A 112,768-nucleotide genomic window follows, 5' to 3' on the forward strand; every position below is an offset into this window, starting at 1 on the left:
ATGAGTTCATTATACAAGGTGAAATAATGAATTATATCAAAGAACATATATTAGAATTAGAGAATAATTTACTAAAATCAGAAGTAAGAAAATCAGCACAAAAGATAAATGATATATTAACAGATGATTTTATCGAATTTTGTGGCTCAGGAAGAGAATATTATTATGAAAAAGGAGATATATATCAAGATCAAGCTGATGATACTACATTACAGTGGGAAATCTTAGATTTTAATATAAAAGAATTATCAAAGGATTGTATATTAGCCATGTATAAAGTAATAAAGCATAATGAAACTGATGAAAATAAAAAATATTCTCTTCGTAGTTCCATATGGAAATATTGCGATGGAAAATGGAAAATGTTTTTTCATCAAGGAACTTTATCATGTAAATTTGAAATTGAAAATAAATTATTACACAATTAAAATAGTGAGAGAGGTGAAATAATGAATTATTTAAATCGTGCTATAGAATTACATAAAGAAGCTGAAGATATAATTTATAAAGAAGGTATTGACTCTATTCTAAAGAAATATGGACAAGTTAATTATACTGGTAGTTATAGATTTAATTTAATGGCCTGGGAAGATATTGATATGAACATGGTAATGAATGGAGAAGAATTTTCTTTAGATAATTTCTTTAAAATGGGGAGTGAACTTGCAAAGATAAAGAACATTAAACTAATGAAATTTCAAGACTTTGTTAATTACCCTAAGAAAGGACTTCCAAAGGGATTTTATTGGGGAATCCAATATGAAAGTAAGATCACCGATAAAACTTGGAAAATGGATTTGTGGATTGTAGATAAAGAAAGTTTTGAATTTAATAAAAACTATATCTCTAAAGTAATTAAAAATTTAAATGAAGAAAACAGGAGCTTAATCTTAAATGTAAAAAACTCCATTATAAATGAAGAAGGAAGAACTCCATTTACCAGTGGATATTACATTTATGAGGCAATATTATTCAAAGGATTAAAAGATAAAGAATGTATATTTAATTATTTAAAAGAGAAGGGCATTAAAATATAGATTAAAGCTTTAATAAATATATAATATGACAAGGAGTGAGATAGTTGTTTAAATTAGTTAAACCCTCATTATCTATGGAGAAAGAATATATAAACTATGTTACTGAATGGGAAGCTACTGAAGAGAAGATTGTTCCAAATGCAGCTAAACGAGATAGCATGAGTTTCAAAGAGTTAGTAAATAAGTGGGAAGAATATGAATCAGAAAGGATGTATGAGAAAGGACTGGTTCCTTCTTCTATGTATTTTCTGATAGATAATCATAATAAAATTTATGGTGCTATAGATATTAGGCATAGGCTAAATGATTACTTATTACGATATGGAGGACATATTGGATATGGAATAAGACCTTCTCAGAGGAGAAAAGGTTATGCTTCTCAAATGTTAACTCTAGCACTACCCATAGCTAAAGAATTAGGCATAAATAAGGTATTAATTACTTGTGACAAAAATAATGTAGGTTCAGCTAAAACCATTATGAATAATGGTGGAATTCTAGAAAATGAAGTTATTAATGGAAATGAAGTAACTCAAAGATATTGGATAGAATTTAAGTAAAAAGTTCATACACAAATAAAAACCATCTTCGAAAAGATGGCTTTTATTTTATAATTCTACGCTCTTTAATTCAGCAGTAACTATAACTCCCTCATCATCAATTTCTATGAAGCCTATATATTTTCCTTTAGCCCATGGAGAAGGCTTAGGGATACTGCCAGGATTCATAAATATAGTATTTCTATATTCTTCTTTAAGAGGTATATGGGTATGACCAAAGAGTACCACATCTGCACCAATGCTCTCTGCTTTTATAGCTATACTATTCATGGTACTTTTAACATTATATAAATCTCCATGGGTAAAGAAAATTTTTAGTCCATTAATAGTAATAGTATCTTCTTTAGGATATGTATTAGAAAAATCACAGTTTCCAGCCACTACATATATTTCACCTTTGAAAGTTTTTTCTAAGAGTTTTACGTCTTCTATGCAATCTCCTAGATGAATAACTATATCAGATTTTAAATTATTTATATATTTTGAAGCTACTTTTAAAGCTCTTTCATTATGATGAGTATCACCAATAAAAGCAATTTTCATGTTATCCCTCCAATAAGTATATATTTCCGTAAAATATTATACCATTATTCTTTGGTATAGAGGCTAAATGAGTCTATTTTATTCTAATATTCCAATGACACATCCTCTGAGATCCCCATGAACAGTACAACTATTTAACTATTTATATTTTTTCATAGTTTAATAGTTTCCTACATAAAAATAGAAATAGTTCCATATATAAATATTTACATATAGAACTATTTCTTAATATTAAAGATACTATTTTTTATTGAGACAATATAAAAATCTAATCATATTTATGCCTGCTAGTCCTACTAATATATATATTGCTCTAACTAGCATATCTGAAAAACTAAAGATGAAATGAACAAGATCAAAATTGAAGAGTCCAAATATTCCCCAATTAATTGCGCCTATAATAACAAGTACAAATGATATTTTGTCTAATAAATTAATTTTGCACATAAAAACTTCCCCCCATTTTAATTATATTATGATATGTTTAAATCCATTAATATATTTTATGTTTAATATATATGATATATTTGGATAAAATAGAACAATGAGAATAACCTATTATTATAAATAACACGAATTTTAATTGGACTTATATTTATATAATATGTTATAATAGTGAATGATATTAGATAAAAAAACATTTTTGTACGGAGGTTACTATGAGAGATACATATAATTCACCATTAAATTCTAGATATGCATCTAAGGAAATGAGCTATATTTTTTCTGAGGAAATGAAATTTAAAACTTGGAGAAAACTTTGGGTTGCATTAGCTGAGGGAGAACAAGAATTAGGATTAAATATTACTGATGAACAAATAAAAGAGCTTAGAGACAATATTGAAAACATTGACTATGAATTAGCTGCTGCTAGAGAAAAAGAAGTTAGACATGATGTAATGAGTCATGTATATGCTTATGGGGTTGTAGCTCCATCTGCTAAAGGAATAATACATCTAGGAGCTACTAGCTGTTATGTAGGTGACAATACGGACCTACTTATTATGAGAGATGCTCTTATATTAATTAGAAAAAAAGTAATAAATGTGTTAGATCAACTAAGCAAGTTTGCTTTAAAATATAAAGACGTTCCAACTCTTGGATTTACACATCTTCAACCGGCTCAGCTTACAACTGTAGGAAAGAGAGCTACTCTTTGGATGCAAGAGTTATTAATGGATTTAGAAAACCTTGATTTTGCAATTGATAAAATGAAATTTAGAGGAGTTAAGGGAACAACAGGAACTCAAGCTAGCTTTATGTCTTTATTTAACAATGATGAAGAAAAAGTTAAAGAACTTGATAAAATTGTATGTAAAAAAATGGGCTTTGAAAAAGCATATCCTGTTACTGGCCAAACTTACTCTAGAAAATTAGATTCTATAATATTAAATACATTATCTGAAGTAGCACAAAGTGCATACAAATTTAGTAATGATATGAGACTTCTTCAAAACATGAAGGAAATGGAAGAACCTTTTGAAAAGCATCAGATAGGATCTTCAGCTATGGCATATAAGAGAAATCCTATGAGAAGTGAAAGAATTAGTGCACTTTCAAGATATATAATTGTAAACTCTCTTAACCCGGCAATTACTGCTGCAACTCAATGGTTTGAAAGAACACTAGATGATTCTGCTAATAAACGTATATCCGTTGCAGAAGCTTTCTTAGCTCTTGATGGAGTGCTTAACCTGTATATAAACATAACTTCTAATATGGTGGTATATGAAAAGGTAATAGCTGCCCATGTTAATAGCGAGTTACCATTTATGGCTACAGAAAATATTATGATGGAAGCTGTTAAGCGTGGAGGGGATAGACAAGAACTTCATGAAAAAATAAGAGTTCATTCTTTAGCTGCTGCAAGACAAGTAAAAGAGTTTGGAGAAAAGAATGATTTAATAGAAAGAATATTAGCTGATGAATCCTTTGGATTATCAAAAGAAGAGATTCTATCTATAATAGATCCAAGTAAGTTTACTGGAAGATCTAGTGGGCAGGTAGTTGATTTTATAGAGGAATATATAAACCCTATATTAGAAGCTCATAAAAATGAATTAGGTGAAGAAGTAGAAATAAACGTATAATATAAAATAAGCTGAAAGGCCAATGCATTTCAGCTTATTTTTATGATGCCAAAGAGGATAAATCCCACAGTGTTAATAGCTAAATTAGCGGACATATGAACTATCCATGAGACATAAATATTATTAAACCTTTCATTAAGGTAATTAAAAAGAAGTCCAGCTATAAATAGTGAAACTATAAGCAAAATGAACAGTGGGGGAGTAAACCAATTATTCATAATAGCCACATGATAAATTGCAAAGGCTAAAGCACTAAAAATATAAGCAGCTTTTCTTGAACTTACCTGTTTTAAAGATAAGAAGGAAAAACCACGGAAGAAAAACTCTTCCAATAGGGAATTAACTGATGTAATATATAGTGCTACAAATAAAAAGTTTTCTTTAGTTACTCCTAAATTATTCTCTAAATTAGTAGTGACCATAGAAAAATCAAAAAATGGACCTAGAATAGAATAAGCTCCTAGTATAAATACATATACAACTATACCAAATATAAGTGCAAAAAATATGCTTTTTTTACTTCCTTTAAAAAGTGCTTTAAAGGAAATAGCTCTCTGTTTTATACATACAATTAAGGGCAATAGTAAAAAGATACATATTTTTATTAAAGACTTTGTAAAATAATTAGGTACAATTAAAATTTCCACTAAGGCCATAATAATACAACCTAATATTACTACTAAAATAATAGATAGAGTGGCTTGTTTATTTTCCATAGATCATCCTCCTTGAAAATTTTATGTATATAGCTTTAAATAATGACTCAAGGCTTTAAAATAATTATAGCATATTATTTTTCTAAAATAGCAAGTATATCCTTAATTGACTATAGTAATTCATTATGATAATATTTAGTTAACTTAATATTCGGGAGCTTGTGTACAGGCTGAGAGGGAGTGTAAACTTCGACCGTACCTGATTTGGATAATGCCAACGTAGGAAGTAGATTTATATAATTATAGGTATACCACTTAGTTGGTATGCCTTTTATTTTTGTTCATATAGGGGAGGGTAAGTAATTTAAAAATATTGATTTTGAGGGGATGATATGTAATGTTAAAAACAAAAAAACTAACTTTAGCTGGAATTTTCATTGCCATGGGAGTAATTTTATCTACAGCTATTGTTATACCAGTAGGAATTGCAAAATGTGCTCCAGTTCAGCATTTGATAAATGTTTTATCAGCTGTTATTTTAGGTCCTTTTTATGGAGTAGCTATAGCTTTCCTTACTTCCATAATTAGAGTGCTTATTGGTACAGGTACCTTCCTAGCTTTTCCTGGAAGTATGTGTGGAGCTCTTTTGGCTGGAATCCTATATAAATATAATAAAAAAATAACTATTGCATCCATAGGAGAAATCTTCGGTACAGGGGTAATAGGAGCTTTAATAGCCTATCCGGTAGCAAAGTTTATCCTATCAAAGGAAGCGGCTCTATGGGGCTTTGTGGTGCCATTTAGCATAAGCTCTATTGGTGGCACACTAATTGCTGTACTATTTTTAATAGCTCTTAAAAAAACAGGAGTATTAGATAAAGTTTCTAATAAAGGTAATTAGAGCTTAACATCTTAGTATTTTAAAATAGATCTTAGGGAGAGGATATAAAATGATTAAAGATATTTTAGATTCAGCAAGAAAAACCAACCCTCTTGTGCACAATATAACTAATTATGTAGCAGCTAATGATTGTGCTAATATAACCTTAGCTTGTGGTGGTTCTCCTATTATGTCAGATGATCCAGAGGAAGTAGAGGAGATAACCACCTTATGTAATGCTTTAGTAATGAATTTAGGTACTTTAAATCCAAGAAAGTTAGAAGCCATGATTAAGGCAGGGAGGAGAGCTAATAAATTAAAGCATCCTGTAATATTGGATCCTGTGGGTATTGGTGCATCATCCTTTAGACAACAGGCTGTAAAGGAACTTTTAAACACTGTAGATTTTCAAGTTATAAAAGGTAATATATCTGAAATAAAAACTATAGGAAAGAAAAAAACTATATGTAAGGGTGTAGATGCCAGTGAAATTGAGTCTATAACGGAAGATAATATAGCAGGTGCAATTACTCTAGCTACGGAGCTTTCTAAGGATCTAGGGGCAATTATAGCCATTACAGGGTCTATAGATATAGTTGCAGATAAAGATTTTGTATATATTATTAGAAATGGACATCCATCTATGAGAAATGTCACCGGAACAGGATGTATGCTTTCATCAATTATAGGAGTTTTAGTTGGTGCTAATCGTCATAAAATCTTTGATGCAACGGTAACTGCTTTCTGTATTATGGGAGTATGTGGTGAACTTGCTTATAATAAAATAGTAGAAAAGTTTCAGGGAAGTGGATCTTTAAAAATACATTTGATTGATTCTGTGAGTAATATAGATTATAAAATTTTAGAAGAAAAAATTAAAATAGAAAAGTTTTTAAAAAATTAAAGGATTTTTACCTCTCTTCATAGAATAATTAATGTCGTGAAATGTAAGTTTCGCGACATTATGCTATAAAAATTAAAGGGGAATGGATTTTATGGATTCGAAATTAAATTATATGCAAGATAATTCTCTACCCAAAATACTAAAGGATTATTTAAGTTACCTTTCTTCTGTTAAAGGTGTTTCTAGCAATACTTTAGTTGCCTATGCTTATGATCTAACTTTATTCTTTAAATTTCTTAAAGTACATAATAATGAAGTACCTTTATCACAGGATGTAATTTTTGAAAATATTCCTATTGATAACATCTCTTCTGATTATCTTAAAAATTTAGAATTGGTTGATTTTTACACCTATCTATCCTTTTTAGAGAATATGAGAGAAAATGGAACCTATGCAAAAGCAAGAAAAGTTGCCTCTCTAAAGTCCTTTTTTCACTATTTATGTTCTAAAGCTAAAATTATACCTACAGATCCTACTTTAGATTTAGAAAGTCCTAAAATAGGAAAGCGCTCCCCCATTTACTTAACTTTAGATGAAAGTAGAGATTTATTAGCTGTAGCTAATAATAGAGATAAAAATTCACCTAGGGATTTATGTATAATTACCCTATTTTTAAACTGTGGTGTTAGACTATCAGAACTTTGCAGCATCAATATTGCCAATATTAAAGGTGATACCCTTACTGTCATTGGTAAAGGAAATAAAGAAAGGACTATTTATCTTAATAGAGCATCAATTAAGGCTATAAATAAGTATCTTGTTGTAAGAAATGATATTGCAGATAAAGTTCATAGTGAGGATAGAGAGGCTCTATTCATAAGTGGAAAGTATAGAAGAATTAATAAACGTACTGTAGAAAGAATAATAAAAAAATATGTAGGTGCAGCAGGTCTTGATACTGATAAATACACACCTCATAAATTAAGGCATACCTCTGCAACATTACTTCATAAACATGGTGGTGTAGATGTTAAAACTCTCCAAGAGATATTAGGTCATGAAAATGTAAGTACTACTCAAATATATGTTCATGTTGATGATGAAACCCTAAGAGAGGCTATTAACACTCACCCCTTAGGGGATGAATAATAAAGAAGGATAGCAGCTATCAAATCTATGGCTACTATCCTTCTTTTTATTACTTTTTATATTTTATATCTCTCAATTCAGATATACGCCTGCTCGTATTCAAAAATTCTTTTTCATAATTTAACTTAGCATCCTTTTCTAATGAAGGATCATCTAGTAAACCACTTAGCTGAGAAAGTCGACACTGAAGTATTAATATTTCATCTTTATTAACCTTTAATTTACTATTACTAGTCTTATTACAAGTGAAAAACTCAATTATCTCAGTATGATTTCCAGTAAAATTAATAATTTTGTTATTTTCTATTTTTAGAATTCTATTACATACTGTAGAAATTAAATGTCTATCATGGGAAACTACCAAAGCTGTTCCAGAATAACTTTTTAAAAGCAAACTTACACTTTCTTTAGATAAGATATCCATATAATTAGTTGGCTCATCAAGAATTATTAAATCAGGATTTTCAATAATTATTTTAGTAAATATTACTCTGCATTTTTCGCCCATACTTAAGTTTTTAATTAATGTATTTACTCTATCCCCTTTTATAAATACACTTCCTAAATATAACCGAATTATATTTTCAGTTTCATTGGTGGTTAATAAATAGTCTAATATAGTTATTTCTTCATTTACTACTTCTAGATATTGAGATAAACTGCTAATTTTCATATTTGTGTTTAAATAAACATCACCAATGTAATTCTTATCTTCACCTAGAAGAATATTTAGTAATGTAGTCTTCCCACTACCATTATTGCCAATGATGCCGACTTTATCTCCACCGTTTATAGTAAAATTCCCATCTTTAAATAATAATTTCTTATCGAAGGATTTACTAAGATTTTCAACTCTTATGGCTGTTTTAAAACTATTATTATTATTAAGTATAAGTTTAATTGAAGAATTATCCTTTATTCTTTCAACTCCATTTTCTTTTAATTTTTCTAACTTTTTTTCTTTTGATCTCATTATAGAAACATGCTTTTTACTTAATGCCCTTAAGTGGTCATTAGTACCCGCCATTTTGTGTGCTTTGTTAAACCATTGTTTTCTTTGACTGATATTTTCTTTCAAAGCTCTTATTTCCTGTTGTTGTTTGTTATATAAATTTTTATTGGTTATCTTTTCCATTAATAGCTGTTTTTCATAGGAAGAATAGTTACCTTCATAGGTTTTTATTCCGTTATTACTTAAAACGAAGGTCTTATTTGTAACTTCATCCAAGAAAAACCTATCATGACTTATTATAATCATAGGTTTGTTTATAGAATTTATAAGCCTTTCTAACCATTGAACACCACTTAAATCTAAATGATTTGTAGGCTCATCTAGTATAAACAAATCATAGTTGCTATGAAATATATTAAGAATTTCTTTTTTAGTAGCTTCACCACCACTTAAAAAAGTATTACCATTATATAATTTTTCATCTATAATTCCGATAAGAATATTTGAAGGAATATAATTAACACTTCCTTCATCGTAGGAAATCTCCTTAGTTATTATTTGTTTTAAGGTACTTTTACCTACGCCATTTTCTCCTATCAGACCTATCTTAAAATTATCTCCTATTTCAAAACTTATATTTTTTAAAATTGTACGATTTTGAAAGGATTTAGAAATATTTTTTATAATTATTTTACCCATTTATAACACTCCTTTTAATAAAGTCTATCAAAAGGCAATGGTGGTACTTCAATTTTAAGAAACAAAAAAGGTTTTAATCACAATAAGCAATTAAAACCAAACTTACAACTCTATTATTAATTCATATAATATAAACTGGTTAAGGGTTAATAGAAACTATTAAAATAAATTAATTATAGCAAACTATAGTTACATACCTTCGCCTATCAAAACATTATTATACTTATTATATGATTAGAATTAAAAGAATAGATTACCACTGCCTAATTAATTGCACAACAAAAAACATAAAACTATATTTAAACTGTAATAAGTATTTATTTTGTTATGCTTACAAAATTAATTAAGAATAGTAATGCTCATTCTTTTGTACCTCCGTAGTAAAATATTATAAAACTATTATATCATATTTAATAGTTTTGTGTAGCTATCTTTTATTATTTACTACATATAAACCTGGATATTCTTCATGTAGCAGTCCATCTGTACCCGTTTCCTCCATAAGTTCATCCATGCCTTCTACATCAGATATATAATCCCAATTAGATTCATCATCTAGAGCATCTATATATGGTATTTCATCTTCTTCTAATGTTACTACATCTTCTTGAAAGCTATCATCTTCTTCAATTGTATCAAAATCACTAAAGTCTTCCAAATCGATTTTAATTTCTTCTTCTTTATTCTTTTCAAATACCTCATCTATTTTTACAGCCTTAACATCATATCCTTCAATCTCTAGACATTTACCACAGTTATCACAGATCTTATCTCTATTGTATTCACATACATTGCACTCTCCACAATCATTACATACTTTCTTTTCATCAAAAATACAGTATTTCATTATCATCACTTCCTGTTTTATCTTTATTAAATCATTAGACTATTTTAACAAAACTATTGAAAAACATCAACTAAAAATAAATCTAAATTTTTTAAAATTTATATAGACATTTTTAAATATATAAATTATTATATATTTATATGTTTTTTACATATAGATTATTTTAAGGAGGTTCTAAGTATGGCAAGTTCATATTCCTTTGATGTGGTTTCTGAAATTAATATGCAAGAAGTTGACAATGCTATTAATCAAGCTCTAAAGGAAATTAAACAAAGATATGACTTTAAAGGCACTAAGACAGAAATAACTTTACTAAAAGATGAAGTTAAGATCATATCTGACGATGAGTTTAAGTTAGATACTGTAATCGATATACTTAAGGGGAAATTTATTAAAAGAGGTGTCTCTTCCAAAGCTCTTGAGGTTGGTAAAATTGATTCAGGTTCTCTAGGTACAGCTAAAGTTAATTGTAAATTAATAAAAGGTATCTCTACTGAGAAAGCTAAAGCTATGGTGGCAGATATTAAGGCTAGTAAAATAAAAGTTCAGCCTCAAATTATGGATGATCAGTTAAGAATATCTGGAAAGAATAAGGATGATTTACAAGAAACAATGCAGCTATTAAAATCTAAAGACTATGGTATAGATGTACAATTTACCAACTATAGGTAAGGTTTGCATTTGTAAAATATGACAAATGCAAAAAATCTCTGTTAAAATTTAAAAGAATAAGTTATAATAGATATATATTAACTATTAATGTATAATTTAATGGGAATTGGATAATTTAATAATGTATACAAATTACAATAATTATATATAATAGTTATATATAATCCCACTTATACTTATGAAAAAATAAATAACAAACATTTAGGAGGAAAATATTATGAAATCAACAGGTATAGTAAGAAAAGTAGACGAATTAGGAAGAATAGTAATTCCAATAGAGTTAAGAAGAACTTTAGACATCGAGATAAAAGATGCTTTAGAAATTTATGTAGATAGAGATCAAATCATATTAAAAAAATATGAGCCAGCATGTTTATTCTGTGGTAATGCTAGAGACGTTAAAAACTACAAAGGTAAAAATATTTGTGAAGAATGTCTTGATAGTATTGCTAAAATGCAAGAATAATAAATTCTTACATAATTAATTTAAAATACAAAAACAGCATTTTGATTTTAATTCAAGATGCTGTTTTTTATTGAATTTTATCATTGAATTGTAATTAATTGACTATATTCGAAAGAAAGTGTATAATAATACAGAAGTATAATAAACTTTAACGTTTTTTATAATATAATTTAGGAGTGATTTTTTGAAAATTTATGAAGATCCACAAATAGAAAAGATAGAGAAACTATTAAGAAGAGTATGCTTTTATATAAAGAAAAAAGGAAGAACTATATTGGAAGATTATGATATTACTCCTGCACAATTTGAAGCTTTACAAATTATAGTAAATCATAAAGAAGTAACCATTAGTGAACTTAGCAATAAACTATATCAAGCCCCTAGCACCATCACTGATTTAGTTGATAGAATGGAAAGTAAGGATCTTGTCAAGAGAGTTAGAGATTCAAAAGATAGACGAATAGTTAGAATAGAAGGTTTAGAAAAGGGACATAACATATTAGAAGCAGTAATTATGGAAAGATGTAAATTTCTCGATTATTCATTAGAAAACGTTTCTAAAGAAGACAAGGATAGTTTTACTGAATATTTAGATATACTAGAACATGCTTATACAGAAGGTAAATAACAAAAATGCTGGAGCCTACCTAATTTAAAAATTAGAAATACTTCAGCATTTTTTATACTATTTTTTATATTATTTATTGTTGTTTATATCATCTCTTATTTTCAGTAGTAATTGTTCTTTATCGTCCATCAATTTAGAAATTTTATCATCATAATGAGATTTCATAGACCAAATTTCTTTTCTGTACTCTTCCTCTTTTTGCAACACTTCTTTTTGCATAGAAATCCTTATTTCATTATCTTTTAATCTTAATTCTCTGCTAAACTCCTCTGAGATCTGCTTAATCTTATTTTCATAAGAACTCTTCATATCCTGAATTTCATCTTCTAATGCAATACTATGATTTAATTCCTCATTTAATTTATTAGTAAGGCTTTCCTTTTCTCTCTCTAGGTTTTTTAAGTTCTCTTCCATGTTTCGGTTTATCGCTCTTAAACTTTCTGCTTCATTTTTATAGGCATTTAACTCATTTACCTTATCCTTTAACATGAGGTTTAACTCTCTATATCCCTTGATATCTTCTCTCTCTTTTTCTAAAAGTTCTTTATATTCCTTTAACGAATCCTTTAGTTCTTTATTATGAGACTTTAAATCTTCTAGTTCTTTTTTTAAACCTTCTATATTCACCTTTAATTTTTCACTTCTATTAGTCTCTTCCTCTAAAGTTCCTTTAAAACTATTAATAACTTCAGAGTTCTTAACCTTGCTCTTTTCTATCATATTTATGTATATATCTAAAATTCTTTTTGTTATGCTCTGTAACTCTTCTACATCGCTTTTGATAAAGTCTGTACCCGTTGAAGCTTTGTTTAATTCGTAGTTCCTTATTATAAGATCCATGAATTCTTTATTATTTATCCCCTCTACCTCAGCTAAACTTTGAAATTTCTCTTTTAGTTCCTCGCTTATCCTTACGCTTAAAATTGAATCCATTAATTACACATCCTTAAAATTTATAAAATTACACCTTGATTTAAGTATACATTATTTTACCTTTGTAAACAAGTATTTTATACATGTTTACAATACGTGTACATCATGTAAATATATTTTTATTGCAAATTATTATAACTATCATTCAATATAACTAACATTATATTGAATGATAGTTATATTGAAATAATTAAGTAGTAATAAAAGAGGAAGTAGATGAAAAATGTGTATACGTAGGAAAATTAAACACTTCAAAAAGAGGTAGCAGTGTATTTATCCGATGAGAACAACGAGCAGCTACGTTTTCTCCTAAAAGACAACGACTTCTTAGTATTAAAAATACTGATACTAAGAAGTCTGTTAGTAAGCTTCAGTTCGAAAATCTCTCTGAAGCAAAGAACTCAGTTTATAAAAAAATAAACCTAGCCATAACACAGCTAGGTTTATTTAAAATTATTTTGTATATTTTACAGGTTCATTATAAGTAACTCCAAAGGTATCTACTGAAATGGATTTAATTTTTATATCCTTCTTAGGTCTATCATCATTGCCAGTTTCTACTTGTTCTATAGAGTCTACTACATCCATACCTTCTATAACCTTACCAAAGGCTGCATAGTCTCCATCTAAATGAGTGGCGTCTTTGCTCATAATAAAAAATTGAGATCCAGCAGAATTCTTATCATTTGATCTAGCCATAGATATAACACCCTTAGTATGTAAAAGAGTGTTTTCAAACTGGTTATTTGTAAATTCACCATATATGGAGTAGTCAGTTCCACCCATTCCAGTTCCTTCTGGATCTCCACCTTGAATCATAAAGCCTGAAATTACTCTATGAAATATTAGACCATCATAAAATTTACTATTAGCAAGACTTATAAAGTTTCTAACGGTATTAGGTGCTATTTCGGGATAAAGCTCCAGCTTTATAGTTTTTCCGTCTTCCATTTCTATGGTAGCCACTGGATTTTTATCCCCTTCCTTCTTCTCCGTTTCCTTTGAAAGATATATTTCTTTATTATCATTACTTCCAGTATTAGTTTCCTCTTTACTAGTCTTATTAGAGGTACTGCATCCTATTAATGCAAGGGAAAGTATTGCTGTAATAATCAAAGTTCCTAATGTACTTTTTTTCATTTAAAACGTCTCCTTTCATAGGTTTATATGTTTTACTAGATAAGTTTACCATTGTATCTTTTAAAATAAAACCTATAATTAGTTAATTTTTGATTAAAATTATCAAATTAAACACAAAAGCTCTAAGACTGTCATTCTTAGAGCTTTTTATCTTTCTCAGCTAATTTTTTTAGATATTCTTTAAATTGACTTCTCCAAGATTCGTATAGATTCCTATCTATTCTTTGTAGATAATAAAAAAATTCACCTATACTATCTCTCTTTAGTATACCTCTCATCAGATGCCGTGGAAAAGGCATCTCCCTATCAAAGTTATCCTTTGGATCTATAACTTTGATAGAAAAGTCCTCTTGTACATAAAGATCCTTGCAACGTATATCTAACTTTTTATAACCAAGTTCTTTAAAATCATTTATTAAATCTACTAGGCTTCTTACTAGTTTCTGATTTAGAGGGTTATGATTTAGATACTTATCAAGTCTTATCCCATCTACAAACTCTCTTACAATAAAAAAATCTCCATAGTCAAAAACCTTAGGAAAGGATGGATGATGCATAGATGATTTAAGAATTATATACTCTGTTTCGCAAACTTTTTTATCATTAAATATTTTTATAATTCTATTATTATCAATTCTATATACCACTCCATTATTGCCCTTTCCTAGGAATTTAGAACTCCTTATAATGTTCTCCACTTCATCACTTAAGTAAATTGCATTTGTAAAATGTCTAGACATAATTCCTCCCTAGATAGAACTCTATTAGATTATATGCATAAGATATACTTTATATTATCCTTATACCTATCTTTTATCTCTTTTGTCTTTTTTAGTAGTATTCTTCCTAGGTTTTGATGATTTCTCAGATGGTTTTGACCTTTTATCTGAAGGTGCATTACTCTTCTTATAGTTTTTAACCACAACAGCTACATCTTCAATATTTCCGTGAGATATAGTCTTCTCAGTAAGATTAAAATTCAGTTTTTTACTATAAGCTTTCAATTGCGCTATCTCCTTAGGTGAAATAATAGATATAACAGTACCGCTTTTATCTCCACGAGCTGTTCTACCACTTCTATGCACATAAGTATTTATATCTTCTGGTAAGTCTACATTGAATATATGAGTAACGTCCTCTATATCCAATCCCCTTGCAGATAAGTCTGAAGATACCAAAAGGTTTATACGCTCTGATTTAAAGTCTAACATGGTTTTTTGTCTTTGATTTTTAACAAAACTACCATGTATTCCATCCACCTTTAGTCCATGGTATTTTAGCTTAGTAGTTAATATTTCTATTTCATCACTTTTATTAATAAAGGCAATAGCTTTTCTAGGATTTATACTTGCCATTAATTTTCTAAGAATAAGTATCTTATCCCGCCTATCACAAACTATATATAAATTGTTTATGTTAGGATTTATAGTTGAATCATCATTACACTTTATGATTTTAGGGGATTTCATTAAGCTTTCCCCTATACTTAAAGCTTCCTCTGTTAAAGTGGCAGAAGTCATTACTAATTGTCTATCTCTAAGTGTAGTTTTTATAACATCCTTAACTATATTTAAATTATTTTTGTCTAAAAGTTTATCACACTCATCAATTACTATAGTTTTAACTGTATGAGCACTTATTTTTTTCATTTTTATTAGCTCTAGTATTCTTCCTGAAGAACCTATTACAAATTGAGGTTTTTCCTTTAGTTTTTCAACCTGTCTTTTTATATTTACATCCCCCATGATAACTGTAGACTTTATATTCAAAGAAGATTTATCTCCCAAAGTACTTAAAACTTCATTTACTTGAAGGGCTAATTCATGGGTAGGAACTAAGACTATAAATTGATTTTCTCTTTTTTCATAATCAATTCTCTCAATTAGTGGTAGCAAATAAGCCAAGGTTTTACCACTGCCTGTTTCACTTTGCATTATCACATCCATATTTTCTGATATTTTAGGAATTGATAATTCTTGTATTAGAGTTGGCTTGATTATTTTTAATTCCTCCAATACCTTTATTATTTCCGCATTTATATTTAATTCTAAAAAATTTTCCATTTTTTCATCTCCAGTTTTTATTTAAATTTACTACAATAATTTTCCTTTATGAGAACAAAGGTTTGATATTATTTATTTCTTATGGTATAATTATCTAGATTGAGAGGTGTTTTCATGATTGAAATTAAAAGTGGTAAACAATCAGAAATTTATGAGTTTATTAAAAATCAAGTTAATACTAAAGGATATCCCCCTTCAGTAAGAGAAATTTGTGAAGCTGTAAATTTAAGTTCAACATCTACGGTTCATGGTCATCTTACTAGACTTGAGAAAAAAGGCTTAATAAGACGTGACCCAACTAAACCAAGGGCAATAGAATTACTGCAAGAACCTCATAATAAAAAAGAAATGATTAATATTCCTATTATAGGTAAAGTTACAGCTGGAATTCCTATCCTTGCCCAAGAAAGTATAGAAGATTATCTAACTATCCCCCTTGACTTTGTAAACAGTACAAATGAATTATTTATACTTAAAGTTCAAGGTGACAGTATGATAGAAGCTGGAATCCATGATAAAGACTTAGCTATAATAGAAAAAACTTCTATTGCATCTAACGGGGATATTGTAGTTGCTCTAATAGAAAATGAAGCCACTATAAAAACTTTTTTTAAAGAAGATGGGCATATTAGACTACAACCAGAAAACTCCACCATGGAGCCAATAATTGTTGACGATTGCAAAATCTTAGGTAAACTATCAGGAATCTATAGAAAATATTAAGAAGCTATAATAGCTTCTTAATATTTTTTATATAATAAAATAAATTTATTATATATCTATTAATTTAACTCCTAATTAAGATAATATTCTAGATATAGCCATTAAAACTCCAACTTTTCCATGATCAAAGGTCAATCCACCTTGAAGATATGTTATATATGGCTCTCTTATTGGAGCATCAGCAGAAAGTTCAATGGAAGAACCTTGTATAAATGCACCCGCAGCCATAATTACTTCATCTTCATAACCAGGCATAGCCCAAGGTTCACATTCTACAAAGGAATCTATTGGAGAACCAGCTTGAATACCCTTACAAAACTGAATTAATTTATCTTTATCATTAAATTTAACAGCTTGTATGATATCACTTCTCTTAGTATCATATTTGGGGAGTACCTCAAAGCCTAAAAGTTCCATTACCCTTGAACAGAATATAGCTGTCTTTACAGCTTCCATAGCCACGTGAGGAGCTAAAAATAATCCTTGATATAAACTTCTCATTACACCAAAGGTAGAACCACACTCTCCGCCTATACCTGGAATGGTCAATCTATATGCTGCTTGAGTTACATAGGCTTCTTTACCTGCTATGTAACCACCTGTTGGAGCAATTCCTCCACCAATATTTTTTATTAAAGAACCAGCTATAAGATCAGCTCCTACATCTGTTGGCTCTATAGTATCTATAAATTCGCCATAACAGTTATCAACAAAGCAAATTACTTCTGGTTTGATCTCTTTAATTGACTTTATTATTTCACCGATTTCCTCTACTAACAGTGCATTTCTCCACCCATATCCTGTAGATCTTTGAATATGTACAAGTTTTATGCTATGGTCTTCTTTTAAAGTCTTTTGAACCTCTTCAATATTAACTTTACCTGCACTTGTCAACTCTAATTGCTTATAGTTTACCCCATATTCCTTTAAAGAGCCTATATTTACATCCTTAGTTATTCCTATAATGTTATGTAAGGTATCATAAGGTGAACCACATATACTCAGCATTGTATCTCCTGGTCGTAGGTTGCCAAATAAAGCACATCCAATAGCATGAGTTCCATTTACAAAGTGTGGCCTAACTAGGGCTGCTTCTGTATTAAATACTCTAGCGAAAACCTTATCTAAAGTATCTCTACCAACATCACCATAACCATATCCACTAGAATTAGTAAAATGCATATCACTAACTCTTTCAGCTTGCAAGGCACTAAGAACTTTTAATTGATTATATTCTCGAATATCATCCATCATAGAAAATTGCTCTTGAATATCCTTTAAAGCTTCTTCTGATACTTTAAAAACTTCTTCATCTATTTTAAAGTTATTTATTAAAAACTCTTTAGTTTTTTCTATCATAAAAAATCGCTCCTTAAACATAAAATAACATTCTAATACTAACATAGCTATAAATCTTATACAATATTTAAAATTAACTTAGTCTTTATATTTTTTCTCTTTATAATCATTAATAATAAATTTTGCTACATCCTCATCATTAGAAAAATCATCCTTGTCTATCCACTTAACCCTTGGATCTTTTCTAAACCAAGTAAGCTGACGTTTTGCATAATTTCTACTAAATTGCTTTATATTTTCTATAGCCTTCTCTTTAGAAACTTCACCATGAAGATGTTGTAATAGCTCTTTATAACCTATCCCCTTCATAGATTGCATATCTGTGGTATATCCTTCTTTTTCTAACCTTATTACTTCTTTTAGAAGACCAGCGTCTAACATTAAGTCAACACGATGATTAATTCTTTCATAAAGCTTATCTCTATTCATATTTAATACATAATAATAAACTTTGTAAGGTATATCAAAAATCTCATCATTTTTAGCTGCTTCAGATATAGGAATTCCTGTTACCTTATAAACCTCTAAAGCTCTAATTACCCTTTTAAGATCATTGGGATATAACTTGTTATAACTCACTTCATCAATGGCTTTTAACAGCTCATGAACATATTCTACTCCATTTTCTAAGGCTAACTGTTCTAGTTCTTTGCGATAAGCTTCATCTTTATTAGTTTCAGCAAAACTATAATTATAAATAAGAGAATTAATATAAAGCCCAGTGCCACCTACCAGCATGGGAAGCTTATTTTCACTGCTTATTTCTTCAATTGTTTCCTTTGCCAAAGAACTAAATTCTGCCACACTGAAGTTTTCACTAGGATCTAAAAAATCAATGAGATGATGCTTCACACCATTCATCTCTTCTTTGGATATCTTAGCAGATCCAATATCCATCTTCTTATATATCTGCATAGAATCAGCAGATATTATTTCCCCATTAAGTTCTTTGGCAATATGAATTGAAATCTTTGTTTTGCCAATACCAGTAGGTCCTGCTAATATAAATAAATCTTTCATTGCTTTAATCCCTTCATACTAAATTCTTTTAAAACTTTTTTCTATTTCCTTTAATGAATATTTAATTATAGTAGGTCTACCATGTGGACATGTAAATGGTTCATCTATATACCTTAACTCTTCGAGGAGGGATAGAATCTCTACATCGGACAATTTATCATTAGCCTTTACAGCTGCCTTACAAGCAAGAGAAGCTATTTTATCATATTTTATATCTATGGTTAAACCACTGCCCATGGATTTTATATTTTCTATCATATCATGAAACAAATTGTTTATATGAGGTTTCCCCAAAAACACTGGAACCTCTCTAACTAACACATCATTTTCGCCAAAACTTTCAACCACAAATCCTGCATTTAAGAAAATTTGTTCATTATCTTTATAAATTGCATATTCATCAAAGGTTAATGGAATGATTGTAGGTACAGCTAAAATCTGACTTACCACATTGAAATTACCTATATTTTTTCTATACTTTTCAAATAATATCTTCTCATGAGCAGCATGCTGATCAATTAAATACAATTCATCTAAATATTCACCAATTATATAACTATTAAAACACTGTCCAATAAGTTTAATTGGTGGAATTTTAGGAATCCTTGATATTTCCTTATTAAAATATATATTATCTCCTTTAGGTTCAACTTGATTTTTAATAGGAATTTCTCTTATATAAGAAGGTTTGTCATTATAATTTGCTTCTTTATTAAATCCAAAATCCTTATTATAACCTAAATTATTATCCTCACTAGTATAGTGATTATCATTTAAATATCCAATTTGACTAGGTTCTGAAGAAGTATAACTTTTATGTAGTTTATCCTCTTGAACTATAGCTAAATCCTCTATTTCTTCTGGTATAATAAAACTCTTCTTTAAGCTTTCTTTTAATGCACTATGAACTCCATCAAATATAGTTTTAAATAAAACTCTTTCCTCTAAAAACTTAACTTCATTTTTAGTTGGATGTACATTGGGATCTATAAATTCTGGAAATATATCAATGTGTATAACGAAAAAGGGAAATTTATTTACCATAATAAAGGATTTAAATGCATTCTCTACCGCAGCAGTTATTAAAGAACTTTTTATAAGTCTCTTATTTACAAAAATGCTTTGTCTATTTCTACTACCTCTACTAATACTCTCTTTTCCAATATATCCATATACAGATAAAATATCGCTATGGTTTTCTATTGGTATTACATTTTCATATACTTCTTTTCCATATAAAATTCTAAGGGTTTTATCTAGTTCATCTTCACTAAAGGTTCTAAGGGTTTGTTTTCCATCATTAATTAAGGATATAGAAGTCTTATAATTTCCTAGAGCTAGCTTTAATACCAAGTCACTTATTATAGATTTTTCTCTTTGAGGTGATTTTAGAAACTTTTGTCTCCCTGGAGTATTGAAGAATAAATCTTTAACTTCAATTTCCGTTCCTAAATTACAACCTACATCTTTCTCATAGATTACTTTTCCACCTTCAATATAGATCTCTCTACCATAATCAAAAGTTTCCATCCTTGATTTTAGTCTTACCTTTGAAACAGCAGCTATACTAGCAAGAGCTTCTCCACGAAATCCAAAGGATTGAATATCGTAAATATCCTCCACGGAACTTATCTTACTTGTACCATGAGGCAAAAAAGCTATTTTTATATCTTCAGGATGAATACCACGTCCATCATCTGTGATTCTTATAAGCTTATTGCCACTATCTTCTATTTCAATAGTTATGTTTTTACTGTCAGCATCAAGGCTGTTTTCCACTAATTCCTTAACAACAGAACTAGCTCTTTCAACAACCTCTCCTGCTGCAATTTTATTGGCAGTGTTTTCAGATAATAAATTGATTCTTCTCATAATACACCCACCTTAAATAATTATTTTATCTATATATTCTTAGCTTTTTTTATAATATCGTATAATTTATTAAATCCATCCATAGGTGTAAGATTAAGTACATCTATAGATTTAATTTCGTCAATTAAGTTTTGCATAGCTACATCTTCAAAAGCTATTTGCTGAGTTAAACAAATTTCTTTTTCTATTTTTTCTAATTTCTCTGTAGATGGAATTACAGTTTTCGCTTCTTCTTTGATTATATCTTTTGAAGTGCCATCTTCTAAAGTTTCTAAAATTTCTCTTGCTCTAGAAATTACTGCTGAAGGTAATCCAGCAAGTTTAGCAACCTCTATACCATAAGATTCATCTGCTCCACCCTTTATAATTTTACGTAAGAATATAATATTATTATCTACTTTTTTTGCTGAAATAGAGTAGTTTTTCACTCCTGGAATTTCTCCTTCTAGCTTAGTTAATTCATGATAATGTGTGGCAAATAGGGTTTTGCATTTAATATTTGAATTTTTACATATATACTCTATAACTGCCCATGCAATACTAAGTCCATCGTAGGTACTAGTACCTCTACCAACTTCATCAAGAAGAACCAAACTCTTATTGGTAGCATTATTAAGAATATTTGATACTTCCCACATTTCTACCATGAAGGTACTCTTACCACCAGCTAAGTCATCAGAAGCTCCTATTCTAGTAAATATTTTATCACAAATAGAAACATTTGCTTCTTTGGCAGGAACAAAACTTCCCATTTGAGCTAATAATGTAATTAAAGCTACCTGTCTCATATATGTAGACTTACCAGCCATATTAGGACCAGTAATTAACATAAGTCTATTGTCTTCAAGATCTAAGGTAGTATCATTAGATATAAAGCTATTTGCCTTTGTAATAACTTCTACAACTGGGTGTCTGCCCTCTTGAATTTCTATGATTCCCTCAGTATTAATTACAGGTTTCACATAGTTATGTTCTCTAGCAACCATAGCCAAAGCCCATATACAGTCAATTTCAGATATAAGCTTAGCTGTATTTTTCATTCTCTCTATATTTTCTTCTAATTTCTCTCTAATCTCTGTAAATATAGAGTATTCAAGAGCAATTAATTTCTCTTCTGCTCCTAAGATTTTATCTTCCATCTCCTTAAGCTCAGGAGTTATATATCTTTCAGCATTAGACAAAGTTTGTTTTCTAATATATCTTCCTTCTGGCACTGAGGAAAGATTAGATTTTGTAACTTCTATATAATATCCAAAAACCTTATTATAAGAAATCTTAAGGGATTTTATACCTGTAGCTATTCTCTCTTCATTTTCTAAATTTGCAAGCCAAAGCTTTCCGTTAGTTTTACTTTCTCTTAATTCATCTACTAATGAATTATAACCAGTTTTAATAATATTACCTTCCTTAACAGACAAAGAAGGTTCATCCATAATAGAACTTTCGAGAAAAGTCCAAATATCTCTTAGCTCATCTAAGTTAGAATAAACATCCTTCATTAAATGACTTGTAAGATTAGAAATAAGTTCTTTAATCCTTGGAACTTTAGCAATGGAATGCTTTAATGATATAAGTTCCTTTGCATTTATTGCAGTAGAGCTTATTTTACCAACCAATCTCTCAATATCATAAATGCTATTTAAAGCTTCCTTTAAATCTTCCATTAAGATTATATCCTTGGTAAACTCTTCAATGGCATCTTGTCTATTTAAAATATCTTCCTTAATAATTAGAGGCTCTTCTAACCATTTTCTAATTCTTCTTCCACCCATAGATGTATTTGTTTTATCTATAACCCATAAAAGAGTTCCTGTTTTTCCTTTATCTCTGATATTCTCCACCAGTTCAAGGTTTCTTCTTGAGTTAACATCTATGGTCATATATGTGCAGATATCATATATCTCTATATGGTTTATATGAGTCAAGGAAACCTTTTGAGTTTCTTTTATATATCTAATTAATCCATTACAAGTTTTAGTTACTATCTCTGATAATTTCTCTATTTCTATGTTCAAGAACTGTTCTTTAAGATCTTCTTCTTCCATATTAAAATTATCATCTTGGAAGTGGGATATATAAAAGGATGTTCTACTTATAATTTCATCCATAATCTCTTGATTAAAGTTTTCTGTAATAATTATCTCTCTAGGATTAAATTTACACAGCTCATCTATAAGTACATTAATATTATATTTAAATTCAGTAGTATAGAAATCCCCTGTAGACACATCACAAAAGGCCAATGCAATGTAATTTTCTTTCACATATAAACTAGCTGTATAGCTATTTTTACTCTCATCTAAATAGGAAGCTTCTGTGTAAGTTCCTGGGGTATAAATTTTTACTACATCCCGCTTTACAATTCCCTTAGCCACTGCTGGATCTTCTACCTGCTCACAAATAGCTACCTTAAACCCTTTTGATATTAAGGCTCCAATATAATTCTTAGCTGCATGAAAAGGAATCCCACACATAGGAGCTCTTTCTTCAAGACCGCAATCTCTTCCCGTTAGTGTTAACTCTAACTCCTTTGATGCAACCTTAGCATCATCAAAGAACATTTCATAGAAATCGCCTAGTCTGAAAAATAAGATACATTCTTTATATTTATCTTTAATTTGAAAATATTGTTGCATCATTGGAGTTAATGCCATATATATCTCTCCTTCATAATTATTTTAAAAAAGCGACAAAGTCGCTTTTATACTTCTTCTCCTATTAATGAAAAAGAATTTGCTTTAGTGATTCTAACATTAACTAACTTACCTATATTTTCTTTATTACCAGTAAAATTAACTAGTTTACTTGTTCTTGTCCTTCCGGTTAATTTTGTATCATCACTTTTACTTTCACCTTCTACAAGAACTTCAACAATTTTTCCATCATAAAGCTTATTTTTCTTAGCAGAAATTTCATTAACGACTTCAACTAATCTATTGAATCTATCTTTTTTAACTTTTTCATCTACTTGGTCAAACATTAAGTCTGCAGGAGTACCACCCCTTCTAGAATATAAGAAGGTAAAGGCAGAATCATACTCAACTTCTTTAACTAGACTTAAAGTATCTTCAAAATCCTCTTCAGTTTCTCCTGGGAATCCTACAATTATATCTGTAGTTAATGCTACATTAGGAATTCTTTCTTTAATTTTTCTAATTGATTCTAAATACTGCTCTCTAGTATAGTGTCTATTCATCTTTTTTAATATTCTTGATGATCCAGATTGTACTGGAAGATGAATAGATTCACATAACTTATCTCCAGCTGCAATTACATCAATTACTTCATCACTTAAGTCCTTTGGATGAGAAGTCATAAATTTCACTCTTTCAATACCATCTACTTCATTTATTCTTCTTAAAAGTTCTGCAAAGTTAATATTTTCGTCTAATCCCTTACCATAGGAGTTAACATTTTGTCCAAGAAGGGTGATTTCTTTATATCCCTCTTTAACCATACTCTCTATCTCTTTTATTATTTCAGCAGAGTTTCTACTTCTTTCACGTCCTCTTACATGGGGAACTATACAATAAGTACAGAAGTTGTTACAACCATACATTATTGTAACAAAGCCTTTTATAGTACTTGCTCTATCAATAGGAGCTCCTTCTATTATATCTGCTTCTTTATCCCAAATTTCTACTATAGGTCTTTCGCCACCTAAAGCTCTTCCAAGATATTCTGTAAACTTATAAGCATTATGAGTTCCTATAATTATATCTACAAAAGGAAACTTACCTATTATTTTGTCTGCCATTCCCTCTTGTTGCATCATGCAACCTGTAACTGCAATAACCTTATTAGGGTTCTCTTTTTTTAGTTTTTTTAAAGCCCCTAGGTTTCCATCTACCTTTTGCTCAGCATTTTCCCTAACACAACATGTATTAAAGATTATTATATCCGCTTCTTTTTTAGAGTCAGTTCTTACATATCCTAATGGTTTTAATCCACCAGATAATTTTTCGGAGTCCTCTTCATTCATTTGACAACCCCATGTACAAATATAGAAGGTTTTAAGTTCACTTAATTTATTTATATTTTTTACATTATTATTCATTGTTAATGTTCCTCCAATATCCAATATATTTATTAAATTTCTATAGTATTATAGCATATACAATACACGAAAAGAAAGGCTAAGGATTCCCCTTGGCCTTTTTCTCTTCCTTTAAAATAAGTTCTGATAATAAATTGTAAAACTCTTTTTCATTATCCGTCATCTCTTAATCCCCCAATACAGATATGTAGATCTTACACTTATTTTATGTCAAAGTTTTGTTCTATCTACTCAGATTATATATTGTACATAGAATTATATTCAATAGAAAAATGCATTAAAAAAGTAAGCGAATTAGCCATTAAATGGTTATCCTCACTTACTTTTTCATTGTGGTATTATGTTGTTTCAAAATTCATTAAAATAAATCAATTTGATACTTATATAATTACCATAAATCCGGTCTATCCCCTACCATTTTTTGCATACCCCATAGGTCGGGTCTATCGCTTGATTGAGTTTCATATATCCCCCATAAACCAGGTCTATCACTTGATTTAACATTTGTTGTTACTGTGCCTATAAATCCTAAAAGCATTACGCAAGCAAATAATAAAGAAATCGTTCTTTTTTTCATACCTTCATCTCCTTCAAAATATTAGATAGTAAGCGTGTTGCATTTTTTTCACTTACTTTTTTATAAATATTTTTATATTTATTAATATTTTAACATATTTCTATATATATGGTTAGAAAAACTTTAACAACTCTATACCTTTTTCAAACAGTTCATCACTTTTTATCTTGTTATCATTTTTAAATTTATGGCTAGTTACAAAAAATAAATTTATAGTATCTTTCTCTGTAATTATTTTAGTTTTTATGCTAATTTCTATCTTTCTTAATAGATTGAAAACTACTTCATACTTCTTTTTATTATTAAAATAATCATATAGCTTAACAATTAATTTGTAATATAGGTTTTTATTCTTTATTTTTTCTAGATAATTTAGTGCTGTATTATAATATTTTTGTATGAGCTCATAGCAGTCCATTTCAATAAAGTTGTCTACAGCATAATATAGTGTTCTAGCATAATACTGGGGTTCAATATCATTTTTTATATTAAGAGAAATATTTATATACTTTACACTATTTTCTTTATCACCCATCACTTGATAAAGGCTCCCTAGACTATTGTATATTTTGCTTGTTGTTATATTGCATGAATGCTTAAGTGAGATATCTAGAATTTCTAAATATAGTTTTTCTGCTTGTTTAAATTGCTTTGTATCTTCATAGCAATTTGCCTTTAATAGATTAATGTCCAACTCTTCTTTTATACTTAATTTAAAATCACTAATTAATTTATTTAAATATTCTAAACTAGTATCATACATATCTAACTCCGAATAGAGGACTGATAAATTAAAATATATATTTTTAAGTAAATCCGGGCTTGATATATTGCTTTCATTGTATAGATTTAAAGCAATATTAATATTTCGAACTGTTTCTAATTGTGATCCTCCACTCTCATATAACATCTTACTTGAAGTAATCATTAATTTTACAGCATCTTTATATAAATTATATTTCATTGCTAAGTCAATTGCAGTTTGTATTTTATGCACTGACTCACAAGGTTGGTCTAATTTAAATAAAATTGAACTCATTAGTTCGTAAATTTCAACTTCTTTTTTAAAGTCAACTCTCCATTTTTTTAAGAAGTTTTCTATTTCTACTAATTTATCTTTTACAATTGTATTGTTATGTTCTTCTAATTTCAGCATCCTTAGTTCTTTCAAATAACTTTCTGCTATCCTATTAGCTTGTATTTCTTCATCTTCCAGTAACAATTCTGGAGTAATATATAAATTTTTAATACTATTATTAACATTGTTCTTCATAAACATTTTTATGTTATTGCAAATAATTTCAGCAGTAGATAATACTAAATTGGTTTTACCATTTTCAATTTGTGATATAAGATTTCTAGTAATTTGATTACCAGCAATATCTTGCTGACTTGCACCTATAACCTTTCTAATTTTTTTAACCTTTTCACCTGGTGGTAAAATCTCATTTGTAAACATTACTATCCTCCTTTTGATAAAAGAGAATACTTTACAACAATAACATTATATGTTATTATCCTATTAGGATACGTAAGTATTCTGCTTGGCCAGGTTAGAGTTTTCAGTTTCGACGCTGCTCTATCCTGGTTTTTTATTATTTTATTTTCTATATTATAACATATTTTATAATATATTGTGCGTCAATATTGCTTCATAACAAACTCTTGTTGTTTTTAAAATGTCAAACTAGTATCGTTATAATAGCGTTTTACAATATAATTATACGTTTTATATCATTTGAAGACAAGATAATTTCCCCTTGGTAAAATATGCCTAGGAGGAATTGTTATGATAGGTGATAGAATAAAAGAGTTGAGAACAGAATTAAAAATGACACAGGAAGAACTCGCTAATAAATTGAATATGTCTAGACAAGCTATCTCCCACTGGGAAAATGGGGTAAATGAACCTGGTATAGGAGATTTAATTAAACTAACTACCATATTGAATGTATCTGCAGATTATCTCTTGGGTATAACTGATATAAAAGAGAATTTTAAAAATGATAAAGAATTAGAATTATATATAAATGACTGCATGAAAGTTTATAGAAAACATTTTAGAAAGGCTAAGGTTTAATTTCCTTAGTCTTTTATGTTACATAAACAAACATTATAAAAGCTATAGCTAGTGCTTGTATAAAATAATCCTCTGCACCTCTAGTCTTAATTAATTTATATCCATAGTAATTCTTTCGCCATGGATATAAATATGGTGTTCCCATCTTGGTAAAACTATCTGCTACTAGATGCAATGCAAAATTAATAAACCATACTAGAGCTATCCACTTATTTAAGATTAGTATAGAAATACTACTTATAATTAATACTAATAGTGAGTGTGTATACGTTCTATGTCTTATTCCTAAAAGATAATCCCAATCCGGAACAACAGATCCTAACACTCCTATTGCTGATATTGGATTATTTAATATTATTGGTAATGTAGCAGCTACACCTATAGCTATGTGTGTTCGTTTCATCATACTCTTACGACCTCCCGTTCTCTCCAAAAGTATATAAAAAAACCTATCCAACGATATGGATAGGTAAAGTGAATTTAGTTGGGTATATTACTAGGGTTTCATCTTTAGTTTATTTCATGATACTTACTATATTTTCTTTAGTACTTCCTTAATTTCTTCTATTCTTATGTTTTTAATATTTTTATTTTTCTTCTCGCCTAGCCCGACACGACGTTTATGTTTGCTTATAACTAGCATTGTCACAGGAGCATTTGTTTTGCTCAATTCCTCATAAATACTGAGTAATTTTTCTTCTTTTGTCCTATTAAAAATATCTACTTCTACGGTTATAATTTGCCCATTTTTTAATATAAATATACAGTCAATAAATTTTTTATTTATTTCATACTCTCTTTTCATATAGGTGACTCGGTCTTTAAGTTCAACTAAGATATCCGTTAAAACCAGTGTATGAAAAGAGGGTATTTTCTTTATATAATAAACCTTCTTACCTAGTGTAGGATGTATGGTTTCTTTAATATATTTATTATTTGCAAGTATTTTTAATCTTTTAGCTGCCATTGAATAACTAGGAAAAAATAACTCTTGTAATTGTCCTATGGTTGCTCCTGTATTCTCAGTAATAAAATTAATAATTTGAATATCTCTATCCGTTAATTCCATTTAGAATCTCCAAAATATTACTTAGGTCACATTCGATAACTTCCTTTGGTTTCTCTATCTTCTTTTCTACTATTCTATCCTTAATGTTTTCCATAACCATGTTATGATCCATGGTAAAGCTATATCCTTTTTCCTCTTCTAGAGTCCTACATATAATTTCTCTATTACCTAATTTAGTTGCATTTTCATTTCCTAAAATAACTTTAGCTGCTGGGCCATCTGCTATTTTTAAACTTATCCTGGTACATAGTTGAGCTTTTATATCCGTTGGTATACTGTCTGAAGTTGGCTTTTGTAATGCAGTAATTAAGAATACACCACTACTTCTACCTACATTAACTATCATCTTTAAATGTTTTAGACATTTAGTTTTTAGTGCTTTCTCTTCCTTACTATCTCCTCGACTTATGTTAAGAAAGCTAAACTCCTCTACTACAACATAAGTATATTTAAGTTTATCTTCATTATCTTTGTTATAATCCTCAATATTATAGTAACCTTTAGTATTATCTATTAGCTTTTCTCTTCTTCTACATTCTTTATCTATGCCATCTAACGCTTGTAGAACTTCTTCTAATGTCTTGGAGTATGTTTTTACTTGTGCACAATTTTGAAATACCCCTAAGTCATTTTTGCGAATCTGGAGTAAGTGTAAATCTATATATCCACAATACTTTATTAAGTTGGTTAGTATAAGCAATAGTATCCTTGATTTTCCTGTTCCAGTATCTCCACCAATAAGCATGTGAGGGAACTTGTTCATATCTACTATAATTGGCTTAATAAGACCATCTGCAATTAATATTTTATTAGGAGGTAATTGCATTGACACATAGTCTTTAAACTTGTAGTGAGCTACACAATTCATAATCACCATGTTATTAACTTGGCTCAATTGGATACTTTGAAATTGTAACCCTTCTTTGAATATATCTATATCTCTATTAAGATTTTCAAATGTATATCCATAGGGCAACTCAGTAATTATGTCGTATCCATAAGGAGTTCGGTCTATTCTCCATATCTTAAGAGTTTTTTCAAGGTTGTTAGTAAATTGACTTTTAGAGTAGGTAATCTGTTTCCATTTCTTCCTTAGCTTAATTTTGTCTAGGTTTCTATATAGTGCCACACCCGCACCAGCCACAACAAATTCAGTAATCATTCATTATTCCTCCTCTCCACTTTTACTGCTGATATACTATAAGTAATTATTCCAGTTAATATAATTAATCCTTCCTTTAAAGTTCCCGTAAAAATTGCTAGGTTTTTTATGCCATTGAGAATCAATAAATCTAATCCAAACATTGAATATTCTCCTTATCTAAATGCTTAATATAATACTCTAAAGCTTTCTTAACAAAATCTGATTTCTCCTCTTGGCTATTAACTGTTACGAATAATTTCATATCTTTGGTGGTACTTTTAAATGAAACTGTAATCTTATTTACCATAACTTCCTCCACTTTCTTACTTCTTAATATATCTATATGCACATGTTTAGGAAAGTTTCCTAAAATATCATAAATTTTTATAAAAAATAAGAGTAGATTTATTCTCTACTCTTAAGCATCTTTTCATATACTAATTGTTTTAAATAGTTACTTTTACCTATTACTTTACTGTTTTCTAATAAGAATTTATATATATCCATATCCAATTCATTCTCTATATTGAAGGTAACTTCTGCTTTTTCATATTTGTATTTTCCTACTTTCTTTGCCATAACACCACCTCAATATATTGTATTCTACACATGTAATAAATTTCCTTTAAATAAAATAAGACCAGGAACTCCCTGGCCTTTTATAATTATTCTTCTACAATTAATTCATAATCCCTATCAGCTCTACTAAATGTTACATATATTTTTTCAAGCTTTGAATTTTCTTCAACTTCAAAGGTATGTTCTACTACACATTTTTCTCCAAACGCTGCTGGTATAGGTTCTTTCCATTCACCTGCCCAAGCTTGTGTCATTGGTTGTAAAATATTTTGTTCAGAGTCCTTAACTTTCAGAGCTTGTGGAGCATCTATAGTTACTACTCCTGTTACATCTTCTCCATTCAGATTACTTGTTCCATTAAAATCAATATTTTCATATTGGTATTTAACTTGTACTACTTTTTCTCTGTAGTCTGTAGATGGTAATAACTTAGCTCCTAATATAGTGAATTTGTATTTACCCTTCTCACTGGATATTTCTATAACTTCTCCAGCTTTGTAATACTCTTTTTCAACAACTTCATCTTCCTTTTTATCTGTACTGGAAGGTGATTCGATTTTAACCTCTGGACTTTTATTTGTGCTTTCAACTTTCTTCTCTTCTTTTGTTCCGCATCCAACTAACCCTAATATCATTACTCCACATAATAATATACTTAAAAACTTTTTCATGATTAACCCCCATAAATTTCTATTATATTTACATTGTATAATATATTCACAACTTGTCAATATTTTCAAACGAGGTGATTTACATGGAAATATTGAAATCTATAACTAGAATAATTTTAACTTTAGGATCTATACTTGGGATATTATCTTTCTTTATGGTGTTGGTGTTAATGTTTATAATAAAATAAGTTAGTAGGTATTTTTTAACGCCTACTAACTTTACCGCAATATGGTATTAATTTATATTGCCACCTATTAGAACTATATTCTGTATCCAAATAATGCGTGTACCTTATATCAATAATATTGTATTTACTTTTAAATTCATTACTATCCTTATAATTAACATTGTATTTAAAATCTTTATGAAGTTTGGGGCACTTAACAAAAATATTATTAAGATTAAACGGTGTACAAATATCTATCTTTAGCTTTTGGTCAATTTTTTTATCTGTTCTTAATAAGCTATACATTCTATTTCTATCTAAAAAGTTAAATATTTCTTTTCCACTTATTATATATACGTCATTTTCATTATTTTTCACATAAATATCTAAGTCTAGCTTATGAATAACATAAAATATCGGTTTAATATTCTCGCTTAAATCAACCTTAAAATCTAATTTTAAAATTGCTAAAAGTTCATCTAAAGATATAATAATTTTATTCTTGCTATTTTGATAGTCAAACATATCAACCATCAATATATCTAATAGTTTATTATTTTCATAATCTAACCTAATTTCTTCATCCAGGCAATCTTTTCCTGTTTTAAATATGAACTCAAACTTGCCACTTCCCTCTTTAAGGTTCTTAGGAGCATTAATTTTATTGTAACCTTTTTTTATAGCTTCATATTTTTTTATATAATAATTTTCTACTAATGTAGTAATTTTATAATTGCAAGTACATAATACATCAAACATGAAACTATCACTGCCATATTTTTTAGCATCTTCTTCCATTTCGTCTGTTGCAAATTTTGAATCTTGTTGTTCAAATCTTCCACCCAAACATTCGCATGATCCAATATAAAACTTATTATTAGCAGTACATACTATAATATAAACACCACTCTTTTCCATAGATAACTGAGAAATCCCACTAACTGTTTTCATGACTTTATACCCCTTAAATTATATAGGTATTATTATTTGTATTATATTTCTTTTTATCCATAATTTTTCTTAGTATATTTATCCATAAAAAATAAGGGTAGCAAGTTTTACCTCACTACCCTTTAAATCTATCTTCCTAACTTCTTGCAGTATGCAATTGCCTTATCTAAAGTTTCTTCCCTATCCTTGCCCTTGATAAGTACATTAGTATAACCACTCTTATTCTTAGCCTCTCCTACTGCAATAACTGTTTTATATTGTCCATAATGTGCATATGGTCTTAAACAGTTTATTGTTGGACAGTTTAATCTATCAGCCATTACCTCAGCTATAGCCTGGTCTGTTGCATTTGAATATTGTATAATGTAATCCATTTTATTTTCCTCTTTGCTATCTGTACTAGGTTTTTGTTTTGCTGGTTTATTTATATTAGCTTTAGGGTTAATTAATCCAGGATAATCAACATAGCAATAGTTCATATCTACATTTCCACTAATACCATTTACTCTTCCATCACTAGCATATTGCCACATATCATGTTTACCCTTATAGGTACAAGTTGCATTATATTGTGCTACCCACTTAACCCATTTACTAAATCTACTATCTGTTAGCTTATTAGTGAACCATGATGTATTAGCATAAATTCCAGCCCAATAACCAGCCTTTTCTATAGCATTACAAAATACCTCCGCCATATCTGCAATTAATTTATTCGAACACTTTCCTGTTGTATTTGCATCTTCCAAATCATAATAAACTGGATAATCTAATTTATAACCTTTTAATAATCTTAATACATGATCTGCCTCAGACTTAGCTTGTGTTATCGAGGTTGCATAAGAATAAATATAAACTCCAAATGGTATTCCAAGTCTTGTACATTCTTTAGCATTTCTATGGAATTGCTTGTCATCCTGGCTTGTTATGTTATCACCATATCCTACACTCAAGATTGCATAATCTATCTGACTTTTAACCTTATCCCAATCAATAGTCCCTTGGTGATGTGATACGTCTATACCTCTTAATTTCATAATCCATTCCTCCTTAAATATAAAAGAGTGAGATTGCTCCCACTCTGTAAACTACTTATTAATTTGTTTTACAAGTTGATTGGTATAAACACTAACTCCAACTACTAAAATTCCTTGAATTATAGCATTTATATTAATGCCCATAAGTGCCATAGCTAAACCCATACCTATAGGTAATAGTATTAATGGTATATATTTATCTTTTATTTTTTCAATTCCTTTTAAAATCATACCTATAATATAAAGTACTGGTATTAAAATTAAAGCATTTTCTGTAATGTAATTAATAAACTCCATAATTATCTCTCCTTCTTATTTAAAATTAATTAAAAAAGCAATTACTGCACTTATTAAAGCTCCAGCAACTGCTCTCCATAACCATCTATTAGCATCTTCTAAATCTGAAATTCTATTGTTTGCAACCTTTAACTTTTCCTCAAAGTTTTTAAGTTTAAGTTCATTGGTATCATTCATATTTTTAAGCAAGCCTTTTATCTCTATTAAACTCTCTCTCACCTCTTGTATTGCATCAGCTTCACTCATCTTACACCTTCCTTTTTACATAATAAGAGAGACTAGATTTCTCTAATCTCTTAACCAACAACTTGATAATATTGTTCTTCATACCCAATACGATATCCTATTACTCTAAAATCAACTTTTCCGGTATATCCTTGTACATAAAAGCTAGTTCTATCCTTTGAAACTATAGTGACTCTAGGATTGCTACAAAATACTGCATAAGTAGAAATTGTCTTTAAGAATGTACTATCTAGTAATACTTCAGTTCCTTGCTCTTGCACATCAACATTAAATAACACATCTTCTAATAATATTTTAGGAGAATCTATTGGACTCATTCCTAAATTAGCACCATCTACAACTATAGTTCCTCCAGCTTTTGTTCCGGATGGGTTAAATGTATGTTTAGCAATACCGTCTACTAGAAAAACCACTGTTCCATTTGGAGAAATTCTTATTCCTGTATCTCCAGTTTTGGAAATGTACATTCTTAATGTGCCAGAACTGGCATCTATTCTGCATTGGTCTGCAAGATAAATTGTAGTTGGTTTGCAATCCAAATAATTAGGATAAAACCTATATCTAGCACTACCACCCTGATATAAATCTGTAGAAATTGTAGAAATTAACATATAGTTTTCATTATCCCACTTAAGTCTTACTGCAGTACCTATGCCTTGTTCCATATTTGCAGTTGCATCCAAACTACAATTGCCAAATAATCTTATAATAGGGTTATTCGTCGCAGATTTTAAACGCTCTAAAGATATTGTATTTGTTTTAATGTTTCCACCATCAATAATTGTTTGACCAGCTGTACTTAGGTTCATCATGGTAACATATCCAGTAAGATTTATTTTACTAGCACTTATTTTTATAGCTTCAGCAGTTTGATTAATGCAAGAAATAATAGCATTAGAAGAAACCTTTCCTGTTAAATCATTTTTATAATACGTAGAACTTCTAACTGTACTTACGATAGCATTATCAGTAATTTTCTGCTCTGCACTATTAATTCTCATATTTAAATCTGCTGTATCTGTAATATCATAAATAGTCGCTGAAGCTATTCTCCACATAAAAGGTATATCGCCCTTATCTATATAGAAGTAGTTTGTTGTTGAGAAAGTTCCTTCACTACCACAAGTAACTTTATGAATATATTCTTGCCATTTTCCAGTACCCTCATTACTTGTTAGCCATTTAGCACTTCCACCAGTTCCATAGGCGTTAGATGCAAACATTAATTTACTTCCTACTGGAATTTTAGCCGTCATTTTTAATATGAATATAGCATTTGGTCTAGCCGTATTTCCAAAATAAAACCCGCCTAATCCAGGACTTGTATTTGTACCAATCACCTTTATCTCAATACAATGAGTGGAAGTTGTAGGACAATCCGTTGGTTTTAATATCCTATTTAACACAACGTCTATTCCACCAGAATTATTATATTTTGTCATTCCATTGGTTCCGGTCGTGAATGACGCATCTGGATATAACATAACACCATCACCCATTGCTTTAGCCAAATCATAAACAGTGTTACTTACTGTGGATATTATGGAGCTGTCTGTAATCTTTTGTTCAGCATTTGTCATTCTAGTTGTAAGACTTTTTAAATCTCCGTTTATTGTGTTAGTAGTAGTTTCAACATTACTAACTCTACTTGTTATACCGTTTAAAGTAGTTTCTATTGACGCTGCTTTGTTTGACACAATAGTTACTCTATCACCTACGGCGGTGATTGAATCATCTATATCCTCTGGTGCTGGAGTCCAATCAGTAGGTTTGTTGCCTTGTTCTAATTTAGCCCAATTAACTGTTACAGTTCCTAATCTACTACCACCACTTGGGTGTAAATAAAACCCAACCCTTGCCTGACCTGACCAAGCTGACACAAATGATATTTTTTCGGTTGTGTCCGTTAAGGAATATATATTTATAACCTTAGATGGATATTGCCAGTTAGGTTCATATATATAAGCACTAAGTTTCTTCCCATCATCTAATGCTTGTTGGTCACATCTGCCATTAACAGAAAATGTATATTCAACTCCTTCTACTAAATCCATAGTTAATGTCCTTGTTTCAAAGCTATAAAGATTAGATGTTCTATTTATTTTACTATTCCTAATTAAATTCCTTCCACCAACTTCAATCTTATCTATCTCACCATTAACGATATTAGTAACTTGTGTGCCATCCACTTTTAACGATATCTGATTTGATAATTGGGTTATACTGCTACTTTGAGTAGCAACCGTTGAATTTAGACCATTGATAGAAGCAGTATGGGCTGTAACTGTTGCTGTTGTACCGTCTAAATCTCTTCTAACTTCATTAGTCTTTGTTTCTACACCAGTAATTTTACCAGTTAAAGCATCTATAGTACTTGTATGGCTACTAATCACATTACTTATAGAATTTACAGTTGCCACAGTAGAATTATAAGAATCTTTAAGTTGTATGGTCTGTCCATCCTTAACTATTGTAGTGTTAGATATTAATGCACTTATCTTACCTTGTTGGATATTTAAAGCAGTAGTATTACTTTCTGTAATGGTTTTTACACCTTGAATAGATGCATCTATATCCTCTGGAGCTGGAGTCCAATCTGTAGGTTTGTTGCCTTTTTCAAGTTTGAAGTCTGAAAAATAGTAAGGATTGGTAGATACCAATCCGGTTATATGCAGTATCTCATATATCGAAGTACTTTTTGATGTGAATGTATGGGAAATTTTCGTTGGAGTTGTGGATATATTATACGCTTTACCACCATAAGATGTACCATCCCATTCCACACAATTAATAGTCGTACCCGTACCTGTAGTATACACATTAAAGCTCCAAGTGTATGTGATATTTGGTTGAATTACTATACTATTTATTCTTAATTGAGTGCTTCCTAAAAATTTCAAACACTTTTTATTATTTATCACCTCAAATGATGAATTAGTCCTATCAGTACTATATATACTATTTAAATCGTAAGTATCCCCACCTAATTTTTTAACATAATTTCTACCACCAACCTCAATCCCATCAACAGTAGTGCTAAGTGTATTAAATGCTATATCTAATGTTTGATTATTTTTATCTAACAGTACCTTAGAAGATTTTAAAGTATGGGTATTAGTATCCTTGTTGAATTCTTCTGTGAAACTATTATAATCTATCTGCTTACCACCTACTGCATTTTCAGATATCATATTGCCTTTAATTAAGTCATCCGCAATAGCATTTTCTTTAATACCTGTGTGGTCTATTAATGTAGTAGTTCCATCTTCTCCACGTAAAATAAAATTAAAATTTCCTAGAGCATCTTGTCCCATCTGTATTCTAACTCTATTATTTTTATCCTTAAATTGTTGTGTAGCTCCTACTATTTCAATGCCACCATTATCGGATTTTATCCTAAATTTATTAGTAGAAATATCTCCAGCATTAATCTTACTTACATCTAAATTCTCAATCATGGCATTTTTAATAAAACCATTTACTACTGTTACTTTATCCGAACTTAGTATTAGAGATTGTATATTGTTAGATGTAAGATTTCCATTAACAAGGGTCTGTATATCTCCTACACTAGACTCTAATATCTCTATTCTTCCTACACTGGCTGTAAGGTCTGTTATGTTAGCTTTATTAGCTTGGAGATTAACTATACTTGCATTAATTGCAGTAAGTTCTTCTACATTAGCTTTTGTAGCTTCTAGATCGCCTACTCTTATTAAAACTGCATTAAGAGAGCCTACATCTGCTTTTTCTGCATACAAATTATCTATCCTAGCATTTACTACAGTTAAATCAGTAATTTTTCCTACACTTGCTTCAAAATCGCTAATTTGTTTTGTAGTTATACTGTTAACTGTTGAACCATCTACTGTCCCATTATCTGTTGTAATATTACTTACTGTGTCTACAGTATCATTATATTCTTTTTGTATATCTGTAAAACTTAGGATAGAATTAGCTATTTCACAAGAGTTTCGGTGTGGTTCTTCCGGATATTCTGTAATTTTAACTATCCTCTGCTTTTCTTTAATGCCTTTATCTTTAGATATTAATGTTATGGTATCTCCTAGTCCATAACTTAAGATACTATACTTACTAGATGTATTAGCCAGGTCTATTATGTCAGCTCCATAAGCTTTATATGGCTTGGATATTTCCTCTAATTTTTTAGTTGCATCTTCTGTAAGAGAATTAATATCTGTGTACCTTTCGTCTTTCCATATAAAAGTTTTCTTTTTAGAAGAATACTGATAATTTTCTACTGTAACTTTGAGGTCATCTTTTCCTATGGCTATAATCCTTGTAAAAAAGTCATAGGAGTTAGATTGAACATCTAAATTACGTAAATTAAGAGAATCCATAAAATAGACTCCCTTGTCATTTCCAAGCTTTTGGGCTATATTTATCCTTTTATTAAGTGTATCAAACTCAATTTCCACTAAGTAAGTTTTCTTTGCCTGTTGGATAATATCCCAGGTACTACAATTAGTTTTTCTTATAGTCCTTTTCTTATTTACTCCATTAACTTGTACTGTCCATCCAGTTCCAGCTACTGCAAGAGTTAAACATTCGCTAATAGTTTTCTCTGTAGTATCAAAATGCTCCCATGCTTGACCTTCTAAGTTCTCTACATTAAGAGTTGCCTTTATAGAGTTCCATTCCCCATTTGTAGATATTTCTTTTACTACAAACTCATCCTTTTTAGTTCTTATATAACATTCCTCTTTAATGTCCTTGGATAGCCTGGAAGGATATAAAAAAGAAAGTGTCTTATCTCCACTGGACAATACACTTTCTATATTCATGTCTTTATATAACCTTAAGCCTTTTATTTTTATCTTGTTTAAATCATATAATTGTAACAATATTTAAGCACCTCCCATCTAATAGAGGTACTTTTATTCCTCTATCATATAATCTATTAACATTAGCTCTGCTGGACTCATATCACACTTAGAGTTTATAAGTTCATCTATATGGAACTTGTGGATATCAATCTCATTCTCTATTGCTAGAAGTTCCTTAATATCTCCGTTCCAATCTTCAACATGTTCTGGTGCAATCCTTATATTATTATCTTCTATTAATGGTTTTCCTTCTTCATCTTTCACCGAATACTTTTCTATAAGCTTTTGTCTTTCTTTATTGTAGACTTTAATCTCTGTTTCAATCTTAGAGATATTCTTTGCTATAGCATAACTCACCTTGATAGGTAAATTCTTCTGTGATATTGTACCTAGTACATTTGCATCATTTACTATTCTTTCGTTACTAAGCTTCACTTGTAGCACCTCCTACTAATTCATCTTCTATAGCATAAAGCTCCTTATCAAAGTTATCCATATCGGCTCTTACTTCAGCTTTATTTGCATTATACAATTCCTGGTTTTGTATGCTCCTTGTTACACTCCCAACATTTCCTCCATCTGTGGAAATTGTAGCATTCATGTATGCTACTTGTTTATTTTCTATAATGCTATATCCTGTTAATGTAATACTTTTATTTGTTTTTAACATTTAAATCATCCTTTCATTTTTAGATATTAAAAAAGAGCCTACATATGTAAGCTCTTTTGTTAGAATATAAATTTAACACTTGCTATTTCAGATGCTTTAACTTTTAGTTCACCATTCATATCCTTAAATGTATAATTCCCATTATTATCTTTAAGGTTAATTATTGATGGTACTAGCATTTCAATTCCTGATAATTTAAAATTAGCTGGCGTTGTAATTATTCTTCCATCTTTTAATTCATATTCTAGTTGATTCATTTTTTCACCCCCATTTATGTAATATATTTCTACATAATATGAGTAATTCCTTTATTTTTTTCTAATCTTTAATTCTCCATCCATTACTTCTATTCCACCTTCATTTATAATTATTTCTTTCATTAAAATCATCCTTTCTTAAATAAATCTTGGTTTATATTTAATATTTATATCTACATTATTTCTACTAACTGTAATAGTATTTGCTCCTGATTTAAGTCTTGGGAACTCCCACATATCAGTATCATTAAACTTATTAACTCCATCTACTGTTACAATTCCTTCTTCACCATCTATGATTACTTTTTTACCACCAGTAAGGTTTTTAATAGTCATAGGTTCATCAGATAAACCCGTTAAAACTATATCTATAATGCTTACACTTGGAGTAATTTCTACTGTAGCTGGTGTTTCTGTGTTGCCTGGTACATTTATAGTCTTAGTTGTTATTCGGTTCATGGCTTCTACTATCTGTGTAGAGTACTCATATCCTACAAGTTCTATGTTTAGATATAACCATTCATCAAAATCGGTGTCCTCTAAATTATGATCCACAATGTAAACATGATAAAAGTGAGATAAATTCTTAAACTTTATATCTACTTCATTTATTAATTTAGACATAAAATTAGAGATATTATTATTAATAACATCCCTGTTTTCACCTTCGAATAGTAATTTTATAGATACTTTTTTAAACTGTTTTTTACTATCTATTTGATTAAAGCTATTTTTAATTCTAATCTTTTCAATTTCAATTGTTGTAGGTTGTATGAGCTTATTACTTACACTTGCTCCAAAAACACTAATATCTATATTATTTATAAGCATTATCTCGCCCTCCTTCCAGCCATAGCGAAACTATTACTAACCTTACCAACAATAGAACTATCATCTAGCTTTACACTACCTGTTAAAGATATGTTTTGTATGGCTTGTGCAACTGCCTGTGCAACTGTTTGTGCCATAACACTATAATCAATTCCTCCAGTATTCATAGAACTATTATTATAAGTGCTATAGTTGTTAGTAGTGCTATTTATTAATTCTCTACTAGCTAAACTATCAGCACTATAATAACTTCCGCTAGTCAAGATATCTCTTGTTTGTGCTGCAGTATAAACTTTTTCCCCTCCACTAAAATTAAAGAGCTGAGGTCCATCATCACCAGTTAAATAAAATGTACCATTCTTTTCAATTAACTCTTGTCCTTCTTCTGCTACAAAGGCAACACCAGGCTGTGCATAATTAGTTCCATCAGCATAAAATCTATCTATACCATCACTTGCACTAGACCTCCATCTTTGCTCTTTTACAGTCAATGTAACATTTTTGTTTAAAGGAATATTATCTATAGCTGTTTTTATTTCCTTTAAATTTTTAATAGTTCCATCTGCATTAGTTTTTATTTTAACCGGAGTACCATTTATATCAATAAAACCTTGTCTTGTACCATCTGTGGCAGTAGTCATTCTATCTAAAGAGCCTATAACTTTATTGTTACTATCTAAGATGTTTCCATTAGAATCCACAGTTGCTTTTGTATAACCATTCATGATACTTGTCATAATACTTCTATTCTTAATTGCATTTCTAACTTCTTCATCCATCTGATTGCATATATCTTTACTGTAGCCTACTACACTATCTCTCCCTATACCACGTTCAGAAACATTCAATTTATTAAGTGCAATTATTTCTCCTGTGGCTTCATCTGTTTTAACTACTATGTTATCCCATGTTTTTGTTTCGGTGTTCAAAAGTCTATATGTTCCGTCCTCTGTAATTCTATTGATTTCATCATATTTAGCAATTTCTTTCTGAAATCTTTCATTTTTTCTTCTGTCCCAAAAACTCATTTCTTCACCAGTATATTTATTTATTTTATCCATGTACTGAGGATACTTTTCTTCACAAGCTCCTATTATGCCATTCCATTTCTCATTTTCATTCTGTATAAGCAGATCTCGTTGCTCTATCTGATTTTGAAGTTCAGCTTCTGCTTGTTCTTTTTCTAATCCACTCATACCTTCTATCTTTGCCTTAAGTGCCTGAATTCCTGAATCATACTTTTCTTTAATTATAGCTATCTGCTCATCCCTAGCAGTCTTTTCTTGTATGATAGATTCCGATAATGCCCTTGCACTATGCGCATTGGACTTTTCAAAGAAAAGGTTTTGAGCTGCTAATTTCTCCTCACTTGATATATTCATGCTGTCTAATACTGCTTTATTTGCTTTTATAATTTCACCTTTAATTACAGCCTGTTCTGCTCTACTTATTTCTCTATTTTCTTTAGATGCTCTTTCGTTTATTTCTTTAATTTTAGCCGCTGACTCTTCAACTATTTTTTTCTTTTCATCATTAGAATTATTTAATATATCTAATACCTTTTGCTCTTGTTCGGTAACAATTCCATCGGCACCGAATAGTCCTTCTATAGAGCTATTGATTTCAGATTTATTATTATTTATAACTTCTATTATGCTATTACACCATTCATCTGTTTTAGTCTTAACTATAGTAATATCCTCTTTTGTTATTACGCCATCAAAGTTCACACTATCTATTGCTAACTGTAGATTCCTAGATTTCTCTGCTATACTGTCTAATGCCTTTTGCGTTTCTGGACTTACATCACTATTCCACTCAGCGTATACATAGCCCATCTTTTCCATTTCTTCTTTGGAGTGTAATGTTGCACCTGTCAAGCTACCTAATATTATCTCCATTGCTGACATTTCATCTGTAGATTTAAGAACACTAGAATTCATTAAATCGTTATACTCGTGAGCGGCGTAAAATGCTCCTCCTAGTGCTGCCACTGTAGCTGCCAGTGGTAAAGCTATACCTCCTAATGCACTTAATCCAGTGCTTAAAATAGATACCCCTCCTGTTGCTCCTGTTGTGGCTGTACCTACACCTGTAATTGCAGCTCCTAGCTTTCCTACTCCTCCAACACTAGCCATACTACTTACAGTTTCCATTGTTTTTGCCTTAGCTGCGAACTCACCAAACTTTCCAATAGCTTTTCCACTTCCAATAACTAAAGAACCTATGCCTTGTGTAAGACCTCCTACACCTTTTAAAGCTCCTCCTGTGGCAAATGTAAATAATCCTATTTTAGCTATAGATGCAACTACTTCTGGATTCATTTTACCTATTGCATTAGCTACATCTTCTATACCATTAGAAAGGCCATCTATAAGTGGTGTCAATTTCTCACCAGATTCTAAAAAACTATTCTTCAATCTATTTATAGATGTAGTTAATTTATCTTTTTCAGTACTAGATACTTTCTTCATAGCTGTATCTGTAGCACCTAATACATTATTCATCTGTCCAGATTTATTAATAAAATCTTTGTAGTTTGCTCCACATAAAGCAGTTACTGCAGTTAATGCTTCAGTACTAGAGAACAAAGCTCCCATCTTGTCAGCACTTCCACCAGTTTCTTTTTGTAGTATCTCTAGTACTCCAGCCATTCCTTCACTCTTTATCATGGCCTGTGAGTTCTCATATCCATATTTCTTAATAACTTCTGCCATTGCTTTTGTTGGCTTAATCAAATTACTAAATATAGCCTTTAATTGAGTTGATACTTCACTTGTATTTCCTGTTACTCCTGTCAATGTAGCCATACTACCAAATAAGTCTTCCATACTTATATTAAGAGCACTGGATAACGGGAATAAAGGTTGCATACTTTTAGCCATTTCAGGAAAGGTAGTAACTCCTAATTTAGCAGTTACAAAAGCTAAATCACTTACTTTTTGTGCAGATTTTTCAGATATATCCCCATATCCTTTCATAGCTGCACTTATCAGAGAAACAGAGTCGGAAGTTTCAGCTCCTCCAGCTTTAGAGGACTTAGCCATAACTTCAAATATTCCCTCAGTTTGCTTTCCAGCATCACCTAATGAAGAAATTGCTTGATACATTCCATCTGTCATTATTTCAACGTTTATACCAGTATCATCTGATAATTCTTTTATTTTATTTTTATATGAATCCAGGTTAGTTGTATCATCTAGCAATGTATTTATATTAGCTATGCCTTGTTCAAAATCCATATTCATTTTTCCTATAGCTACACTTCCAGCAAGTATAGGTGCAGAAAGTTTCATTAACCCTCCACCTATATTAGACATCCCTTGTCCTACGTTCTTAATCTTTTGTCCAGCATCTTGAACCGATTGAGATACTTCTTCCATCCTAGCTTTAAATTGCTCAACTTTGAAATTATCTAAAGATTCACTAGTACTATCAATCTCTTTTGTTAAATTACCCATTTCTTTTTCTGTAAGATTAATATTTTTATTTGCTTTATCTAGTTGATCCTTATACTTTTCTAGTTGCTTTTCAGCTTTTTCTATAGCTACAGCATTATCACCCTCAGCATTTTTAAGTTTTTCAAGCTCTTCTTCTTTCTTAGCAACACTTTCTTTTGCTTTATCGAGTTGATTTTTATAAGCCTGTAATTTAGTTTTATTTACTTCGTATTTATTGCCTAGATAATCTAATTTAGTTCTTAATCCATCTTGTGAACTCTCAAAATCCTTAGAACTTTTCTTTGCTAATCCATATTCTTTGTCTAAATACTTTAATTCACTATTAACCTTTTTAATAACTGTACTAGCACTGTCTTTTGCTCCTATGGTAACGAGTAGTTGCTCTCCCATATTTCCTCCTTTCTAGTCTAAAACCTTTAATCTAGTTACTTCTCCAGTAACTTCATTAACTCCATTTTTAGACTTATTATTTTTATTTCTAGGTTTATTAACATCTTTATGAATATCTATTTGCTTAAAAACTCTTCTTGGAGTTGCTCCCCAAAATTCATCCTCATTCTTACCTAAAATCGTAGTATAAGCATAAAACATCCAATCTAGATCTACGTCTTCATCTGTTTCTCTTTTTTTTTTTGAGTTTTTATTTTCTGGTAATGATTCAGCTATCAACTCTATAACATCCATTGTATGATTCAATAAAAAATATATTAAATCACCTTGTACAACCTCATTACCTAAAGGTATATCTGGGGTTTCTTTTCTTCGCAATGTACTAGCTATAAAGTATATTACAGCTTCATCATCATATTGGAATAGCTTAGTAGCACCTCTATTAAAACTAGTTCCTGTTATCTCTTTATATGTTGCTATAGACCTCATATCAAAGGTCATTATAAATTCTTCACCTTCGATATTGATTTCTTTTATCTTCTTAACTAATTCCATTTTCATCACTTCCTTCTAAAAGAAAAAGGACTAGAATTAACTAGCCCTTTAAACTAAATTGTTTCTTCATAGAATTGAACACCTGTAAAGAAAGCATCTAATTTAGTTTTATCTACAGTAGTATCTGCAGAATCCATTTTAAAGTCTATATCTCCATCACCTTTTCCACTTGGGTTCGTAAGTGGTAACCCTCTACCAACTAATGTTGTAGGAGTGAATTCTATATTTTCTCCTTCTGTCTTTCCTGAGCTCTCATCTTTTGATAACTTTACATTGTAAAAAACGTTATTAATATAAGAACCATCATCAAAGGTTTCTTGAAATAACAATGCTACTGGTTTTGCTTGGTCGTTTATATTTGTACTAGCTCCGCCTTTGCTATATTTTTTCCCCATCAATTTAGCTTCCATAGCTAATAACAAATCTGAGAAAGTCAAAGAAGTATTTACTCCAGTAGGTTTTTTCTTATATATATTTTGTCTGTTATCTGCATAGTTTGAACCTTCTGCATAGCTATAATTATAAGAGAATTCCTCCAAGTCTTTTATTGGTTCTGGAGTTCCAAAGGTTATTACTCCTTCAGTGTTTATTTGCTCTGCTACCATGCAATTTCTACACCCTGTTCTTTTTCTAGTCATTTATACATTCCTCCTTATTTTTGCATAATAAAAAGCCTTAGTTTCCTAAGACTTTATCTTCCACTTCTTTTGAATACTTTTTTCTAATATTCTTTGGTATATCTTCATCCTCTAAAAAATCTTTTATAATTTCAGCCATGTTTTTAAACTTATCGAAACCTGTTATATCTACTTTTATAGTGGCCATCTATTATTCAGCTCCCTTAAATCCATTAAACTGTATTGGAGTATTATACATGCCATTTTCTTCTTTCATTGTCTTTTGTGCTACTCCACCTCTAATTCCATAAGTATTCATTGCACTTATTACTTTTGATTTTGTTTCCTCTATTTTAGCTTTAGAGTAAATATTAAGTAATATTGTATACTCAATACCTTTCAACTTATTATCAGCATAGTAAGAAGGTTTTGAGATGTAATTATAAACAACACATTCACCCTCATAACTTTCTTTAGTTATATAAAAGCTTTTTATTCCTATGCTATCTAATGCTTGTTTAATTAACTTATTCATACTCACCCTCCTACTCCATAGCCTTTTTTATTTCTTTCCTAAGGTTACTTTTCATCTTTTGCAGTGTAGGCCCTTCAATTCTATTAACTGCTTCATTAAACCATAATTGGTGAGGTTTTATATAGTATTGACCTTTGAAATTCCAACCATAGTTGAAATAACCCCAATTTTGGTACCACAAGCCTTTCCAAAGTTCAAATGGTGCATTATCATTCTTTAAGCCAATATCTACAAAGTATGATCTTTCACCTTCTCTTGCTTCACACTTAGCAATATACTTTGCCTCCGTATCAGAAAACGAACTTGCACTTACCCTTATTTCAAATTCCACAGTATCAGCTACTTCTTCAACTGCCTTTTTAGTATTTATATTAGACAACTTATTAAGCTTATTCATCAATGAATTTATTCCCTTAATCTCTAAACTCATTATTTCACCAACTTAACCTTAATTTCTGTTATAATTCCAGCCTCTTCAATGTCATTTGCATATTCAATGTCATAAGTAATACCTTTATATATAACTCTATCTAAATTAGTTACTGGATTACCTCTTCTAGTTCTAATATAAAATGTTTTCTCTATCTTCGATCCAACTTCTTGTGCTTCAAAATATTCATTCCCTCTTACATTTAGTACCTTTGCACGAGTCTTGAAGAGAGTATTCCAATTATCTTCTATAGGAATATTATCTTCATCAACTCCTGGTGTGAGTCTTTGAATTTCAATTGGATGCTTAAACTCATGAGGTTTTATATCAAACTTGTTGAGTTTCACTATTTAAGACCCCCTTATATGCCACTTCTAGCTGAATATAATAGCTTATTAATGCTTTATTTTCAGTATCTCTTTCACTATAAAGGTCTGTAATGAGTATTCTTTGAACCATTAGATATAGATTTTTTAGACGTTCATCTGTAGTAGACTCTATATATTCTTTTTTAATGCCAGTAGCACTTTGAATAATCGCAGTGCTACCATCTATTAAACTTTGTATTAAACTATCTTCTTCATCATGATCTATTCTTAACCATTCTTTAATTTGCAAAAGGGTAATCATATGACCACCCCTTCTACGCTAAAATCTTAGCTTTTAATTCTTCTTCTGTATTCTCTACAGTATAAGTTATTCCTAAGCCATCACATATAGCCTGTAAATTAGCTAAAGTTTTACTTGTTAAATCACTTTCTACATAGCTTATTCCTTTATTTTTTGCTATTAAAGCTATTAACTTGTCTTTAACATCATTAGTAGCATAAGCAATACTTAATCCATCACATATGCCCTTTAATTCTGTTACTGTCTTGCTACTTAATCCGCTAATTGTATAGACTACGGATGGCTCACTAGGGTGTAACTACCGCTAATCTGAATGCACTTCTCATTTTTATTTTATGATCTATCCAAGCAGTTAAAACAAAACTTTCAATTCCTGTTTTAACATTTTTATCTCTATCGTAAATCATGTTTAAGTCATAGTTGAAGTGAGAATATTTGAAATCACCAACTACTGGTATTACTGCTAAATCACAGAATTCAACTGGTGCTCCTATAATTTGTTCTGGTTGAGCTGCATACAATGAAGCATTTCCGTTTGCTAAAGTAGTAATCATGTTAAAGTAATCTGATTTTTTCATTGTTACTCTTGCATTTTCAGCATAATCATCTTCTAGATCAGCTAAAGCAGCTAATATAGCAGCATACATTGTTGCTCCTGCAGCTTTCTTTATAACATAGTCAGATGAACCATTGTTATTAGGATTAACTGTATCCTTGTAATAGAATGACATTTCAGTTGGAGTTGCAGATGCAAAGGCAACCTTTTTTTCTTTCTTAGCAAGACCACTTTCAAGTCCAGCATTAACAACTTGAACTAAATTAGTACTTGTACCATTTAGAACTGTTTCTGTTATGTCGCAGAATACCTTGAATTTATTTCTTGTGAACACTATAGTGTCAGCAGATGCTTTTAATTCTTTTGCAGTTTCAGTATCACTAGTTAAGAAATCATCATCATCAAGAGAAAATGCTATCTTTGGTACTTCTAGATTTGTGATATTTGTAAAAGTAGATATTTTTCTTAATGGGTTTTTAGCCATTGGCTCATATAATAAATCATTAGTCATAGTTTTAGGTAGGACTTTATCTCCATTTCCTAAAGATGAACCATCACCTAAAACATTTAAAATTGTTTGATCAACTGGTTTTCCAGCCATAACATTTTTAATTAACTGTGCCTTAGCATTTATAACTTTATCTTTTTCTGTATCAGCCACTGGATTTACTTTGCTTTGAGCTGCTAGTTTAGCTGCTGCTTCATCATCTAAAGCCTTTAGTTGGTCATTTATCCCTTTTTCCCTTTCCTCTAAATCCTTAACTACTGTAGCCTGTTTTTCTCTATCTTCTATTTTAGAAGTAGTATCTCCATACATAGCAGTTAATTTATCTGTTGCTTCTCCCAATGAGTGTCTAACCCCATCTAACATTTGTTGTAATTGATATCTGTTCTTTTTCACTTAACATTCCTTCTTTCTTTATTTTTTATAAATTCCAATCTTGTTTTTTAGCATTTATTCTTGCTATCATAGCTTTTGTTGCTTCATCCATTACTGGTTTTTCTTCTGTTTTATAGTTATTTTCTTGGTTTTTGGCATTAAAAAAAGCCTTCGGAACATTTTTATAATGTCCTAAGACTTCATTATCGTATTTGGCTGTTGCCTTAATTTCATCAGATATTGAATCTACTAATCCATACTTTAAAGCTTCCTCTGCTGTTAACCAAGTGTCACCTGAATTTAACCAGCTATCTAAAGTTGATTCATCCAACTTGCCATTAGCTTTATCTAGATAGATGTTTTTTATTTTATTATCCATCTTTTTTAACAATTCTATTTTTTTCTCTAACTCATCTGCATTAGCATAAATGCCTATTGATGCTTTATGAATCATATAAAAAGCATTTCTTGCCATTATAACTTCATCTGCTGCTAAAGGAATTACAGATGATATTGAAGCAGCTAATCCATCTATATGAGCTACTATCTTGCATTCTTGCGACTTTCTTTTTAACTGTTCATATATAGCCATACCAGTCGTTACCATTCCTCCTGGACTATCTATATATATATTTAATACATCTATATCGCCTAATTCACTTAATTCTTTGTGAATGCTATCTGCTGAATCTGTTACTCCTTCAAAGTGATAAGAGTTAATTTCATGATATATATATAAGTCAGCTTTTTTTGTGCCCAATTTTGCTTCTATTTTCCAAAATTTCTTATCTTCTTTCATATGTTCACCTCCCTTCAATAAATTTAGGTATAAAAATAAACTTTATTTCTAAGACTTTACATGTTTTTATTGCCTTTTAAGACTAAATCTATTTTATCTATAGGAACTAAGTCCCTGGATACGTAGTATACATCTCCTCCTGGTATCGGAGGCATATCTTCTAGAGCTCTTATCTCATCAGAACAAAACCAACTAGACCTAATTCCTTTAAAATAGAAATCTCCTCTAGTTTTCATATCTGCCCTTGCAAATCCATTAAGAGATAGTTTAGCTTTTATTCCTTCATCTCTATCTGGTTCACTTAAACACTTTCTAGTAAACTCCTGCTCATACATCCTTGCAGTAGGTAATATTGTATCCTTTAAATACAATAAATCCTCTACATTTGTAGCTTTTCCGGTTAGTTTTCCAGGCATATTATATACTCTTTCAACTCTTTCAACGGTTATTTGTTCAACTGCTGCTACGTTAGGGTCAATAAAAGAAGTATTTTTTAATTCTTGAAATTCCTTCCCACTATCAACATACAAGATACCATTCTTTTGGAATCTGCTAAGCATTTCATTGTATGTTTTTAATTCCTCTTCACCTAATTTACTTTGTAGCTTAACAACTATGTTAGCTTTTAAACCATTTTGCATCTGATTTAAGCTAAATTCTTTAATTTCTCGGTCATAATCTATTGTGTTTCTTAATACGTCTAATGGACTTATAGGAGTGTATCCATCTGTAGTTAAATAATCAACTGCTATTATATGCGAGTTGTGAACATATCTAGGCTCTCCACCATTTCTTATCTGATAGTAAAGTTCATTACTATCGCTTTCAATAATAGGCTCAACATAGTCACCGTTTAGCACCCATAATGCGCTTATTTCTCCACCATAACCATATTCTTTTATTGCATAAGCAGCTCCTTCTGTAAGTCTGTTTACTTCCATTGTTTTAACAAAATTAAAAGTAGACATTCTTGGATTCGGACCATATTCGAATAACCTAGCAAGTTCATGTTCTCTAGGTTTTAATTTTACATAGTCCTGGTTAACACTCAAAGGTGCACTCGCTATTGCATTACTCAACATACTAACTGCACTAAATATAGTTTCATTAGTTGCTAAGTCCTTGTTAAAAAAAGAAAATCTACTAAAATCCCTCTTTATGGCAGTTTTAAAAGGAGTTTTAAAGAAATTTCGTATTAAATTAAATATTCCCACGTCTTCACCTCCTTTCAAATCTAAATATCTGGAGAATAGAATATATCTGTACTACCAGTCACAAGTATTTTAGTTGCTCTATAGTGTGCATTTATTGTAGCTGCAGCTGGGTCAATCTTTTCAAAAGACTTAGCTTTATCTAGCATTGTATAAGATTGTTTCCTGTTTATATTGGCACATACTGCATTACCCATGGCCCAATTGTATAAACCATCATTGGTATGTTTCATTACATTGTCATAGACTTGCTTTCTAAAGTCCTCTGTAGGTTCATTTAATGTGAATGGCCCTTGTCTTACCTCCACAGTTGTGTAACCTTCAAATTCTAAGTCTAAAACAAATTGATGTGCATGTGCTGGGTCATAACAAATCTCTAATATATTTATTCTATGCTCTTTTTCAATCTCATGAATATAATCAGAGATGTAATTATAATCTATTGTTGCACCTGGAATAACAGTTAAGTATTTTTGTTCTTTCCATAAAGCAAAATTATATTTATTTTCCCTAACCCTCTTGTTATACTCCTCTTCCGGAAGGAATGAATGTTGGTATGTGTAATAAATTCCATCAAGATAAAATTCAAAAACAATAGATGTTAAGTCAAGCTTAGTTGATAAGTCCATACCTAATATACAATCCATGCCCCTAAACTTATCTAATGCGAATATTTCTTCATTAGCATTCCATTTAGTCATATTCATATAGCCATTTTCTTTCATATCTACCCACCGATTAAAGTTTTTAGTGAGTAATGTCCTCATTTTCTCCGGTGCATCTATTGCAGTTTTTAATTGTTGTCTTAAATAGTTAATACCATTTTCATATGATGCTACTATCGGATTAGCTTTTATCCATACACTTTCATCATTAATATCATCCTCTGGATCCAGTTCACATATTAAAACAAAGTATTCATCATTATCTACATTCATATCTGGGTCAAGTATTTTACTTACATATTGATATTCCTTACAACATGGTCTGCTTAAATCAAATCCAGCAGTAGTTATAATAACTATTAAAGGTTGAGTTCTAGCAACCATACCACCTAAAAGAGAATCATATATTTCAGATGTAATATGTTGATGGTATTCATCTACGATTGCTAAACTTGGGTTATTTGCACTATCACTATTCTTAGCTTCTTTTGAAAGAGGTTCTATAAATGAACCACTTTTCTTATGAGTAATCTTTCCATAACTTGTAGAATATTTACCTTTAAGCAACTTAGGAGTATTTGTATCTATTTGAAAAAGGATTTCTCTATAAACTACATTTGAACCTTTTCTATCCCAACCAGTTATATATACCTCTGCCTGTTCTTCACTTAAGAAACATTCGTATGTTGCTATACATGCAAGTAATTGTGACTTAGCATTTTTCCTCGCTAGTTGGATGTAAGCTTTTCTAAACCTTCTATAACCGCTACTTTTGTATTTCCAACAAAATATATTCCCACAAATAAAGAGCTGGATTGCTACTAGCTCTATAGGTCTTTTAGCTAATATTCCAACTCTGTGTTTAAACATTTTACACCACATATAGAATCTGTAAAGTTCATCTATATCGAAATAAAATGGATAGTCCTCGTTATTAGATTTTTCTAAGTCATTTAAAAATCTTTTACATGCTTGTTTGTGCTTTTTACATGCATTAATTCTGCCTGTGAGTATATCATTGCAATACTGTAGTAACTCTTCCTTTAGACTCTCAGGGGTAATGGCCTTTAAAATTTCTTTTCTTGTTTTATCAGAAATCACAGATTACCACCAAAGAGTTTTTCCTCTTCACTGTCCTCTTCTTTGCTTTCTATAGGTTTCTTAGGTATACTCCTTAACGCTGAAGCAACTGTCATAAGATTTTCCTTTTCAATATCCAACATCATTTTTCTTTTGTTTTGAATTTGCTTGTCCAGTGCTATTATTTGACCTTGGAGTGAAGCTCTTAATTTTAGATAATCCAAAGTTGGAATTGTAGGCTCTTTTGTATCTTGTGTTTTATATTCATTTTCCAGTTCCTCGATTGATTTATAAAACGTTTCTCTCTTTTCTAAGAAATCAAGACACTCTGCATTTAACATTGCGTACCTATTAACTGGACCTGCAAATAAATCGTCGTTTTTCTCTATTTTTCTTAATAAATTCCTAATTCTTAAGAATTCTTCATGTGATTTAGGATTGTCCTTCGTTTCTTGAAATTCTGTTAAAGGAACTTTTGTTAGAAGTGCCTCCTCTTGGCTTTTTCTGTACTCTAGCTCCTCTTTAGTCATATGTGAATTTCCTTCTTCAATAAGTTGTATATAAGTCTTACTAGGTCTTGCCATTCTGAGACACCCCCTTTTTTCATTCATTTAAGGAACTTTGTGCGAGGAACTCTGGTAACAACGGTACTGTAGTGATTTCCTCTTTTTCTAGTAGGTAGGGGGGATATACTTCTCCCTCTTACTCTTCCATTCTATTAATGCTTTAATATACCATTCCTCATACTTATTATTCTTTGTCACTCTCTGTATATATTCCTTATGTATTCTTAAGTAATCATCCTCTAACCAATCTAGTTGCTTATCAGTTAGTTGTAATAGTATTAATACTTGTTCCTTATTCATATACAACCATCCTTAATATATTTATTTATATCATCCTTAATCTTATTACCAACTATATAATCATTAAAGTAACCTACTGAGTAAATCATATAACCTATACTTTCATCATTACTCTTGATAGCTATTACAAAGTTATATCCCTTACTAACCTCATTCCATATTTTAATAGAGTTATTTAAATCACCACCATCACAACATAAGTAAGATATATATTTATCTTTTGTCCATACTTCATACTGAAATGTATTAGTATTAATAATACATTCTACTGGTGATTTCTCTATTTCATCTATAGGTATTGTGTAGCATTTATTATTGCTGAAAATATCTAATAAGTTATGTTTCCTCACTAAAGGATTCTTGTACCAATTACCACATAAAAGTATTACACATTCCTTATCCTTATTAGTTATATCGTTCATTGCTGAATACATATTTGTTTCTCTTATAAATGCAATATAGTTATCTGTTTTTAATTCATCTTCTACATACCCTCGGTATATATCTCCTACTAGGTCATCATTAGCTATTAAGTATATATTACACTTATGTGATTCTATATAATCTTTCAATCTATATATTGATTTCTTCATATCCTCACTCCTATTAATATTAATCATCATTTAAACTAATCTTATGTCCATGCCTAATCATATGGTGTTCATGACATAGACTAATTAAGTTATCTTCTTCAAACCTTTTGTCCCAAGCTTTTAGGATAGGTTCAATGTGATGCACTTGGTTAGCTATGGTTATTCTACCTTCCTTCAAGCAATCTTGACACAAGTAATTATCTCTAGCCTTTATGTATGCCCTTAACTGTTGCCATTGCTTACTTGAATAGAACTTTTCAACCTTGGAGTTCCTAGGTCTTTTATAGTTATTCTCAATCTTCCACTTCTTCTTTGCTGCATTAACTTTATCCAGATACTCTCTCTCATGTTCTTCACAATAGCCATGTTCACTACGAGTTAGCTTTATACATCCTCTATGCTTACACTCTCTCATTCTACGTTGTGCCATGCTTATTCTCCTTTTATGTAAAATAAAAAAGAACCCTATTTCTAGAGTTCCTTAGTTATTATTTTTACTGTTGTTTAAGTTTCTGATGATCACAATTTACTGCTAATTGATGATACCTTTCATATAATCCAGCTATTTTATCTTCTGTAATCTCTTTTCCTAAATGGCATCCTTTTTCAACATATAAATTAACTAACTCTATTGCAACATCTCTTCTATTTCTTTGAATTGGTGTTGGGTCTACATCTATTCTATCTGACATACTCTCACCTCCTTATATTTACATTTCTACAAAAGAAGTGAAAATCCTTTATCTTAAAACCTCTTACTCTTAAACCTTCCATGCCTTTTCTGATAGGTTCTAGTTTCATTCCTCCGACATTCTTCAATGTCAGTATCGTTAAATGGATTGTAAGTATATTTGATTAATATACACTCGCCATTATAACCCCTCTCACAACCTGGATCATAAGCTGAACAACAACAATCCTGTTCTCTAGTGGCACCAGGGTTTATGAATATTTTAAACTTGTATTTATTAACCATACATACTCACCTCACTTAGTTTAAATAAAATAAAAAAGCACCTAGCCTAACGACTAAATGCTTATTGATTAGCTTTGCCTGTAGGTAAGGACTTACTCACTTGCTCATTGCTAATAGCAATCTTTTTAACTCACTTTATGGCTACCTACCGAAACATAAAGGTCATAATCAATAGGGGTAAATGGGGAAAATAAAAAAGCTGGATATAATATACCCAACCTTCTATACTACTAAAATAACACATAGAAAATCAAATGTAAACGCCACGAACACGCCACTTTAACGCCATTTGTACGCCACCTTTATGTTAAATGATTGGTAATGTTGATAGTAAACCAACTATCCCAGCCGCAATTAAATTTCCTCCAGCACCAATTGCCATCTGCTTTAATAAATCTACCGACTTTTTTATTAGTGAAGGTTCTTCTTTCCCCTTCGATAAATTAATTACATCCTCAACAATCTTCTTAATTGCATCTGAATTTTCTCCAAAAGACTCATTGAATTGTTGTGAACCGAAATGTGTTTTAATTTGATTCATAACATCAAGAACTGCTTCGTAATCAAATGTTTGAGAGTTATTAATTTCTTGGCTTGAGTTAATTACGCCCTGTTGGATTGCAATTGAACTATTATTAATATCTTTAAAAACAATACCTGGGTTATCTACGATACTTTCTATTACTTTCTTGTGTCTGCATAAATCCTCATTTTCCTTTTCTTCCATTTTCTTTTGAACTTGTTGAAATATTCTATTACGTTCATCATCAATTTCTTTCATATCATCTTTTAATTTACTCGTTATGTCAATATTATTTAATAATTCTCTATCAAATCCAAAATTTCCCATCCGATTTCCTCCCAATTTCATATTTACATATTATAGATATTGTACTTTTTATTATATTATTTGTAAACAAATATTAATCAATTTATCTTATATTCTTACTTCCCTAACTTCTTAATCAAATCCCATAAACTAAAGCTAGTCTTATTATAAACCTTGTTGTACATAGCCTTTTTAGAGTTATTTACCCATCCCATGCCTTTCTTTCCGTATAAAGGATTAATTGTACTCTTAACTTTTCTCTTAAGCTTGGCGGTCGTTCTAGCCTTAATTGATTTCTTTAAGCTTGGTGTTCTTAATCCTAACTTCATAATCTTACCTCTCTAAATTGATAATTTTATACTTTTTATTTTCTTCAATAACGCCATCAAACCACTTTTTAGTATTTTCTTCTAGTAATAATTTAATCTCAAAATCCCCTAGCGATTCATCAAGTTTAATTTCAATTTCAGAAATATTTAATACGTTTTTCTTAGAACTAAAGTAATATGGTTCATTCTTATTTGTTAAAGTTACCATGGTGTTGAGATTAGCATATAATTCTATTGCCCCATGGTGGAAATCTATTGCATCTTTAAGTTGTTCTATATAATTCATAATTATTTACCCTTTCTTTTAACTATTTTTATAATTACATTCTCGCCTTTTCTCTCAGTATCTACTTTGATATCTAAATTTAAATCATTTATAGCTTTAGATGGGTTCTTTATGTATCTTTGATAAAACATTTTATCTTCTATTTTAGCACCTTGTCCTAATATATTTCTTAATCCATCCATACTCATAGTTACACAACCTTTATTACCTCTAAGTATGGTTAAGGCATATAAATAGAATTTCAGATCATAAGTCTTTTTTAATGGGCATATATTTTTAATTGATATAGTTGTAAATCCACCTAAACACTTTCCTTCTTCATCTTTAGAAACTTTATCATCAATTACAGTTAATAACTTTGCTGCTGACTCCGTGAACAATACTTCTATCCTTCTTTTGTCATTATTGAATATAATCTTTTCATAAAGAGATATTACTGTATAATTACCATCACTCCATATACCTATAGTACAAGCATCTTTTAATAAATTCTTTTCTATATCTTTAAAATTGTTTTTATCAACTCTGTTTATATTATTTAAAATTTTCACTTCATCATAGCTTATATTAACTTCCAATTCTGACACAATGCCTATTTCTTCTATATCAACATCTATACTTGATGAGTCAATACCAAACTTCTTATTATTAATCGCCTTATTCCTCTGTATTTCCTTCTTGATTGCCACCGCTCTTGATTGCAATTTTCCAAAAGCATAATAGAATAGTTTTTCTTCTTTAGTCGTTAGGTTTTTGAATTGTTTAAGTACATCATTATCCATAATTAAATGGTCTAAGAAACTACCTTTCATTACTATCACTCCTTAATAATATTATATCATAGTATCAAGATTTTATATTTAATGTTACTGTAAAAAATAAAAAGAATTGATTGTAGGAAAATAGTTCGTCCGTACTCTCTGTCAAATGAGAGTATGCTATATGTTATATATACTCCTGTTAATAACTTTTGTTAATAACTTATATGACAAATCCGCAATATATTGATATAACTTAATTTACAAGGTGTAAAGGTAACAGATTTTAGCAAGTTGGTAACAGATTTTAGCAGTAAAGTAACAAGTTTTAGCAACGTGGTAACAGATTTTAGCAACCCATAAGAAAAGACTAGGTTTTACCCTAGCCTAAATTCTTCTCTATCCTCTGAACTGTTCTCTCACCTATTCCTAAAATATCAGCAGTTTCAGCTTGTGTGCATTTCTTAACCTTTCTGAGAAACTTAACCTTTTGATAATTATTAGTCAGTAATGGTAAATATTCATCAACATTCACTTCTGACTTTCTACTAGCTAGTGCATTTTCACTTAGTTCTAGTAGATTGACTAACCTTTCCCTTTCCGCCGAATAATCCTCTATATGAAATTCTTTGTTACCACCTTTTATTGTATCGTAGTCATTGTAACTTGTACCTTTTCCATATCCTTTGGGCATAAAAGCCCTTTTATATAGCCTGTCTAAATCATCTATCTGCTTTTTGGTCTGTCTTATAATAGACTCTAATTCTTTTATTTTGTCTATGTTATTCATTGGCTACCTCCTTTGTACTGCATGGATCAACTTCGGCAAGCAATTCTCCATCTAAAGACCAATACTGTGTTAAATATCTAATCGGTGTTTCTTTTCCATCTCCTCTTTTAGTAAGTGTAGTTTTTATAACTTGAATTATTTCAGCATTACCCATTAGTTACCCCTCCAATAAATGTTTATCTTCATAGATGTTTCCTATAACTTCACCATCAATAAATTGCAACCATGTATCTCCATATGGTGTATGTCCTATTAATTTACCTTTAAAAGAACCTTTGTCATATTCAATAATATATTTTCTACTTAAAAATTCACTAGTCAATGGATTTAAATAACCACCTTCGATTATATCTCCCTCATAAATCTCTTTGTTATTCTTATCATTTAAGCCTGTGTATTGTCCTACTGTTTCTGCAATAACCTCTATATTGCATAATGCATTTGGAGTCTGTTCACTTATTGTTATTTTGATTCTGCCATCAGAATATTTGCATTGCCATAAATCTCCATATATCCACTCACCATTATCAATTCGTTTACCCCTAAACTTAATCTCTCTCATTTTCTACCTCCTTATAAGTGTTACTTTTTATTATCATCTCTGTATTTTGTAATTAATGTATCTCTATCAATATTTAATAGCTTCAAAGCAAACTCCAATAAGTCATCGTTATGAATCTCATTTCCAGTGCAAAACGGACAATATTTTGAATCTATTCCAGCGTCATCAATTATATCTCCAATTTCATATCCATATTCTGATTCCTGTTTAGATTCAATATCGTATTCCTCTTTTTGTTTTTCACTTCCATCAAACTTAACATTGTATTCATAAGCATAACTAGAATTAATATCATTATTCACTAAACAAGAAGTACATAAACTATGACCACACTTACTGCAATGTCCTACATATTCTTCATATCTTGATTCTTCACAACAATCACATGAATAAAAATCTACACTCATTTTAATCCTTCTTTCTTCTTTTTAAATTTAATCTTAACTTTATTCCTACAACTCATATTTTTCTTTAAGCTTTATACATTCTTGTATTATTATGCTTAAATTTTCACTTTGGTTAGTAGTTTGATTTATAAAATCCTCTAGCATCTTATAGGCACTATCACATTTGCTTTTATATTCCTCCCTATGGCGTTTTACATCTTCATCAAAGGCGTTAGGTCTACCAAAGTATTTACTGTCCATAGCCCCACATTTAGGGACTTTATCTACCCTGTGTCTATTCACTAGCAACACCCTCTTTAATGTATTTACCTTGCTTTAATTCTTCTTTTACATAAGACTCTATTGTGTTGTAGATCCAAAATGGTGCTATGCTTTTTTCTTTATCTATTAAAGGGCATCTGTATCTAGCTTCAAAACGTTTTAAGCTATTATATAATGCTTTTGGATGATAATTACTTGTATAGTTCTTTCCCCAAATAGTTCTCTCAATATTTCCATCTTCAATTAGTAGATATTTATTAACACAGTTTAGCTTTATCCTTGTTAGTTCAAATTCAAATCTTTGTCTTTCTTTAGTTCCTGTATTTTTAAGATTGTTACAAAGTTCGTCAACACTAGCTTTTCTTTCAATTACAATAACATCATTGAAATATAAATCTTTATTTATACCTAAAATTTTATGAGTTTCCTCATTGTAGGCTATCATCCCCGAATAATCTCCCTCACTAAGGCTATATTTTTTAAACGCTATCTTCTCCTTAGTGAAGTAATCTGTAATGTGGCTATTTTCCTTCTCAGCCGTATCTGTAAGTATTACAAGATGTTTTAATACCTTTGCTAGCTCTGTATCAGTTAATGGTTTATACATCATGCCCCTATCTCCTTTCTAGTTCTTCATATAAAAGTTTTAATTTCTGATTATGATTTCTTAATCCACGTTCCATTTCCCAAGTGCATTGGTCTATCATTTCATATATTCTCCTAGTTGACATTGTTGAAATGTATTCTCTTAATTCATCTTCATACATCATTTAATCACCGCTCAACGTTCTTCCACACATAGGGCAATAGTTTATTCTTTTATCTACTTTTTCATCACCCCAAGCTTCAAGATAGTATCCATCACATTCCCTTTTTAAGCTTAAAACTGTCCAACACCCTTCATCCATGGTTATTTCTTGTCCTTCTTCTAAAATACAAATGCATTTTCCCATCTTCTCACCTCATTAAATCCTGTTAGACCTTAATCCAGTCTGCAAGTTCAACTCTATTTCATCTTTTATTCCGAGTTTTCTCAACTTGTCTATATAATCATTTATTTCTCTTTCATAAAAACTTCTTGCAATAGTAGGCTTGAAATTCTCATTACTGATTTCTATATCTAAATATTTGCCACATTCACATTGTATTCTGCTATATACAACAACAATATCAAAGCGATTAGTATATTCTGTTCTGTATAACTTGTAATAATGACCTAATGACTTATCATAACCACATCTGTGAACTGGCATTTCTTCTTTTTTCTTGAACCATTTAAATAGCATCTTCTCACCTTCAATTTTACTCAATTTTATTGTATTCAATTTGTTAGGATGTAGGGATTACCTACACCCTCAGTTGTTGTGAATTATGCAACTAGTTAATTTTGAATTGTGTACTACTTAATCCATTGTTCTGCCATAGCTTTTGCTATCCCTGGGAAAGTTTTACTTCTTATTGTGCTTCTTTCTTGTGGTGTTCTCGCATTTTTTAAAGCATCAAAGAACCATTTTGCTTGTCTTTTTGTTTTTCCAGTTTTTTTATCTACCCACTCTATAAACTCTCCTTTTTCTACTATATTTGTAGGCTCTAACTCAGGTAACCCTTTTAACCATAAACATGTTGATTTGCTGAATTTATCCCCGAACATCCAAGGATGAATTATTTGGTTTGGTTTTCTCCAAATACTACTCATTATTCCTATAGGGTTTTCGATTGCTATTCGCTCACAATCAGCATTTGCAAACATCATAAAGAAATCTATACCTTGTTGTTGCCTACCATCTTTCCTCTTTTGTTCAAAATGTCTTGCTCCACTAACACATAAGTGTGTGCATGGAGGGAATGCTATAATCATGTCCCACCTTTCTTTCAATAGTGGAATTACATCTTGTTGCAAATGCCACTCAGGATGACCGCCACTACATGGTATAATGTCACAACTATATGCTTCATGTCCTAATTTTCTAAGTTCAATCGTTACAGCCTGGCTTTCTTCACAAGCTACTAATATTTTCATTAATAATTTCCTCCTCGTCAGGAGGTGAGTACCCACATTTTAACTAGTATTACTCCATTTTTATAATTTCAATTTATTTCACACTATCTACAAATTGTGGTCTTTTCCAAATTAGCAATAACCACAAATTATTCCTTGCCACTTGCATACACTCTTATGGAAAATATGCAATATCCTTCTTCTAAACCATATTGACCGCCTAAAAATACATATGTTATTCTTGCATTTATATAGTTTCCTGTATAATCACCATCTTTAAACTCTCTTAACTTAACTGTATCTCCAACCTTGAAATCTCTATCATTTTTTCTTATTTCAAATCTTTTCTTACCATTTAAAACATCATAGAAATATTCTGGTAATATCTTAAGTTCATGTGTTATTTTCTCTATCTTAAACTTAGCTTCACATTCTTCAAAAACTTCACCGCATCTATATTCGCATCCCACAACATCACAAGAATAACAACATATATTGCCTTTATTTTGATTTTTATTTCTGCAAATACCTTCCTTGCATATATACATATCATTCATTTTTATTCACTCCCTTAACCCTCGGTCTATCCTTAATTTTCTCTAAATGCTTATCATACTGACTCATAACATAATCAGCATCTAGCCCCATCTTCTGTAATGCTCCTAATCCACTCTGCAATACATCAAAGTATTCCTCTATAGCATTAGTTGCATCATGTTTTAATACTGCTTTTTCAAACTCGTCAACTTCCTCGTAGACCTTGTCTACTTGTTGCATCAGTGTAACGCCTTCTAGGTTAATATTTTTAAATCCTATCATCTATTTCACCCCTAAAATCTGTTTAAATATACTTTCTAAAATTGGTATTGGTATCGAGTTGCCTGCTTGTTTGTAAAGTGCTCCATTTAACTTTTCCTCTTTGCCTGGATGCACTTTTAAAGTTGCTTCAAAATCTTCATCACTATAGCCTTGCAATCTCCAACACTCTCGCTCGGTTAGATATCTGTATTTACCATTTCCTAAGTCAATAACTCCACTGTTAGGACACCTCATTTGCTTAGTAGTTATAGTTGTGCAGTAATCTTTTATAACTTGTACCCTTCCACCAAATGAGCCATCATTGATATTAAGTACTTCTGTATCTATTGCCATTGGATAAGATGCCGCCTTTAAACTTTCTTCCATATCATATATTTTTACATTACTAATCATTCTCTTGCTCCATTTCTGTATAATACTGCTACAAACAATATGTCGAAAACTATAATTCCCATTATTATTTTTAATAGCATTTGTAACACTCCTTATAGATTTACTTTCTACCCCTCAAAACCCTAAACATATATCCACACCTTAAGTTTAAGCATCTATATATTTCCGTTGTAATATACTCACCTTTTTCTTCTAAAACCAACTTCACTTCGCGACCGCATTTATCACACTTATTATTTGCCATTTTCATTTCTCCTTTTTATGCATTATTTAAATTTATAATCCACAATTACAAGGTCTTTCCCTTTCTCCTATATGATCCAATGCATTATCTTCATCAAAGAACATCTCTATTTGTCCTTCTCCAACTATTATTTCTATAGGCTTAGAACTTATATATAAGGGTTTCTTACTATCCGAAACTCTTTTTTCATTTACTCTATGCTCTAATAGTTTAGCTTTTTCATATAAACAAGGGTCATTCCTATAGAGTTCTATAAAATCTCTTTTTTTAGCATATGGACATATATAACAGCCCGATTTTCTAGGAACTTCAAACCCATGTCGTTTAATTATTTCAATGTTCCCTTCTCTAGTAATTCCATCTTCTACAAATAGATATCTATATATCTTATTAGCTAAATACTTGGGTGGATTTTTAGGAGGATTTGCTCTATGTGATTCGTCATAAGCTATACCTAGGTGCATATAACACTTTTCATTCTCTCCACCCTCTAGTCTAGAATTCATATATAAATTTGTTGGTACAATTTTAAATTTTTCAGTACACCATCTCAACATTCTGCTAGGTACTATACTTTTTTCTAAGCAGTATTCAAATAAATCTTTAGGTCTTTCCATAGATTTTTCTTTGACCTTGCCCTCTATAATCGTTACTGGTTTCCATCCTCTTTTTACTACTTCGTTATTAAAGTATTCCATATATCTATACGTGTCTGGATGATCTGCTCCATGGTTACTAAATACCGCTTCAAAATCTATTCCTTTTTCTATCATATAAAGGTACAGAGCTACACTATTTACTCCGCCGCCAAAGCTTAAGAAATGTTTCATAAAATACACCTTCTTTCGATTTAATTAATTAGCTTTTCTAGATAATTAGTTGCTTCTTGCAAACTTCCGCTAAATATAACTTCCTCTTGTGAGTTTCTTACTTCCCAAACGTGATTAAATTGATTGCAACATAAGTGATATTTCATTTCATTACCTCCTAAGGGGAAGTTAATCCCCTGTTATATTTCCGTTATTTGTTAGAAAGGCATATCCGTGTTGTTATCTTCACTAAAATAATCCTGTGGTACATCACCACTTTGAGTATTGTTAGTAGTGTTATTATTTTTCTTTCCAAACTCTAAGAAACTAACTTCATCAGCTACAACCTCAGTAATGAACACCTTGCCATTCTTTCCATCATAATTTCTAGTTTCAATTCTTCCAGCTACACTAAGCTGACTACCTTTCTTCATATAATTTGCAGTACTTTCAGCCTGTTTACCCCATACTACTATTGGAATGAAGTCTGCATCTGGTTGACCTTCCTTTTTAAATCTTCTATTTACTGCCATTGTAAAGTTACATACTGCTGTTCCTGTTCCTGGTGTAAATTTCAATGTTGGGTCTTTAGTTAATCTTCCAATTAATACAACTTTATTAATGATAATCATCTCCTAAATATATTTTTTTCTATTCCTAATTGACTCTCAAATAATAATTCATAGTTACAACTATTGTGTTTTCTAGGGTTATTCCATCTAAATTGCTTTTATTTCATATGGAAACATACATAATCTAACTGGTAAAACTAAGATTTCAATCTCTTTAGAAGTTAGCAATATTGGTTTTACTGGGTCTTCTCCATAAATTTCATAATCGTTTATATTGTTTACTTTTATATTATTTGCATCTACGAATATATAACCCTTGCTATAACTCAATACTTTAAGACTCATTGTATCGCTTGTTCGATATACTAAATTAGTATCTTTTATTTTCTCCATATTGGTTTTATCAAATAATTCATTAAACTTTACTTCCTCCATCTTAGTTATCTTCCTATAATTTATTTTAAAATTTTCATTCAATTCTTGAAATGTCTGTTCTTTAATAACTTCAATATATTGTTTGTTGGTTCGTTTTATCTTGAACACCACAAACCCATCAGTTACTATTACTTCATCTTTTAAGGCTTGTAAATACACTTTTTCATTCAGCGATTTCTTTAGCCATCTTTCAAATAATTTAATATCTTTCATTTCTTGTTCCCCCTAAACTACAAACTTTTTCTCACCATCATCATTTAGCCTATATACTCTAACTCCCTTTTCTTTTGCCATCTCTATAAGTTGAATTATACTTAGTTCATCCGTATCATATCGAACAACAAAATCAATAAACTTGAACTCTGATATTTCTTTGTCTAGCATTTCAAAAATGTTAATATTGAACCTATTTGAATTTGTATGTCTAGCTTGTTTTTTATAAACTTCATATTCTTTCGGATACTTAGCTTTTAATTCAGCCTTATGTTGCCAAATTAGTTTCCCTAATCCGCCATCAGTTAGATTATATTTATCTCCAACCTTCTTTACTCCTCCAAGCCTTACTGCTTCATTTATCACGAATAAAGCACGTTCAACACCCTTATATTTTTCTTTTACTTCTTCCCATGTTAATTCTTCAATAGGTTTTTTCCTACTATTTCTACTAGAACGAGTTGCTGATGCCCTAAACTCTTTATATTTTCGAGGATAAAATTCTTCTAACTTCTTAGCATGAAATTGTATTACTGTTGATACATTGTAATGTTTAACCCCGTATTTCTCAGCTACTTTCCCATAAGTGCCACATTTCAAATATTCATCCATGAGAAATTTTGCAAATTCAAGACCTTGATATTTCTCTTTCAAATCTTGCCAATCCATTTTATCTCTATCCTCCTAAAATTTATCTTGCAAATGTAGATATAACCTTTTGGCAGTTTCTTGCCTAATAGTTTTATTAACATCTTCCAACTTACAATTAACTTCTTTTATTTCATACCCACACATAGCAATATTTTGCGATAATGTTCCTAAGGCTTTCTCATTGAATTGTGCTACTTCTTCTAAATTTGCATTTATCCCCTGTGTTTGTCCTCCCATATGCACCTCATTCGCTCTAATTTGCCCCTCTAAGCGATTTAATTTGTTGTTTAGAGTATTTATACTCATTATAAGTAAAGTTGCTTGTAAGCCTAATAAGACTAAAATTAATACTAAGTCCATTTTATTACCTCCTAATCTTCTAAATACCATTTACCTTCTTTAATGATTCTTTTAACTTCATAAGTCGCAAATCTCCATGATAATACTAAGAATAAACTTCCAAACAATAAATATTTTCCTTCACAAATATCTTTATTGATAGATTTTATCAATGCTTCACTAGTGCAACATTCATCTTCTGTTAATGCATCCATTAATTCATGTTCAACTCTGCACTTTCTACCACTATTTAAAACTTCATTGAAAGTAACTGGCTTTTGCACAAGTTCCCACTCTGAATCTATGTCTATATTTTCATCTAAAGTACGCTTATAATATCTAGTTTCTTTCATTTCCAAAAACCCATAATTACAAAGCCCTATTGTGCTGCTACCATTTGTAAATTCCAAATCCTTATTTTCAGCCATCATCTTGACAACTTCCCACAATTTATATTTTTTCATCTTCCTACCTCCTAATTTCTCTAACTTGGATATATCCACAATCAATGTCGCACTTGTTGAAGCAAGTCTTATAATGCTTACATTGAACTAAAAAATAACTTCCTTCATCTGATAAAACTGTACCTTTAATCCTCTGTTCTCTATTTGTATCTTCTTTAGTTGTAAAGATGTATTTTTTATCAATCTTGACTTCACTTGATTTCATGGCTTTTACCTCCTTGTTGGGTTGAATTGTGAATTACTCTTCTATTAACTTGTACTCCTTTGTGGTTTCATCTAAATAAAAACCTGTAGTTAACCATTTTTCATTGACATACATGGAGCAATCATCCTCTAGCCCAATTCCCTTGATGTATTTACCATGTTTTTTACATAAGTCAGTTAAATCCTTTAAAAAAGCTTCCATAAAAACCTCCTAATTAACAATATCTAAAAACTACTCCCTACTTCCCTATCGGAAACAACATTTCAGTAACCACATTGTAAAATATATAATCGAACTCAGTTTCTCTCTCGAATAAGAAGTCTTGTGGGTTATATCCCTTATCTGTTAAGAACTCCTTATGCTTTCTTTTTAGCTTTTTAGGATGCTTCAATTTATTTCCCCCTCTATCATTTTGTAATAAATGTAATTTATTTTGTTTATAAACCTACCTAAGATTTTCTTAAATCCCTTTTGATGATCCGATACACTCCTAACAATATCTACCGCATTTAACATCATTTCTTTATCCATTATTCACACTCCTTAAAACCTTCGAGTATGGCTTTATCGTTCATTTCTATACCATTTTTTCTTAATACTATTATCATTTTATTTATTACATCAAGGATTTTCATGTACTTAGGCATGTACTTGTCTATATCTTCCTTGCTACAAGTTTCAAAATACTGTTCTGCGTCATAAACTCTTTTTAATAATTGATTATACTTTTTCTTTAATTCAACAATATCCATTAAAAAGGTTCATCCCCTTTCGCAATCAGTACCTCTTGCAAACCCTCTATCACTATTTCACGTTTCCAGTTAAGGTTATAAGCTAAAATATTCCTCTGTTCGTCAATCTCCAATAATAAGCCTGTATCATCATCAAAATACGTTTCAACCTTTGGAAGTTCTCCGTAGTACCTATTTTTAAGTACTTGCAAGTATCCGTTTATACCTTCTTCTATTTTTTCACTCTCATATTCCCTTATTACTGCGATTATATTGTCAGCCTTATTGTAGATGTCACTCGAACCGCTTATTTGTTCAAAATCCATGTCAGAGCCCTTGCTGTAGGTTTTATTAGGGTGCAATACTAGGATTATATGAGTATTGTAATTCTTAGCTAAATCACATAACCTCTGAACAAAATCAGCTTGTTGCTCGTACTTTTCTGCCGCTTTCACACTTAGAATAGACATTAGGTTATCAATTACAATTAAATCGTACTGATTAAACTTGATTTCAACTTCTATCATGGCTAGTAGTTCATCTATAGTCTTTAGTTTGCTTTCACCTTTATTGAATAGATAGAATTTGTTTTTATGCCATTCTTGTAATTTTCTTAAGACTTCCTTTTTAGGCTCTTTTCTCTTACGCTTATTAATCTTTATCCAGTTATAGCAATTTTCATCCTTACCTATAACGAGTTGATAAATCTCATTTATAAGCATTTCTGCATCATTTTCACCATTCATGAGATATACCTTATTACCTTTATCAATGGCGTTGGCTATAACTTGTTTTACAAAGGTTGTCTTACCTCCGTTACTTCTACCGGTAATAAGAGTTACACACTTAGGTGCTAGGTCATTCAATGCAAAATCTATACTCTTTATACCTGTAGGTACATAATTACCCTTGCATTGCATCAATCCCTTGTATGGCTCTTTATCTAAATCCCTTCTACCTTCAATTTTAAATCTTGCACTATCTATTAATTCAGCTATTTTACTACTACCACCCTTGTAATATTCCTCATTTACATCATTCATTGTGTATAGCCTTTTATCTATCAGTTTTACTTTATCCCCTAACAATTCAACCATTTTCCTGTCCATTTCTTCTCCAGCTTTATCATTATCCGAAACCACTATGATGCTTTCAAAATTCTCTAGGAAGTCTTTAGCTTGTTCTATTAATGCAGCTAAACTATTTGCCCCAGCACCTACGCTTACCACATTAGTAAATCCACATTGATAAATAATCATACAGTCAAATTCACCTTCACATATAATTAACTCCTTATTTTCTAGGTCAATATTTTGTGCATTGAACAAGTATGGTTTACTACCTGTTATATTTAGCATTTTAGGCTTCCCTGGGTCTTTTAATGGCTTTCTAGTCTTATACCCTACCACAGTATCAAACTTGTAATATGGAAAGGCTATGGCGTTTTTATAGCTACCTAGGTTGAATTGCTTTATAGTTTCTTCTTTAATACCCCTAGAATTTATATAATTTATACACTCTTCTGTAATGGCAGTTACCTTTTTAGACTCACTGTAAAATGTATCTCTGCTTTTCTGCATTGAAGTATCTTTATAGCTATCTACCCCCAAAAGTTCTCTTACTACTTCATCATGTGTATAATTAAGATGGTCCTTGTAGTAGCCATAAATATCTATTTTCATTCCACATGCAAAACAATAAAATTGAAATCTTTTAGGGTCCCAACTCATGCTAGGGTCTTTATCCCCATGCTTATGTGCAAAAGTATTAGGACAGTGATACTTTTTGCCTTTCTTAACCATACCTAATCCACTTGAAATTATTTCTTCTGCTTCTTGTCCATATTTCTGCTTAATTTCTTGTATCTGTTCCATATCTCACCTCTATAAATCCCTATACACAAAATTCAACTTTGGTTTTTTCTTTGGTTTTTCTTCTTCTGCTGGATCTAAATAATCTTTATACCTTCCATTCCAAAAGGTACTCTCATTTAAAATGAATTGCTTATCTGTTTTTTTATCCTTACATTCTTTTGCATATCTTTCTACACATCTTTTGATTTGTTCTTCACCATACTCTTTTAATAATTTAGGCAATTTCTTCTCCCTAACAGCCTTGATTTTTTTACCTGGGTAAAGGCTAATAATTTCTTTTTCAAAATCACTATATATATTCTTTATATTCTTATCATTCTTGTTAGTGGTTACCTGTTGGTTAGGTGTTGGTGACCTGTTGGTTAGGTCATGGTTAGTAGGTTGGTTAGGTGGCAATTCTTTAGCTTGGTAATCCCTCCAGTTTACTATACTTACAAGTATTCCTGTCTTGGTTGATACGTAGGTTAAAAATTCGTACTTTGTGAACTTTTCGAGCGCAGTTCGTACGTTTTGCCGAGATATGCCTTCCCCAGCTTTAGTCATAATTGATTTAGCACTCGTAACAAATTCACCAGGATTAGCCTTGAATTGTTTTCCTTGCCATTGCCATTCCCTTCCCTCATGGTTAGCCATCATAAGTAGGGTTATAAGAATGACTTTTTGTTCTGGACTCGAACTTGTCCAGATAGCTTTTTTCATTAAACATCTATGAAGTTTTATCCATCCTTCCATAAAATCACTTCCTATTCCTCACCTTCCGACCAATTCGTATCATTTAGCACGTCCAAAACCTCTTGACAATGGCTATGGAAACCACAATTTTCACAATCATTATTACAGCCATCCTTGTGCCATTCCCTCATAATATTAAATATCTGTTGCCTTTTCTTGTTGTAAGCTTTAGTATTACCTACACTAGTATTACAAGAGTTACACTTATTACTGCGATATTTGAATTCTCTAAGGCTTTTTTCTTTGTGGCATACATTACATACCTTAGTAGTCTTAATCAACGATTTCAACCTCCTCGAACCTGTAAATCTCAGCGGAGAAGTCCCTAGAATGTACATAACTATTTAACATGTAGTATTTACCATCTTGTAATTGTGGACTATACAATCCTTTATCACCTATGATTTTCTTCCATCTACGACCTGTTTTTACTTTTACCATTCTAAAACCCCCTTAAATCTCTGTTGGTTTTATAGTAATCTCTAAAAAGTCACTCTTGCTTTCTATATCAAGCACTTCATATTCTTCAAGATTTTTTAATTCAGAATATGCTGGATAAAAAACTTCACCTGTATGAGGATATCCAATTCTTATTGCTTGGCTTGTAGTTACAACTTTTAAAATATCTATTAATTTCATTTTGTTTTCAATCTGCTTTTTATGATCTACTATTTCAAATAGGTACTTAGGAAAGAAATACTCTTCGCCAGAATCACACTTTATTTCATAAAGATAGTACTTTTCTTCAAGAACTTCGTATGTCATCCCAAGTGTCAAACAATCTCCGAAATCTCCAATATCTGCACACCTAACCTTAAATCCATTTGCCATCCTACTCACCTTCTTCTACTATTTCTGCATCTTGGATAGGTAAATCACTAAATGGAATGTTATCTTCTTCAGTTTTAGATTTCTTTAAAGCTTCATTCTTTTCTCTTACTTCCTTAAGTCGCATGTCCCTAATTTCATCTAAAGACTTGCCATAGTAAGGGCTTGTAATGTCTGTAGCGAAATCAACATCAGAAGAAGTGTTCCAAGCGTTCATTTGTTCTAAATTATCAAAGTTTAATTGGATATGCTTACATAATCTTCTTAATACTGTTTTCTTACACATTTCTCCAAAGCTATCCGTCCAAGCCTTGCCTTTTGCCTGTTTACTAAACTTATCTCTAACTGTTTCAATCTCTTTTCTAGTCATAACTTCAACATTACTTGTACCATCTTTATAAATTACTACCGCATATGCTCCTAATATCTTTCCATCAGATAAGCCTTGCCTATGAATAACCTTCTTATTTTCTCCGTTAGTTTCAACATAAAATTCTTCATTTTCTTTTACAATCTGCGCATATATATTTTTAACTGGTCTTACTGCATAGTTATAAACTAATTTTTCCTCACCTTTGTAATCTGTCATGAACTCGGGATTTCCTCCGTAGGTGATTACATAACATTCTCTATTTGCAAAATCTAAGTTAAGATATGCACCTTTTACTATGCATCTCGCAAGTTCAAACTCTTTTCCAACCATTTTATTAAGGTCGACACCTTGAAGCACCGTAAGGGCGTTTTGTTTAAATCTAAGGGTATTAAATCCTTTTGGAAATGCTTTGCTTTCCTTTTCTAGTATCTCGGTTAACTGCCCGTTTGTTTTTGTTAAAACTAAGTTTTTGATATTATCTGCCATTTACAAGTCCTCCTTCAAAAATATTAATACCCTTCATATTAGTACCCTCCATATATCCTTTTAATTTATCTTCATGCTTTTTTATAACCGCCCTATGCTTTGCTATGTTATAGCCTGTTTGAGGGTTGAAAAAATCGCATGGGTTACATTTTGCAACACCTTTATACTTCTTCCCTTCATCCTCGATAATAACTATCGTTAAGCCTTTATTTTTCTTATATATAACTGTTTCTGTTTGTTCTTTGCCTGGTAAAATATCAATTGCTATTAATTCATTTTTGGAGTTGTAAATCTTATAGACTTTTGTTTCTGTGCCAAATACTCTTTTAGTGAAGTTTGTTTCCTTATCTGTAACTTTCAAAGATTCCTTATCTCCGATTCTAGTGAAAAACTTATTTTCTCTAATTGATATTGTTTTATCCATATCCTACGCCCTCCAACATTCTTTATATTGCTTGTATTCTTCCTCAGTGAGTTCTTTAGGAACTATATTTACACACTTCCCATAACATCTTCCGTATTTAGTATCACATTCAACCATGTCATTTACTAAAATCAATTGATTATCTATTTTCCTAATAAACTCATATTGCTTTCTATCTTTACCATGTTCTACTCTGTATATATTTACTTTCTTTTTAGGTTCTTGAAGTTTGAATTTACAATCATATGGAATTATTATGCCTTGTCTACCTTTATTGGCGTAAGTTATAAGAATTTCTCCACTTTTACGTGTTTTAACAGTTTGTATATTGTAAGTTTTATTAGTACATTCATAAATTTGTCCATCACTCATTTTAACAACCTCTTGGAAGGTAAATTCTGTTTGTGGTTCATAGTGTTTTAATTCATGGTCAAACCAATACAAACTACCACCACTTAACTTATATCGGCTTCTTCCATTATTTAGATTACATGATGTAATTATTTCATATTCACTACCATCACCCCACCTACATCCACTGGATAGCACGACCTTATCTCCTACTTTAAACTTCATCTTCTCACTCTCCCATTTGATTATTTTAATATCTCTATCTTCAAAGAACGATTTTCTGCACCATGTCAATTTATTGTTATTATTAAAGTTATAAATGTAACAAGTGTCTTCTTTATACCATTCAAACATAGTGTTAAGCCTTGATGCACCTCCACTCCATCCCATATTCCTTCCAAAACACTCTTTCACAAACTCTTTAGCCTTTTCCTCAGCATCACAATTTACGGCAACTTTTCCGTTTCTAAATTCATCCCAATTAAACATCCTTATTACCTCCTATTTTTTCTAACTCCCATTCTCCAAAAACATTTCTATCAAATGCCGAATGTGGAGTTGTTATATCTATCATCAATAGCCTAGTTTGTCCTATTCGAGTGATAATGCCCTCTATATCAGTCCCTTTGACTCTTACCTCGTCTTTAACTTCAAACATCATCTATCCCCCTAATTGTTTCGCCTGTCCTTGTGTCGTATATCTCTCCGTTGTCAATATCGGTGTTCTGTGATAATATTAAGTCAAGTATATTTTTGTTTTGGTGCAAGGCTATTCCCGTAGCTAAGCACCTATTTACTTCTAAAACCTGGACGTCTTTTCTTATGCATTGCATCTCTTCTCCCATAGTTGCTTTGCCTTTCGTAGATATACACATCTGCTTCATTCTTCTCAACCTTCTTTTTAGTTGGTTTTATAAGTCCTAAGTCTTTACACATCATACTTACAAATTGGCTTTTGCTTAATTTAATTTCCATTGTTAAACTCCTTCAATAAAGCTTATCTGCTATTAGATAAAGTAATCCGAATACCATTAATCCTCCTAATATGCTTTTTAATAACTCTTTTAGATTTTGCTTGTACTTCTCCATATGAACACCTCTATTTGTTCTCACCACATACGAATAGTTTACTTTTATCTATATCAGCTACTAGGCTTGTAACCTCTTCATTCTCTATACTGGAAATATCAAATCCTAGTTCTTTTAGATAATCAGCTATTTTCTTTGCACTAGACATACTCTTTGCAACTGTATAAACCTTGTGATAATTAGCTTTAACTTCGGCTATTTCTTTATCTCTAGTATTTTTAATCTTTTGAACCTTACCTTGAAAGTCGCAATCCCTAATTATTCTTTCTTTTATATTAGATAAATAATTTATTCCATCATTTATTCTGTAATTGCCATGGAAAGCTACTTCCTTATCTTCTCTCATGTCTGCCATGACATTACTTAAGTTAGCTGAAAACCTGTTGAATGTATCTTGAAGTAGATTTATACTATCTTCATATTTAGCTAAAACTTCAACTTCCTTTGCTGATATTTTCTTGTCAAATTTCTCATTAACGCTCTTAACTGCCTTTGCTTCAACTCTCTCAATAAACTCTAATAAATCCTTTTTAACCATCTTATTTACCTCTACTTTCTTCATCTTCACAATTTTTAAATACTTCTCTAGCTTTATTAAGAAGATTTAAGCACTCTGGGCACAAATCTAAACCAAGTTCGCTTACTAAGTTCTCAGTTTCGCCACAACAGTAGCATCCTTTTACATACTTTCTTAAGATAACTTCATCATCATTTACAAATATTTCTATTGGTGTACCTTCTTCAAATCCTAGTGTTTTTCTTAACTCTTTTGGTATTACTACCCTTCCTAATTGGTCTACATTTCTTACTACGCCTGTTGCTTTCATTTACATTACCTCCTCTAATAAATTCAATATAAAATCTCTACCTTTTCCGGTCCATTTACGATCATAAATTATATGTCCATTGTCTAAAACATCTTGCTTTATGCTTACATACCCACATTCTGAATATTTAGAATATAATAGCCATGTCCTGTTTTGTTTGTACTGTATTTTCTTATCCGCTAAAAGGTTATTTAACTTAGTGGCACTACTTAAGCCAAGCTCTTTAGCTATTTCACTTGTTGTATATAGCTTAGTTTGATGTATAAGCTTGTCCCTTTGCTTTTCTGCTTCGAGTCTTGCTGCCTTTTCTTCCTTAAGTTTTGTTGCTGCTGCTATTAATAAGTCGGGGTTATCTAATAATTCATCCGTTGCATACATACCATGTTTTCTTATGCTTGGTAATACATCACTTGTTACCCACTTTTTAAATTTCTTAGCATTTGGTAATTTACTACTTAAGATTAAACTGTAGAGTCCACTTTCATTAATTACTACTGGAGATTGTTCTCTTCCTATGGAGTCACGAATCGTTACCCCATCTCCAATAAATTTATCTTCTTGTTCAACATGATCTAATAATGCTTTTCTTGAATTTGTATATCCTAATATTTCTGCAATATCTTTGCCTACAAACCAAGGTTCATTATCTCTTGTTAAAACTCTTACTTGTCCAAATTCTTCATTCTTGAAAATCTCAATGTTATTCAATCTCATTCCTCCTTTATTTTGTTTTATCCCCCAATAAATGTTAGAATATTGTTGAAAGGGGGTGTAATTATGGCTGGTTTAAATTTTAATTCTACCTTTGGTAATAAAGAAATTTCCGCTAACTGTCCTTTATGCAAAAACCCTATTAAAATTAAACTTAATCAAGTGGGTACTACAATACATTGTCCTTTCTGTAGAAAGAGTATTGATTTAGAAGCAGGAAATAACTTTAATTCCAATAAAAAGTCAATTGATAAATCCTTTAAAGATTTAAACAAAACTCTTAAGAATTTTGGTAAGTAGTAATTTTAGGCTCTTGACTTAACAGTTTATTTAGTTCGGATATCTTCTCAATTACTTCTTTTGTGAAAGTTTCATCTAAATTAATATAAATTGTTGACTGCTCTTGAACTGGTACTTCTTGGGCAGTTTCTTTTTTATCTTCCATATTCATTCCTCCTAAAAATTCTTTACCCTCACACTGGAGCTGCTTGAATAATTTAGTAATATTTCTTTAGTTCTACACATAGAATATACTGAGTAGTGTTTGTCCATTTTTTAAAGATAGTTTTTTATAAAAGGCATTACTGCCTTAAATTGAAATATTGTTAGTTGCTATTTTCATCCTCCGGTTTATTAGTAAAAATACTTATATCTATTTTTACTTTGTCCATTTCTGCATATAGTTGTTTTTCAGTATAAATACCTTCATCATTTAAAATCTTCCAAAGTTGTTCTACTCTTGTCATCATTATCACCTCTGATTTGGTGAATTTTTCTTTTCATTTTCTCGAACTAACTTGTCCAATAATTCGTTTAACTTAACTTCTCTTTCTGACATTTGAATCTCCCTTCTTGGTAAGCACATCTTATTTCTTCAATATCTTTACCATAAAGTTTACTTAACTTTTCTTCTTTAAGTTTGTCTATCCCATACAAACCTCTCTCTATATTATTAAGTTGTTTTCTGCTTATACCTAGATGTTCAGCTACTTTGTAAGCTTTTAGTCCACTCTCTAATCTGTATTCCTTTAATCCCACTGTTGTCCCCTCCTTTGACCTTATTGTAACGTAACTTTACCAATTAGTGAAGTTTGAAATATTCTGATTTTTAACCGTTTAGTTAAAATAGATTTACTTTTCTCGAGAATACTTTAGTTTGCTAAACTTTTCTAATTAGTAAATTTGTCGTATATTTCTACTTTACAAAAACGTGAAGTTTGTTATAATTATTTATAGAAAGAGAGGATGAATACTATGTTTGAACAAAGATTAAAGGAATACCGAGAAGGTAAAGGACTTTTAAAATACCAGTTCGCTGAAATCCTTGGTGTTAGTGAAAGTTTTTATAATATGATAGAAAACGGAAAGAAGAATCCAAGCAAGAACTTTATGATTAAATTAGTAGCTGAAAGCAAGAAACCAGAAGAATATTGGTTTTATGGAATTGGCGAAGATGAATATATTGATACTAGAGAAGATTTTAAATGCATAAAAAAAGCTACTGAGCAAATTGTTGATTTAGGATTAATCAAAGATGTTGATAAATTATTTAATGGTAATTATGAAGAAGGTACATTAGAAGAACTTTTAATAACTGCATTGAAAGCTGATATAGAGTATATTATTGAAAAAAAGAAAAGTAACAAAGTTAAATAACTCTGTTACTTTCATTTCAAACTATAAAGTTAAAGGAGAAATAACTAATGAAAGTTGCAATATATATAAGAGTTTCTACCCACCATCAAATTGATAAAGACTCTTTACCATTACAAAGACAAGATTTAATAAATTATTGTGAATATGTGTTAAACACAAAAGAGCATGAGGTATTTGAAGATGCTGGATATAGTGCTAAAAATACTGATAGACCACGATATCAAGATATGATGAACAGGATACGTAAAGGCGAGTTTTCACATATGTTAGTATGGAAAATAGATAGAATATCTAGGAATCTAATAGACTTTTGTGATATGTATGAAGAGATAAAAAAGTATAATTGTACTTTTATTTCTAAAAACGAGCAGTTTGACACATCTTCTGCAATGGGCGAAGCTATGTTAAAAATAATATTAGTATTTGCAGAACTTGAAAGAAAACTTACTGCCGAAAGAGTTACTGCAATAATGCTAGATAGAGCATCTAAGGGTTTATGGAACGGAGCTCCAGTACCATTAGGTTATAAATGGGATAATAAAATCAAATTTCCTGTGATTGATGAAGAGGAATCTAAAGTTGTTAAGTTAATTTTTGATAAATATCAAGAATTGCAATCTACATCTGCAGTTAGAAATATTTTAAATTCCCTAAGAGTTAAGACTAAAAGAGATGGTTCTTGGACAACAAAAACTTTAAGTGACGTTATAAGAAATCCTTTCTACAAAGGTACATATAGATATAATTATAGAAATTCAATTGACCAAAAGAAGAAAAAAGAAAATGAGTGGATTATGGTAGAAGATAACCATCCAGCTATAATCTCTAAGGAGCTATGGCAAAAATGCAATTGTATTATGGATGAAAATGCATTAAGAAATAACGCTAGATTTAGATCTAATGTAAAAACACATTTATTTTCCGGGTTATTAGAATGCGGGGAATGCCATAACTCTCTATATGCAAAACAAGATAAACCACATTTGGATGGATATATCCCTTCTCTATACTGTTGTAGTGGAAGATATAATCATCTTGATTGCGAACAACGTACTACCTCTGAAAAGCTCATAGGAGAGTTTGTTTTTAATTATATAGCTACACTACTTAAAATTGAAAAGAAACGTTCTAAGGTCGAATTTGAAGTGTTTAATGATATTTTACTAAATACAAGGCAGTTAAAAGGTGTAGTAGCTATAGATGGTGTCGAAAATTTATATAACCTAACAAATTCAAATAAAAATATTTTTACAAAAGTATCTAAAAACGAAAATAATGACTTAGAAATTGAAAGATTTAAAAAAGAAAAGTCGAAATATGAGAGAGCGCTTGATAGACTGGAAGATTTATATCTATTTGATGATGAAGGTATTAGTGAAAAAGATTATATAATAAAGAAAAATAAAATAGTTGAAAAATTAAATGAAGTTAATAATGAGTTAAAAAAACATGTGAGTTCAGATTCTAATAATGATAATTTTATTTTAGTAGCAAGTAATTTTATTTTAGGTAAAGCTCTTGTTTTATCGGAAGAAGATATAAACATTAAGACCCTAATCAACAAGGTTGGAAGAGATTTGTTAAAGGAATTTTTAAATGCTATTATAGATAAAATAATAGTTAAAGATAAAAAGGTAATGTGTATTAGATTTAAAAATGGTATAGAAAATAGATTTATATATACATCTTAAGTATTGATATTGCTATGTTTATAATTCTTCTGTACTTATACCATTTGACAACCCCATGTTTCTATAAAGTATTTTAAATTTTTATTTAGACCATATATATCAATCTTATTATTTTCATTCATTTACTATTTCCTCCATTTTTCCTTTTGAATTTCTATAGTATTATAGCATATAAAAGATATAAAAAGAAAGTCTAGTAAGCAATGATTAATCCTTTAAGCCATGTAATTTAACCATAATAAAAGCACCTACTCTTTATTTAAGTAAGTGCTGCTTATTAATTCTTTTAGTTTAAATTGCTACCATAATGTGTACTTTATTTTTATTCTCACATTATTTTACCATTTTCCATCATAGCTAATTGGCTTAGATTTTTTATCTGAAGTTTTAGCCCTTCCTTGGAGTTCTGGTACTGGATGAACTTCATTTTTAGGAAAGTGATTATGTTTATTACTTTCTGTACCATGTGAATCTTTTGGATCTGGTCTTCTCATTCCTGCTTTTGCCATAATATTTCCCTCCTACTTATTTGTCACCATTAGTTTAAACAATATGAAAAGTTTTATACTCAAATATGTTTTCTATAGATGGAAATAAGTATATTAAAATAAAAGTACAATGCTAAATAAAATTAACATTGCACTTTTATTTTAATATAAGATTTTACTTATTCATTAGCCGCAGCTACTACAACTTGAGCATCCGCCACCTTCAGCTTGCTTTTCAGGCTCTATAGAAAATCCACCTCTACCATTCTCTTCACCTGAAAGAATAGTAAGAGCTCCAAATTGCTCAGTAACAGACTTATCTACTAAGAATGTAAGTCCGTCTACTACTTCTGTGTTATCAGTATCTTTTTTTTCATCTAAAACTAGATTAAATGATGGGCCGCCTCATCCCATACCTGCAAAATGAATTCTTACTGTATCTGCTGTAACTTCATTCTCTTTTAAAAATTGTAAGAATTCAATGGTAGCTTTATCACTTATTTTAACTGTTGACATAATCTTTACCTCTTTTCCTTTTCAGTTTTATAGATACATTACTATTGTGTCAATGAATCTACATATTTATTACACTAATAAATATTACTATGAATGTCAATTGTATTTATCATTGGATTTATTAATAGATTTTATTTGAAATAAATATACATACTAAAAAAAGTGCAATATTAAACAAGTTTAACACTGCACTTTCAGTAATATAATTATTATTTATTAAATTTAACCGCAACTTGTGCAACCAGCACAACCGCCACCTTCTGGTTTTTTTTCTGGTTCTATTGAGAACCCACCTCTACCATTTTCGTCTGCAGAAAGAATTGTTAATTCACCAAATTGCTCAGTAACTCCCTTATCTACTAAAAATGTAAGTCCTTCTACTACTTCTATGTTATCAGTATCTTTTTTCTCATCTAAAACTAGATTAAATACAGCACCACCACAACCCATACCTGCAAAATGAATTCTTACTGTATCTGAGGTAACTTCATTATCCTTTAAAAATTGTAAGAATTCAGTAGTAGCTTTATCACTTATATTAACTATTGACATATTTTTCTTCCTCTTTTCTATATATACTAACTATTATCTCGATATAATTAAATCTTTATGACATTAAATATAAATAATTTCAATGTCATTTATAATTATATAATATCATAGCCGTTATGTGTGTCAATAGACTTATTTATCACTCTTTTCTATAGAACTTTATTACCTATAAGAGAATGTAATAGCCAAATTTTTCTATACTATATTACTCTCTACTTGAAAGGATTCTATTGGTAAAATTTCATTTCCAAACATCCTATAATCATGGTATTTATAAGAGCCTCTCATAATGTCTTCAGTAATAGTTTTTCCTCTATTTACATAATCTAAAAAGTCATAGCATGTCAATATATCTATACGTTCCTCTTCGCATATATTAGATAAAGCTTTAATAAATTCTTGAAATATTGTATTGCATGTATTATTTAATATCTTAGCACCATCTATTATAAAGCACCCTCCCCAAAATCCTGAATTTGAGGCTTTGGCTTTAAGATCTCTAAAAAACTTTGAAATCATCGTAGAGTTTATATTTTCATTATAGGATGACATTAATATACTACTCATCTTAATATTTTCTATCATTAATCTTTCATTTGAATCTAAATTATTAGTAAGTAATTTAGATATATCTTCATCTACATAAAGATAAACATAGTTATTATTTTCTATTTGCTGTTTTATGTATTTATATAGATTAATCACCAAATGATCCTCTCCATAATAATAAAAACAGATATTTTTACCGCAACAATTACTCATAATCTCTCTCCCCTTAATTAATACCATATTGATTCTATTATTATTATTCTATTACAATATTTAATTACCTTTTTTTTCCATAAAATAATTATCTGATTATTTTTACATTTTATTACAACCATTTTAAAGTTCTTATCCTGGTTGAAAAGTTATCCAACTTATATAACTTTTCATGTAGAAATATGGTATACTATGTGATAGAAATAATAGTTAGGTACTACTAATTATATAATAATGAATATATTGATTAAGATAGATATATATTGTAAAATATTTTTATGTGTATAAACACTAAGGAGGATTATCGATGTGCGGATTTGTAACGTTTTTTAGCAATTCTAAAATACTAGAAGAAAAGAAAGAAACTCTTCGTGATATGAGAGAAGTTATTAAACATAGAGGCCCAACTCAAGATGGAGAGTATATGGACGAAAATGTTTATTTAGGTTTTAAAAGACTAAGTATTCTTGATTTGGCAAACGGAATTCAACCCTACTCTTATAAGGATGAATTAGAAATAGTTTTTAATGGAGAAATATATAATTATATATCTTTAAGAGATGAATTAATAAAAGAAGGCTATAGTTTTACTACTAACTCAGAGGTAGAAGTAATAGCTACATTATATACTCATTTAGGAGATAAGTTTGTTGAGAAACTTAGAGGAATGTTCTCATTTATTATTTGGGATAGAAAGAAAAAAGTATTCTTAGGTGGAAGAGATCCATTTGGAATAAAGCCATTTTATTATACAGAAAATGAAACTGGACTTTATGTAGCTTCTGAGCTTAAGAGTTTTCATGCTAATCCAGATAGCGACTGTGTTGATATTGATAATGGAGCACTTCATGACTATCTTACATTCCAATTTGTACCTGAACCTAAAACCCTACTAAAGGATATAAAGGTTTTAAAACCAGGTCATATTATAAAGAAAGAATTAGGTAAATCTCATGAAATAAGTTGCTATTATTCGATCAAGTTTAACCCTACTCCAGGACCTAAAGATGAAAAGATGGAAGAAATTCGTAAGGCCATAGAAGATTCCGTTGAACTGCATATGCAATCTGAGGTTCCTGTTGCATCTTTCTTATCAGGTGGGATTGATTCTACTGTAGTAACTGCTTTAGCAAAAAAACACATGCCGGACTTAAAGACCTTTACCATAGGTTTTGACCGAAATGGATATAGTGAAATTGATTTAGCTAGAGAATCAGCTGATAAACTAGGGCTAGAAAACATAAGTAAAATAGTTTCTTATGAAGAATTTGCCAATGAATTACCTAAAATAATTTGGCATATGGATGAACCAGTAGCAGACCCTGCAGCTATACCACTTTATTTTATAGCAAAAGAAGCAGCTAAGCATGTTACAGTTATTTTATCTGGAGAAGGCGCTGACGAGGTATTTGGTGGATATACTATTTACCATGAACCTAATTCGTTAAAAATGTTTGATTATGTACCTGGCTTCTTAAAGAAAGCCTTAAAATCTGGTGCATCCCTTATACCAGAAGGAACAAGAGGAAAAAGCTTTATTGATAGAGGCTGTACTCCTATGAGAGAGCGTTATGTGGGTAATGCAAAAATCTTCTTAGATGATGAAAAAGAAGGAATACTTAATAAGTATGAGTCAAAATATACAATTAAGCGATCTATGAATGATATCTATGATAGAGCTGCTCAGTATGACCCTATTACTCAAATGCAGTTTGTAGATTTTAATACATGGCTTACTGGAGATATCCTTGTTAAAGCTGATAGAATGACTATGGCTCATTCTTTAGAGCTTAGGGTACCTTTCCTAGATAAAGAAGTGTTTAAAGTTGCTTCAAAGCTCACTGCAGATGAAAAAATCAATGGTCATGTAACAAAATACTTATTAAGAGAGTCTTTTAAATCAGAATTACCATTCTTAACTGCTCTAGATAGAAAAAAACTGGGATACCCAGTTCCAATAAGATTATGGCTTAAGGATGAACTTTATCAATGGGCTATGGACATAATAAAAAATAGTAACGCTGATGAATTTGTAAATAAAGCTGCTGCTATTAAATTAGTAGAAGATCATAGAAATGGTCCATTTGACTTAAGTAGAAAGATTTGGACAATACTTATATTCTTAATTTGGCATAAAGTATATATAGAAAGAGAAACTCCTTTTCTAGATTAAGATTAAAGACGTAGAACTCTAATAAGAATTCTACGTCTTTTTATTTGTATTATAAAACTATTTAACTACACTTATGTTGTTCTCTTTTAACCAATCAATTAAATGATTAATTAAAAATTCATCTCTAAAGGTATAAAATTCATCTAATTTGTCTTTATTAATTAAAACTCTATTAAAAGTTAATAGAGGATTTGACCAATCAACCTTACTATAAATTTCATTTTTGTCATTAAGACTTAAAGTATCTAAGTAGCTTTTCATGGAATTCACTAATATACTTTCATCTATTAGTGGAATATAAAGATAATTATCACTATAGTTCATAGTAACATCTTCTGCTTCCGTAGCTAATTCCTTTTCCCAACTTTCAAGTTTATCAAATTTGGATTCATCCTTTAATGCTTCTATAATACTTTGAGGAATGTAAGAAAATTCACCATCATTTAAGTTTAAATAACATTCCCCTTCACCTCTTGTTTCTGATAAGCTAAGCTCTAACATTAAGTCTAAATCAATGTTTAAATTATTCATAAAATTTTCACCTACCTTTTAAATTATATATTTATATAAACTTTCTCATTTCACTGTATTAAGAGTATATGCTAATATAGAATTTTTTACAATATTTATTTAATAAATTCAACATTTAATATAGATATTGTAATTATTTATGTATAAAATAAAGCATTAGGTTGTGTCCTAATGCTTTGTTTTATTACTATTTATTATTTTTTAGCATTTCACCAATAGCTGCTATACTTCCAAGGGAAGATAGTGTTTCATTTGGTAATATAAGCTTGTTAGCAGGATTATTAGCCATTTCTTTAAGAGCTTCAACTTGTTTTAAAGCTATAACAGTTTCATTAGTTCCTGATTGAATTATAGCTTCATTTACTCTTCTTATCGCTTCAGCGTCTGCTTCTGAAATTTTTTCAATAGCTTTTGCTTTACCTTCTGCCTCAAGTAATTGTGATTCCTTTAATCCTTCTGCTCTTCTTATATTAGCTTCTTTTTCAGCTTCAGCAGCAAGTATTTTACTTCTCTTTTCTCCTTCGGCTTTTTCAATTTCTGATTGTCTTGCTCCTTCTGCTTGAAGAATCATGGCCCTCTTATCTCTTTCAGCTCTCATTTGTTTTTCCATAGCTTGTTGAATTTCTGATGGAGGTACAATATTTTTAATTTCTACAGACAATAGCTTAATTCCATAAGCATCAGTAATATTATCAACGATTTGTAATAATTTTGAGTTAATAAGGTCTCTTCCTGCTAATACTTCATCTAGAGTCATATCACCTAAAATATTTCTCATATTAGTTATAGTGGAATACATTATACCTTGAACATAGTTTTCTATGTTGTAAACTGCATCCTTTGCACTTAGAACTTGATAAAATATAACATTATCTACAGAAATATTAACATTATCTTTAGTTATTACGTTTTGTGGTGGTATATCTAGTATTTGTTGTTTAACAGATACCTTCTTCCTAATAAAGTCCACAAAAGGTATTGTTAAATGCCATCCAGGTTCTAAGACCTTATAAAATTGACCAAACCTTTCCATAACATAGTTATAACCAGTGTTAACTACTTTAACTGCTGAAATTATGATGATTAGAACTACAAATAGTATGACTAAAACACCAATTACTAATTCCATTTAAATCACTCCTTTTTTAATTATCAATTTATTGTTTTCAATTTTTAACACCTTAAAAGTATCCCCAATATTTATATCTTCACCTATATTTCTAGCTGTCCAATAAACTTCGTTAACTTTTATTCTACATTCCCTATTACTATCTAATTTAACTTCAGATACAAACTCTCTATCTTCATACTTACCAACCAAGGGTTTTTCAGTTGGTAGATTTATATTAATATATTTTTTAGATACCTTTAATCCAAATATAATCGCAATAGTTCCCAGTATCAAAGCGATCCATATTTGTGTAGTAAAGTCTACAAAATATCCTGCAATAAAAGCAGGAATAAATCCTAACCCTAACCATGAAAAGGTAAAACTACTTGTAGTTATATCTACAACTATTACAAAAATAAGTAATCCAAACCAAATCCAGTTTAAATCCATTAAATATCACCTCTCAATTTAAATAATATTAACAAACATATATAAATTATTATATACATGTGTATTAAGTATAATTATATCACATTATAGTAAAATATTATATTTTTTTATATTATTTAATTAGGTATTTTTTTCTCCTACATAGCGTATACATTATAAGTGTACATATAAACAACAGTAAGTTTGGAGGTATTGCCATGAACCGTGATTCTAATATGCTCAGTTATTTATTTATAGGTATGTTACTAATTATAATATCCGGAATAGTTAAAATGCTATAATATTAAAACGCTATAATAAAAATCATCCCTATTATGTAGAGATGATTTTTGTTTTAGTTATGAAACAATAATTTGCAATATAAGCTTAAATTTCTCTAGTTTCTTTCTTTAAAAATTCTTTTTCTTCTGTATTTAGATAAGGTGATAACAATTTATATACTTCTTTATGATAATTATTTAAGAACAATTTTTCCTTTTCTGTAAGCATATCTATTTTTATACCATCTAAATCTATAGGACAATAGGTAGCTACATCAAACTTCATAAATTGTCCCCCATATTCTGTTTCATTGTCTTTAGTAACAAATAGTAAATTCTCTATTCTAATACCATGCTTACCTTCTTTATATACACCAGGTTCATTTGTAACATTCATTCCTTCTTCAAATACTACTGTATTAGGAACTTGTGAGAAGTTTTGTGGTCCTTCATGAACATTAAGGAAGAATCCAACTCCATGACCAGTTCCACATTTATAGTCAATTCCTGTTTCCCAAAGTGGTGTTCTTGCAATAACATCTAAATTAGATCCAGTAGCCCCATATAAGAACTTAGCCATAGTTAAAGCTAAATTACTCTTAACTACAAGAGTAAAGTCTCTTCTTTCTTCTTCAGTCAATTCACCTAGAACTATCGTTCTTGTTATATCTGTAGTTCCATCATAATATTGTCCACCTGAATCCACTAAGAATAACCCTTCTGATTTTAAAGTATAATTACTTTCTGGCGTAGCAGAATAGTGCATCATAGCAGCATGTTCTTTATATGCAGCTATAGTTGAAAAACTTGGTTCAACAAAATACTCTTGTTCACTTCTTAATTTAATTAGTGTATCTGCGGCTGACATCTCAGATATTTCTTCTTTATCTACATTTTCTTTTAAGTACTTTATGAACTTAACCATAGCAACTCCATCTTTTATAGTACAGTTTCTAAAGTTACTTCTTTCAACTTCACTCTTTATTGCTTTTAAATCTGTAGTTATATTTCTTTTTTCGATTTTAGAAATAGATTCATTTAATGAGGTAAGAATTTTCACATTAGTTTTATTTGGATCAAATAATATAGATGTATCTTTAAGTTCTTTTAAGTTATTGAATATCTCATTATACTTTAATATATCAACAGAAGAAGCCTTTAGATTGGTTATAACTTCATCAGTTAATTTATTATTATCTATGAAAAACTTAACACAATCCATGCTAATTAATAAATAAGATATTGTTACAGGACTGCTTTCTACATCATTTCCCCTAATATTTAATGTCCAAGCGATATCATCTAAGGAACTTAATACGTAATATTCAGCCCCTATTTCCTTCATCTTTTCACGAATAATAGCAAGTTTTTCTGATGCTGATTTACCTGCAAATTTAACATCATGAAGAAACACCTTTGTATTAGGCATAGCTGGCCTATCACTCCAAATTGGAGATATTAAATCATTTTCTGGATTTATTTTTATTTTTCTGCTTTTAAATGTTTCTGTCATAGTTTTATATATTCCAATAGGCATTACAGAACCATCAAAACCAACTATATCTCCTGGATTAAGCTCTCTTTTTAGAAATTCTGTGAAGGTAGGAACCTTAGGTTGTCCCATTTTAAAAAGCTCTATTCCTGTACCAGATAGTTGCTTTTCAGCTTGAATATAATAACGACCATCTGCCCATAGTATTGCTCTATTAAGAGTTACCACTACAGTTCCTGCTGAACCTGTAAAGCCAGAAATCCATGCTCTAGCTTTGAAGTATTCAGCTACATATTCACTTTGATGAGAATCAAAACTAGGAATAATGTAAGCTGATAATTGATTTTCCTTCATAGCCCTTCTTAGGCTTTCAATTTTTTCTTTAACATTCATCCATATTCACCCCTATTTTCTACTAATAAACATCCAAACCTATTATACTGCTAAAATTTTATACAATCAATGATATAATTTATAAATATGAATTTTGTTTTAAAATTATTCATTATACCAAATATCTAAATTCTCATTTCTAATTATTGTGGTATAAAAAAACTCATTGCTTTATTACAATGAGTTTTTATGTTAAATCTATTTATTCTTTAATCCATTTACTTGCTTCTAATGCATAGTAAGTGATAATTAATTTAGCACCAGCTCTTTTTATTGAAATTAACATTTCAAGAGCAGCTCTTTTTTCATCAATTAATCCATTTTCTCCTGCATTTTTTATCATAGCATATTCTCCACTGACATTGTAGGCAGCTATAGGCATATTAAAAGTCATACTTGCCTCTTTTATTATGTCTAAATATAATATAGCTGGTTTAACCATTACTATATCAGCACCTTCTTCAATATCAGCTGCGATTTCTCTCATAGCTTCCTTACCATTAGCAGGATCCATTTGATAGCTGCTTCTATCTCCAAATTGAGGAGCTGAATTTGCAGCTGCTCTAAAAGGACCATACATAGCAGAACTATATTTTGCACTATAACTCATTATAGATATATGCTTAAATCCGTTTTCATCTAAGATATCTCTTATGGCTTTAACTCTACCATCCATCATATCTGAAGGTGCAATCATGTCAGCTCCAGCTTTAGCATGCGAAAGTGCAATCTTAGCTAAGTACTTTAAGGTTTCATCATTATCTACTCTCTCATTTTTAATAACTCCACAATGACCATGAGAAGTATATTGACACATGCATACATCGGTAATAACAAATAATTCCTTAGAGATTTCTTTGACTTTTCTTATTGCTCTTTGAACTATACCCTCTTCACAGAAAGCTGAAGAAGCAATTGCATCCTTCTCATCCGGAAGTCCAAATAAGATTATACCTTTTACTCCTGTAGCAATAACTTCATCTATAACTTCTGGTAATCTATCTAAAGACCAGTGGTAATTCCCTACCAGAGATGGAATCTCTTCTTTAATATTTTCTCCTTCAACCACAAAAATTGGGTATATAAAATCATTACTATTTAAAATAGTTTCACGTACCATATCTCTTATTGCACTAGTTTCTCTTAATCTTCTATATCTTTTGAACATAATAAACATGGCCTATTAATGCAAGACCATGATACACCTACCTTTCAGTCTTTAAAAAAATTTATTTTATTAAGGTATCTATAATACCTTGAGTTCCAATTTTATCACATTGTGTATAGGATAATTGATGAATATTTAAAGCCTTTGAAGTAATAGGCCCTATTGATATAATTGATTTTTCTTTTACCTTATCTATTCCAACTAAAGTAATCATATTTTCTACGGTGCTAGGACTAGTAAATACAACTGTATCACAATTATCAAAAGAAACTATATTAGGATTTTCACCAATAACTGTGTCATATACTGGTATATCATCTACCTCAGCTCCAATATTTCGAAGTTCACTTACAATATAGTCTCTCCCCTTTTTTGAGCGTGGAATTAATATTTTATCTCCTGATGAAACCTTTAGTTCTATAGCTTTAAATAAACCTTCACCTGTAAATTCCTCTGCTGTTAAAGTTGGAATTATTCCCTTAGCTTTTAAAGCTTTAGTAGTAGCATCTCCTATAGAAACAAACTCACCTTTAATTTTTCTTATATCTATACTGTTATGGTATAATGCATTAAATAGCATTTCAACTCCATTAATACTAGTTAATAATATATACTTATAGTCTTCTAATTTATTTTCAATAGCTTTAATACTTTCAGGATTAGGTTCTATTGCAATAGAATTTATTTCTGTAACTGAAGCTCCTAATTTAGATAATTCATCGCCAATTTCCCTGCTTTGAGCTTTACTCCTAGTTATGCAAATATTTCTTCCGAATAGAGGTAACTTCTCAAACCAATTCAACTTATCATTGAATTTGACTACTTCTCCCACTACAATGATAGATGGATTTGATATGCCCTTTTCCTTTGCTATTTCAGTTATATCTTTTAAAGTTCCTACTGCTTTCTTTTGATTAGAGGTAGTTCCACTCATTACAAGAGCTACCGGAGTTTCTTCTCCTAATCCAGCAGTAATAAGACCGTTGCAAATGCCTCCTAATTGTTCATAACCCATCATAAAAATTAAAGTACCCTTTAATTTAGCTATAGTTTCAAAATCTAAGTTTAAACCAGCTGCACTTTTAGCAGTAAAGACATGAAAACTTTGGGCAATTTTCCTATGAGTTACAGGTATGCCACCATAATTGAGTGCTGCAATAGGTGAAGTTATACCTGGCACTACTTCAAAATCAATATCTTCATCTATTAGAGCTAAAGCTTCTTCACCACCACGACCAAATATGTATGGATCTCCACCTTTAATTCTTCCAACAATATGTCCTTCTTTTGCTAATTTAACTAAGGTATCATTAATCTCTTCCTGAGTTTTATAGTGACATCCTGGCTCTTTTCCACAATAATAAAGTTTTGCATCTCTATTTACATATTTTAATATTTCAGAACCAGATAATCTGTCATAAAGTATAGCTGTACATTCTCTTAAAACCTTTATAGCTCTTAATGTTATTAAGTCTGGTGATCCTGGGCCACCTCCAATTAAATAAACCTTTCCCATAAATCCTCCTATTAAATATCTACTTATTTAAGATAACTTGTGATAATTTTTTTCCTAAGTTTAAATATTCTTCCTTATTTCCTATTATAGTGTCTTTTACTAAATTACCATTGACTTCATATATACCCATAATAGTCATTACATCATCTTCTATAGAAGCATATGCACCAATAGTAGAATGACAATCACCTTTTAACTCTCTCATAAAACTTCTTTCAGCTTCTACACAAATTCTAACTTCCTCATTATCTAGAGCCCTTAATTCATCTGCATACTCACAACTCTCATGAATTTCTATACCTAAAGCTCCTTGTGCAATAGCAGGAATTATTTCATTTGTTTCAAAATAATTAGTAATAATTCCTTCTAATCCCAATCTCTTTAATCCAGCAGCTGCTAATACTATTCCGTCTAAGTTTTCATTTTCAATCTTGTCAATTCTTGTTTGAACATTACCTCTTACAGGAACTATTTCAATGTCTGGTCTTAAAAGGAGAATTTGCTCACTTCTTCTTTTACTACTAGTACCAACTCTAGCCCCCTTAGGTAAATTAAAAAATGAAACACCATTCATAGAAACAAAGGCATCCCTTACATCTTCCCTTATTGGCGTAGCAGCAATAGAGAAACCATCTGGTAGCTCATAGGGTACATCCTTCATACTATGGACTCCTCCATGTGCTTTTCCATCAATCATTAATTTTTCTAACTCTTTTATAAAGACTCCCTTTCCACCTATTTTATCTAACGTTACATCAAGTCTTTTATCTCCTAAAGTATCTGTAAGAACCTTTTCACATTTTATATTATGTAGCTCTTCAACCAAATCCATTACATAATCAGTTTGAACTTGAGCAAGCTTACTTTTTCGTGTAGCTAATTTTAAATTCAATTCTACTCCTCCATTCATTGTATAATTTAAATCTATACCCATTCATTTATTAAATCTGAATAAAATAATTGCAAAATCCCAATATGGTATCCATGGTTAAAGAAGAAAAGAAAATCTTCAGAACATATAAAATTTAGAATTTCACTTTTATTACTTAAAGTTGTTACATTATTTCTAATATGAGTTATAAATTCTATATAATTGTCAAAGCTCTGAAGATACTCCTTTGCCTTATTGCATAAAAATACCGATGCTTTAGGATTTTTCCCTTTAATTCGAAGCCCCAAAGCAATATTTTCACTTCTTCCTGTAGCACAAAGAACAGCTTTAGAATTCTCCGGAAAGGTAGTATCAATAAAAATTTTATTTTTACTGTTGCATATATTCCTAATATTTTCGTTGAAACTAGAATCATTTGTGCAAATTATAATTAAATGATAATCCTCCAATAACTCATTAGTAAAAGTTATATCCAGAAGTTTCAAATTATCATAAGCACCATCTAACAATTTAAATTCATCTGTAAATTGTTCCGAGATGCAATGAACCACAAACCTACTATTTAAAAGAGTTTTAGCTTTTATTAAAGCACTTTTTCCTCCTCCTAATATTAAAACTTTAGTATTCATACCATTCAATGAAATAAATACGGAATCATTAAAACTATCCATGAGAACCCTATCCTTTATTTTAATATTTATTTAGCTACTAATTTCACTTAAAACTTTTATAATAGTTTCATTCATATCTCTAGTTTTTATAGCTATCCTTACAAAACTATCATTAAGACCAGTATAGTTATTACAATTTCTAATTAAAATACCCTTTTCCATAAGCTGTTTTAAAAGTTCTGAGCTTGTAATTCCTTTTATCTTACAAAGAAAATAATTAGCCTTGCTTTCATACACCTTTTGTATAATCTTTATATGATTCAAAGATTTTTTCATAAATGTTCTTTCGGATATCAACCAGTTTTTACTTTCATCTATAAACTTTTCATCAAATAATGCATACTTAGCAGCAACTTCTGCAAAACAATTCACTGTCCAAGGATTTTGATTACTAATAATGAAATCTAGTAATTTATTATTTCTACTTATAGCATAGCCCAAACGAACTCCTGCCATGGAGAAAAATTTTGTTATAGCTCTAACAATTACAATACAACTATAATTATGTATATAGTTAATTATACTCTTATTATTATCTAATACAAACTCTATAAATGCTTCATCAATAATCACTAATTTATTATGAGCTTCACAATAATCTAATATGTTTTTAAATTTACAATGATCAATAATACAACCATTTGGATTATTGGGATTAGCCATTATTAACCCCTCAGTATTTTGTATCTGTGTGAAAATATCTTCATAATCATATTCCATAAACTCATTTAAAAAAGAATAATTGATATTCAATTTATGTTTTTTACTAAAATCTTCGTATTCTACAAAGGAAGGAACAACTATAGTTATAGAATTCAAGTAGCTTATAACTAAATCTAAAATTTCAGCTGCTCCATTTCCTACTATAATATTTTCGATACCTATGCTATTAAACTGCTCTTTACCATAGGCATTTCCATTAAAGTACTCATTACTTTTAAATAAATAATTTAATAGGTTATTTTTTAATTCTCTATATTTTATATCTGGATACAGAGGTACCTTTTCTAAAGCTTCTCCTATATTTTCCTTGAAATCCTTAGATATGGATATAGGATTTACATTTGAGCTAAAGTCTAAAAGTTTTCTTCCAATTAAAGTACCTTCAGTATATATATCTCCTCCATGTTTCAAAATATATATACCACCTTTCATCTTAATATGTGCAAGTATATATAAACACTCACCTTTAACTAAAGTATAATTACAGATGCTAAACTTAATATTATTAGTAAAATTTCACTACTATACATTAGTATTATAGATTTCTTAATGTGCCTATAACTTAAAGCTTCTGTATCATCTCCAATAGTTGGTTTTTCTACTATTTCTCCAAAGTAGGTATTAGCACCACCTAATTGAATAGATAAGGCTCCAGCAGTAGCTCCCTCAGGATATGCACAATTAGGACTTTTATGATTCTTTCTGTCTCTAATCATAATCTTAAAGGATTCAATTATCCTTCCCTTAACTACCCATGCTGTAAGACACATTAATACTCCAGTTAGTCTAGCAGGAATAAAATTAAATATATCATCAACATTTGCTGGGAAAAAACCTACATTCTTATATTTTTCATTTAAGTATCCTACCATAGAATCCATAGTGTTAATTCCTTTATACATCATAGCAAGGGGTGCCCCTCCTATGATGGCATAAATTATAGGTGCAATTATACCATCAGAAGTATTTTCTGCTATAGTTTCTACATCACCTCTAATTATTTCATCCTTACTTAAAGAAGTTGTATCTCGACCTACAATATACGAAAGCTTAACTCTAGCTTCTTTTATATCATCATGAACAAGAGCATTATAGACCTGAATTCCGGCTACATGAAGACTCTTAGCAGCAAGCGTTGTCCATATCATTAAAGTATTAACTACTATAAAAACAATATTATTTATTATAGATAGCTTAAGTAATAAATATGGAATAGTGTATGTAATTATACAAACCATAAACACCATAAATAAAGAAGCCCACTTCAATTTAATATTATTAGGGAAATATTTTCTTAGCCACTTTTCTATAGCTCCAATTAGTTTTCCTATATATATAATCGGATGTGGTAGCCAATTAGGATCACCTAAAATAAAGTCTAAAATAACTGCTAAAGATACACAAAGTATATTTAAGGATATATGAAAATTAATCATGATAACTTCTCCCACTATCTATTTAAGCCCATTATTTTATATATTTTATTCATATCTATAGAAGCTCTTACAAGGTCAGCTAGTTTATCTAACTCCTTTTCTCTTAAGTGCTCATAAGGCATAGAAACCTTCTCTTCAATTCCCTTGTCTCTTCTTAATCCATTAATAATGTGTTGTCTAAACTCAACCCCATCAAAAATACCATGAATATACGTTCCCATAACATTTCCTTTATTATTTACTACTCCATCTAAATGATTGGCTTCTTCATTATTGCTCTTATTTATGTTAATAAGGCTTTTACCTTCATCCAAAAGCGTAGTTTTTCCCATGTGTATTTCATATCCATAAATACTTAAAGGTGTATCATTGTTTATTAAATCCTTTGCTATGATACCATTAACTCTAGTAGTAATCTTTTTCTCTTCAAAAACTGTTTTTATAGGTAAAATATCTAATCCTTCCATAGACTCTAGTGTAGTTTCAACTCCATAAGGATCCTCTAATACCTTCCCTAGCATTTGATATCCTCCACAAATACCTATAATTTTTCCATTAACTTCATATTCTCTAATTTTGTTATATAAACCTGATTTTTTTAAATATTCTAAATCCCCTAGGGTATTTTTAGTTCCAGGAATTATAACTAAATCAGGAGTTTTAAATTCAGCTACAGTTTCCACATATCTTACAGAAACATCTGGTTCTATAGATAACGCATCAAAATCAGTAAAGTTTGATATATGCGGTAACCTTATAATAGCTATATCAATTTTATCTGTGATATTTTTATTAAGGTCAACAGCTCCATCTTCATCCTCTAAGTCTAATTTAAAATATGGAACAACCCCTAAGCAATCCCTATGAGTTAACTCCTCTAAACTATCTACTCCAGGTTTAAGTAAGGATATATCTCCTCTAAACTTATTTATAATAGTTCCCTTAACTCTGTCCTTCTCACTATCACTAAGGAGCATAATAGTACCTAGTAAAGAAGCAAATACGCCTCCCTTATCGATATCACCTACAAGTAAAACAGGTGCATCTATTAGTTCAGCCATCCCCATGTTAACAATATCGTTGTCTCTTAAGTTTATTTCTGCTGGACTTCCCGCCCCTTCCATAACAATAATATCAAATTGATTTTCTAATTTTTCAAAAGCAGACTTTAAATCATCTTTAAATTTAACTTTTAAATTGTGATATTCTTTTGCATTGGAGTAACCATAAACTTCTCCATTAAAAATTATTTGACAATTTTTATCTGTAGTAGGTTTTAGTAGAATAGGATTCATATATACCTCCGGTTCAAGTCCCGCAGCATAAGCTTGCAAAACTTGAGCACGCCCCATCTCTTTTCCATCCAAAGTTATATATGAATTAAGAGACATATTTTGTGACTTATATGGACATACCGAATATCCATCTTGTTTAAATATTCTACATAATGCAGTAACTAGTATACTTTTTCCTACAGAAGAAGCTGTACCTTGAATCATTATTTTAGCCATTTACAATACCTTCTTTCTATTAAGTAGAGAACCCAAATCTTTGATTTGGGGTGAATCACTTACTCAGCGAACGCAGTGAGTCGAGTTTCAATTTAAATAAAATAAAAAAGCAAGGAAGAAAAGCTCCCTTGCCAAATAATTAAAATTACCATCTTAGTAAAATAAAAAATATAAGTTTAAATCTAAGTAAGATAAACTTACCAAAATCTTTAATTTTACTTATACATATTAACTTAGTCACTAAAATAGCTCATTTCCCTCCGAAAGCTCATATTTAGGCAGGTCTCCTGGCTTATGAATCACTCTAACCTCACCTTCCCCTATTAAGAGTGGTATTTGAGGGTCGTCATCATTTACAGTAGCGGGGGCTGCTATGGATTTTAACCATATTCCCTTTTCACTTTTAAAAAGCACCTAAAATACTATTTAATTTTCACCCATAATTATAAGAGGTTTAAACACATAAGTCAATATAATGTAAATTTTACTTTGCATTCATTTTTATACTCTACAAAAAATGTAAAGACCTAGCAGTGAAAATGCTAGGTCCTTAGTTATTACAAATATTTTACTTATATAATGGAATTTTATTGCAAAGAGCTTTAACTCTTTCCTTAGCAAGTGATAAATCACCATCCCTATTATCAATTGCCAAACTCATTATATCAGCAATTTCAATCATTTCTTCTTTTCCAAATCCTCTAGTAGTAGTAGCAGGAGTACCTATTCTAATACCACTGGTTACAAATGGGCTTTGGGATTCAAAAGGTATTGTATTTTTATTTACTGTGATTCCAACTTCGTCTAATAGATGCTCCGCTGCTTTTCCTGTAATATCTTTATTTCTTAAATCCACAAGAATTAAATGATTATCGGTACCATCAGACACTAATTTAAATCCTCTTTCTTTTAATGCACTTGCAAGAGCTTTAGCATTTTCTAAAACTTTTTGCTGATACTCTTTGAAAGATGGGTCTAGAGCTTCTTTAAAGCAAATAGCTTTAGCTGCAATAGTATGCATTAATGGACCACCCTGTATTCCAGGGAATATAGTTTTATCTACTAGTTTTGCATACTTTTCTTTACAAAGTATTGCCCCACCCCTTGGTCCTCTTAAAGTTTTATGAGTTGTTGTTGTAATAAAGTCTGCATATGGTGCTGGGTTAGGATGTACACCTGCCGCAATAAGTCCAGCTATATGAGCCATATCTACCATCATATATGCACCTATCTCATCACAAATTGATCTTATTTTATCAAATTCTATTATTCTTGGGTAAGCACTAGCTCCTGCAACTATCATTTTAGGCTTTTCCTCTAAAGCTACAGTTCTTAATGCATCATAATCTATAAATCCATCTTCACCTACTCCATAAGATATAAATTTATATAACTTTCCTGAAAAGTTAACTGGACTTCCATGGGTTAAGTGTCCACCATCAGATAGATTCATTCCTAATACTTTATCTGATGGTTCTAATACACTCATATAAACTGCCATATTAGCTTGAGAACCTGAATGTGGTTGAACATTGGCATGGTCTGCACCGAATAGTTTACACATTCTATCCCTAGCGATATTTTCAGCAACGTCTACACATTCGCAACCACCATAATATCTTTTTCCTGGATATCCTTCTGCATATTTATTTGTAAGCGTGGACCCCATAGCCTCTCTTACAGCCTCACTTGTAAAGTTTTCTGAAGCGATAAGTTCAATTTTACTTTCCTGCCTAGCAGTCTCAAGACAAATTGCTTCATAAATTTCCGAATCAATGTTTTTAACATGTTCTAAGTTCATACATACTCCTCCTGCAATTAAAATTAGTTGTTTTTGGTGGAACCATGTGAATAGCTTTTTAACAAGTTTGTTCTTTTACGTTAGTAAAGCTTTAGTACTTAGTTTTGCAGCACAGATAGCAACAATATAACCACCAGAACCTTTACATATCATTATAACATTTATTTTCATGTTAACCTACTCAATTTTTTAATTATTCTTGAAATTTTTTAATTATATATTATTATATGACTTTATGTGTACAAAAACACCCTTAAATAGTTTCTATATATTTAACTTTTTAAAATACTATTTAACTTAATTTAATAATTCCTTTAGCTATATTATTGAATAAATCATCTACGTTGTTATATAATCTATTTAATAAATAACTATAAGGAGGAATGACATGGAAATTCATGTATTTCTAAAACACAAGAAAGAAGCTGAAATTTTTAAGGGAGATAGAATTGATATCCTTGATTTTGAAATGGGTGGAGTTAAATATAAACAAGTGAGATACTTTAGAAATGGATTTAGTAAAAGTGAATTAATTGAATCTAATATAATTGATAAAATAATTAAAAAGTAGAGGAAGTTTTTTTAATGCCCTCTACTTTTATATATATAATATTATTTAGCTCAATACTATTTCTTGAATTATAGTTCCCTCTAATGTTTTTATATAGAATATATCTCCATCTACAACTCCATAGCTATGAGGATTATTTTCCTTTGGATAAGAAATAGAACCCGGATTAATTATAGAAATACCATCCTTTTTATTAATACCTAATATATGTGTGTGACCATGTAGCATTATATCTTTTGTAGATATATTAGGCATATTATTCTCATTATATATGTGTCCATGAGTTAAAAAAAATCTTTTGTTATTATATAAAACTACAGAATAATCTCCCATGCATGGAAAATCCAATAACATTTGATCAACTTCCGAATCACAGTTTCCACGTACTGCAATTATTTTATATCTATATTCATTTAGTATCTTTGCTACCTCTTTAGGATCATATTCTTCCGGCAATGGATTTCTTGGCCCATGATAAAGTATATCTCCAAGAATTAATAAATAATCACCATGTTCTCTATTAAATACTTCTATAGCTTTTTTTGTATATTTTGAAGAACCATGAATATCAGAAACAACTACTAATCTCATTTTATATCCTCCCATAATAAATTTTATACTTATTATTTACATTACTTTTGTAACATTGTCAAATGTATAACAATATGTAATTGACGGTGTTTTACCAAAGTTCTATAATTTATTATATAACATATATACTGATTAAGGAGGGGTTTTATTTTGATTGTTAAAGTTTGTGTTGGAAGTGCTTGTTATGTAAGGGGTTCTCACAATGTTATAAACCGAATTAAAAGCTTAATAGAATTAAATAATTTAATAGATAAAATAGAATTAAAAGCTTCATTTTGTCTTGGTCATTGTACTGATTCGGTATGTGTTACTGTCGATGATAACATTTATACTGTAAATGAAGATGAAGTAGATAAATTCTTTGAAGAATATATAATTAAGAAGGTGAATCTATGCAAGTAATGAATTTTTCCTCCGCTAACTGTAAAAATTGCTACAAATGTGTACGTACTTGTACAGTTAAAGCTATAGAAGTCTTAAATGATCAAGCTAAAATCCAAGAAGATAGATGTATTTTTTGTGGTCATTGTTTAGTTGTATGTCCTCAAAACGCCCGTCATGTGCTTTCAGATATTGATGATGTCAAAGCAGCATTAAATAGCAATAAAACAGTTGTTGCTCAATTAGCACCTGCTTTTAGAGGAGTATTCTCTCATCCTTCTAAATTGATAACTGCTCTAAGAAAATTAGGTTTTTCTCATATTGAAGAGGTCTCCATAGGTGCAGAACTAGTAACTCAAGAATATGAATGTAGGATTGATAATAGTTCAAATAGTGAATTTATCACAAGTTGCTGTCCTTCCATAGTAATGTTAATAGAAAAATATTATCCTGAATTAATTCCATTAGTTTTACCAGTATCTTCTCCTATGGTCGCCCATGGAAAAAGCATAAAAAATAGATATGATGAACCTTATACTGTTTTTATAGGTCCATGTGTATCTAAAAAATATGAAGCTTTATCTGAATCTAATTTAGGATTTGTTGATTCTGTGTTAACCTTTGACGAAATCATCGACTATATAAAAGAAAATGGTATTGAATATTCTGAACTAGAAGATGGAGAAGTAGATTTTAGCGGTACTACAAGAGGTGATCGCTATCCTGTAGTTGGTGGAATATTAAATGCCATAAGACCTACTATTGATAAAAAAGATTTAAATGTAATCAGGGTTCACGGTCTGGAAAATTGTAAGGTTATTTTAGAGGAACTTAAAAATAACACTTTAAAGAATGTGTGTATAGAATTAAGTGCCTGTAATGAAAGTTGTCTTGGCGGTCCAGGTACATTATCCGATAATGAATCTGTATACACTAGAATCCAAAGAATTCAAAATTACTTAAAAACCAAAAATAATAATTCAAAAGTTATTAATATAAATAAAGATAATCTTAATCTTACAAGAAACTTTGAAAATAAAAAAATCCATATGCTAACACCTAAAGACGATGAAATTAAAGTTCTTCTTAAACAAATGGGAAAATACACTAAAGAAGATGAATTAAACTGTAGCGCTTGTGGATACAACACTTGTGTTGAAAAGGCTATTGCTGTTTACAATGGAATGTCTGAGGTTGAAATGTGTGTACCTTATATGAGATCATTAGCAGAAAATATGAATAGTGAAATATTTAAAAATTCACCTAATGCTTTAATTATAATTGATGATAACTTATTGATTAAAGACATTAATCCCTCTGGAAGAAGAATGTTTTTAAACTGTGAAAAAGAAAGTATAATAGGAGTTCCTATAACAGAAATTATACACGACTTAGACTTTAAAAAAGTAGCCGACACAAAAAATAATATTTTAGGTAAAAAAGTTTTCTACAGTAAGTTAGATTTTCATGGGTATAAAAGTGTAATTTATATTAAAAATCACTCATCTTTATTGATAACATTTACAGACATAACTGAGGAAGAAAATAGGAAATTAGAATTGACTGAATTGAAGCGTAAATCTATTGATGTTACCCAAACAATTATAAACAAGCAAATGATGGTTGCTCAAGAAATTGCTAGCTTACTTGGTGAAACTACTGCAGAAACTAAAGTTGCTATCCTAGAGTTAAAAAAAGTATTAGAAGAGGAAGACTAATATGCGAAAATATTACTTAGATGTAGCTAATATGAGTATGAATAAACACGGTGAAGAACTTTGTGGTGACAACGTTGAAATTGCTAATACAGAAGATGGAATTATTGTAGTGATGTCAGATGGTCTTGGCAGTGGTGTTAAAGCTAATATACTAGGAACTTTAACATCTAAGATTGCAGTTACTATGTTAAAAGAAGGAGCTACTATAGATGAGACTATAGATACTATAATTAATACATTGCCTGAATGTCAAGTTAGAAAGTTAGCCTACTCCACTTTTACAATTGTGAAAATTAAAAACAGTGGCGAGGTATATATGGTAGAGTATGATAATCCACCTGTTTTTCTTTTTAGAAATAATCGAAGTTGTGACATCAAGAAGAATCGACGTATAGTGAATGGTAAAGTTATTTTTGAAAGTAGATTTTATATGAATGAATCTGATGCTCTAGTTATTATAAGTGACGGAGTTGTACATGCTGGTGTAGGAGGACTCTTAAATTTAGGTTGGGAATGGCCTCATATAAATAGATATCTAACTAATGTACTCCATAAAGAGGTGATTGCTCAAAACATATGTAGACAATTATTAGAAGTTTGTAAAGACTTATATGATAATAAACCTGGGGATGATACAACAGTAGTAACTATTAAGATAAGAAAGGAACAAAACATATCTCTCTTTACAGGGCCGCCTAAAAATAAGGATGATGATGATATTCTTATAAATCTTGTGAAAAATGCTACAGGTAAAAAAATTGTATGTGGTGGCACTACTGCAAATATAATATCTAATGCATTACACACCCCGATAGAGATAGACTTAAAGCATTATACTTCAGAAGTCCCGCCTATGGGATTTATGAAAGGGATAGACTTGGTTACAGAAGGTATACTAACTTTAAATAAAGTAAAGGAATTATTAAAAAATTATCTAAATTCCATTAAAAACAATGCTATACCCTGCGCTACAAATGGCTCTGATGGAGCCTCTAGAATTACTAATATGTTAATTAATGAAGGTACATCCATAGATATATATATAGGGCAAGCAGTTAATCCAGCTCATCAAAATCCATCTTTTCCAGATGAATTTAATTTAAAAATTAAGATTGTTAAAGACATAGCCAGATTACTAACTGCATTAGGTAAAAAAGTTAATGTAAATTATCTTTAATTTCAAAAAGATATTAGATTTTTTCTAATATCTTTTTAAATTCTTTTTATTATAATTGTAATATGACACATATAATAATACTATTCCAATGACTATGCAAAGAATTCCAATAGTACCAGCACATAATGCAAAAAACTCTTCAGGTAGTATGTTTATAATAGGATCTGTGTTGGGATCAAAAATCCATTTATCATTATTAAAAAAAATTTTATGGAATATTGTAAAGAAAAAATTAAAGTTAATACTTACAACTATTGAGATTGTAACCGGAGTTATAATTGATATAATTGAAATATATTTTATATAAATATAGCTCTTATAACTGCTAGTATACAGTACAGACAATATGGCTAACGTAATTATTAAACTTAATATAGTAATCTTAGCTAGTTTAAATAATTCCTTTACTTCTTTAAAATGAAAAGCACCAGCCTCTGATGATTCTAAAGATGGTAGTTCAAATTTGTCGTTGTTATTATATAACAAATAATCTATTACATAAGAATAATTTTTTTTCATCTCCTCAATAGATAAGCTTGTTCTCTCTTCCATATTAAATTTATTAATACTGTAAGTATAAATAGGTTTAATGCTTGTTACTATTAAAGTAGAAATAAGAATAATTAAAACAAAACCTGTAATAGAAATAAGTACATTTAGAATAAACTTTTTCATAGTGTTACCTCACCTTTTATTTGTTAGAAATTAGTAATCTATACAATACAATTTTATTATCCTATTTTATCATTGTCAAAAAAATTTTCATATAGTATAATTTTCATGTTACAATATATGAGTTATAATGTGCCCACTTGTAGTGGGTTTTAAATTTGATTAAATAAAATTTAGTAATTTCATAGATTTGGGGGTAAAGATGATTCATTTAATTGGAATAAAGAAAGAACTTGACTTAATTTTAAGAGCTAAACTAGCAATATCCCAAGATAATATAGATGGAATATTACTAAAAATGAAAGAAACTCTATGCGAAGAAGTTGTTATAATTAATACCTGTAATAGAACAGAAATATACTTAAAATCTTCCCTATCTCAAAATATCATAATACAAGAAGTATTCAATACACTTAATTGGGATGAAGAGTTTATTAAATATATATTTTACTCTAATGATAGCAAGGCTATAACTCACTTACTGGAAGTTAGTTGTGGGTTTCATTCAAAAATTTTAGGTGAAGATCAAATCTTAGGTCAAGTAAAGGATGCCTACTTAAAAAGTAAAGAGTTAAAAGTTATAAAAGCTTCTTTTGATAAGCTATTTACAATGGCTATTAGTTGTGGTAAAGAGTTTAAAACTGAAAGTAAACTATATAAGACACCTGTGTCCTATTCATCTATTGCTGCTAAAAAAGCTATAGACCAAGATTGTAAAAATATATTAATATTAGGTTTTGGTAAAATGGCTCAATTAACTTTAAATTATCTTATAGGAAAACAAGATATCTTAGATAAAATATATATTGTAGTAAGAAATACAGATAAGGTTATTAATCATAGTACTATAATAAAAAATATAAAATTAATGGAAAATAAAAAGATTGAAATTATACCCATTGATAATATGGTAGATACTTATAAATATATAGATGCTTTAATATGCTGTACTTCTTCCCCTACTCCAATTGTACTAAAGAAAGATCTCCCTTCACAACCAATTTTAATTTTTGATCTTTCCTTACCAATTAATGTTGAAGATTCTTGTAGTGAATTAAAAAATATATGTTTATTTAATTTAGATAATCTTCAAAATGTAGATAAAGAAAATAAGATTCAGCGAAGAAATATTATGAATTCAAATAAATATATAATAAAGAAATACTATGATGAATATAATAATTTTTTAAAGTTAATGTCCTTAAGTGGTATAATTAAAGATGTAAAAGAAGAAGGTAAATTACTTGTGGAAAATAATCTTAAAACTTTTAAAAATAAAAAGTACACTAAAGATAATGACAAGCTTGTAGCTACCCTTTTAAAAAGTAGTGCTAACACATATATAAATCGTGCCATTGAAGTGTTAAAAGAAGAAACTTTAAAAGGAAATAATAAGGACGCCTATGAGTTAATTGAACGTATTTTTCTAAATAAAATTAATTAGGAGGAAGAGCTTAATGAACAATAAAACTATATTTGAAGAAAGCAAAAAGTATATTCCCGGAGGAGTTAATAGTCCAGTAAGAGCACTTAAGGATATGGGTATCACCCCTCCTATTATAAAATCTGGTATGGGTTCTAAAATATATGACGAAGAAAATAAAGAATACATAGATTTTGTTGGAGCTTGGGGACCTATGATTTTAGGGCATTGTAACTCCACAGTTGTTGATGCTATAAAAAATACTTCAGAAACAGCTATAGCCTTTGGTGCACCAACAAAATTAGAATTAGATTTAGCAAAACTTTTATGTGAAACTGCCTCAATTGATATGATTAGAATGGTTAACTCTGGTACTGAAGCTACTATGAGTGCAATTAAATTAGCCAGAGGCTATACTAAGAGAAATAAAATTGTTAAATTTGCTGGTTGTTATCACGGCCATTATGATGGATTTTTAGTAAGTGCAGGTTCTGGTGTTATGACTTGTGGCATACCTGGCAGCGCTGGTATACCTAAAGAACACATAGAGCATACAATTGTTGCTAATTATAACGATATAGATAATTTAAAAGAAATATTTACTGCTTATAGTAATGATATAGCTTGTGTTATTATTGAACCTATTGCTGGAAACATGGGAGTTGTTAAACCTTCTATGGAGTTTATGGAGAACTTAGATAAACTTTGTAAAGATAATGGTACTTTATTAATATTTGATGAAGTAATGTGTGGTTTCAGAATTGCATATAAAGGTGCAAGAGAGCTATTCCAAAATGTTAAACCAGATCTTATCACTTATGGTAAGATTATTGGAGGCGGCTTACCTTGTGGTGCTTATGGCGGAAGACGTGAAATTATGGAACTCCTTGCTCCATTAGGACCTGTATATCAGGCAGGAACCATGTCAGGTAATCCTCTTGTTATGGCTGCTGGAATAGCAACTGTTAAAGAATTATACGAAAAACAAGATATATATACCCATCTAGAAACCATAGGAACAAAATTAGAAAATGGTATTAAAGAAATTTCAAAAGAAAAAAATATAAATGTAGTAATTAATAGAGTTGGTGGGATGATGACTGTATTTTTTACAGATTTAAATGAAATTAATAATTACGAAGATGCTAAAAGTTGTAATACAAACATATTTAGAAAATATTTTATGCATATGTTAGACAAAGGAATTAATTTACCACCATCACAATTTGAAGCAATGTTCCTATCAATTTCTCATAGCGAAGATGATATAAATAAATTTCTTACAGCCTATAAATCAATTAATATATAAATGTATAATTATAACATTTATAATAACTTGGGGTACAAAGTTTTTTTGTACTCTTTTTTTATTTTAATAAAATGAATATAATAATTTATCAAATTTCACAAACTAACTACAATAGCTGTTTATATCAATTATTTTTCATAAAAATGCATAATATTAAATATGACTTTTTAATTTATAAATTTTCTGAATAGTATTGCAATTATAATTATACTGATATATAATTTATTTAATTACTTAAATTGGAATTTAATATAGGAGTGTGTTGTTAATGAAAGAAAAAAAACAAAAATCTAGTAAGATAGCTTCCCCCCCTAGAAAGCCAAAAGTTTGGCAAGCTCTTATACCTATTTTAGTTCTCATTATTTCTCTATCTATTGCAATTATATTCTATGAATCAAGTCCACATATTCCTTTAATAATTGCAGCTGCAGCTGCAACTATTACAGCTTTGTGTATTGGATTTAAATGGGAAGATCTCGAAAAAGGATTTATCGACACTATCCAAATGTCAATGCAAGCAATTATAATACTTATGATAATTGGAGTTTTAATTGGTGCTTGGATATTAAGTGGTACTGTACCAACAATGATTTATTACGGACTTAAAATTTTATCTCCTGGTATATTCTTAGTAGCTACATGTATAATATGTGCTATAGTTTCATTAGCTACTGGAAGTTCATGGACAACTGCTGGTACTGTAGGTATAGCACTTATGGGTGTTGGTATAGGATTAGGTATTCCTACTCCAATGATAGCTGGTGCTATTATATCTGGTGCATATTTTGGAGATAAAATGTCACCGCTTTCTGATACAACTAACTTAGCTCCTGCCATGGCTGGTTCTAATTTATTTGATCACATTAAGCATATGTTTTATACTACAACACCAAGTTTAATAATTTCTCTTATATTATTCGCTATCCTTGGAATGAAATATGCAGGTCAAGAATTAGATGTTTCAAAACTGAATATAATATTTGATGGTTTAAAAGCTTCTGGGGCAATTAACCCTATTCTATTACTACCTCCAATAATAGTAATAATACTTGTAATTAAAAAAATGCCTGCAATTCCTGGACTACTAATAGGTGTTGCTACAGGTGTACTTTTAGCAGTTTTAGTACAAGGCGCTAACTATGGCGATATAGTTAATGTTTTAAATGATGGATATGTAAGTGAAACTGGAATTGAAGTGGTAGATGAACTATTAACCCGTGGTGGACTACAAGGTATGATGTATACAGTTTCTTTGATTATGTGTGCGATGACCTTTGGTGGTGTAATGGAGAAAGCGGGATTCTTAAATGTAATTGCTGAAAAATTGCTTAAGTTAGCAGTTAACACAGGTTCTCTTGTACTAATCACTATAATCTCTTGCATAGTTATTAATATATTAGCTGGAGACCAATATTTATCTATAGTTATTTCAGGTAGAATGTATAAAGATGAATATGCTAAACGCGGCTTAGCACCTAAGAATTTATCTAGAGCTCTAGAAGATTCTGGAACACTAACATCACCATTTATTCCATGGAACACCTGTGGAGCATTTATGTCTACTACTCTTGGTGTTTCTTGTTTCTTATATGCACCATTCTGCTTCTTGAACTATATAAATCCTATAATATCAATAGTTTATGGATACACAGGATTCTCAATGGAAAAACTAGAAGACCTAGAAAAACTAGACAAACCAGTTATCAAATCCTAGTATGCTTTGAAAAGGTCATATATTAAATGGCCTTTTTATCCTTTTATAATATTTTCTAATATGAATAATGTCAATACCACTTAGGCAATAATATAATGAATATTATTGCAAGGAGTTGATTTTCTTGGATAAAAAATATATAGTTAATAGTTTAAATGAATTATTACAAGGCATATATATTGATATAAACATTTTTGAAGATTATATAAAGCACTCTAAAAACGAAGATGTTATTTCTCAAATATCTAAAGTTCGAAATGACTACCAAAAACATTCATATAGAATATGTAATATAATAACTGATTTAGGTGGTAATCCTATAGAAATTGATAATTGTGTTAATATGAATTCATATATTAATATTGATGCTACAGTTATTGAGAAAGAGCTTTTAAAAAAAACTTGTGAAGCTGCAAATAATTTACTAAATTTAGGTTGTAAATTAATATCAGATCCTAATTTTATTAATCGCGAAAGTTATACTACTATAAATTTAATGAATAAAGATTATCAAAAACATATTAATCATATTGAAAGATATTGAAAGATATGAATTATATAGTGGTCGTTTTCAATAAAAATTGTAAAATAATTTCAATACATTATAATTCCTAAAAACATTAAAATGCCCTATTAGTATTAATTCAATAAAATACTAATAGGGCATTTTAATATATATTATCTTTTTTTATTAATCTTTTTACCAATGATGTATCCTATTAAAAGTCCAGTTCCTAATGCAAGAGCAGACTTTACTTTTTCAAATTTAATTTCAGCGTCTGAAATAGGTTTCACATTGTTAATTATAACTGTATCCTGTTCTATAATATCTTCATTTGGATATATAAAAGCTCCTACTAAGCACAAATGGTTAAATCTTTCTTCTGAAAAGTTATTTGATAAATCTTGAAGAGTTTTCAAAAAATATTCTTTAGTCCACTTATTATCCTCTTCTAGTTTTGCTCCATCATGAATTTCAAATAATCCCTTAATGTTTTCTTTAGCATAATTTAATGCATTTATAATTTTTTCTGAATTTTCCGGCTCAACTCTTATGTATTCAATTAATGCTTTTCTAACTTCCTCAATACTATTGGATTTAACTGCTTCTTCTATTAAATTTAAACTTATTTCCATAACTAATCTCCTTCTCATATTGGTTATTATTGAAATCTTCCGACATTTTTAAATTATATCATCTAAAATAGTTTACTATACTATAATTCTATTGTTAGTATATACTAATTATATAGTTTTTTACATAAAAGTTCAACGTATAAATAGTAATTATTAGTATATATAATATAATCAATATAATAATTATCAAATTTAACTCATTTAGTATAATATAATATTAAGTAGAATTACAATTAAGTTAATTTTGCTTACCAAAGGGGTGTTACAACGCTTGAATAGTTATGGATTAGTATTAGGTGGTGGTGGTTCTAGGGGTGCTTATGAAGTTGGAGTGTGGAAAGCTTTAATAGAATTAAATATAGATATATCTTCCGTAGTTGGAACTTCTATTGGAGCTATTAATAGTGCTTTCATATGTAGCAATAATTATAATGATTTAGAAGCGTTATGGCTATCAATAGATTTTTCAACTTGCTTCAATATTGATGATAATTTTTCTATAGATAAAAATCTATCATTTAAAACCCTTCCTAAATTCATGAAAAATATTATATCTAATAGAGGCTTAGATCATACACCTTTAAAAAGATTACTACAAAGCTATTTAAATGAAGATATAATAAGGAATTCACCTATAGATTTTGGTATTGTTACTCTTACTATGTATCCCCTAAAACCTATAGAAATATTTAAGACTGATATTCCTTACGGAAAAATTATTGACTATATAATGGCAAGTTGCTCCCTGCCTGGCCTAAAGCATATGGTTATTGATGGTGTCACTTTTGTTGATGGAGGTATGTATAATAATATTCCAACCAGCATGCTTTTAAATAGCCCTTGTTCTGCTATAATCCAAGTGGATATAGATGGACCTGGATTCAGTCAAAAAATTAATAATATAAATGATATACCTATAATAGAAATAAAATGTAGTGAAAATCTTGGTCCAATCATTAGCTTTGATAGTGAAAGAATTAAAAGAAATATAAGTATAGGATATTTAGATACATTAAAAACTTTTAAGCAATTAACAGGACAAAACTATTATTTTTTTAAAGATGAGTTCCCTAAGGGATTATTAGTAAATATTAATGCCATTGAGTTTAAACTTATAACTGATTCCTTAAATTTTAATAATTCCCTATACAATCATTTAAAACTATTAAGAACTATAAAAAAAATTGAAAACTTTTCAGGCATAATAACAAAAAGCCGTGTTAATATTATCATGGCTATGGAAATCACTGCAGAAATTTTAGAAATTGAAAGAAATATTGTATATAGATATGATGAACTTTTAAATAAAATTTTACAAAAAGTAAATGTATATAAAAAAAATATGAATTGTAAGGAACTTTCACTAAAAGATTATTTAATTTTAAAAAATTGCAATCTTCTAGATACATCTCAATCCACAATAGCCTTTAGAAACACTTTAGCAATTACATTTCCTAAAGAGTTTGTTGCTCATATGTTTTTGTGTTTAATTAATTATAGAATCAATTTATAGTATTACATGTTCTTAAATTATTAAAAACTTTACTCTCTTTTAGTCTAAAAACTATGTTATAATTAAAGTATAGCTTTTTAGTATACTTATTGAATATTGATTTATTGGAGGATGATAAAATATGAACATTGCCTTTTTTCTAACTCCTAAAAGCGAAGTAATTTTTGAAAAGGTTAGTTCTACTATGCGAAGAGCAATGGAGAGAATGGAATATCATAGATATACTTCTATACCTTTAGTGGATGATAAAGGAAAATATGTAGGTACTTTAACAGAAGGTGATCTTCTTTGGAAATTAAAAAATTCTTCCGAATTAAGCTTAAAGGATACAGAAAATGTTTTAATAAAGGATATACCAAGACATTTTAAAGATAAACCCGTATCAATTAATTCTGATATTGAAAGTTTAATACTTGTTGCTAAATCACAAAATTTCGTTCCAGTAGTTGATGACTCAAATATATTCATTGGAATTATAAAAAGAGGAGATATAATATCATATTGTTATAAGAAATTATTTGAGGTAGATAATAGTGATGAGTTTAGCGAATTTAAAACTATGTCAAAAATAAGTTAATAACTATCACTTAAGTTTAAAAACCCTTTAATGCTAAAAACATTAAAGGGTTTTAATATATTTTAATTCTGCATTTTAGTATTTTTAAGTTAAACTTTTATTTATTCTTCCATCTTCATAGCTCTCATAGCATTTAATACAGCTATTATTGTAACTCCCACATCTGCAAATACCGCCATCCACATATTGGTAATACCTAGAGCTGTTAATACTAAGACTATAGCTTTTATCAATAAGGAAAATGCAATATTTTGAACTACAATTTTTTGTGTCTTCCTAGCTATTTTTATAGATGTAGATATTTTTTCAGGATCGTCAGTCATAATAACAACATCAGAAGCTTCTATAGCTGCATCTGAGCCTATCCCCCCCATTGCTATACCTATATCTGCTCTAGCTAATACAGGCGCATCATTTATTCCATCTCCAACAAATATTAATCTTCCCTTCTTAGAAAGGCCATTATATATTTTTTCTACTTCACTTACTTTTTCATATGGCATTAATTCGGCTCTAACCTCATCAATAGAAATAACCTTTGCAACATATTCAGCAATTGTTTTATTATCTCCAGTAAGCATAACAGTTTTCTTAATCCCTAGTTCTTTTAACTTTGCAATAGCCATAGGTGAAGTATTTTTTATTCTATCAGAAATCACTAAACTTCCTACAAAATTATTATTTACTGCAACATATATAATAGTACCCACTTCATTTGATTTTACATACCTAATTTCAAGTTCTTCCATCAGTTTATAATTTCCTGCATATATATATCTATCACCAAAGTATATTTTTACACCTTTACCTGGAATCTCTTCATAACTCTTTATTCTACTTTTATCAATAATAGCCTTCGTACTAATTTTTTTATAGGATTCTACAATAGATTTTGCAATAGGATGATTAGAATACATTTCAGCATATGCCGCATATTCCATTAACATGTCCTCAGTAATGAATCCATAAGGAGTAATTTTTGTAACTTCAAAGCTTCCTTCTGTTAATGTACCTGTTTTATCAAAAATTACCACTTCTGCTTTGCTCAATGCTTCAAGATAATTCCCTCCTTTGACAAGCACCCCACTTCTAGATGCTCCTCCAATCCCACCAAAGAAGCTTAAAGGTATTGATATCACAAGGGCACAAGGACAAGATACAACTAAAAATGATAGTCCTCTATATAACCAGGTATATAAATCTTCACCCATAGCTAACGGTGGTAAAAAAGCTAGTAGAATAGCTAATATAACAACAATAGGAGTATAGTATCTAGCAAACTTTGTTATAAACTTTTCTGTTGGTGCTTTTTTATTTGAAGCATTTTCTACTAATTCAAGAATCTTTGACACTGTAGATTCACTAAATTCCTTAGTTATTTTAACTTCAATAAGAGAAGTTTTATTTATTGATCCAGCTAAAACTTCTGCTCTTTCCTTGACCACTCTTGGAACAGATTCTCCTGTTAAAGCAGAAGTATCTATTTGAGAATCTCCCCTTACTACAACTCCATCTAAAGGAATTTTTTCACCTGGCTTAACAACTATTATATCACCAATGCCTACCTCTTCTGGAGAGACAGAAGATATATCCCCATTACTTAATTTTAAATTTGCATGGTCTGGACGAATATCCATTAACTCTGATATAGAATTTTTAGATTTATTAACTGCCAATTCTTGAAAAAACTCTCCTATTTGATAAAATAGCATTACTCCAATAGCTTCTGGATATTCACCAATTAAAAATGCACCAATTGTAGCTATACTCATTAAGAAGTTCTCATCAAAAACTTGACCTTTTATTATGTTTTTGCCGGCAATAAGCAGAATATCTCCACCAATTACTAGATAAGAAGTTATAAATAAAAATAAACTTATCATATCCTTAGTTAATACTCCAGCAACTGCCAAAGAAATTCCTATAACAAATTTTATTATTTGTTTCTTTTTAAATCCTTCTCCATGATCATGGTTATGATTATGAACATGATCATCACTATGAGAATCCTTGTAGGTAACCTTTTCTTCCTTAACTTTATTATCATTTGAATTAGAATTAATACTTTTTATATTTCCCTGAACCTTAACATTTTTTTTACTTGTATTATTTTTTTCAATTTCTTTAACTCTAACTCCATGTTCAATTCTAGTAGATATGCTTTCCACATCATCAAATATTATTTCTCTATTAGTGTTCTCATCAACCTCTAAAATTGCTTTTGATGTCACAGAGTTGACTACAGCACTTTGTACGTAAGATAATTGATTTAGTTCACGTTCGATTTTCAAAGCACAATTTGCGCAATGCAATCCTTGAATTTCATAAAGCCTTTTTGTTTGTCCCATTATTTTACTCCCCCTATAACTAGTTTATTCATTAACGTGGCTAAGCCCTTTATAGAAAATATCTTTAACATGATCATCATCTAAAGAATAATATACAACTTTTCCATCTTTTCTTGATTTTACAATCCTAGCTAGCTTTAGTACTCTTAATTGATGAGATATTGCAGATTGTGTCATATTAGTTAAAGCTGCTATGTCGCAAACACAAGCTTCTGTATTTAACAAAATATTTAATATTTTAACCCTAGTAGGATCTGCCATGGACTTAAATAAATTTGACAGTTCTTCTACTGTAGTATCATTTAAAGTTTTATCTTTTAATTTTTCAGTAATTTCATCATGTATGCAAACTTGCATACAAACCTCTTCTTTATACATATATTACATACCCCTTTCATGTGAACACCTGTTCATACGTTTATACTATGCTCATTTCTTTTTTTTGTCAATACTTTTCAAACAATATATTTAATTAAATATTTCATATAATTTATAATATAAGCATTAATTATAAATTTACACCTAAAAATAAAATGACTGTCTATAAAGGCAGTCATTTTATTTTTTCATTGATTTTAAATTTATTCATTAAAATAAGTATCTATCATCTTTTCTGCAATTCTCTTATTTAAGGAAGCTGAATTTAAAAGTGTTAATATAATCAATAATATTTTTTTATAATCATCATAATTTTTAGTAGTTTCTTTTTCACATAAATTAGTTGTATCATTGACAATTGAAGTTAAGAATTCTTTTTCTTTATCAATTTGATTTTTCTTTAATGAAAGATATTCATTATATATGTTACTTAAATCAAAATTTGATTTTTCTTCTGATAATATTTTTACCATAGGGGTAAATATTTTTTTTATATCAGCTATAGACAAAGTTTGCTTTAAATCATAAATTAAAATCATTAAAAGAATATGATCTTTAGAATATTTTTTATTTTTATTTTGAAAAAGCAATTTGTCTTTAGAATAGTTATTTATCATAGTTTTGGTTAAAATCTTGTCCGTAGGGTTTCTTTTTATATGCTCTAAGTTATTTTCAAATAATTGAATTACCTGATCCATATATAAATCAATATCTGGTATTTTATTAATATTAATCCTATCATCTAAGTTCATATTAATTAAAAGCTCTTCTAAATTTTCTATATTAAAGTTCACATAATCACCTTGTATAATGAACT

142 protein-coding genes and 2 riboswitches are annotated in these 112,768 nt (G+C 29.9%); of the genes, 26 read left to right on the top strand and 116 right to left on the bottom strand.

Features of this window, described 5'->3' with window-relative positions:
• Positions 1–26: 26 nt before the first annotated feature.
• From B2694_RS01615 to B2694_RS01625, 3 genes are read left to right on the top strand one after another with little or no spacing between them, the layout of a single operon-like run.
• Positions 27–428 (top strand): DUF4440 domain-containing protein, encoded by a 402-nt coding sequence (locus tag B2694_RS01615; RefSeq protein ID WP_346884400.1) that lies wholly within the window; start codon positions 27–29, stop codon positions 426–428.
• Between the two features lie 21 nt (positions 429–449).
• Positions 450–1,037 carry a hypothetical protein gene (locus B2694_RS01620; RefSeq protein WP_346884277.1) on the top strand — a complete coding sequence of 196 codons (588 nt, stop codon included), beginning with the start codon at positions 450–452 and terminating at the stop codon, positions 1,035–1,037.
• A 44-nt stretch (positions 1,038–1,081) separates the two neighbouring features.
• Positions 1,082–1,597 (top strand): GNAT family N-acetyltransferase, encoded by a 516-nt coding sequence (locus B2694_RS01625; protein WP_414632700.1) that lies wholly within the window; start codon positions 1,082–1,084, stop codon positions 1,595–1,597.
• 48 nt (positions 1,598–1,645) lie between these two features.
• Here the strand turns inward: B2694_RS01625 and B2694_RS01630 are convergent, their stop codons facing one another.
• Positions 1,646–2,140 carry a metallophosphoesterase gene (locus tag B2694_RS01630; protein ID WP_346884278.1) on the bottom strand — a complete coding sequence of 165 codons (495 nt, stop codon included), beginning with the start codon at positions 2,138–2,140 and terminating at the stop codon, positions 1,646–1,648.
• Positions 2,141–2,380: 240 nt separating this feature from the next.
• Positions 2,381–2,587, bottom strand: coding sequence for a DUF378 domain-containing protein (locus B2694_RS01635; RefSeq protein WP_035135773.1), 207 nt, complete (start codon positions 2,585–2,587; stop codon positions 2,381–2,383).
• 212 nt (positions 2,588–2,799) lie between these two features.
• Between B2694_RS01635 and purB the strand changes: the two genes are divergently transcribed.
• Complete coding sequence (purB, locus tag B2694_RS01640; RefSeq protein ID WP_035135775.1) at positions 2,800–4,230, top strand: adenylosuccinate lyase; 1,431 nt, start codon at positions 2,800–2,802, stop codon at positions 4,228–4,230.
• Positions 4,231–4,259: 29 nt separating this feature from the next.
• On the opposite strand, the gene B2694_RS01645 is transcribed toward purB, so the two are convergent.
• The gene (locus B2694_RS01645; RefSeq protein WP_346884279.1) at positions 4,260–4,946 is read right to left on the bottom strand and encodes a type II CAAX endopeptidase family protein; all 687 of its coding nucleotides are present in this window, start codon (positions 4,944–4,946) and stop codon (positions 4,260–4,262) included.
• A 141-nt stretch (positions 4,947–5,087) separates the two neighbouring features.
• A riboswitch (TPP riboswitch) is annotated at positions 5,088–5,189 on the top strand.
• Positions 5,190–5,283: 94 nt separating this feature from the next.
• On the opposite strand from B2694_RS01645, the gene thiW reads away from it, so the two are divergent.
• From thiW to B2694_RS01660, 3 genes are all read left to right on the top strand, one after another.
• Positions 5,284–5,787, top strand: a complete 504-nt coding sequence (thiW, locus tag B2694_RS01650) for an energy coupling factor transporter S component ThiW (protein WP_346884280.1) — start codon at positions 5,284–5,286, stop codon at positions 5,785–5,787.
• Positions 5,788–5,836: 49 nt separating this feature from the next.
• Entirely contained in the window at positions 5,837–6,670 is an 834-nt protein-coding gene (thiM, locus tag B2694_RS01655) for a hydroxyethylthiazole kinase (RefSeq protein WP_346884281.1), read from the top strand.
• A 91-nt stretch (positions 6,671–6,761) separates the two neighbouring features.
• Positions 6,762–7,760, top strand: coding sequence for a tyrosine recombinase XerC (locus B2694_RS01660; RefSeq protein WP_346884282.1), 999 nt, complete (start codon positions 6,762–6,764; stop codon positions 7,758–7,760).
• A gap of 49 nt (positions 7,761–7,809) precedes the next feature.
• Here B2694_RS01660 and B2694_RS01665 read toward each other — a convergent pair whose 3' ends face one another.
• A complete protein-coding gene (locus B2694_RS01665) occupies positions 7,810–9,411 on the bottom strand; it encodes an ABC-F family ATP-binding cassette domain-containing protein (protein WP_346884283.1) in 1,602 nt (533 codons plus the stop codon).
• 427 nt (positions 9,412–9,838) lie between these two features.
• Positions 9,839–10,258, bottom strand: a complete 420-nt coding sequence (locus B2694_RS01670; RefSeq protein WP_346884284.1) for a hypothetical protein — start codon at positions 10,256–10,258, stop codon at positions 9,839–9,841.
• Between the two features lie 180 nt (positions 10,259–10,438).
• On the opposite strand from B2694_RS01670, the gene B2694_RS01675 reads away from it, so the two are divergent.
• The 3 genes from B2694_RS01675 (at position 10,439) to B2694_RS01685 (ending at position 12,024) form a co-directional block, all read left to right on the top strand.
• Complete coding sequence (locus B2694_RS01675; protein WP_150845522.1) at positions 10,439–10,930, top strand: YajQ family cyclic di-GMP-binding protein; 492 nt, start codon at positions 10,439–10,441, stop codon at positions 10,928–10,930.
• Positions 10,931–11,147: 217 nt separating this feature from the next.
• The gene (locus B2694_RS01680) at positions 11,148–11,396 is read left to right on the top strand and encodes an AbrB/MazE/SpoVT family DNA-binding domain-containing protein (RefSeq protein ID WP_035135880.1); all 249 of its coding nucleotides are present in this window, start codon (positions 11,148–11,150) and stop codon (positions 11,394–11,396) included.
• Between the two features lie 184 nt (positions 11,397–11,580).
• Positions 11,581–12,024 (top strand): MarR family winged helix-turn-helix transcriptional regulator, encoded by a 444-nt coding sequence (locus B2694_RS01685; RefSeq protein ID WP_035135877.1) that lies wholly within the window; start codon positions 11,581–11,583, stop codon positions 12,022–12,024.
• A 69-nt stretch (positions 12,025–12,093) separates the two neighbouring features.
• Here B2694_RS01685 and B2694_RS01690 read toward each other — a convergent pair whose 3' ends face one another.
• The 4 genes from B2694_RS01690 to B2694_RS01705 form a co-directional block, all read right to left on the bottom strand.
• Positions 12,094–12,957: a hypothetical protein gene (locus B2694_RS01690; protein WP_346884285.1), complete on the bottom strand. Its 864-nt coding sequence runs from the start codon at positions 12,955–12,957 to the stop codon at positions 12,094–12,096.
• Between the two features lie 453 nt (positions 12,958–13,410).
• A complete protein-coding gene (locus tag B2694_RS01695; protein ID WP_346884286.1) occupies positions 13,411–14,097 on the bottom strand; it encodes a peptidylprolyl isomerase in 687 nt (228 codons plus the stop codon).
• Between the two features lie 137 nt (positions 14,098–14,234).
• Positions 14,235–14,837, bottom strand: a complete 603-nt coding sequence (locus B2694_RS01700; protein WP_346848149.1) for a protein kinase — start codon at positions 14,835–14,837, stop codon at positions 14,235–14,237.
• Positions 14,838–14,903: 66 nt separating this feature from the next.
• Complete coding sequence (locus B2694_RS01705) at positions 14,904–16,160, bottom strand: DEAD/DEAH box helicase (RefSeq protein ID WP_346884287.1); 1,257 nt, start codon at positions 16,158–16,160, stop codon at positions 14,904–14,906.
• 114 nt (positions 16,161–16,274) lie between these two features.
• Between B2694_RS01705 and lexA the strand changes: the two genes are divergently transcribed.
• On the top strand, positions 16,275–16,883 hold the full coding sequence (gene lexA / locus B2694_RS01710; RefSeq protein ID WP_035132284.1) for a transcriptional repressor LexA: 609 nt from the start codon (positions 16,275–16,277) through the stop codon (positions 16,881–16,883).
• 75 nt (positions 16,884–16,958) lie between these two features.
• Here lexA and B2694_RS01715 read toward each other — a convergent pair whose 3' ends face one another.
• From B2694_RS01715 to B2694_RS01745, 7 genes are all read right to left on the bottom strand, one after another.
• Positions 16,959–18,242, bottom strand: a complete 1,284-nt coding sequence (locus B2694_RS01715) for a methionine gamma-lyase family protein (RefSeq protein WP_346884288.1) — start codon at positions 18,240–18,242, stop codon at positions 16,959–16,961.
• Between the two features lie 78 nt (positions 18,243–18,320).
• Positions 18,321–19,262 (bottom strand): tRNA (adenosine(37)-N6)-dimethylallyltransferase MiaA, encoded by a 942-nt coding sequence (gene miaA, locus B2694_RS01720; RefSeq protein WP_346884289.1) that lies wholly within the window; start codon positions 19,260–19,262, stop codon positions 18,321–18,323.
• 18 nt (positions 19,263–19,280) lie between these two features.
• The gene (gene mutL / locus B2694_RS01725) at positions 19,281–21,134 is read right to left on the bottom strand and encodes a DNA mismatch repair endonuclease MutL (protein WP_346884290.1); all 1,854 of its coding nucleotides are present in this window, start codon (positions 21,132–21,134) and stop codon (positions 19,281–19,283) included.
• Positions 21,135–21,163: 29 nt separating this feature from the next.
• A complete protein-coding gene (gene mutS / locus B2694_RS01730; protein ID WP_346884291.1) occupies positions 21,164–23,788 on the bottom strand; it encodes a DNA mismatch repair protein MutS in 2,625 nt (874 codons plus the stop codon).
• Positions 23,789–23,835: 47 nt separating this feature from the next.
• On the bottom strand, positions 23,836–25,191 hold the full coding sequence (gene miaB / locus B2694_RS01735) for a tRNA (N6-isopentenyl adenosine(37)-C2)-methylthiotransferase MiaB (RefSeq protein ID WP_346884292.1): 1,356 nt from the start codon (positions 25,189–25,191) through the stop codon (positions 23,836–23,838).
• A gap of 388 nt (positions 25,192–25,579) precedes the next feature.
• Complete coding sequence (locus B2694_RS01740; RefSeq protein ID WP_346884293.1) at positions 25,580–25,768, bottom strand: hypothetical protein; 189 nt, start codon at positions 25,766–25,768, stop codon at positions 25,580–25,582.
• Positions 25,769–25,880: 112 nt separating this feature from the next.
• Positions 25,881–27,227, bottom strand: a complete 1,347-nt coding sequence (locus B2694_RS01745; protein WP_346884294.1) for a helix-turn-helix transcriptional regulator — start codon at positions 27,225–27,227, stop codon at positions 25,881–25,883.
• 330 nt (positions 27,228–27,557) lie between these two features.
• Here B2694_RS01745 and B2694_RS01750 point away from each other — a divergent pair, with 330 nt between their 5' ends.
• Positions 27,558–27,848 carry a helix-turn-helix transcriptional regulator gene (locus tag B2694_RS01750; protein ID WP_346884295.1) on the top strand — a complete coding sequence of 97 codons (291 nt, stop codon included), beginning with the start codon at positions 27,558–27,560 and terminating at the stop codon, positions 27,846–27,848.
• Between the two features lie 13 nt (positions 27,849–27,861).
• Here the strand turns inward: B2694_RS01750 and B2694_RS01755 are convergent, their stop codons facing one another.
• The 76 genes from B2694_RS01755 to B2694_RS02130 form a co-directional block, all read right to left on the bottom strand.
• Positions 27,862–28,254, bottom strand: a complete 393-nt coding sequence (locus B2694_RS01755) for a metal-dependent hydrolase (RefSeq protein ID WP_346884296.1) — start codon at positions 28,252–28,254, stop codon at positions 27,862–27,864.
• 126 nt (positions 28,255–28,380) lie between these two features.
• The gene (locus tag B2694_RS01760) at positions 28,381–28,917 is read right to left on the bottom strand and encodes a hypothetical protein (protein WP_346884297.1); all 537 of its coding nucleotides are present in this window, start codon (positions 28,915–28,917) and stop codon (positions 28,381–28,383) included.
• Positions 28,901–30,079 (bottom strand): FtsK/SpoIIIE domain-containing protein, encoded by a 1,179-nt coding sequence (locus B2694_RS01765; RefSeq protein WP_346884298.1) that lies wholly within the window; start codon positions 30,077–30,079, stop codon positions 28,901–28,903. Before B2694_RS01765 ends, B2694_RS01760 begins: the two co-directional genes overlap by 17 nt.
• Positions 30,076–30,222, bottom strand: coding sequence for a hypothetical protein (locus tag B2694_RS01770; RefSeq protein WP_346884299.1), 147 nt, complete (start codon positions 30,220–30,222; stop codon positions 30,076–30,078). The genes B2694_RS01765 and B2694_RS01770 overlap by 4 nt, the downstream gene beginning before the upstream one ends.
• Positions 30,210–30,368 carry a hypothetical protein gene (locus B2694_RS01775; RefSeq protein ID WP_346884300.1) on the bottom strand — a complete coding sequence of 53 codons (159 nt, stop codon included), beginning with the start codon at positions 30,366–30,368 and terminating at the stop codon, positions 30,210–30,212. The genes B2694_RS01770 and B2694_RS01775 overlap by 13 nt, the downstream gene beginning before the upstream one ends.
• 98 nt (positions 30,369–30,466) lie before the next feature.
• Entirely contained in the window at positions 30,467–30,640 is a 174-nt protein-coding gene (locus B2694_RS01780; protein ID WP_346884301.1) for a hypothetical protein, read from the bottom strand.
• An 86-nt stretch (positions 30,641–30,726) separates the two neighbouring features.
• The gene (locus B2694_RS01785; protein ID WP_346884302.1) at positions 30,727–31,311 is read right to left on the bottom strand and encodes a hypothetical protein; all 585 of its coding nucleotides are present in this window, start codon (positions 31,309–31,311) and stop codon (positions 30,727–30,729) included.
• Positions 31,312–31,514: 203 nt separating this feature from the next.
• Positions 31,515–32,429, bottom strand: coding sequence for a GIY-YIG nuclease family protein (locus B2694_RS01790; RefSeq protein ID WP_346884303.1), 915 nt, complete (start codon positions 32,427–32,429; stop codon positions 31,515–31,517).
• A 128-nt stretch (positions 32,430–32,557) separates the two neighbouring features.
• On the bottom strand, positions 32,558–33,466 hold the full coding sequence (locus B2694_RS01795; RefSeq protein ID WP_346884304.1) for a glycoside hydrolase family 25 protein: 909 nt from the start codon (positions 33,464–33,466) through the stop codon (positions 32,558–32,560).
• 51 nt (positions 33,467–33,517) lie between these two features.
• Positions 33,518–33,763, bottom strand: a complete 246-nt coding sequence (locus B2694_RS01800) for a phage holin family protein (RefSeq protein ID WP_346884305.1) — start codon at positions 33,761–33,763, stop codon at positions 33,518–33,520.
• 15 nt (positions 33,764–33,778) lie between these two features.
• Positions 33,779–34,009 (bottom strand): hemolysin XhlA family protein, encoded by a 231-nt coding sequence (locus B2694_RS01805; protein WP_150844901.1) that lies wholly within the window; start codon positions 34,007–34,009, stop codon positions 33,779–33,781.
• Positions 34,010–34,059: 50 nt separating this feature from the next.
• Complete coding sequence (locus B2694_RS01810) at positions 34,060–38,874, bottom strand: phage tail spike protein (protein ID WP_346884306.1); 4,815 nt, start codon at positions 38,872–38,874, stop codon at positions 34,060–34,062.
• Positions 38,875–38,907: 33 nt separating this feature from the next.
• Positions 38,908–39,291 carry a hypothetical protein gene (locus B2694_RS01815; protein ID WP_346884307.1) on the bottom strand — a complete coding sequence of 128 codons (384 nt, stop codon included), beginning with the start codon at positions 39,289–39,291 and terminating at the stop codon, positions 38,908–38,910.
• Positions 39,281–39,526 carry a hypothetical protein gene (locus B2694_RS01820; RefSeq protein ID WP_346884308.1) on the bottom strand — a complete coding sequence of 82 codons (246 nt, stop codon included), beginning with the start codon at positions 39,524–39,526 and terminating at the stop codon, positions 39,281–39,283. The genes B2694_RS01815 and B2694_RS01820 overlap by 11 nt, the downstream gene beginning before the upstream one ends.
• A 59-nt stretch (positions 39,527–39,585) precedes the next feature.
• Positions 39,586–39,783, bottom strand: coding sequence for a hypothetical protein (locus B2694_RS01825; RefSeq protein WP_346884309.1), 198 nt, complete (start codon positions 39,781–39,783; stop codon positions 39,586–39,588).
• A 138-nt stretch (positions 39,784–39,921) separates the two neighbouring features.
• Positions 39,922–40,614: a phage distal tail protein gene (locus B2694_RS01830; protein ID WP_346884310.1), complete on the bottom strand. Its 693-nt coding sequence runs from the start codon at positions 40,612–40,614 to the stop codon at positions 39,922–39,924.
• Positions 40,614–44,465: a phage tail tape measure protein gene (locus tag B2694_RS01835; protein ID WP_346884311.1), complete on the bottom strand. Its 3,852-nt coding sequence runs from the start codon at positions 44,463–44,465 to the stop codon at positions 40,614–40,616. The genes B2694_RS01830 and B2694_RS01835 overlap by 1 nt, the downstream gene beginning before the upstream one ends.
• 12 nt (positions 44,466–44,477) lie before the next feature.
• Complete coding sequence (locus B2694_RS01840; protein ID WP_346884312.1) at positions 44,478–45,020, bottom strand: hypothetical protein; 543 nt, start codon at positions 45,018–45,020, stop codon at positions 44,478–44,480.
• Between the two features lie 53 nt (positions 45,021–45,073).
• Positions 45,074–45,658, bottom strand: a complete 585-nt coding sequence (locus B2694_RS01845; protein ID WP_346884313.1) for a major tail protein — start codon at positions 45,656–45,658, stop codon at positions 45,074–45,076.
• A gap of 37 nt (positions 45,659–45,695) precedes the next feature.
• Positions 45,696–45,845 (bottom strand): hypothetical protein, encoded by a 150-nt coding sequence (locus B2694_RS01850; protein ID WP_346884314.1) that lies wholly within the window; start codon positions 45,843–45,845, stop codon positions 45,696–45,698.
• A 3-nt stretch (positions 45,846–45,848) separates the two neighbouring features.
• Positions 45,849–46,172: a hypothetical protein gene (locus B2694_RS01855; RefSeq protein WP_346884315.1), complete on the bottom strand. Its 324-nt coding sequence runs from the start codon at positions 46,170–46,172 to the stop codon at positions 45,849–45,851.
• A 10-nt stretch (positions 46,173–46,182) separates the two neighbouring features.
• Positions 46,183–46,602 carry a hypothetical protein gene (locus tag B2694_RS01860; RefSeq protein ID WP_346884316.1) on the bottom strand — a complete coding sequence of 140 codons (420 nt, stop codon included), beginning with the start codon at positions 46,600–46,602 and terminating at the stop codon, positions 46,183–46,185.
• Positions 46,602–46,949, bottom strand: a complete 348-nt coding sequence (locus B2694_RS01865; RefSeq protein ID WP_346884317.1) for a phage head closure protein — start codon at positions 46,947–46,949, stop codon at positions 46,602–46,604. The genes B2694_RS01860 and B2694_RS01865 overlap by 1 nt, the downstream gene beginning before the upstream one ends.
• Complete coding sequence (locus B2694_RS01870; RefSeq protein WP_346884318.1) at positions 46,930–47,232, bottom strand: head-tail connector protein; 303 nt, start codon at positions 47,230–47,232, stop codon at positions 46,930–46,932. The genes B2694_RS01865 and B2694_RS01870 overlap by 20 nt, the downstream gene beginning before the upstream one ends.
• Before the next feature lie 287 nt (positions 47,233–47,519).
• Entirely contained in the window at positions 47,520–48,659 is a 1,140-nt protein-coding gene (locus tag B2694_RS01875) for a phage major capsid protein (RefSeq protein ID WP_414632702.1), read from the bottom strand.
• A gap of 55 nt (positions 48,660–48,714) precedes the next feature.
• Complete coding sequence (locus tag B2694_RS01880; RefSeq protein ID WP_346884320.1) at positions 48,715–49,467, bottom strand: head maturation protease, ClpP-related; 753 nt, start codon at positions 49,465–49,467, stop codon at positions 48,715–48,717.
• Positions 49,468–49,523: 56 nt separating this feature from the next.
• Positions 49,524–50,681: a phage portal protein gene (locus tag B2694_RS01885; RefSeq protein WP_346884321.1), complete on the bottom strand. Its 1,158-nt coding sequence runs from the start codon at positions 50,679–50,681 to the stop codon at positions 49,524–49,526.
• Between the two features lie 20 nt (positions 50,682–50,701).
• Positions 50,702–52,444, bottom strand: a complete 1,743-nt coding sequence (locus B2694_RS01890) for a terminase large subunit (RefSeq protein WP_346884322.1) — start codon at positions 52,442–52,444, stop codon at positions 50,702–50,704.
• The gene (locus tag B2694_RS01895) at positions 52,441–53,007 is read right to left on the bottom strand and encodes a hypothetical protein (RefSeq protein WP_346884323.1); all 567 of its coding nucleotides are present in this window, start codon (positions 53,005–53,007) and stop codon (positions 52,441–52,443) included. The genes B2694_RS01890 and B2694_RS01895 overlap by 4 nt, the downstream gene beginning before the upstream one ends.
• Positions 53,008–53,094: 87 nt before the next feature.
• Positions 53,095–53,289, bottom strand: a complete 195-nt coding sequence (locus B2694_RS01900) for a hypothetical protein (protein WP_346884324.1) — start codon at positions 53,287–53,289, stop codon at positions 53,095–53,097.
• A complete protein-coding gene (locus B2694_RS01905; protein ID WP_346884325.1) occupies positions 53,286–53,882 on the bottom strand; it encodes a hypothetical protein in 597 nt (198 codons plus the stop codon). Before B2694_RS01905 ends, B2694_RS01900 begins: the two co-directional genes overlap by 4 nt.
• A gap of 19 nt (positions 53,883–53,901) precedes the next feature.
• A complete protein-coding gene (locus B2694_RS01910; RefSeq protein WP_346884326.1) occupies positions 53,902–54,312 on the bottom strand; it encodes an HNH endonuclease in 411 nt (136 codons plus the stop codon).
• A 64-nt stretch (positions 54,313–54,376) separates the two neighbouring features.
• Positions 54,377–54,574 (bottom strand): hypothetical protein, encoded by a 198-nt coding sequence (locus B2694_RS01915; RefSeq protein ID WP_346884327.1) that lies wholly within the window; start codon positions 54,572–54,574, stop codon positions 54,377–54,379.
• Between the two features lie 591 nt (positions 54,575–55,165).
• Positions 55,166–55,708, bottom strand: a complete 543-nt coding sequence (locus tag B2694_RS01920) for a hypothetical protein (RefSeq protein WP_346884328.1) — start codon at positions 55,706–55,708, stop codon at positions 55,166–55,168.
• A gap of 95 nt (positions 55,709–55,803) precedes the next feature.
• Complete coding sequence (locus tag B2694_RS01925; protein ID WP_346884329.1) at positions 55,804–56,016, bottom strand: hypothetical protein; 213 nt, start codon at positions 56,014–56,016, stop codon at positions 55,804–55,806.
• Positions 56,017–56,020: 4 nt separating this feature from the next.
• Entirely contained in the window at positions 56,021–56,302 is a 282-nt protein-coding gene (locus B2694_RS01930) for a hypothetical protein (RefSeq protein WP_346884330.1), read from the bottom strand.
• A gap of 2 nt (positions 56,303–56,304) precedes the next feature.
• Positions 56,305–57,114 (bottom strand): hypothetical protein, encoded by an 810-nt coding sequence (locus B2694_RS01935; RefSeq protein ID WP_346884331.1) that lies wholly within the window; start codon positions 57,112–57,114, stop codon positions 56,305–56,307.
• A gap of 328 nt (positions 57,115–57,442) precedes the next feature.
• Complete coding sequence (locus B2694_RS01940; RefSeq protein WP_346884332.1) at positions 57,443–57,850, bottom strand: hypothetical protein; 408 nt, start codon at positions 57,848–57,850, stop codon at positions 57,443–57,445.
• On the bottom strand, positions 57,843–58,004 hold the full coding sequence (locus B2694_RS01945) for a carboxypeptidase (protein ID WP_346884333.1): 162 nt from the start codon (positions 58,002–58,004) through the stop codon (positions 57,843–57,845). The genes B2694_RS01940 and B2694_RS01945 overlap by 8 nt, the downstream gene beginning before the upstream one ends.
• 3 nt (positions 58,005–58,007) lie before the next feature.
• Complete coding sequence (locus B2694_RS01950; RefSeq protein ID WP_346884334.1) at positions 58,008–58,412, bottom strand: YopX family protein; 405 nt, start codon at positions 58,410–58,412, stop codon at positions 58,008–58,010.
• Between the two features lie 20 nt (positions 58,413–58,432).
• The gene (locus B2694_RS01955; RefSeq protein ID WP_346884335.1) at positions 58,433–58,819 is read right to left on the bottom strand and encodes a hypothetical protein; all 387 of its coding nucleotides are present in this window, start codon (positions 58,817–58,819) and stop codon (positions 58,433–58,435) included.
• Positions 58,820–58,864: 45 nt separating this feature from the next.
• Positions 58,865–59,101: a hypothetical protein gene (locus B2694_RS01960; protein WP_346884336.1), complete on the bottom strand. Its 237-nt coding sequence runs from the start codon at positions 59,099–59,101 to the stop codon at positions 58,865–58,867.
• Entirely contained in the window at positions 59,094–59,690 is a 597-nt protein-coding gene (locus tag B2694_RS01965; RefSeq protein ID WP_346884337.1) for an ERCC4 domain-containing protein, read from the bottom strand. The genes B2694_RS01960 and B2694_RS01965 overlap by 8 nt, the downstream gene beginning before the upstream one ends.
• Positions 59,691–59,694: 4 nt before the next feature.
• Complete coding sequence (locus B2694_RS01970) at positions 59,695–59,850, bottom strand: hypothetical protein (protein ID WP_346884338.1); 156 nt, start codon at positions 59,848–59,850, stop codon at positions 59,695–59,697.
• Entirely contained in the window at positions 59,851–60,033 is a 183-nt protein-coding gene (locus B2694_RS01975) for a hypothetical protein (protein WP_346884339.1), read from the bottom strand. It abuts the gene before it with no gap.
• 12 nt (positions 60,034–60,045) lie between these two features.
• Positions 60,046–60,390 carry a hypothetical protein gene (locus tag B2694_RS01980; RefSeq protein WP_346884340.1) on the bottom strand — a complete coding sequence of 115 codons (345 nt, stop codon included), beginning with the start codon at positions 60,388–60,390 and terminating at the stop codon, positions 60,046–60,048.
• A gap of 89 nt (positions 60,391–60,479) precedes the next feature.
• Positions 60,480–61,100 carry a DNA cytosine methyltransferase gene (locus tag B2694_RS01985; protein WP_346884341.1) on the bottom strand — a complete coding sequence of 207 codons (621 nt, stop codon included), beginning with the start codon at positions 61,098–61,100 and terminating at the stop codon, positions 60,480–60,482.
• A gap of 128 nt (positions 61,101–61,228) precedes the next feature.
• Complete coding sequence (locus B2694_RS01990) at positions 61,229–61,636, bottom strand: ASCH/PUA domain-containing protein (RefSeq protein WP_346884342.1); 408 nt, start codon at positions 61,634–61,636, stop codon at positions 61,229–61,231.
• Complete coding sequence (locus B2694_RS01995) at positions 61,629–61,898, bottom strand: hypothetical protein (protein ID WP_346884343.1); 270 nt, start codon at positions 61,896–61,898, stop codon at positions 61,629–61,631. The genes B2694_RS01990 and B2694_RS01995 overlap by 8 nt, the downstream gene beginning before the upstream one ends.
• Positions 61,899–62,387: a DNA cytosine methyltransferase gene (locus tag B2694_RS02000; protein WP_346884402.1), complete on the bottom strand. Its 489-nt coding sequence runs from the start codon at positions 62,385–62,387 to the stop codon at positions 61,899–61,901. It lies immediately after the preceding gene.
• Positions 62,388–62,391: 4 nt separating this feature from the next.
• Positions 62,392–62,535 carry a hypothetical protein gene (locus B2694_RS02005; protein ID WP_346884344.1) on the bottom strand — a complete coding sequence of 48 codons (144 nt, stop codon included), beginning with the start codon at positions 62,533–62,535 and terminating at the stop codon, positions 62,392–62,394.
• Between the two features lie 32 nt (positions 62,536–62,567).
• Positions 62,568–63,365 carry a hypothetical protein gene (locus tag B2694_RS02010; protein WP_346884345.1) on the bottom strand — a complete coding sequence of 266 codons (798 nt, stop codon included), beginning with the start codon at positions 63,363–63,365 and terminating at the stop codon, positions 62,568–62,570.
• 20 nt (positions 63,366–63,385) lie between these two features.
• On the bottom strand, positions 63,386–63,511 hold the full coding sequence (locus B2694_RS02015) for a hypothetical protein (RefSeq protein WP_346884346.1): 126 nt from the start codon (positions 63,509–63,511) through the stop codon (positions 63,386–63,388).
• 51 nt (positions 63,512–63,562) lie between these two features.
• The gene (locus tag B2694_RS02020) at positions 63,563–63,967 is read right to left on the bottom strand and encodes a single-stranded DNA-binding protein (protein ID WP_346884403.1); all 405 of its coding nucleotides are present in this window, start codon (positions 63,965–63,967) and stop codon (positions 63,563–63,565) included.
• A 96-nt stretch (positions 63,968–64,063) separates the two neighbouring features.
• Complete coding sequence (locus B2694_RS02025; RefSeq protein ID WP_346884347.1) at positions 64,064–64,564, bottom strand: nitrate ABC transporter ATP-binding protein; 501 nt, start codon at positions 64,562–64,564, stop codon at positions 64,064–64,066.
• Positions 64,565–64,576: 12 nt separating this feature from the next.
• Positions 64,577–65,233, bottom strand: a complete 657-nt coding sequence (locus tag B2694_RS02030; protein ID WP_346884348.1) for a hypothetical protein — start codon at positions 65,231–65,233, stop codon at positions 64,577–64,579.
• 15 nt (positions 65,234–65,248) lie between these two features.
• On the bottom strand, positions 65,249–65,575 hold the full coding sequence (locus B2694_RS02035; protein ID WP_346884349.1) for a hypothetical protein: 327 nt from the start codon (positions 65,573–65,575) through the stop codon (positions 65,249–65,251).
• A gap of 11 nt (positions 65,576–65,586) precedes the next feature.
• Positions 65,587–66,018, bottom strand: a complete 432-nt coding sequence (locus tag B2694_RS02040; protein ID WP_346884350.1) for a hypothetical protein — start codon at positions 66,016–66,018, stop codon at positions 65,587–65,589.
• A gap of 4 nt (positions 66,019–66,022) precedes the next feature.
• Positions 66,023–66,223, bottom strand: coding sequence for a hypothetical protein (locus B2694_RS02045; protein ID WP_346884351.1), 201 nt, complete (start codon positions 66,221–66,223; stop codon positions 66,023–66,025).
• Between the two features lie 33 nt (positions 66,224–66,256).
• Positions 66,257–66,424: a hypothetical protein gene (locus B2694_RS02050; RefSeq protein ID WP_346884352.1), complete on the bottom strand. Its 168-nt coding sequence runs from the start codon at positions 66,422–66,424 to the stop codon at positions 66,257–66,259.
• Between the two features lie 37 nt (positions 66,425–66,461).
• Positions 66,462–66,614: a DUF6906 family protein gene (locus B2694_RS02055; RefSeq protein WP_346884353.1), complete on the bottom strand. Its 153-nt coding sequence runs from the start codon at positions 66,612–66,614 to the stop codon at positions 66,462–66,464.
• On the bottom strand, positions 66,611–66,754 hold the full coding sequence (locus B2694_RS02060) for a hypothetical protein (RefSeq protein WP_346884354.1): 144 nt from the start codon (positions 66,752–66,754) through the stop codon (positions 66,611–66,613). The genes B2694_RS02055 and B2694_RS02060 overlap by 4 nt, the downstream gene beginning before the upstream one ends.
• Positions 66,754–66,975, bottom strand: a complete 222-nt coding sequence (locus tag B2694_RS02065; protein ID WP_346884355.1) for a hypothetical protein — start codon at positions 66,973–66,975, stop codon at positions 66,754–66,756. The genes B2694_RS02060 and B2694_RS02065 overlap by 1 nt, the downstream gene beginning before the upstream one ends.
• Positions 66,975–68,828 carry a DnaB-like helicase C-terminal domain-containing protein gene (locus B2694_RS02070; protein WP_346884356.1) on the bottom strand — a complete coding sequence of 618 codons (1,854 nt, stop codon included), beginning with the start codon at positions 68,826–68,828 and terminating at the stop codon, positions 66,975–66,977. The genes B2694_RS02065 and B2694_RS02070 overlap by 1 nt, the downstream gene beginning before the upstream one ends.
• Positions 68,829–68,837: 9 nt before the next feature.
• Positions 68,838–69,560, bottom strand: coding sequence for a hypothetical protein (locus B2694_RS02075; protein ID WP_346884357.1), 723 nt, complete (start codon positions 69,558–69,560; stop codon positions 68,838–68,840).
• Between the two features lie 11 nt (positions 69,561–69,571).
• Positions 69,572–69,841, bottom strand: coding sequence for a hypothetical protein (locus B2694_RS02080; RefSeq protein ID WP_346884358.1), 270 nt, complete (start codon positions 69,839–69,841; stop codon positions 69,572–69,574).
• On the bottom strand, positions 69,834–70,001 hold the full coding sequence (locus B2694_RS02085) for a hypothetical protein (RefSeq protein ID WP_346884359.1): 168 nt from the start codon (positions 69,999–70,001) through the stop codon (positions 69,834–69,836). The genes B2694_RS02080 and B2694_RS02085 overlap by 8 nt, the downstream gene beginning before the upstream one ends.
• A 12-nt stretch (positions 70,002–70,013) precedes the next feature.
• A complete protein-coding gene (locus B2694_RS02090; protein ID WP_346884360.1) occupies positions 70,014–70,391 on the bottom strand; it encodes a hypothetical protein in 378 nt (125 codons plus the stop codon).
• A gap of 1 nt (position 70,392) precedes the next feature.
• Complete coding sequence (locus B2694_RS02095) at positions 70,393–71,247, bottom strand: RecT family recombinase (RefSeq protein ID WP_346884361.1); 855 nt, start codon at positions 71,245–71,247, stop codon at positions 70,393–70,395.
• Positions 71,237–71,671, bottom strand: coding sequence for a hypothetical protein (locus tag B2694_RS02100; RefSeq protein ID WP_346884362.1), 435 nt, complete (start codon positions 71,669–71,671; stop codon positions 71,237–71,239). Before B2694_RS02100 ends, B2694_RS02095 begins: the two co-directional genes overlap by 11 nt.
• A 3-nt stretch (positions 71,672–71,674) precedes the next feature.
• Positions 71,675–72,511, bottom strand: coding sequence for a hypothetical protein (locus B2694_RS02105; protein ID WP_346884363.1), 837 nt, complete (start codon positions 72,509–72,511; stop codon positions 71,675–71,677).
• Positions 72,504–72,683, bottom strand: a complete 180-nt coding sequence (locus tag B2694_RS02110; RefSeq protein WP_346884364.1) for a hypothetical protein — start codon at positions 72,681–72,683, stop codon at positions 72,504–72,506. Before B2694_RS02110 ends, B2694_RS02105 begins: the two co-directional genes overlap by 8 nt.
• Before the next feature lie 128 nt (positions 72,684–72,811).
• On the bottom strand, positions 72,812–72,997 hold the full coding sequence (locus tag B2694_RS02115; protein ID WP_346884365.1) for a hypothetical protein: 186 nt from the start codon (positions 72,995–72,997) through the stop codon (positions 72,812–72,814).
• A gap of 124 nt (positions 72,998–73,121) precedes the next feature.
• A complete protein-coding gene (locus B2694_RS02120; RefSeq protein WP_346884366.1) occupies positions 73,122–73,673 on the bottom strand; it encodes a hypothetical protein in 552 nt (183 codons plus the stop codon).
• Positions 73,651–73,938, bottom strand: a complete 288-nt coding sequence (locus B2694_RS02125) for an AbrB/MazE/SpoVT family DNA-binding domain-containing protein (RefSeq protein WP_346884367.1) — start codon at positions 73,936–73,938, stop codon at positions 73,651–73,653. Before B2694_RS02125 ends, B2694_RS02120 begins: the two co-directional genes overlap by 23 nt.
• Entirely contained in the window at positions 73,939–74,646 is a 708-nt protein-coding gene (locus tag B2694_RS02130) for a phage antirepressor (protein WP_346884368.1), read from the bottom strand.
• Between the two features lie 69 nt (positions 74,647–74,715).
• Between B2694_RS02130 and B2694_RS02135 the strand changes: the two genes are divergently transcribed.
• Positions 74,716–74,949, top strand: a complete 234-nt coding sequence (locus B2694_RS02135) for a hypothetical protein (protein ID WP_346884369.1) — start codon at positions 74,716–74,718, stop codon at positions 74,947–74,949.
• On the opposite strand, the gene B2694_RS02140 is transcribed toward B2694_RS02135, so the two are convergent.
• From B2694_RS02140 to B2694_RS02150, 3 genes are all read right to left on the bottom strand, one after another.
• Positions 74,930–75,100, bottom strand: coding sequence for a hypothetical protein (locus B2694_RS02140; protein ID WP_346884370.1), 171 nt, complete (start codon positions 75,098–75,100; stop codon positions 74,930–74,932). The two genes, B2694_RS02135 and B2694_RS02140, sit on opposite strands and share 20 nt — an antisense overlap.
• 154 nt (positions 75,101–75,254) lie before the next feature.
• The gene (locus tag B2694_RS02145; protein WP_346884371.1) at positions 75,255–75,395 is read right to left on the bottom strand and encodes a hypothetical protein; all 141 of its coding nucleotides are present in this window, start codon (positions 75,393–75,395) and stop codon (positions 75,255–75,257) included.
• 67 nt (positions 75,396–75,462) lie between these two features.
• Positions 75,463–75,687 carry a helix-turn-helix transcriptional regulator gene (locus tag B2694_RS02150; protein WP_346884372.1) on the bottom strand — a complete coding sequence of 75 codons (225 nt, stop codon included), beginning with the start codon at positions 75,685–75,687 and terminating at the stop codon, positions 75,463–75,465.
• Positions 75,688–75,903: 216 nt separating this feature from the next.
• On the opposite strand from B2694_RS02150, the gene B2694_RS02155 reads away from it, so the two are divergent.
• Both B2694_RS02155 and B2694_RS02160 read left to right on the top strand, forming a co-directional pair.
• Positions 75,904–76,305, top strand: a complete 402-nt coding sequence (locus B2694_RS02155) for a helix-turn-helix domain-containing protein (protein WP_346884373.1) — start codon at positions 75,904–75,906, stop codon at positions 76,303–76,305.
• Between the two features lie 47 nt (positions 76,306–76,352).
• Positions 76,353–77,996, top strand: coding sequence for a recombinase family protein (locus B2694_RS02160; protein ID WP_346884374.1), 1,644 nt, complete (start codon positions 76,353–76,355; stop codon positions 77,994–77,996).
• A gap of 338 nt (positions 77,997–78,334) precedes the next feature.
• On the opposite strand, the gene B2694_RS02165 is transcribed toward B2694_RS02160, so the two are convergent.
• The 3 genes from B2694_RS02165 to B2694_RS02175 form a co-directional block, all read right to left on the bottom strand.
• A complete protein-coding gene (locus B2694_RS02165) occupies positions 78,335–78,505 on the bottom strand; it encodes a hypothetical protein (protein WP_167403110.1) in 171 nt (56 codons plus the stop codon).
• Positions 78,506–79,222: 717 nt separating this feature from the next.
• Complete coding sequence (locus tag B2694_RS02170) at positions 79,223–79,552, bottom strand: HesB-like protein (protein ID WP_346884375.1); 330 nt, start codon at positions 79,550–79,552, stop codon at positions 79,223–79,225.
• Positions 79,553–79,747: 195 nt separating this feature from the next.
• Positions 79,748–80,314 (bottom strand): hypothetical protein, encoded by a 567-nt coding sequence (locus B2694_RS02175; RefSeq protein ID WP_346884376.1) that lies wholly within the window; start codon positions 80,312–80,314, stop codon positions 79,748–79,750.
• Between the two features lie 307 nt (positions 80,315–80,621).
• On the opposite strand from B2694_RS02175, the gene asnB reads away from it, so the two are divergent.
• Complete coding sequence (asnB, locus tag B2694_RS02180) at positions 80,622–82,487, top strand: asparagine synthase (glutamine-hydrolyzing) (RefSeq protein WP_346884377.1); 1,866 nt, start codon at positions 80,622–80,624, stop codon at positions 82,485–82,487.
• Between the two features lie 57 nt (positions 82,488–82,544).
• Here the strand turns inward: asnB and B2694_RS02185 are convergent, their stop codons facing one another.
• The 12 genes from B2694_RS02185 to glyA all read right to left on the bottom strand — a co-directional run bounded on the left by B2694_RS02185 (position 82,545) and on the right by glyA (position 96,442).
• Positions 82,545–83,018 (bottom strand): hypothetical protein, encoded by a 474-nt coding sequence (locus B2694_RS02185; protein ID WP_346884378.1) that lies wholly within the window; start codon positions 83,016–83,018, stop codon positions 82,545–82,547.
• Positions 83,019–83,205: 187 nt separating this feature from the next.
• Positions 83,206–84,147: an SPFH domain-containing protein gene (locus B2694_RS02190; RefSeq protein WP_150845538.1), complete on the bottom strand. Its 942-nt coding sequence runs from the start codon at positions 84,145–84,147 to the stop codon at positions 83,206–83,208.
• Positions 84,148–84,579 (bottom strand): NfeD family protein, encoded by a 432-nt coding sequence (locus B2694_RS02195; protein ID WP_346884379.1) that lies wholly within the window; start codon positions 84,577–84,579, stop codon positions 84,148–84,150.
• Between the two features lie 366 nt (positions 84,580–84,945).
• A complete protein-coding gene (locus tag B2694_RS02200) occupies positions 84,946–86,724 on the bottom strand; it encodes an aminopeptidase P family protein (RefSeq protein WP_346884380.1) in 1,779 nt (592 codons plus the stop codon).
• A 202-nt stretch (positions 86,725–86,926) separates the two neighbouring features.
• On the bottom strand, positions 86,927–87,892 hold the full coding sequence (hemB, locus tag B2694_RS02205) for a porphobilinogen synthase (RefSeq protein WP_346884381.1): 966 nt from the start codon (positions 87,890–87,892) through the stop codon (positions 86,927–86,929).
• 61 nt (positions 87,893–87,953) lie between these two features.
• Positions 87,954–89,408: a uroporphyrinogen-III C-methyltransferase gene (gene cobA / locus B2694_RS02210; RefSeq protein ID WP_346884382.1), complete on the bottom strand. Its 1,455-nt coding sequence runs from the start codon at positions 89,406–89,408 to the stop codon at positions 87,954–87,956.
• Between the two features lie 19 nt (positions 89,409–89,427).
• Positions 89,428–90,300, bottom strand: a complete 873-nt coding sequence (gene hemC / locus B2694_RS02215) for a hydroxymethylbilane synthase (RefSeq protein ID WP_035132259.1) — start codon at positions 90,298–90,300, stop codon at positions 89,428–89,430.
• Positions 90,301–90,332: 32 nt separating this feature from the next.
• Positions 90,333–90,971, bottom strand: a complete 639-nt coding sequence (locus tag B2694_RS02220; protein ID WP_346884383.1) for an NAD(P)-dependent oxidoreductase — start codon at positions 90,969–90,971, stop codon at positions 90,333–90,335.
• Positions 90,972–91,001: 30 nt separating this feature from the next.
• A complete protein-coding gene (locus tag B2694_RS02225; RefSeq protein ID WP_346884384.1) occupies positions 91,002–92,126 on the bottom strand; it encodes a histidinol-phosphate transaminase in 1,125 nt (374 codons plus the stop codon).
• A 38-nt stretch (positions 92,127–92,164) separates the two neighbouring features.
• Positions 92,165–93,127, bottom strand: coding sequence for an adenosylcobinamide-phosphate synthase CbiB (gene cbiB / locus B2694_RS02230; protein ID WP_346884404.1), 963 nt, complete (start codon positions 93,125–93,127; stop codon positions 92,165–92,167).
• Between the two features lie 17 nt (positions 93,128–93,144).
• Entirely contained in the window at positions 93,145–94,641 is a 1,497-nt protein-coding gene (locus B2694_RS02235) for a cobyric acid synthase (RefSeq protein ID WP_346884385.1), read from the bottom strand.
• Positions 94,642–94,901: 260 nt separating this feature from the next.
• Positions 94,902–95,074: riboswitch (cobalamin riboswitch) on the bottom strand.
• A gap of 135 nt (positions 95,075–95,209) precedes the next feature.
• Positions 95,210–96,442: a serine hydroxymethyltransferase gene (gene glyA / locus B2694_RS02240; RefSeq protein WP_346884386.1), complete on the bottom strand. Its 1,233-nt coding sequence runs from the start codon at positions 96,440–96,442 to the stop codon at positions 95,210–95,212.
• A gap of 388 nt (positions 96,443–96,830) precedes the next feature.
• Here glyA and B2694_RS02245 point away from each other — a divergent pair, with 388 nt between their 5' ends.
• Positions 96,831–97,013, top strand: coding sequence for a hypothetical protein (locus B2694_RS02245; RefSeq protein ID WP_346884387.1), 183 nt, complete (start codon positions 96,831–96,833; stop codon positions 97,011–97,013).
• A 45-nt stretch (positions 97,014–97,058) separates the two neighbouring features.
• Here B2694_RS02245 and yfcE read toward each other — a convergent pair whose 3' ends face one another.
• Positions 97,059–97,604, bottom strand: a complete 546-nt coding sequence (gene yfcE, locus B2694_RS02250; protein WP_346884388.1) for a phosphodiesterase — start codon at positions 97,602–97,604, stop codon at positions 97,059–97,061.
• A gap of 150 nt (positions 97,605–97,754) precedes the next feature.
• On the opposite strand from yfcE, the gene B2694_RS02255 reads away from it, so the two are divergent.
• Genes B2694_RS02255 through B2694_RS02265 form a run of 3 tightly spaced genes read left to right on the top strand, consistent with a single transcriptional unit; the run spans position 97,755 to position 100,880 of the window.
• Complete coding sequence (locus B2694_RS02255) at positions 97,755–98,006, top strand: NAD(P)H-dependent oxidoreductase subunit E (protein WP_346884389.1); 252 nt, start codon at positions 97,755–97,757, stop codon at positions 98,004–98,006.
• Entirely contained in the window at positions 97,997–99,703 is a 1,707-nt protein-coding gene (locus B2694_RS02260; protein ID WP_346884390.1) for a [Fe-Fe] hydrogenase large subunit C-terminal domain-containing protein, read from the top strand. The genes B2694_RS02255 and B2694_RS02260 overlap by 10 nt, the downstream gene beginning before the upstream one ends.
• Before the next feature lies 1 nt (position 99,704).
• Positions 99,705–100,880, top strand: coding sequence for a SpoIIE family protein phosphatase (locus B2694_RS02265; RefSeq protein WP_346884391.1), 1,176 nt, complete (start codon positions 99,705–99,707; stop codon positions 100,878–100,880).
• A 24-nt stretch (positions 100,881–100,904) separates the two neighbouring features.
• On the opposite strand, the gene B2694_RS02270 is transcribed toward B2694_RS02265, so the two are convergent.
• A complete protein-coding gene (locus tag B2694_RS02270) occupies positions 100,905–101,555 on the bottom strand; it encodes a TIGR01906 family membrane protein (protein ID WP_346884392.1) in 651 nt (216 codons plus the stop codon).
• A 199-nt stretch (positions 101,556–101,754) separates the two neighbouring features.
• Here B2694_RS02270 and hemA point away from each other — a divergent pair, with 199 nt between their 5' ends.
• The 4 genes from hemA to B2694_RS02290 all read left to right on the top strand — a co-directional run bounded on the left by hemA (position 101,755) and on the right by B2694_RS02290 (position 106,542).
• A complete protein-coding gene (hemA, locus tag B2694_RS02275; RefSeq protein ID WP_346884393.1) occupies positions 101,755–102,996 on the top strand; it encodes a glutamyl-tRNA reductase in 1,242 nt (413 codons plus the stop codon).
• A 13-nt stretch (positions 102,997–103,009) separates the two neighbouring features.
• On the top strand, positions 103,010–104,284 hold the full coding sequence (gene hemL, locus B2694_RS02280) for a glutamate-1-semialdehyde 2,1-aminomutase (protein WP_346884394.1): 1,275 nt from the start codon (positions 103,010–103,012) through the stop codon (positions 104,282–104,284).
• 268 nt (positions 104,285–104,552) lie between these two features.
• Positions 104,553–105,998, top strand: coding sequence for a Na+/H+ antiporter NhaC (gene nhaC / locus B2694_RS02285; protein WP_346884395.1), 1,446 nt, complete (start codon positions 104,553–104,555; stop codon positions 105,996–105,998).
• A 124-nt stretch (positions 105,999–106,122) separates the two neighbouring features.
• Positions 106,123–106,542, top strand: a complete 420-nt coding sequence (locus B2694_RS02290; RefSeq protein WP_346884396.1) for a hypothetical protein — start codon at positions 106,123–106,125, stop codon at positions 106,540–106,542.
• Between the two features lie 134 nt (positions 106,543–106,676).
• On the opposite strand, the gene B2694_RS02295 is transcribed toward B2694_RS02290, so the two are convergent.
• Positions 106,677–107,135, bottom strand: a complete 459-nt coding sequence (locus B2694_RS02295) for a hypothetical protein (RefSeq protein WP_035132239.1) — start codon at positions 107,133–107,135, stop codon at positions 106,677–106,679.
• 271 nt (positions 107,136–107,406) lie between these two features.
• Here B2694_RS02295 and B2694_RS02300 point away from each other — a divergent pair, with 271 nt between their 5' ends.
• Complete coding sequence (locus tag B2694_RS02300; RefSeq protein ID WP_346884397.1) at positions 107,407–108,648, top strand: patatin-like phospholipase family protein; 1,242 nt, start codon at positions 107,407–107,409, stop codon at positions 108,646–108,648.
• 121 nt (positions 108,649–108,769) lie between these two features.
• Positions 108,770–109,225 carry a CBS domain-containing protein gene (locus tag B2694_RS02305; protein ID WP_035135753.1) on the top strand — a complete coding sequence of 152 codons (456 nt, stop codon included), beginning with the start codon at positions 108,770–108,772 and terminating at the stop codon, positions 109,223–109,225.
• Between the two features lie 101 nt (positions 109,226–109,326).
• On the opposite strand, the gene B2694_RS02310 is transcribed toward B2694_RS02305, so the two are convergent.
• The 3 genes from B2694_RS02310 to B2694_RS02320 form a co-directional block, all read right to left on the bottom strand.
• Positions 109,327–111,573, bottom strand: coding sequence for a heavy metal translocating P-type ATPase (locus B2694_RS02310; protein WP_346884398.1), 2,247 nt, complete (start codon positions 111,571–111,573; stop codon positions 109,327–109,329).
• A 24-nt stretch (positions 111,574–111,597) separates the two neighbouring features.
• Complete coding sequence (locus B2694_RS02315; protein WP_035135755.1) at positions 111,598–111,951, bottom strand: ArsR/SmtB family transcription factor; 354 nt, start codon at positions 111,949–111,951, stop codon at positions 111,598–111,600.
• Between the two features lie 203 nt (positions 111,952–112,154).
• Complete coding sequence (locus B2694_RS02320) at positions 112,155–112,703, bottom strand: DUF1836 domain-containing protein (protein WP_414632703.1); 549 nt, start codon at positions 112,701–112,703, stop codon at positions 112,155–112,157.
• Positions 112,704–112,768 lie beyond the last annotated feature (65 nt).

Source organism: Clostridium sp. UBA4395, from assembly GCF_002390995.1.
Taxonomy (GTDB): domain Bacteria; phylum Bacillota; class Clostridia; order Clostridiales; family Clostridiaceae; genus Clostridium_J; species Clostridium_J sulfidigenes.

Bases quoted from the DNA above. Each gene is read 5' to 3' on its own strand.
- yfcE (WP_346884388.1), bottom strand. From the start codon at position 97,604: ATGAGATTAGTAGTTGTTTCTGATATTCATGGTTCTTCAAAATATACA.
- B2694_RS01930 (WP_346884330.1), bottom strand. From the start codon at position 56,302: ATGAATTATATAGAACAACTTAAAGATGCAATAGATTTCCACCATGGG.
- B2694_RS01875 (WP_414632702.1), bottom strand. From the start codon at position 48,659: ATGTTAGATGGGGTTAGACACTCATTGGGAGAAGCAACAGATAAATTA.
- B2694_RS01940 (WP_346884332.1), bottom strand. From the start codon at position 57,850: ATGAATAACATAGACAAAATAAAAGAATTAGAGTCTATTATAAGACAG.
- B2694_RS01840 (WP_346884312.1), bottom strand. From the start codon at position 45,020: ATGGAATTAGTTAAGAAGATAAAAGAAATCAATATCGAAGGTGAAGAA.
- hemA (WP_346884393.1), top strand. From the start codon at position 101,755: ATGATTCATTTAATTGGAATAAAGAAAGAACTTGACTTAATTTTAAGA.
- B2694_RS02295 (WP_035132239.1), bottom strand. From the start codon at position 107,135: ATGGAAATAAGTTTAAATTTAATAGAAGAAGCAGTTAAATCCAATAGT.
- B2694_RS02245 (WP_346884387.1), top strand. From the start codon at position 96,831: ATGGAAATTCATGTATTTCTAAAACACAAGAAAGAAGCTGAAATTTTT.
- B2694_RS01760 (WP_346884297.1), bottom strand. From the start codon at position 28,917: ATGGAATTAACGGATAGAGATATTCAAATTATTAATTTTATTACTGAG.
- mutL (WP_346884290.1), bottom strand. From the start codon at position 21,134: ATGAGAAGAATCAATTTATTATCTGAAAACACTGCCAATAAAATTGCA.
- B2694_RS01790 (WP_346884303.1), bottom strand. From the start codon at position 32,429: ATGAAAACAGTTAGTGGGATTTCTCAGTTATCTATGGAAAAGAGTGGT.
- B2694_RS02035 (WP_346884349.1), bottom strand. From the start codon at position 65,575: ATGGACTTAGTATTAATTTTAGTCTTATTAGGCTTACAAGCAACTTTA.
- B2694_RS02115 (WP_346884365.1), bottom strand. From the start codon at position 72,997: ATGGAAATTAAATTAAGCAAAAGCCAATTTGTAAGTATGATGTGTAAA.
- B2694_RS02105 (WP_346884363.1), bottom strand. From the start codon at position 72,511: ATGTTTAATTGGGATGAATTTAGAAACGGAAAAGTTGCCGTAAATTGT.
- B2694_RS02070 (WP_346884356.1), bottom strand. From the start codon at position 68,828: ATGGAACAGATACAAGAAATTAAGCAGAAATATGGACAAGAAGCAGAA.
- B2694_RS01715 (WP_346884288.1), bottom strand. From the start codon at position 18,242: ATGATAGAAAAAACTAAAGAGTTTTTAATAAATAACTTTAAAATAGAT.
- B2694_RS01995 (WP_346884343.1), bottom strand. From the start codon at position 61,898: ATGATAGGATTTAAAAATATTAACCTAGAAGGCGTTACACTGATGCAA.
- B2694_RS01805 (WP_150844901.1), bottom strand. From the start codon at position 34,009: ATGAGTGAAGCTGATGCAATACAAGAGGTGAGAGAGAGTTTAATAGAG.
- B2694_RS01705 (WP_346884287.1), bottom strand. From the start codon at position 16,160: ATGGAAAATTTTTTAGAATTAAATATAAATGCGGAAATAATAAAGGTA.
- B2694_RS01680 (WP_035135880.1), top strand. From the start codon at position 11,148: ATGAAATCAACAGGTATAGTAAGAAAAGTAGACGAATTAGGAAGAATA.
- B2694_RS02085 (WP_346884359.1), bottom strand. From the start codon at position 70,001: ATGGTAAAAGTAAAAACAGGTCGTAGATGGAAGAAAATCATAGGTGAT.
- B2694_RS01955 (WP_346884335.1), bottom strand. From the start codon at position 58,819: ATGAGTGTAGATTTTTATTCATGTGATTGTTGTGAAGAATCAAGATAT.
- B2694_RS01775 (WP_346884300.1), bottom strand. From the start codon at position 30,368: ATGGTAAATAAGATTACAGTTTCATTTAAAAGTACCACCAAAGATATG.
- B2694_RS02175 (WP_346884376.1), bottom strand. From the start codon at position 80,314: ATGAGTAATTGTTGCGGTAAAAATATCTGTTTTTATTATTATGGAGAG.
- B2694_RS02200 (WP_346884380.1), bottom strand. From the start codon at position 86,724: ATGAATGTTAAAGAAAAAATTGAAAGCCTAAGAAGGGCTATGAAGGAA.
- B2694_RS01990 (WP_346884342.1), bottom strand. From the start codon at position 61,636: ATGAATGATATGTATATATGCAAGGAAGGTATTTGCAGAAATAAAAAT.
- miaA (WP_346884289.1), bottom strand. From the start codon at position 19,262: ATGAAAGATTTATTTATATTAGCAGGACCTACTGGTATTGGCAAAACA.
- B2694_RS01745 (WP_346884294.1), bottom strand. From the start codon at position 27,227: ATGTTTACAAATGAGATTTTACCACCAGGTGAAAAGGTTAAAAAAATT.
- lexA (WP_035132284.1), top strand. From the start codon at position 16,275: ATGATTGAAATTAAAAGTGGTAAACAATCAGAAATTTATGAGTTTATT.
- B2694_RS01670 (WP_346884284.1), bottom strand. From the start codon at position 10,258: ATGAAATACTGTATTTTTGATGAAAAGAAAGTATGTAATGATTGTGGA.
- B2694_RS02050 (WP_346884352.1), bottom strand. From the start codon at position 66,424: ATGGAAGCTTTTTTAAAGGATTTAACTGACTTATGTAAAAAACATGGT.
- B2694_RS02225 (WP_346884384.1), bottom strand. From the start codon at position 92,126: ATGAAAGGTGGTATATATATTTTGAAACATGGAGGAGATATATATACT.
- asnB (WP_346884377.1), top strand. From the start codon at position 80,622: ATGTGCGGATTTGTAACGTTTTTTAGCAATTCTAAAATACTAGAAGAA.
- B2694_RS01985 (WP_346884341.1), bottom strand. From the start codon at position 61,100: ATGAAAATATTAGTAGCTTGTGAAGAAAGCCAGGCTGTAACGATTGAA.
- B2694_RS01860 (WP_346884316.1), bottom strand. From the start codon at position 46,602: ATGAGTTTAGAGATTAAGGGAATAAATTCATTGATGAATAAGCTTAAT.
- B2694_RS02040 (WP_346884350.1), bottom strand. From the start codon at position 66,018: ATGAAAAAATATAAATTGTGGGAAGTTGTCAAGATGATGGCTGAAAAT.
- B2694_RS02065 (WP_346884355.1), bottom strand. From the start codon at position 66,975: ATGGATATTGTTGAATTAAAGAAAAAGTATAATCAATTATTAAAAAGA.
- B2694_RS02165 (WP_167403110.1), bottom strand. From the start codon at position 78,505: ATGGCAAAAGCAGGAATGAGAAGACCAGATCCAAAAGATTCACATGGT.
- B2694_RS01825 (WP_346884309.1), bottom strand. From the start codon at position 39,783: ATGAATCAACTAGAATATGAATTAAAAGATGGAAGAATAATTACAACG.
- B2694_RS01900 (WP_346884324.1), bottom strand. From the start codon at position 53,289: ATGAATAAGGAACAAGTATTAATACTATTACAACTAACTGATAAGCAA.
- B2694_RS01620 (WP_346884277.1), top strand. From the start codon at position 450: ATGAATTATTTAAATCGTGCTATAGAATTACATAAAGAAGCTGAAGAT.
- B2694_RS02265 (WP_346884391.1), top strand. From the start codon at position 99,705: ATGCGAAAATATTACTTAGATGTAGCTAATATGAGTATGAATAAACAC.
- B2694_RS02090 (WP_346884360.1), bottom strand. From the start codon at position 70,391: ATGGCAAATGGATTTAAGGTTAGGTGTGCAGATATTGGAGATTTCGGA.
- B2694_RS01945 (WP_346884333.1), bottom strand. From the start codon at position 58,004: ATGGGTAATGCTGAAATAATTCAAGTTATAAAAACTACACTTACTAAA.
- B2694_RS02260 (WP_346884390.1), top strand. From the start codon at position 97,997: ATGCAAGTAATGAATTTTTCCTCCGCTAACTGTAAAAATTGCTACAAA.
- B2694_RS01925 (WP_346884329.1), bottom strand. From the start codon at position 56,016: ATGAAGTTAGGATTAAGAACACCAAGCTTAAAGAAATCAATTAAGGCT.
- B2694_RS02305 (WP_035135753.1), top strand. From the start codon at position 108,770: ATGAACATTGCCTTTTTTCTAACTCCTAAAAGCGAAGTAATTTTTGAA.
- B2694_RS01910 (WP_346884326.1), bottom strand. From the start codon at position 54,312: ATGGCACAACGTAGAATGAGAGAGTGTAAGCATAGAGGATGTATAAAG.
- miaB (WP_346884292.1), bottom strand. From the start codon at position 25,191: ATGAATAATAATGTAAAAAATATAAATAAATTAAGTGAACTTAAAACC.
- B2694_RS02310 (WP_346884398.1), bottom strand. From the start codon at position 111,573: ATGGGACAAACAAAAAGGCTTTATGAAATTCAAGGATTGCATTGCGCA.
- B2694_RS01880 (WP_346884320.1), bottom strand. From the start codon at position 49,467: ATGAAAGAAGATAAGAAATTTTGGAAAATAGAAGCAAAATTGGGCACA.
- B2694_RS01755 (WP_346884296.1), bottom strand. From the start codon at position 28,254: ATGATGAAACGAACACACATAGCTATAGGTGTAGCTGCTACATTACCA.
- B2694_RS01700 (WP_346848149.1), bottom strand. From the start codon at position 14,837: ATGTCTAGACATTTTACAAATGCAATTTACTTAAGTGATGAAGTGGAG.
- thiW (WP_346884280.1), top strand. From the start codon at position 5,284: ATGTTAAAAACAAAAAAACTAACTTTAGCTGGAATTTTCATTGCCATG.
- thiM (WP_346884281.1), top strand. From the start codon at position 5,837: ATGATTAAAGATATTTTAGATTCAGCAAGAAAAACCAACCCTCTTGTG.
- B2694_RS02145 (WP_346884371.1), bottom strand. From the start codon at position 75,395: ATGACAAGAGTAGAACAACTTTGGAAGATTTTAAATGATGAAGGTATT.
- B2694_RS01920 (WP_346884328.1), bottom strand. From the start codon at position 55,708: ATGGGAAATTTTGGATTTGATAGAGAATTATTAAATAATATTGACATA.
- B2694_RS01770 (WP_346884299.1), bottom strand. From the start codon at position 30,222: ATGTTTGGATTAGATTTATTGATTCTCAATGGCATAAAAAACCTAGCA.
- B2694_RS01615 (WP_346884400.1), top strand. From the start codon at position 27: ATGAATTATATCAAAGAACATATATTAGAATTAGAGAATAATTTACTA.
- B2694_RS01750 (WP_346884295.1), top strand. From the start codon at position 27,558: ATGATAGGTGATAGAATAAAAGAGTTGAGAACAGAATTAAAAATGACA.
- B2694_RS01850 (WP_346884314.1), bottom strand. From the start codon at position 45,845: ATGGCCACTATAAAAGTAGATATAACAGGTTTCGATAAGTTTAAAAAC.
- B2694_RS02005 (WP_346884344.1), bottom strand. From the start codon at position 62,535: ATGGCAAATAATAAGTGTGATAAATGCGGTCGCGAAGTGAAGTTGGTT.
- B2694_RS02030 (WP_346884348.1), bottom strand. From the start codon at position 65,233: ATGGATTGGCAAGATTTGAAAGAGAAATATCAAGGTCTTGAATTTGCA.
- B2694_RS01690 (WP_346884285.1), bottom strand. From the start codon at position 12,957: ATGGATTCAATTTTAAGCGTAAGGATAAGCGAGGAACTAAAAGAGAAA.
- B2694_RS01645 (WP_346884279.1), bottom strand. From the start codon at position 4,946: ATGGAAAATAAACAAGCCACTCTATCTATTATTTTAGTAGTAATATTA.
- B2694_RS01895 (WP_346884323.1), bottom strand. From the start codon at position 53,007: ATGGCAAGACCTAGTAAGACTTATATACAACTTATTGAAGAAGGAAAT.
- hemL (WP_346884394.1), top strand. From the start codon at position 103,010: ATGAACAATAAAACTATATTTGAAGAAAGCAAAAAGTATATTCCCGGA.
- B2694_RS01695 (WP_346884286.1), bottom strand. From the start codon at position 14,097: ATGAAAAAAAGTACATTAGGAACTTTGATTATTACAGCAATACTTTCC.
- B2694_RS02140 (WP_346884370.1), bottom strand. From the start codon at position 75,100: ATGAATATGGAAGATAAAAAAGAAACTGCCCAAGAAGTACCAGTTCAA.
- B2694_RS01675 (WP_150845522.1), top strand. From the start codon at position 10,439: ATGGCAAGTTCATATTCCTTTGATGTGGTTTCTGAAATTAATATGCAA.
- B2694_RS01765 (WP_346884298.1), bottom strand. From the start codon at position 30,079: ATGATTACTGAATTTGTTGTGGCTGGTGCGGGTGTGGCACTATATAGA.
- B2694_RS02190 (WP_150845538.1), bottom strand. From the start codon at position 84,147: ATGGAATTAGTAATTGGTGTTTTAGTCATACTATTTGTAGTTCTAATC.
- B2694_RS02060 (WP_346884354.1), bottom strand. From the start codon at position 66,754: ATGGATAAAGAAATGATGTTAAATGCGGTAGATATTGTTAGGAGTGTA.
- cobA (WP_346884382.1), bottom strand. From the start codon at position 89,408: ATGGGAAAGGTTTATTTAATTGGAGGTGGCCCAGGATCACCAGACTTA.
- B2694_RS01660 (WP_346884282.1), top strand. From the start codon at position 6,762: ATGGATTCGAAATTAAATTATATGCAAGATAATTCTCTACCCAAAATA.
- B2694_RS02015 (WP_346884346.1), bottom strand. From the start codon at position 63,511: ATGAAATATCACTTATGTTGCAATCAATTTAATCACGTTTGGGAAGTA.
- B2694_RS01870 (WP_346884318.1), bottom strand. From the start codon at position 47,232: ATGATTACCCTTTTGCAAATTAAAGAATGGTTAAGAATAGATCATGAT.
- B2694_RS02315 (WP_035135755.1), bottom strand. From the start codon at position 111,951: ATGTATAAAGAAGAGGTTTGTATGCAAGTTTGCATACATGATGAAATT.
- B2694_RS01780 (WP_346884301.1), bottom strand. From the start codon at position 30,640: ATGGCAAAGAAAGTAGGAAAATACAAATATGAAAAAGCAGAAGTTACC.
- B2694_RS01795 (WP_346884304.1), bottom strand. From the start codon at position 33,466: ATGAAATTAAGAGGTATAGACGTATCACATCACCAAGGGACTATTGAT.
- B2694_RS01635 (WP_035135773.1), bottom strand. From the start codon at position 2,587: ATGTGCAAAATTAATTTATTAGACAAAATATCATTTGTACTTGTTATT.
- B2694_RS02110 (WP_346884364.1), bottom strand. From the start codon at position 72,683: ATGATGTTTGAAGTTAAAGACGAGGTAAGAGTCAAAGGGACTGATATA.
- B2694_RS02195 (WP_346884379.1), bottom strand. From the start codon at position 84,579: ATGGATTTAAACTGGATTTGGTTTGGATTACTTATTTTTGTAATAGTT.
- B2694_RS02170 (WP_346884375.1), bottom strand. From the start codon at position 79,552: ATGTCAATAGTTAATATAAGTGATAAAGCTACTACTGAATTCTTACAA.
- B2694_RS01800 (WP_346884305.1), bottom strand. From the start codon at position 33,763: ATGGAGTTTATTAATTACATTACAGAAAATGCTTTAATTTTAATACCA.
- B2694_RS02075 (WP_346884357.1), bottom strand. From the start codon at position 69,560: ATGGAAGGATGGATAAAACTTCATAGATGTTTAATGAAAAAAGCTATC.
- purB (WP_035135775.1), top strand. From the start codon at position 2,800: ATGAGAGATACATATAATTCACCATTAAATTCTAGATATGCATCTAAG.
- B2694_RS01915 (WP_346884327.1), bottom strand. From the start codon at position 54,574: ATGTCAGATAGAATAGATGTAGACCCAACACCAATTCAAAGAAATAGA.
- B2694_RS02320 (WP_414632703.1), bottom strand. From the start codon at position 112,703: ATGAACTTAGATGATAGGATTAATATTAATAAAATACCAGATATTGAT.
- B2694_RS01830 (WP_346884310.1), bottom strand. From the start codon at position 40,614: ATGCTTATAAATAATATAGATATTAGTGTTTTTGGAGCAAGTGTAAGT.
- B2694_RS01905 (WP_346884325.1), bottom strand. From the start codon at position 53,882: ATGAAGAAATCAATATATAGATTGAAAGATTATATAGAATCACATAAG.
- B2694_RS01965 (WP_346884337.1), bottom strand. From the start codon at position 59,690: ATGATGTATAAACCATTAACTGATACAGAGCTAGCAAAGGTATTAAAA.
- B2694_RS01820 (WP_346884308.1), bottom strand. From the start codon at position 39,526: ATGTTAAAAACAAATAAAAGTATTACATTAACAGGATATAGCATTATA.
- B2694_RS02135 (WP_346884369.1), top strand. From the start codon at position 74,716: ATGGCTGGTTTAAATTTTAATTCTACCTTTGGTAATAAAGAAATTTCC.
- B2694_RS01950 (WP_346884334.1), bottom strand. From the start codon at position 58,412: ATGAGAGAGATTAAGTTTAGGGGTAAACGAATTGATAATGGTGAGTGG.
- B2694_RS01630 (WP_346884278.1), bottom strand. From the start codon at position 2,140: ATGAAAATTGCTTTTATTGGTGATACTCATCATAATGAAAGAGCTTTA.
- B2694_RS02270 (WP_346884392.1), bottom strand. From the start codon at position 101,555: ATGAAAAAGTTTATTCTAAATGTACTTATTTCTATTACAGGTTTTGTT.
- B2694_RS02095 (WP_346884361.1), bottom strand. From the start codon at position 71,247: ATGGCAGATAATATCAAAAACTTAGTTTTAACAAAAACAAACGGGCAG.
- B2694_RS01665 (WP_346884283.1), bottom strand. From the start codon at position 9,411: ATGGGTAAAATAATTATAAAAAATATTTCTAAATCCTTTCAAAATCGT.
- B2694_RS02125 (WP_346884367.1), bottom strand. From the start codon at position 73,938: ATGAAAGCAACAGGCGTAGTAAGAAATGTAGACCAATTAGGAAGGGTA.
- B2694_RS01975 (WP_346884339.1), bottom strand. From the start codon at position 60,033: ATGGGAAAATGCATTTGTATTTTAGAAGAAGGACAAGAAATAACCATG.
- B2694_RS02220 (WP_346884383.1), bottom strand. From the start codon at position 90,971: ATGGATAGTTTTAATGATTCCGTATTTATTTCATTGAATGGTATGAAT.
- B2694_RS02185 (WP_346884378.1), bottom strand. From the start codon at position 83,018: ATGAATAATTTAAACATTGATTTAGACTTAATGTTAGAGCTTAGCTTA.
- B2694_RS01845 (WP_346884313.1), bottom strand. From the start codon at position 45,658: ATGACTAGAAAAAGAACAGGGTGTAGAAATTGCATGGTAGCAGAGCAA.
- mutS (WP_346884291.1), bottom strand. From the start codon at position 23,788: ATGGCATTAACTCCAATGATGCAACAATATTTTCAAATTAAAGATAAA.
- B2694_RS02045 (WP_346884351.1), bottom strand. From the start codon at position 66,223: ATGAAATCAAGTGAAGTCAAGATTGATAAAAAATACATCTTTACAACT.
- B2694_RS01785 (WP_346884302.1), bottom strand. From the start codon at position 31,311: ATGAAAAAGTTTTTAAGTATATTATTATGTGGAGTAATGATATTAGGG.
- B2694_RS02025 (WP_346884347.1), bottom strand. From the start codon at position 64,564: ATGAAAGATATTAAATTATTTGAAAGATGGCTAAAGAAATCGCTGAAT.
- B2694_RS02100 (WP_346884362.1), bottom strand. From the start codon at position 71,671: ATGGATAAAACAATATCAATTAGAGAAAATAAGTTTTTCACTAGAATC.
- B2694_RS01970 (WP_346884338.1), bottom strand. From the start codon at position 59,850: ATGATGTATGAAGATGAATTAAGAGAATACATTTCAACAATGTCAACT.
- glyA (WP_346884386.1), bottom strand. From the start codon at position 96,442: ATGAACTTAGAACATGTTAAAAACATTGATTCGGAAATTTATGAAGCA.
- B2694_RS01740 (WP_346884293.1), bottom strand. From the start codon at position 25,768: ATGAAAAAAAGAACGATTTCTTTATTATTTGCTTGCGTAATGCTTTTA.
- B2694_RS02010 (WP_346884345.1), bottom strand. From the start codon at position 63,365: ATGAAACATTTCTTAAGCTTTGGCGGCGGAGTAAATAGTGTAGCTCTG.
- nhaC (WP_346884395.1), top strand. From the start codon at position 104,553: ATGAAAGAAAAAAAACAAAAATCTAGTAAGATAGCTTCCCCCCCTAGA.
- B2694_RS02160 (WP_346884374.1), top strand. From the start codon at position 76,353: ATGAAAGTTGCAATATATATAAGAGTTTCTACCCACCATCAAATTGAT.
- B2694_RS01835 (WP_346884311.1), bottom strand. From the start codon at position 44,465: ATGGGAGAGCAACTACTCGTTACCATAGGAGCAAAAGACAGTGCTAGT.
- B2694_RS02235 (WP_346884385.1), bottom strand. From the start codon at position 94,641: ATGGCTAAAATAATGATTCAAGGTACAGCTTCTTCTGTAGGAAAAAGT.
- B2694_RS02120 (WP_346884366.1), bottom strand. From the start codon at position 73,673: ATGAAGAAAGTAGAGGTAAATAAGATGGTTAAAAAGGATTTATTAGAG.
- hemB (WP_346884381.1), bottom strand. From the start codon at position 87,892: ATGTTCAAAAGATATAGAAGATTAAGAGAAACTAGTGCAATAAGAGAT.
- B2694_RS01855 (WP_346884315.1), bottom strand. From the start codon at position 46,172: ATGAATAAGTTAATTAAACAAGCATTAGATAGCATAGGAATAAAAAGC.
- B2694_RS01935 (WP_346884331.1), bottom strand. From the start codon at position 57,114: ATGAAAGGTAGTTTCTTAGACCATTTAATTATGGATAATGATGTACTT.
- B2694_RS02155 (WP_346884373.1), top strand. From the start codon at position 75,904: ATGTTTGAACAAAGATTAAAGGAATACCGAGAAGGTAAAGGACTTTTA.